Origin of the sequence: Streptomyces sp. SID13031 (genome assembly GCF_010548305.1) — a bacterium.
Lineage (GTDB): Bacteria > Actinomycetota > Actinomycetes > Propionibacteriales > Kribbellaceae > Kribbella.
Genome location: NZ_JAAGLV010000023.1, coordinates 1 through 115,343 on the forward strand (window position 1 = coordinate 1; position 115,343 = coordinate 115,343).

103 protein-coding genes and 2 pseudogenes (1 of these 105 running past the window's edge) are annotated in these 115,343 nt (G+C 67.9%); 54 read left to right on the forward strand and 51 right to left on the reverse strand.

Going from position 1 to position 115,343, the window contains the following annotated elements; all coding sequences use genetic code 11:
• The first annotated feature begins 216 nt into the window (after positions 1–216).
• A complete protein-coding gene (locus G3I17_RS33965) occupies positions 217–1,098 on the forward strand; it encodes a DMT family transporter (protein WP_203591147.1) in 882 nt (293 codons plus the stop codon).
• A gap of 26 nt (positions 1,099–1,124) precedes the next feature.
• A complete protein-coding gene (locus G3I17_RS33970; protein ID WP_164602405.1) occupies positions 1,125–2,375 on the forward strand; it encodes a glucoamylase in 1,251 nt (416 codons plus the stop codon).
• Positions 2,376–2,400: 25 nt separating this feature from the next.
• Here G3I17_RS33970 and G3I17_RS33975 read toward each other — a convergent pair whose 3' ends face one another.
• Positions 2,401–2,940 carry a glycoside hydrolase family 172 protein gene (locus G3I17_RS33975; RefSeq protein WP_343238516.1) on the reverse strand — a complete coding sequence of 180 codons (540 nt, stop codon included), beginning with the start codon at positions 2,938–2,940 and terminating at the stop codon, positions 2,401–2,403.
• A gap of 87 nt (positions 2,941–3,027) precedes the next feature.
• Between G3I17_RS33975 and G3I17_RS41290 the strand changes: the two genes are divergently transcribed.
• From G3I17_RS41290 to G3I17_RS33985, 3 genes are all read left to right on the forward strand, one after another.
• Complete coding sequence (locus tag G3I17_RS41290) at positions 3,028–3,219, forward strand: hypothetical protein (protein WP_239063228.1); 192 nt, start codon at positions 3,028–3,030, stop codon at positions 3,217–3,219.
• Between the two features lie 180 nt (positions 3,220–3,399).
• Positions 3,400–3,906 carry a SigE family RNA polymerase sigma factor gene (locus G3I17_RS33980; RefSeq protein ID WP_164602407.1) on the forward strand — a complete coding sequence of 169 codons (507 nt, stop codon included), beginning with the start codon at positions 3,400–3,402 and terminating at the stop codon, positions 3,904–3,906.
• Positions 3,896–5,125, forward strand: coding sequence for a hypothetical protein (locus G3I17_RS33985; RefSeq protein ID WP_164602409.1), 1,230 nt, complete (start codon positions 3,896–3,898; stop codon positions 5,123–5,125). Before G3I17_RS33980 ends, G3I17_RS33985 begins: the two co-directional genes overlap by 11 nt.
• Before the next feature lie 9 nt (positions 5,126–5,134).
• Here G3I17_RS33985 and G3I17_RS33990 read toward each other — a convergent pair whose 3' ends face one another.
• Entirely contained in the window at positions 5,135–5,659 is a 525-nt protein-coding gene (locus tag G3I17_RS33990) for a hypothetical protein (RefSeq protein ID WP_164602411.1), read from the reverse strand.
• 216 nt (positions 5,660–5,875) lie between these two features.
• Here G3I17_RS33990 and G3I17_RS42350 point away from each other — a divergent pair, with 216 nt between their 5' ends.
• Together G3I17_RS42350 and G3I17_RS34000 are read left to right on the forward strand one after the other, a co-directional pair.
• Complete coding sequence (locus G3I17_RS42350) at positions 5,876–9,004, forward strand: DPP IV N-terminal domain-containing protein (RefSeq protein WP_203591148.1); 3,129 nt, start codon at positions 5,876–5,878, stop codon at positions 9,002–9,004.
• Positions 9,005–9,018: 14 nt separating this feature from the next.
• Entirely contained in the window at positions 9,019–9,858 is an 840-nt protein-coding gene (locus G3I17_RS34000; protein WP_164602413.1) for a GNAT family N-acetyltransferase, read from the forward strand.
• A 159-nt stretch (positions 9,859–10,017) separates the two neighbouring features.
• On the opposite strand, the gene G3I17_RS34005 is transcribed toward G3I17_RS34000, so the two are convergent.
• Positions 10,018–10,965, reverse strand: a complete 948-nt coding sequence (locus tag G3I17_RS34005) for a WYL domain-containing protein (protein ID WP_164602415.1) — start codon at positions 10,963–10,965, stop codon at positions 10,018–10,020.
• A gap of 62 nt (positions 10,966–11,027) precedes the next feature.
• Here G3I17_RS34005 and G3I17_RS34010 point away from each other — a divergent pair, with 62 nt between their 5' ends.
• Complete coding sequence (locus tag G3I17_RS34010) at positions 11,028–11,573, forward strand: DinB family protein (RefSeq protein WP_164602417.1); 546 nt, start codon at positions 11,028–11,030, stop codon at positions 11,571–11,573.
• Entirely contained in the window at positions 11,570–12,181 is a 612-nt protein-coding gene (locus G3I17_RS34015; protein WP_164602419.1) for a GNAT family N-acetyltransferase, read from the forward strand. Before G3I17_RS34010 ends, G3I17_RS34015 begins: the two co-directional genes overlap by 4 nt.
• Here the strand turns inward: G3I17_RS34015 and G3I17_RS34020 are convergent.
• From G3I17_RS34020 to G3I17_RS34040, 5 genes are all read right to left on the reverse strand, one after another.
• Positions 12,178–13,155 carry a ribose-phosphate pyrophosphokinase gene (locus tag G3I17_RS34020; RefSeq protein WP_164602422.1) on the reverse strand — a complete coding sequence of 326 codons (978 nt, stop codon included), beginning with the start codon at positions 13,153–13,155 and terminating at the stop codon, positions 12,178–12,180. The genes G3I17_RS34015 and G3I17_RS34020 overlap by 4 nt on opposite strands.
• 99 nt (positions 13,156–13,254) lie before the next feature.
• Positions 13,255–14,277, reverse strand: coding sequence for a GntG family PLP-dependent aldolase (locus G3I17_RS34025; RefSeq protein WP_164602424.1), 1,023 nt, complete (start codon positions 14,275–14,277; stop codon positions 13,255–13,257).
• Between the two features lie 34 nt (positions 14,278–14,311).
• A complete protein-coding gene (locus tag G3I17_RS34030; RefSeq protein ID WP_203591149.1) occupies positions 14,312–15,685 on the reverse strand; it encodes a 3-deoxy-7-phosphoheptulonate synthase class II in 1,374 nt (457 codons plus the stop codon).
• Between the two features lie 43 nt (positions 15,686–15,728).
• Complete coding sequence (locus G3I17_RS34035) at positions 15,729–16,121, reverse strand: DUF2237 domain-containing protein (RefSeq protein WP_164602426.1); 393 nt, start codon at positions 16,119–16,121, stop codon at positions 15,729–15,731.
• 11 nt (positions 16,122–16,132) lie between these two features.
• The gene (locus G3I17_RS34040) at positions 16,133–16,912 is read right to left on the reverse strand and encodes a lysophospholipid acyltransferase family protein (RefSeq protein WP_343238526.1); all 780 of its coding nucleotides are present in this window, start codon (positions 16,910–16,912) and stop codon (positions 16,133–16,135) included.
• Between the two features lie 392 nt (positions 16,913–17,304).
• Here G3I17_RS34040 and G3I17_RS34045 point away from each other — a divergent pair, with 392 nt between their 5' ends.
• The 8 genes from G3I17_RS34045 (at position 17,305) to G3I17_RS34080 (ending at position 24,177) form a co-directional block, all read left to right on the forward strand.
• Entirely contained in the window at positions 17,305–18,069 is a 765-nt protein-coding gene (locus G3I17_RS34045) for an alpha/beta fold hydrolase (RefSeq protein WP_343238517.1), read from the forward strand.
• On the forward strand, positions 18,062–18,862 hold the full coding sequence (locus G3I17_RS34050; protein WP_164602428.1) for a hypothetical protein: 801 nt from the start codon (positions 18,062–18,064) through the stop codon (positions 18,860–18,862). Before G3I17_RS34045 ends, G3I17_RS34050 begins: the two co-directional genes overlap by 8 nt.
• Before the next feature lie 65 nt (positions 18,863–18,927).
• The gene (locus G3I17_RS34055) at positions 18,928–20,157 is read left to right on the forward strand and encodes a TIGR00300 family protein (protein ID WP_164602430.1); all 1,230 of its coding nucleotides are present in this window, start codon (positions 18,928–18,930) and stop codon (positions 20,155–20,157) included.
• Positions 20,093–20,365, forward strand: coding sequence for a VOC family protein (locus tag G3I17_RS34060; RefSeq protein WP_164602432.1), 273 nt, complete (start codon positions 20,093–20,095; stop codon positions 20,363–20,365). Before G3I17_RS34055 ends, G3I17_RS34060 begins: the two co-directional genes overlap by 65 nt.
• An 87-nt stretch (positions 20,366–20,452) precedes the next feature.
• A complete protein-coding gene (locus tag G3I17_RS34065; protein ID WP_164602434.1) occupies positions 20,453–21,349 on the forward strand; it encodes an AraC family transcriptional regulator in 897 nt (298 codons plus the stop codon).
• A gap of 173 nt (positions 21,350–21,522) precedes the next feature.
• The gene (locus G3I17_RS34070) at positions 21,523–21,960 is read left to right on the forward strand and encodes a nitroreductase/quinone reductase family protein (protein WP_164602436.1); all 438 of its coding nucleotides are present in this window, start codon (positions 21,523–21,525) and stop codon (positions 21,958–21,960) included.
• 25 nt (positions 21,961–21,985) lie between these two features.
• Positions 21,986–23,401 (forward strand): aldehyde dehydrogenase family protein, encoded by a 1,416-nt coding sequence (locus G3I17_RS34075; protein WP_164602438.1) that lies wholly within the window; start codon positions 21,986–21,988, stop codon positions 23,399–23,401.
• A 26-nt stretch (positions 23,402–23,427) separates the two neighbouring features.
• Positions 23,428–24,177, forward strand: a complete 750-nt coding sequence (locus tag G3I17_RS34080; RefSeq protein ID WP_203591151.1) for an enoyl-CoA hydratase-related protein — start codon at positions 23,428–23,430, stop codon at positions 24,175–24,177.
• Between the two features lie 28 nt (positions 24,178–24,205).
• Here the strand turns inward: G3I17_RS34080 and G3I17_RS34085 are convergent, their stop codons facing one another.
• A complete protein-coding gene (locus tag G3I17_RS34085; RefSeq protein ID WP_164602442.1) occupies positions 24,206–24,970 on the reverse strand; it encodes an SDR family oxidoreductase in 765 nt (254 codons plus the stop codon).
• 86 nt (positions 24,971–25,056) lie between these two features.
• Between G3I17_RS34085 and G3I17_RS34090 the strand changes: the two genes are divergently transcribed.
• Positions 25,057–25,800: a phytanoyl-CoA dioxygenase family protein gene (locus G3I17_RS34090; protein WP_164602444.1), complete on the forward strand. Its 744-nt coding sequence runs from the start codon at positions 25,057–25,059 to the stop codon at positions 25,798–25,800.
• Here the strand turns inward: G3I17_RS34090 and G3I17_RS34095 are convergent.
• The 6 genes from G3I17_RS34095 to G3I17_RS34120 all read right to left on the reverse strand — a co-directional run bounded on the left by G3I17_RS34095 (position 25,787) and on the right by G3I17_RS34120 (position 30,927).
• The gene (locus tag G3I17_RS34095; protein ID WP_164602446.1) at positions 25,787–26,500 is read right to left on the reverse strand and encodes an endonuclease/exonuclease/phosphatase family protein; all 714 of its coding nucleotides are present in this window, start codon (positions 26,498–26,500) and stop codon (positions 25,787–25,789) included. The two genes, G3I17_RS34090 and G3I17_RS34095, sit on opposite strands and share 14 nt — an antisense overlap.
• Positions 26,497–27,645, reverse strand: coding sequence for an ROK family glucokinase (locus tag G3I17_RS34100; RefSeq protein WP_164602455.1), 1,149 nt, complete (start codon positions 27,643–27,645; stop codon positions 26,497–26,499). The genes G3I17_RS34095 and G3I17_RS34100 overlap by 4 nt, the downstream gene beginning before the upstream one ends.
• A 70-nt stretch (positions 27,646–27,715) precedes the next feature.
• Positions 27,716–28,687: an ROK family glucokinase gene (locus G3I17_RS34105; RefSeq protein ID WP_164602464.1), complete on the reverse strand. Its 972-nt coding sequence runs from the start codon at positions 28,685–28,687 to the stop codon at positions 27,716–27,718.
• On the reverse strand, positions 28,678–29,181 hold the full coding sequence (locus tag G3I17_RS34110; protein ID WP_164602466.1) for a hypothetical protein: 504 nt from the start codon (positions 29,179–29,181) through the stop codon (positions 28,678–28,680). Before G3I17_RS34110 ends, G3I17_RS34105 begins: the two co-directional genes overlap by 10 nt.
• Positions 29,178–30,491: an ArsA family ATPase gene (locus G3I17_RS34115; protein ID WP_164602475.1), complete on the reverse strand. Its 1,314-nt coding sequence runs from the start codon at positions 30,489–30,491 to the stop codon at positions 29,178–29,180. Before G3I17_RS34115 ends, G3I17_RS34110 begins: the two co-directional genes overlap by 4 nt.
• Positions 30,492–30,495: 4 nt before the next feature.
• Complete coding sequence (locus G3I17_RS34120; RefSeq protein ID WP_164602650.1) at positions 30,496–30,927, reverse strand: SRPBCC family protein; 432 nt, start codon at positions 30,925–30,927, stop codon at positions 30,496–30,498.
• 562 nt (positions 30,928–31,489) lie between these two features.
• On the opposite strand from G3I17_RS34120, the gene G3I17_RS34125 reads away from it, so the two are divergent.
• Positions 31,490–33,283 carry an AMP-dependent synthetase/ligase gene (locus G3I17_RS34125; RefSeq protein ID WP_164602477.1) on the forward strand — a complete coding sequence of 598 codons (1,794 nt, stop codon included), beginning with the start codon at positions 31,490–31,492 and terminating at the stop codon, positions 33,281–33,283.
• On the opposite strand, the gene G3I17_RS34130 is transcribed toward G3I17_RS34125, so the two are convergent.
• The gene (locus G3I17_RS34130; RefSeq protein ID WP_164602479.1) at positions 33,271–33,825 is read right to left on the reverse strand and encodes an isochorismatase family protein; all 555 of its coding nucleotides are present in this window, start codon (positions 33,823–33,825) and stop codon (positions 33,271–33,273) included. The two genes, G3I17_RS34125 and G3I17_RS34130, sit on opposite strands and share 13 nt — an antisense overlap.
• 7 nt (positions 33,826–33,832) lie before the next feature.
• Positions 33,833–34,747: an RNA polymerase subunit sigma-70 gene (locus tag G3I17_RS34135; protein WP_164602481.1), complete on the reverse strand. Its 915-nt coding sequence runs from the start codon at positions 34,745–34,747 to the stop codon at positions 33,833–33,835.
• Positions 34,748–34,805: 58 nt separating this feature from the next.
• On the opposite strand from G3I17_RS34135, the gene G3I17_RS34140 reads away from it, so the two are divergent.
• Entirely contained in the window at positions 34,806–35,162 is a 357-nt protein-coding gene (locus G3I17_RS34140; protein WP_164602484.1) for a nuclear transport factor 2 family protein, read from the forward strand.
• Between the two features lie 114 nt (positions 35,163–35,276).
• On the forward strand, positions 35,277–35,711 hold the full coding sequence (locus G3I17_RS34145; RefSeq protein ID WP_164602486.1) for a VOC family protein: 435 nt from the start codon (positions 35,277–35,279) through the stop codon (positions 35,709–35,711).
• A gap of 233 nt (positions 35,712–35,944) precedes the next feature.
• On the opposite strand, the gene G3I17_RS34150 is transcribed toward G3I17_RS34145, so the two are convergent.
• The 5 genes from G3I17_RS34150 to G3I17_RS34170 all read right to left on the reverse strand — a co-directional run bounded on the left by G3I17_RS34150 (position 35,945) and on the right by G3I17_RS34170 (position 41,017).
• Complete coding sequence (locus tag G3I17_RS34150; protein ID WP_164602488.1) at positions 35,945–36,172, reverse strand: hypothetical protein; 228 nt, start codon at positions 36,170–36,172, stop codon at positions 35,945–35,947.
• A 338-nt stretch (positions 36,173–36,510) separates the two neighbouring features.
• Entirely contained in the window at positions 36,511–37,407 is an 897-nt protein-coding gene (locus tag G3I17_RS34155) for a carbohydrate ABC transporter permease (protein ID WP_164602490.1), read from the reverse strand.
• A 3-nt stretch (positions 37,408–37,410) separates the two neighbouring features.
• On the reverse strand, positions 37,411–38,472 hold the full coding sequence (locus G3I17_RS34160) for a sugar ABC transporter permease (RefSeq protein ID WP_164602492.1): 1,062 nt from the start codon (positions 38,470–38,472) through the stop codon (positions 37,411–37,413).
• A gap of 8 nt (positions 38,473–38,480) precedes the next feature.
• The gene (locus G3I17_RS34165) at positions 38,481–39,749 is read right to left on the reverse strand and encodes an extracellular solute-binding protein (RefSeq protein ID WP_164602494.1); all 1,269 of its coding nucleotides are present in this window, start codon (positions 39,747–39,749) and stop codon (positions 38,481–38,483) included.
• Positions 39,746–41,017 carry a hypothetical protein gene (locus G3I17_RS34170; protein ID WP_164602496.1) on the reverse strand — a complete coding sequence of 424 codons (1,272 nt, stop codon included), beginning with the start codon at positions 41,015–41,017 and terminating at the stop codon, positions 39,746–39,748. Before G3I17_RS34170 ends, G3I17_RS34165 begins: the two co-directional genes overlap by 4 nt.
• Positions 41,018–41,124: 107 nt before the next feature.
• Between G3I17_RS34170 and G3I17_RS34175 the strand changes: the two genes are divergently transcribed.
• The 5 genes from G3I17_RS34175 (at position 41,125) to G3I17_RS34195 (ending at position 47,395) form a co-directional block, all read left to right on the forward strand.
• Positions 41,125–42,888, forward strand: a complete 1,764-nt coding sequence (locus G3I17_RS34175; protein WP_164602499.1) for a glycoside hydrolase family 36 protein — start codon at positions 41,125–41,127, stop codon at positions 42,886–42,888.
• Complete coding sequence (locus G3I17_RS34180) at positions 42,888–43,934, forward strand: LacI family DNA-binding transcriptional regulator (protein WP_164602501.1); 1,047 nt, start codon at positions 42,888–42,890, stop codon at positions 43,932–43,934. Before G3I17_RS34175 ends, G3I17_RS34180 begins: the two co-directional genes overlap by 1 nt.
• Before the next feature lie 147 nt (positions 43,935–44,081).
• Positions 44,082–44,753, forward strand: coding sequence for a DUF1345 domain-containing protein (locus G3I17_RS34185; protein ID WP_164602503.1), 672 nt, complete (start codon positions 44,082–44,084; stop codon positions 44,751–44,753).
• Between the two features lie 190 nt (positions 44,754–44,943).
• The gene (locus tag G3I17_RS34190) at positions 44,944–45,969 is read left to right on the forward strand and encodes an EamA family transporter (protein ID WP_164602505.1); all 1,026 of its coding nucleotides are present in this window, start codon (positions 44,944–44,946) and stop codon (positions 45,967–45,969) included.
• Positions 45,917–47,395, forward strand: a complete 1,479-nt coding sequence (locus G3I17_RS34195) for a carboxylesterase family protein (RefSeq protein ID WP_164602507.1) — start codon at positions 45,917–45,919, stop codon at positions 47,393–47,395. Before G3I17_RS34190 ends, G3I17_RS34195 begins: the two co-directional genes overlap by 53 nt.
• Here the strand turns inward: G3I17_RS34195 and G3I17_RS34200 are convergent.
• From G3I17_RS34200 to G3I17_RS42360, 7 genes are all read right to left on the reverse strand, one after another.
• Positions 47,384–48,538 (reverse strand): alanine--tRNA ligase-related protein, encoded by a 1,155-nt coding sequence (locus G3I17_RS34200; RefSeq protein ID WP_164602510.1) that lies wholly within the window; start codon positions 48,536–48,538, stop codon positions 47,384–47,386. The genes G3I17_RS34195 and G3I17_RS34200 overlap by 12 nt on opposite strands.
• Before the next feature lie 498 nt (positions 48,539–49,036).
• Positions 49,037–50,194, reverse strand: coding sequence for a glycosyltransferase family 4 protein (locus G3I17_RS34205; RefSeq protein WP_343238519.1), 1,158 nt, complete (start codon positions 50,192–50,194; stop codon positions 49,037–49,039).
• Entirely contained in the window at positions 50,191–51,435 is a 1,245-nt protein-coding gene (locus G3I17_RS34210) for a M48 family metallopeptidase (RefSeq protein WP_164602512.1), read from the reverse strand. The genes G3I17_RS34205 and G3I17_RS34210 overlap by 4 nt, the downstream gene beginning before the upstream one ends.
• The gene (locus G3I17_RS34215; protein ID WP_164602514.1) at positions 51,428–52,948 is read right to left on the reverse strand and encodes a hypothetical protein; all 1,521 of its coding nucleotides are present in this window, start codon (positions 52,946–52,948) and stop codon (positions 51,428–51,430) included. Before G3I17_RS34215 ends, G3I17_RS34210 begins: the two co-directional genes overlap by 8 nt.
• Positions 52,949–53,055: 107 nt before the next feature.
• Complete coding sequence (locus tag G3I17_RS42355) at positions 53,056–54,126, reverse strand: C40 family peptidase (protein ID WP_164602516.1); 1,071 nt, start codon at positions 54,124–54,126, stop codon at positions 53,056–53,058.
• A 226-nt stretch (positions 54,127–54,352) separates the two neighbouring features.
• Positions 54,353–54,517, reverse strand: a complete 165-nt coding sequence (locus G3I17_RS34225; RefSeq protein ID WP_203591177.1) for a hypothetical protein — start codon at positions 54,515–54,517, stop codon at positions 54,353–54,355.
• A gap of 191 nt (positions 54,518–54,708) precedes the next feature.
• Positions 54,709–56,016, reverse strand: coding sequence for an NYN domain-containing protein (locus G3I17_RS42360; protein ID WP_164602520.1), 1,308 nt, complete (start codon positions 56,014–56,016; stop codon positions 54,709–54,711).
• A gap of 215 nt (positions 56,017–56,231) precedes the next feature.
• Here G3I17_RS42360 and G3I17_RS34235 point away from each other — a divergent pair, with 215 nt between their 5' ends.
• From G3I17_RS34235 to G3I17_RS34260, 6 genes are all read left to right on the forward strand, one after another.
• Positions 56,232–58,034: a DEDD exonuclease domain-containing protein gene (locus tag G3I17_RS34235; RefSeq protein WP_164602522.1), complete on the forward strand. Its 1,803-nt coding sequence runs from the start codon at positions 56,232–56,234 to the stop codon at positions 58,032–58,034.
• A 95-nt stretch (positions 58,035–58,129) separates the two neighbouring features.
• On the forward strand, positions 58,130–59,110 hold the full coding sequence (locus G3I17_RS34240; RefSeq protein WP_203591154.1) for a helix-turn-helix domain-containing protein: 981 nt from the start codon (positions 58,130–58,132) through the stop codon (positions 59,108–59,110).
• Between the two features lie 47 nt (positions 59,111–59,157).
• Complete coding sequence (locus G3I17_RS34245; RefSeq protein WP_164602524.1) at positions 59,158–59,610, forward strand: hypothetical protein; 453 nt, start codon at positions 59,158–59,160, stop codon at positions 59,608–59,610.
• Between the two features lie 100 nt (positions 59,611–59,710).
• Entirely contained in the window at positions 59,711–59,998 is a 288-nt protein-coding gene (locus G3I17_RS34250; protein WP_164602526.1) for an Lrp/AsnC ligand binding domain-containing protein, read from the forward strand.
• Positions 59,999–60,048: 50 nt separating this feature from the next.
• Entirely contained in the window at positions 60,049–62,766 is a 2,718-nt protein-coding gene (locus G3I17_RS34255; protein ID WP_164602528.1) for a DUF2510 domain-containing protein, read from the forward strand.
• A gap of 1,732 nt (positions 62,767–64,498) precedes the next feature.
• The gene (locus G3I17_RS34260) at positions 64,499–65,122 is read left to right on the forward strand and encodes a hypothetical protein (RefSeq protein WP_203591155.1); all 624 of its coding nucleotides are present in this window, start codon (positions 64,499–64,501) and stop codon (positions 65,120–65,122) included.
• 59 nt (positions 65,123–65,181) lie between these two features.
• On the opposite strand, the gene trpD is transcribed toward G3I17_RS34260, so the two are convergent.
• Genes trpD through G3I17_RS34275 form a run of 3 tightly spaced genes read right to left on the reverse strand, consistent with a single transcriptional unit; the run spans position 65,182 to position 67,668 of the window.
• On the reverse strand, positions 65,182–66,267 hold the full coding sequence (trpD, locus tag G3I17_RS34265) for an anthranilate phosphoribosyltransferase (protein WP_164602532.1): 1,086 nt from the start codon (positions 66,265–66,267) through the stop codon (positions 65,182–65,184).
• Positions 66,268–66,277: 10 nt separating this feature from the next.
• Entirely contained in the window at positions 66,278–66,694 is a 417-nt protein-coding gene (locus G3I17_RS34270; protein ID WP_164602534.1) for a hypothetical protein, read from the reverse strand.
• Between the two features lie 56 nt (positions 66,695–66,750).
• Complete coding sequence (locus G3I17_RS34275; protein WP_164602536.1) at positions 66,751–67,668, reverse strand: cytochrome c oxidase assembly protein; 918 nt, start codon at positions 67,666–67,668, stop codon at positions 66,751–66,753.
• A gap of 31 nt (positions 67,669–67,699) precedes the next feature.
• Between G3I17_RS34275 and G3I17_RS34280 the strand changes: the two genes are divergently transcribed.
• The 5 genes from G3I17_RS34280 (at position 67,700) to G3I17_RS34300 (ending at position 73,357) form a co-directional block, all read left to right on the forward strand.
• Positions 67,700–68,413 (forward strand): heme-copper oxidase subunit III, encoded by a 714-nt coding sequence (locus G3I17_RS34280; RefSeq protein ID WP_203591157.1) that lies wholly within the window; start codon positions 67,700–67,702, stop codon positions 68,411–68,413.
• The gene (locus G3I17_RS34285) at positions 68,410–69,276 is read left to right on the forward strand and encodes a cytochrome c (protein ID WP_164602540.1); all 867 of its coding nucleotides are present in this window, start codon (positions 68,410–68,412) and stop codon (positions 69,274–69,276) included. The genes G3I17_RS34280 and G3I17_RS34285 overlap by 4 nt, the downstream gene beginning before the upstream one ends.
• The gene (locus G3I17_RS34290) at positions 69,273–70,331 is read left to right on the forward strand and encodes a Rieske 2Fe-2S domain-containing protein (protein WP_164602542.1); all 1,059 of its coding nucleotides are present in this window, start codon (positions 69,273–69,275) and stop codon (positions 70,329–70,331) included. Before G3I17_RS34285 ends, G3I17_RS34290 begins: the two co-directional genes overlap by 4 nt.
• A 5-nt stretch (positions 70,332–70,336) precedes the next feature.
• A complete protein-coding gene (locus G3I17_RS34295; protein ID WP_343238520.1) occupies positions 70,337–72,013 on the forward strand; it encodes a ubiquinol-cytochrome c reductase cytochrome b subunit in 1,677 nt (558 codons plus the stop codon).
• 123 nt (positions 72,014–72,136) lie between these two features.
• Positions 72,137–73,357: a serine hydrolase domain-containing protein gene (locus G3I17_RS34300; RefSeq protein WP_343238521.1), complete on the forward strand. Its 1,221-nt coding sequence runs from the start codon at positions 72,137–72,139 to the stop codon at positions 73,355–73,357.
• A 118-nt stretch (positions 73,358–73,475) separates the two neighbouring features.
• Here G3I17_RS34300 and G3I17_RS34305 read toward each other — a convergent pair whose 3' ends face one another.
• The 4 genes from G3I17_RS34305 to coxB all read right to left on the reverse strand — a co-directional run bounded on the left by G3I17_RS34305 (position 73,476) and on the right by coxB (position 77,956).
• Complete coding sequence (locus G3I17_RS34305; RefSeq protein WP_203591158.1) at positions 73,476–74,735, reverse strand: Ig-like domain-containing protein; 1,260 nt, start codon at positions 74,733–74,735, stop codon at positions 73,476–73,478.
• Between the two features lie 154 nt (positions 74,736–74,889).
• Entirely contained in the window at positions 74,890–75,285 is a 396-nt protein-coding gene (locus tag G3I17_RS34310; RefSeq protein WP_164602546.1) for a cytochrome c oxidase subunit 4, read from the reverse strand.
• The gene (gene ctaD / locus G3I17_RS34315; RefSeq protein WP_164602548.1) at positions 75,282–77,060 is read right to left on the reverse strand and encodes a cytochrome c oxidase subunit I; all 1,779 of its coding nucleotides are present in this window, start codon (positions 77,058–77,060) and stop codon (positions 75,282–75,284) included. Before ctaD ends, G3I17_RS34310 begins: the two co-directional genes overlap by 4 nt.
• Positions 77,057–77,956, reverse strand: coding sequence for a cytochrome c oxidase subunit II (gene coxB, locus G3I17_RS34320; protein ID WP_164602550.1), 900 nt, complete (start codon positions 77,954–77,956; stop codon positions 77,057–77,059). The genes ctaD and coxB overlap by 4 nt, the downstream gene beginning before the upstream one ends.
• Positions 77,957–78,050: 94 nt before the next feature.
• Between coxB and G3I17_RS34325 the strand changes: the two are divergent.
• The 5 genes and pseudogenes from G3I17_RS34325 to pulA all read left to right on the forward strand — a co-directional run bounded on the left by G3I17_RS34325 (position 78,051) and on the right by pulA (position 87,907).
• Positions 78,051–79,381: pseudogene (locus tag G3I17_RS34325) on the forward strand (aminotransferase class V-fold PLP-dependent enzyme).
• A gap of 43 nt (positions 79,382–79,424) precedes the next feature.
• Positions 79,425–79,985: a GNAT family protein gene (locus G3I17_RS34335; protein WP_164602558.1), complete on the forward strand. Its 561-nt coding sequence runs from the start codon at positions 79,425–79,427 to the stop codon at positions 79,983–79,985.
• Complete coding sequence (locus G3I17_RS34340; RefSeq protein ID WP_343238522.1) at positions 79,982–80,710, forward strand: Sir2 family NAD-dependent protein deacetylase; 729 nt, start codon at positions 79,982–79,984, stop codon at positions 80,708–80,710. The genes G3I17_RS34335 and G3I17_RS34340 overlap by 4 nt, the downstream gene beginning before the upstream one ends.
• A gap of 144 nt (positions 80,711–80,854) precedes the next feature.
• Positions 80,855–82,096 carry an ATP-binding protein gene (locus tag G3I17_RS34345; protein ID WP_164602562.1) on the forward strand — a complete coding sequence of 414 codons (1,242 nt, stop codon included), beginning with the start codon at positions 80,855–80,857 and terminating at the stop codon, positions 82,094–82,096.
• 81 nt (positions 82,097–82,177) lie between these two features.
• On the forward strand, positions 82,178–87,907 hold the full coding sequence (pulA, locus tag G3I17_RS34350) for a pullulanase-type alpha-1,6-glucosidase (RefSeq protein ID WP_164602564.1): 5,730 nt from the start codon (positions 82,178–82,180) through the stop codon (positions 87,905–87,907).
• Here pulA and G3I17_RS34355 read toward each other — a convergent pair.
• From G3I17_RS34355 to G3I17_RS34370, 3 genes and pseudogenes are all read right to left on the reverse strand, one after another.
• Positions 87,893–88,249 (reverse strand): hypothetical protein, encoded by a 357-nt coding sequence (locus G3I17_RS34355; protein WP_203591159.1) that lies wholly within the window; start codon positions 88,247–88,249, stop codon positions 87,893–87,895. The two genes, pulA and G3I17_RS34355, sit on opposite strands and share 15 nt — an antisense overlap.
• Positions 88,177–88,728 (reverse strand): annotated as a pseudogene (locus G3I17_RS41310) (serine hydrolase domain-containing protein). The gene G3I17_RS34355 and the pseudogene G3I17_RS41310 overlap by 73 nt, the downstream one beginning before the upstream one ends.
• A 9-nt stretch (positions 88,729–88,737) precedes the next feature.
• Entirely contained in the window at positions 88,738–89,628 is an 891-nt protein-coding gene (locus G3I17_RS34370) for a diacylglycerol kinase family protein (RefSeq protein WP_164602569.1), read from the reverse strand.
• Between the two features lie 38 nt (positions 89,629–89,666).
• Between G3I17_RS34370 and G3I17_RS34375 the strand changes: the two genes are divergently transcribed.
• A complete protein-coding gene (locus G3I17_RS34375) occupies positions 89,667–91,064 on the forward strand; it encodes a serine hydrolase (RefSeq protein WP_203591160.1) in 1,398 nt (465 codons plus the stop codon).
• A gap of 38 nt (positions 91,065–91,102) precedes the next feature.
• Positions 91,103–92,278 (forward strand): M20 family metallopeptidase, encoded by a 1,176-nt coding sequence (locus tag G3I17_RS34380; protein ID WP_164602573.1) that lies wholly within the window; start codon positions 91,103–91,105, stop codon positions 92,276–92,278.
• Here G3I17_RS34380 and G3I17_RS34385 read toward each other — a convergent pair.
• From G3I17_RS34385 to G3I17_RS34400, 4 genes are read right to left on the reverse strand one after another with little or no spacing between them, the layout of a single operon-like run.
• Complete coding sequence (locus G3I17_RS34385) at positions 92,275–92,763, reverse strand: VOC family protein (protein WP_164602575.1); 489 nt, start codon at positions 92,761–92,763, stop codon at positions 92,275–92,277. The two genes, G3I17_RS34380 and G3I17_RS34385, sit on opposite strands and share 4 nt — an antisense overlap.
• Before the next feature lie 39 nt (positions 92,764–92,802).
• On the reverse strand, positions 92,803–93,138 hold the full coding sequence (locus G3I17_RS34390) for a DUF1048 domain-containing protein (RefSeq protein ID WP_164602577.1): 336 nt from the start codon (positions 93,136–93,138) through the stop codon (positions 92,803–92,805).
• A gap of 1 nt (position 93,139) precedes the next feature.
• Complete coding sequence (locus G3I17_RS34395) at positions 93,140–93,496, reverse strand: DUF1048 domain-containing protein (RefSeq protein WP_164602579.1); 357 nt, start codon at positions 93,494–93,496, stop codon at positions 93,140–93,142.
• Complete coding sequence (locus G3I17_RS34400) at positions 93,493–93,819, reverse strand: PadR family transcriptional regulator (RefSeq protein WP_164602581.1); 327 nt, start codon at positions 93,817–93,819, stop codon at positions 93,493–93,495. Before G3I17_RS34400 ends, G3I17_RS34395 begins: the two co-directional genes overlap by 4 nt.
• Before the next feature lie 729 nt (positions 93,820–94,548).
• On the opposite strand from G3I17_RS34400, the gene G3I17_RS34405 reads away from it, so the two are divergent.
• Both G3I17_RS34405 and G3I17_RS34410 read left to right on the forward strand, forming a co-directional pair.
• Positions 94,549–95,874, forward strand: a complete 1,326-nt coding sequence (locus G3I17_RS34405) for an amidase family protein (RefSeq protein ID WP_164602583.1) — start codon at positions 94,549–94,551, stop codon at positions 95,872–95,874.
• A gap of 15 nt (positions 95,875–95,889) precedes the next feature.
• Complete coding sequence (locus tag G3I17_RS34410) at positions 95,890–96,699, forward strand: MerR family transcriptional regulator (RefSeq protein WP_164602585.1); 810 nt, start codon at positions 95,890–95,892, stop codon at positions 96,697–96,699.
• On the opposite strand, the gene G3I17_RS34415 is transcribed toward G3I17_RS34410, so the two are convergent.
• Together G3I17_RS34415 and G3I17_RS34420 are read right to left on the reverse strand one after the other, a co-directional pair.
• A complete protein-coding gene (locus G3I17_RS34415) occupies positions 96,696–97,244 on the reverse strand; it encodes a cupin domain-containing protein (protein ID WP_164602587.1) in 549 nt (182 codons plus the stop codon). The two genes, G3I17_RS34410 and G3I17_RS34415, sit on opposite strands and share 4 nt — an antisense overlap.
• A gap of 39 nt (positions 97,245–97,283) precedes the next feature.
• The gene (locus tag G3I17_RS34420) at positions 97,284–99,068 is read right to left on the reverse strand and encodes a CocE/NonD family hydrolase (RefSeq protein ID WP_164602589.1); all 1,785 of its coding nucleotides are present in this window, start codon (positions 99,066–99,068) and stop codon (positions 97,284–97,286) included.
• Positions 99,069–99,272: 204 nt separating this feature from the next.
• Here G3I17_RS34420 and G3I17_RS34425 point away from each other — a divergent pair, with 204 nt between their 5' ends.
• The 3 genes from G3I17_RS34425 to G3I17_RS34435 are packed head-to-tail and all read left to right on the forward strand — an operon-like array spanning position 99,273 to position 103,823.
• Positions 99,273–100,181 (forward strand): hypothetical protein, encoded by a 909-nt coding sequence (locus G3I17_RS34425; RefSeq protein ID WP_164602591.1) that lies wholly within the window; start codon positions 99,273–99,275, stop codon positions 100,179–100,181.
• A complete protein-coding gene (locus tag G3I17_RS34430; RefSeq protein ID WP_164602593.1) occupies positions 100,178–102,703 on the forward strand; it encodes an aldolase/citrate lyase family protein in 2,526 nt (841 codons plus the stop codon). The genes G3I17_RS34425 and G3I17_RS34430 overlap by 4 nt, the downstream gene beginning before the upstream one ends.
• Before the next feature lie 4 nt (positions 102,704–102,707).
• Positions 102,708–103,823 carry an FAD-dependent monooxygenase gene (locus tag G3I17_RS34435; RefSeq protein WP_203591161.1) on the forward strand — a complete coding sequence of 372 codons (1,116 nt, stop codon included), beginning with the start codon at positions 102,708–102,710 and terminating at the stop codon, positions 103,821–103,823.
• A 5-nt stretch (positions 103,824–103,828) separates the two neighbouring features.
• Here G3I17_RS34435 and G3I17_RS34440 read toward each other — a convergent pair whose 3' ends face one another.
• Entirely contained in the window at positions 103,829–104,458 is a 630-nt protein-coding gene (locus G3I17_RS34440) for a PadR family transcriptional regulator (protein ID WP_164602597.1), read from the reverse strand.
• A 151-nt stretch (positions 104,459–104,609) separates the two neighbouring features.
• Between G3I17_RS34440 and G3I17_RS34445 the strand changes: the two genes are divergently transcribed.
• The 3 genes from G3I17_RS34445 (at position 104,610) to G3I17_RS34455 (ending at position 108,402) form a co-directional block, all read left to right on the forward strand.
• Positions 104,610–106,172: a sugar ABC transporter ATP-binding protein gene (locus tag G3I17_RS34445; protein WP_164602599.1), complete on the forward strand. Its 1,563-nt coding sequence runs from the start codon at positions 104,610–104,612 to the stop codon at positions 106,170–106,172.
• Positions 106,169–107,188, forward strand: a complete 1,020-nt coding sequence (locus G3I17_RS34450; RefSeq protein WP_164602601.1) for an ABC transporter permease — start codon at positions 106,169–106,171, stop codon at positions 107,186–107,188. The genes G3I17_RS34445 and G3I17_RS34450 overlap by 4 nt, the downstream gene beginning before the upstream one ends.
• A gap of 80 nt (positions 107,189–107,268) precedes the next feature.
• Positions 107,269–108,402, forward strand: a complete 1,134-nt coding sequence (locus G3I17_RS34455; protein ID WP_164602603.1) for a substrate-binding domain-containing protein — start codon at positions 107,269–107,271, stop codon at positions 108,400–108,402.
• A gap of 105 nt (positions 108,403–108,507) precedes the next feature.
• Here the strand turns inward: G3I17_RS34455 and G3I17_RS34460 are convergent, their stop codons facing one another.
• Positions 108,508–108,885: an iron-sulfur cluster assembly accessory protein gene (locus G3I17_RS34460; RefSeq protein ID WP_164602612.1), complete on the reverse strand. Its 378-nt coding sequence runs from the start codon at positions 108,883–108,885 to the stop codon at positions 108,508–108,510.
• Between the two features lie 229 nt (positions 108,886–109,114).
• A complete protein-coding gene (locus G3I17_RS34465; RefSeq protein WP_164602614.1) occupies positions 109,115–110,209 on the reverse strand; it encodes a glycerate kinase in 1,095 nt (364 codons plus the stop codon).
• 450 nt (positions 110,210–110,659) lie between these two features.
• Between G3I17_RS34465 and nfi the strand changes: the two genes are divergently transcribed.
• Together nfi and nadA are read left to right on the forward strand one after the other, a co-directional pair.
• Positions 110,660–111,322: a deoxyribonuclease V gene (gene nfi, locus G3I17_RS34470; RefSeq protein WP_343238524.1), complete on the forward strand. Its 663-nt coding sequence runs from the start codon at positions 110,660–110,662 to the stop codon at positions 111,320–111,322.
• A gap of 421 nt (positions 111,323–111,743) precedes the next feature.
• Positions 111,744–112,934: a quinolinate synthase NadA gene (gene nadA, locus G3I17_RS34475; RefSeq protein ID WP_203591162.1), complete on the forward strand. Its 1,191-nt coding sequence runs from the start codon at positions 111,744–111,746 to the stop codon at positions 112,932–112,934.
• Between the two features lie 95 nt (positions 112,935–113,029).
• Here the strand turns inward: nadA and G3I17_RS34480 are convergent, their stop codons facing one another.
• The 3 genes in view from G3I17_RS34480 to G3I17_RS34490 are tightly spaced (each overlapping or abutting the next) and all read right to left on the reverse strand, a layout consistent with a single transcriptional unit that may run on beyond the window.
• A complete protein-coding gene (locus G3I17_RS34480; RefSeq protein WP_164602618.1) occupies positions 113,030–114,223 on the reverse strand; it encodes a glycosyltransferase in 1,194 nt (397 codons plus the stop codon).
• On the reverse strand, positions 114,223–114,639 hold the full coding sequence (locus G3I17_RS34485; protein WP_164602620.1) for an adenylyltransferase/cytidyltransferase family protein: 417 nt from the start codon (positions 114,637–114,639) through the stop codon (positions 114,223–114,225). The genes G3I17_RS34480 and G3I17_RS34485 overlap by 1 nt, the downstream gene beginning before the upstream one ends.
• Positions 114,639–115,343 carry the 3' portion of a CDP-alcohol phosphatidyltransferase family protein gene (locus G3I17_RS34490; protein ID WP_164602623.1) on the reverse strand. 45 nt of this gene lie beyond the right edge of the window, so only the last 705 of its 750 coding nucleotides appear in the window; the start codon falls outside the window, past its right edge; the stop codon is at positions 114,639–114,641. Before G3I17_RS34490 ends, G3I17_RS34485 begins: the two co-directional genes overlap by 1 nt.

The following is a 115,343-nucleotide window of genomic DNA, read 5'->3' on the forward strand; positions in this document are numbered from 1 at the left end:
ACGACCTGCACATCGCGTTCACCGCCAGGGTCGCCACCGTCATCCTCAGCCTCATCTTCCGAACTCCAGAGGGATCCGACGAGGTACTCGATCCCGCCGAGACCGCACGCCAGATCATGATGCAGCTCCACAGCTCACCGCCCACACTTCCCTACCTCCCCTGACGGGGTGGCGGGCGATTTCTGGGGAGTGTCAGGGGTCTGAGAGGCTTTGGCCGTGAATCGGTCGCGTGTTGCTGTGTTGGCGTTGCTTGCGGTGGCGGCGGCTTGGGGGTCCACGTTTTTTCTGACCAAGGACCTGCTCACCAGGATGGATGTCGCCGACTACCTGGCGTTGCGGTTCGCGATCGCCGCGCTGGCGCTGATCGCGATTCATCCGCCGGCGATCTCCAAGCTCAGCAGGCTGGATCGGGGGCGGGGTGTTGCCCTCGGCATCATGTACGGCGTTGCGCAGCTCGTGCAGACCGAGGGGCTCAGGCACACGTCGGCCAGCGTCTCCGGCTTCGTCACCGGGATGTACGTCGTTTTCACCCCGTTGCTCGCAGCCGTCATCCTGCGGCACAAGATCGGCCGGTGGGCCTGGGTCGCCGTGGTGCTCGCCACCATCGGACTCGGCGTGCTCTCGCTGCGCGGGTTCACGATGGGTACAGGTGAGCTCCTCACGCTCGCCTCCGCCGGCCTCTACGCACTCCACATCATCGGCCTCGGCGCCTGGTCGACACCCTCGAACGCCTTCGGGCTGTCCGCGTTGCAGATGGTCGCGATCACCGCCGTCTGTGGCATCGGCGCCATCCCCGGCGGCTTCTCCCTGCCCAGCGGTACGGGAGACTGGATCGCAGTGGTCTACATGGCGCTGATCGCGGGGGCGGTCGCGCTGATCGTGCAGACCTGGGCCCAGGCGCACCTCACCCCGACCCGGGCGGCGATCGCGATGACGATGGAGCCGGTGTTCGCGTCCGCGTTCGCCGTAACCTTCGGAACGGAGAGCGTCACCGGCCGGATGCTGATCGGCGGCGCACTGGTGATGTCGGCGATGTACCTGGTCGAGCTGGCACCACGACGCAAGTTCGAGGCCGAGGTCCAGCACCTCGGGCAATAGGCACCTCGGGCAAGAGGAAGGGTGAGATGCGGGACGACAACGCAAAGCGCGTCCGGTGGTTCCCGTACGCCGTCATCGTGCTCCTGCTCGCCGTCCTGGCCGCCGGTACCGCGGCCAATCTCGACCGCAACCCGCAACCGCAACTAGTTGCCGAGGGCATCACCGGCCGGGCAGGCCCGGTCGCGCTGGAGGCACCCGACAGCTCGGCAGACCTCGCCCGCCCCGAGCTGATCCGCGATGCACTCCTCGACCTCGACGCACTCACCCTCCCCGACGGCGCGACCCTGGCCGGCTGGAACGGCCCCTGGCGTTTCGTCTGGCCACGCGACGCGTCATTCGTGGCCGCCGCACGCTGCTCCGTCGGCCAGTACGCCGAAGCCGACAAAGTACTCGGATTCCTCAACACGATAAGGCCGTCCGCCGGCCGATGGGCGGCCCGGTACTCCGCTCCGGATGGCGGCGAGCCCCAGGACGGCCGCGAGCCCCAACTCGACGGCTCCGGCTGGGTGCTCTGGGCAACGTGGTTCTGCGCCGAGACGCAATCGAAACCGCAGAGCAGCACCACCCTCACGAAGTACTGGCCGATGGTGAAGGAATCCGGCGACCAGATCGTCGCCGAGCTCGGCGAGGACGACCTGCCGGCCGCCTCTCCCGACTACTGGGAACGCCCCGAAGCCAAAGTCACCCTGGGCACCATCGCTCCACTCCTCACCGGCCTCCGAGCCGGCCTGGCGATCGCGACCGAACTCGATCGCAGCACCCAGGTCGCGCACTGGCGGGACGCCCTCGAAAGGTTGTCAGCGGCAACCGATCGCAAATTCGGGCCCAGCTACCCACGCACCCCCGCCGAGGCCGTCAGCTTCGTCGAACCCGGAGTCGAACCAGTCGCCCTCGAAGGCGGCGCGGACGCGATCGTCACGATCCTCGGCCCGCCCTTCGCACCCGCCCGCGAGATCGTGACGAAGGCGATCGAGCGCACCCGCAACGTGCTGACCCAGCCCAACGGCGGCGTCACCCCTGGCGAGCAATGGCGCGCCGACGGAGTCTCCTGGACTCCACAGACCGCCCTGTTCGCGCTGAGCGCCGCCGCCCGCGGCGACCGCAGTACGGCGGAGGAGCTGCTCGCCTGGCTCGACGCACATCGCACCGCCACCGGCTCGCTGCCGGAGAAGGTCAACCGCGACCTCAAGCCCGCCGGCGAAGCGCCACTCGCCTGGACCACAGCACTGGTCGTCCTCACCGCCTCGGCACTCGACCACCCGCTCCCAGTCCCGTAGCACCAAGGCACTCAGCAAATCTCCATCACGTCATGCGTCGACCATCAGGCCGAATCACCTGCGGCATCCCGAGATACGGCGTGCTGAACTCCGTGTACCCACCACGATCCTCACCGAGATCGAAGTTCCACGCTCCACCGAAGTAGTCCTCGGTCCCCGTCCCACAAATGGTCGGGAACTCATCGTCATCGTCCACGGAGAACTTGACCTCCCCCTCACCCCACCAACCCGTGCTGTTCACACCCCACGCCAAGTAGGTGCCCACGTAGTGGCCCGGCCCCTCCACCCCGTCGAGCAGCGTGTGGACAGTCTGAGACGGCAGCGGATTGCTCCGGCGCCACTGCGTGTGCAGGTACGCCGAGCCCTCCGCGACCGCGCCGAGCCAGTAGTCCACCTGGAAGTAGACGACCACCGCCGAGTCGTGCGTGTTCTCCAGCGTCAACTGCGCCTGCGAACGGAACGGCATCTCCCAATAGCAGTTGAAGCCGCCATTGGGGTTCACCGCGACCGGCAGCGAGTTGACCTGGGCGAACCGCCCCCAGCCCGAGCAGAAGAAGTCCCCCACCGGCGCCTCGATCGCCGGGGACTCGTCGCCGTCCCAGTGGCCGCGCAGGACCAGCGACGCCAGTTGTCGCCGTGGGTGGTGAGCCAGATGTGCGTGATGCAGCCCGGCCCGGCGATGTCCGCGAGCGTCACGGTCTCCCCCTCGGCGATCTCGATCGACGGCGAGACCTTCCACCCGACCCCGAGATCACGAGCGGCGTTGGCCCCGGTCCCCTCGGTCCGCCGCCCGCCCTGCCCAGGCTCGCCGGTCGGGTTCTCGGCGCTGATGGAGCGGCTCTGAACGTCGGCAACCGCACTGATCCCGGACAGATTCGGAAGTGTCATACGCCCGAGCCTAGGTTCCGGAACCGCTCTCCACGAGGATTGGAAATCGATTTCTCAGACGTTGGGACAGCAGATCGACCCCGAGCACAGTCTTTAGTAGTGCAGGCCGGTCCACCGGCCACGATGAGGAGATGGCGTGACGTTCGACGAATGGGCCCGGGTGGGGCTGCCCAAGCTGCTCCGGTTCGCGACCGTCCTGTGCGGAACCAGCGATCTCGCGGGCGACGTAGTACAGGACGTCGCGATCAAGGCGCATCGGCACTGGGACCGGATCGGCTCGGCCACCAATCCCGATGCCTATCTCCACAAGATGGTGGTCAACGAGTACCTGTCCTGGCGCCGCAAGTGGTCGCGGATGGTGCCGCGGCCGGAGATCTTCCCGGCCGAGCCGGTCGCCGATCACGCCGACCAGCAGGCCGACCGTGACGAGCTGATCACCGAGCTCGCCAAACTCCCCCGCCGGCAACGCGCAGTACTGGTACTGCGGTACTTCGGCGGCATGTCCGACGCAGAGATCGCCGAGACGCTCGGCTGCTCGGCCAGCTCGGTCCGCGCCTACGCGTCGCGCGCCCTGGCCGCCCTGCGGATCGAACTCGAGGCCACCCGATCGTTTCAGAACACCGGAGTAACCCATGCGCACTGAGGAAGACCTCCACGCCGCCTTCGACCACCTGGCCGACTCGGCGCCGGCCGCCGACGACATCCTGGCGTCGCTGACAGCCGAGCCCCGGACCAGGCCGGTACGCCGGAATCGCACGCCGCTCGTCCTGGCCACGGTCCTGGCCACCGCCGCGGCAGCCATCGGCGGGCCGCTCCTCGTCTCGCACCTGAAGAGCCCAGAGCAAGCGGGCGAGCTGTTCACCGGCTCGGCCTGGGCACCGTGGATCACGGTAACTGCGCCGAAGTCGATGACGATCAACCCTCGCATCAACACCGCGAACCGCCAGGTCTGGGAGCTCTTCAGGACCGTCCAGCCATGGCCGGCGAGCTGTCTGGTCACCGCGCATCGCAACGGCGACTTCGATCCGGCGACGATTCCGGCCGACAGCCCGACGGTGGACATCAACGGCGCGAAAGGCCGGGTGATCACGTCGGCCAAGGACAAGGTGCTCGTTCCTTTGCCGAACAGCAGCATGCAGCCGGCGTACCCGGCCTATCCGCTGAAGACCGTGGCCTGGCAACCCGCTCGTGGTCTCTGGGCGCTTGTCACCTGCGAGACCCAGCTCGAAGGCGGTACTCGACAAACCCCCAAGTTCGGCACCCCCTGGAAGGTCGACCTCCCCCAAGCGATGGAGATCGCCCGGACCATATCGACCGGCGGGCGGCTCGCGTCGCCGTACAAGATCGGCTATCTGCCGGCCGGGATGAAGCCGAATCAGATCACCGCTACGAGGCCGGCGGACGGGATCGCGGAATCGAAGGAGATCTTCTACACCCTGCTGTCCGACGGCGACCCCGCGACGGGGCACCGGCCGACGGCCCAGGCTCTGTCCAGGTGGAACCCCAAGCCGGGCGACGACGTGTCGATTCGCTACGACGCGAGCAAGTTCTGGAACCTGCTGGGGCGCCACGGCACCAGCAAGCCCAATCTGTCGATCAACGGGGTCAACGCCTGGTACCTCGACAGCAGCGCGGGCTTCAACCCCGACAACTACCTCCTGGGGCCAGTCCCCAGCGCCGCCAACCCGAAGAGCGCCACGATCAGGATGGAGGGCCGCGGCATGGCCGTCACCATCCAGAGCTTCAGCGGAACTGTCGGCCGAGCCGAGCTGGTCAAGATCGCCCAGCACCTCCAGCTCGCCCCCAGCACCACCGACCTCACCACCTGGTACGACGCCGCAACAGCTATCCCGTCCGCCTAGCTGAGCTGATCAGCAAGAACGCACCTTGGCGTTCAGGCCGTACTCGAAGCTGAGGCAGGCCCAGGGGCGACCCTGGGCCGCCTTGGCGCGGACGATCAACGGGTAGGCATCGGCACCGCGAACGGTGGGGCTGCGGTCGGTTTTGAGGGAGCCGATCGCACCGCCTCGCGCTTCCGCTGCCGCCTTCACGTCGGCCACGGTGACGGCGCTGCTCGCCTGTTTCTGCGCGGCAGCCTTCGCATCGTCCGCGACCGCGAGCGCGAACTCGATCTCCGGCGGCTGGGACCAACTGGTCGAGCTGAGCGGAAACACCAGCCCGAACATCGCCATCCCCACCACCGCGATGATCGGCCGCGCCTTCCGCCCGTCGCCGTTCCACAACACCGCCGCACACCCCAGCGCGAGCACCAGCGTGAGCCCCCGCAGAATCCAGTGCCGATCAAGCCGGCCGTCCACAGCGAGCGCCGCCACCAGAGCAATGACCACACAGACCACAGCTGCAACACCCGCCCGGACTCCCGCCACAGATTTCATGCCGCTGACGATAGGGGCTCCTGTACACAGCGACAGGAAGTAGCCGGTCATTCGGAGCGCAGCCACGCTCGGGTAGGCAGCCGCCGGCCAGCTGGCCGGCACTACTTCCTGTCGCTATGCACGGAGAGCCTGACGACACGCCGGTGCGGGCGACAGGTGACGAAGGGGCTGGCAGATTCGAAGGCGTCCCACCGCCCCGAGGGATTGGAATTCGCTGTGAACTCTGAGGATCCTGGCATCTGGAGTGTGTCGCGGCGCCGGGCGCTGCAACTGACCGGCGGAGTGGCGGTGGCCGGCGCCCTGCCAGTCACTGCGGCCGCCGAGCCGAGCAGCGCCGATGCGCCGATCAGTACCAGCGGACAGGCGGTGCTCACCGAGGGCACCAACTTCATGGTGGCCGTGTCACCCGACGGGCAGTGGATCGCGTTCGATCTGGTGACCGCCATCTGGGTGACGCCGGCGGCCGGTGGACGGTCGCGGCGGCTCACCGACGATCTGCAGGATGCAACCCGGCCACGATGGTCGCCGGACGGGTCGGCCATCGTCTTCCAGTCCTATCGGGACGGCAACTTCCATCTGTGGTCTGTCCGTCCCGATGGGTCTGGACTTCGGCAACTGACCACCGGGTGGCTCGACCACCGCGAGCCGGCCGTGTCACCGGACGGGAAGTCAGTGGTGTTCTCGTCGGATCGCGGCGGCAGCGGCAGCTACGGCATCCATCGCCTCAACCTCGCCACTGGCGCCATCGTCGCGCTCACCGACGACCCGAGCGAAGAGGCCGAGCCGGTCTACTCCCCCGACGGCAAGAAGATCGCCTTCACCGTCGATGCGCTGTCGATCATCGAGCTCGACCTGACCACCGGACAACGCCGCACCGCAGTGCCGGCGCAGACTGGCACCAGCCTCTACGGGCCGGCCTATTCGCCCAGCGGGCAGCTTGCGTATGTGCGGTTGACCGGGCCCGCCAGCGACCTGGTGATCGGTGAGCAGGCCGTGACGAGCGGGAAAGATGTCTTCGCCTTACCGCCGTCGTGGGATTCCGCCGGAGAGATCTTCTACACAGCCGACGGACTCGTGCGGAAGCTCAAAGGCAACGCGGACACCGTCGTCGCCTTCACGGCAGTCGTGCCGGTGACCGCCCGACGGCCGCGACCGAAGTCGCCGGACCTCGAGTCGACCAAGCGCAAGCCCGTGCTCGGTATCGCCTGCCCGACCGTCTCACCCGACGGCCGCTGGCTCGCCTTCCGGGCCCTCAACGCCTTGTGGCTCGCGGAGTCCAGTGGCCGTGGGCAACCACGGAAGCTCGTTGCCGACGGCTACTTCAACTCGGATCCCGACTTCTCTCCCGACGGCAAGACGTTGCTCTACGCAAGCGATCGCGACGGCACCGCCGATCTCTGGCTGCACGACCTCGCGACCGGTGCCGACAGCAAGCTCTCATCGTTGCCCGGGGCCCAGACCGCGCCCCGGTTCTCCCCCGACGGCCGGCAGATCGCCTACCAGGATCAGGACGGCATCGCCTGGGTTCTCGACCTCAGCTCGGGCGAGGTCCGCCAGCTCACCCCGACGCTCTTCCAGCCGGGCCGGGTGAGCTGGGCCGCCGACGGCAGCACGATCGTGCTCGGCGCGGTCAAGCCGTTCTCGAAGCGCTTCCGCGAAGGCACCAGCCAGCTCCTGTACGTCGATGTCGCGACCACCGCACTCGAGTACGTCGAGCCGATGCCGTTCCGCTCGCTCGCCACCCGCGGCGACGACGGGCCGGCCTTCTCCCCCAACGGCAAGTGGCTGGCTTTCGTCGTCGAGAGTCTCCTGTACGTCGTACCGGTGGATCGCCGTGGTCGCTTCACGGCCGAGCCCCGGGCGATCACCTCGGAGGCGACCGACTCCCCTGTCTGGCAAGGCGACCAGACGTTGCTCTACCTCCACAACGGCCAGGTAAGACGTACAGACTTGCGTGGATCGCGACCGCAGACAGTCAAGCTCGACCTGCAGTGGCAACGGGCCACCATCAGCCAACACCTCACCATCCACGCCGGCGCGCTCTGGGACGGGCGAGCGAAAGAACTCCGGCACGACGTCGATGTGGTCGTCGACGGGTCGAAGATCGCCGCGGTCCGGCCGCATCAGGGCAAGGCGGATCTCGACGCGAGCGGGCTGACCGTGATGCCCGGACTGATCGACGCACACATCCACTGGCATCTGCGGGGACGCGCCTGGGGCGCGCGGCAGGGCAACCTCTGGCTGTCCTACGGGATCACGAGTACGCGCTCTCCCGGCGACCCCGCCTACCAGATGCAGGAGACTCGGGAAGCGCTCTCGCACGGTTCGCTGACCGGGCCGCGCTATTTCGCCACGGGTGAGGCGATCGACGGATCGCGGATCTTCTACAACTTCATGCGCCCGACGCTCTCGGTGCGGCAGCTCGGTCTGGAGCTCGACCGGGTCGAAGGGCTCGCCTACGACCTGGTGAAGACCTACGTGCGATTGCCGATCGAGTACCAGCGTCGGGTGATCGCCGCCGTTCATCAGCTCGGACTGCAGCTGTCGTCGCACTACCTGTACCCCGCCGAGCACCTCGGCATGGACGGCATGGAGCACACCGGTGCGACCAACCGGCTGGGCTACTCGCACACCGTCAGCCGGCTCGGCCGTGCCTACGCCGACGTCGTCACCCTCTTCGCCAAGGCCGGGCTCTCCGTCACGCCCACGCTGTTCAACTCGACGATGGCGCACGTGGACGATCCGTCGCTGGTCACCGACCGCCGGACGACGACGCTGTACCCGACCTGGGAGTACGCCGCGTTGCAGGCGAAGGTCAACACGGCCGCGGGACCGGCCGGCGTGACAACCCGAGCCCTGCTCAAAGGCAACGTCGACATGGTGTTGCGGATCCATCGAGGCGGCGGCCTGGTGATCTCGGGCACGGACTCACCGCTGGACAACATCGGCATCTCGCTGCACGCCAACCTGCGCTCGATGGTCGCGGGCGGCTTCACGCCGTACGAGGCCCTGACGACCGCGACCCGGAACCCGGCGAAGTGGCTCGCGGTGGAGAACAAGCTGGGCGTCATCCAATCCGGCGCCCAAGCGGACCTGTCGTTCGTACGAGGCAATCCACTCGCGAACATCGCCCATGCGGCTGCGGTCCAGCAGGTGATGGTGGCCGGCAAGCTCCATACGGTCGACCAACTCCTCGCGCCCTTCACCACGAAGCAGACCGCACCCGCGATGGTTGCCACGAGCAACTCGCCGCAACCGCTCACCCGGGAGCAGGCGCACGCCCACGATCCGGAGTACTGGTGGCATGAGCCGGAGTGGCTGCACAGGGTGTGTTGCGAAGGGTGAAATAGGCTCGCTGCATGAGCGACCTGGGGATCTCGGCGGCGAGTACGGCAGACCTGCAGACCATGCGGCATTGGGCTAGCGACGAAGGATGGGACCCAGGGCGGTCTGACATGCTCGCCTTCGGCGCGACCGACCCCTCGGGTTTCCTGATCGGCCGGCTGGACGGTGAGCCGATCGCCTGCTGTTCGGGCGTGCGCTACGGCAGCGGCTACGGCTTCCTCGGGTTCTACATCGCTCGCCCGGAGGTCCGCGGCCAGGGCTACGGCATCCAGCTCTGGCACGCGGTGATGGAACACCTCGCCGGGCGGACGGTCGGGCTCGACGGGGTCGTCGATCAGCAGGACAACTACCGCAAATCGGGCTTCCAGCGAGTGCTGAACCACATCCGGTACGCCGGCGTCCCCGCGACCCAGGCGTCGACGGGGATCGAGTTGGTCGATGCGCGGTCGGTCCCGTTCCGGCAACTGGCCGACTACGACCGTCGTTTCTTCCCGGCAGAACGCGACGCCTTCCTCTCGCTCTGGGTGAATCTGCCCGACCACCGCTCACTGGCGGCTATCAAGGACGGCAAGCTCGCGGGCTTCGGCGTACTGCGGCCGACCGACTCCGGCGCGCGCATCGGCCCGCTCTACGCCTCATCGGACGAGATCGCCTCCGCCGTACTGGCCGGGCTGACGAAGCCCGGTGAGGAGGTCGCGATCGACGTACCGGACATCAATGCGCCAGCGGTGAAACTGGCCGAGCGGTTCGGGCTCTCGCCGACCTTCGAGTGCGCCCGGATGTACGCCGGCGGGCCGCCGCCGGAGGTCGACCAGGCCGGAATCTTCGCGACCACGACACTCGAACTCGGTTAGTGTCCTGAGTCGGCATTCCGACATTTCTGCACGGCATCTTGCAGCAACCAACATTTGCTTTTACGGTGAGCGCGACTCGGTGTACCCGCCCGTTCACCGATCGTGAGGACCTGCCGATGCTGAAACTGCTCGCCGCGCTCCTTCACTGGCCTGCGCAGGCTAGCCCTCGGCGGCCTTGAGGATGCGCAGGCCGAGGACACTGAGTGCCTGGCGTAGCTCCGGTGGCTCGATCACCGAGTAGGTCACGTTGAGCGAGGCGAGGCGGTAGGCATACCAGTCCGGATCATCGGTACTACCGATGATCCGGGTATGCGTCTCGTCGATCGGCTCGAGCCGGCCGAGGTTGCGGGCGAGCGCGATCTCGGCGAGTGGGGCGTCGATCACCACCTCGACGGCGTACCGCCAGCCCTGGCCGAAATGGTCCTGGATGGCGGTGACCGGGTCGAGGTCCTCGGGTGGGGCGAAGGTGTCGGCCAGCAACTCGGTCGTGGTGACGCGGTCGACGCGAAGGACCCGCTGGGCGTCCTTGGTGTGTGACCAGCAGAGCAGATACCAGAGGCCGTGGCGCACGGAGACCGCCCACGGGTCGACGTCCATCGTCACCGGGTCGCGGTCTCCCCTGCGATACCCGATGCGCAGCCGGCGGCCCGCAGTACAGGCTTGGACGAGTGCTGCGGTCGTCTCGGGGTCGGGGTAGGTGCCTTCGGCTGCCTGGCGTGGGGTGATGATTCGGCGCATCGACTCGGCCGGCTCGGCGACCGGCTTCGGTAGTACCCGGATGATCTTGTCGAGAGCGCTCCCTGCCGGGTCCTCGGGGTCGGAGGCGCGGTGATGCCCTTCCAGCGCGGCCATCATCAGGCCGAGCGCCTCGGCGGTCGAGAACATCAGCGGCGGCAGGCGGAAACCACGGCCGACGCGATAGCCGCCGTACCGGCCCGGGGTGGACTCGATCGGGATGCCGGCCTCGCGCAGGATGCCGACGTACCGCCGGGCGGCTCGGTCCGTGACGCCGAGCTTCAGCCCGAGCCGGTCGCCGGTGATACCGGGGCTGTCCTGGATCAGTTCGAGCGCCAGCAACGCCTTCGCCGTCGGGCTCAGTTCTTCCACGATCACAGTAAACCCACATTCCCGGAAGCAGAACGTCCGCATTGGACATTACCGTCTAGAGCATGGACGAGTACAACCTTCCCCGCGAGGCCCCGATCGCGGGCACCGAGCTCGAGACGATGCTCGGCTCTTTGGAGCGGCAACGCGCGATCTTCGTCTGGAAGTGCGGCGGCCTGGACTCCGCCGGGCTCCGGGCCGCCCACGCGCCGTCGACCATGACGCTGGGCGGGCTGGTGAAACATCTGGCGCTGTGCGAGGACGAGTACTTCACCCGTCGACTGCTCGGTGTGGAACTGGGAGCGCCCTGGGACGCCGTGGACTGGGACGCCGACCCGGAATGGGAGTGGCACTCGGCTGCGAATGACACACCTGAGCAGCTCTACGGGCTCTGGCAGGACGCCACCGAGCGCTCACGGACGGCTGTGGCCGGGGTGCTCGACCACGGCGGGCTGGATCAGTTGGCGCAGTACAAGACCTCTCGTGGAGAGTCGCCCAGCCTGCGGCGGATCCTGATCGACATGATCGAGGAGTACGGCCGCCATGCCGGGCACGCGGACCTGATCCGGGAGTCGATCGACGGGCTGACCGGAGAGGATCCGCCGCGGTGAGCGAGTCGGTCGAGGACAAGCTGACCTTCCGCCCGGCCAACGAGGCGTCCTGGGAGGACCTCCAGGCGGTCTTGGGTGAGAGCGACGCCGGGCAGTGCCACTGCCAGCGGTTCAAGACGCGCGGGTGGATGTGGTCGGTGACGACCGAGCCGGAGCGCGCCGGGTTGATGCGCGAGCAGACCAACTGCGACAACCCGAAAGCCCGGCAGACGAGCGGGCTGGTGGCCTATCTCGATGGCGAGCCGGTCGGGTGGTGCGCGGTCGAGCCGCGGACCTCGTACCCGCGATTCCTGGGTCGTACGCCGGTGCCGTGGAAGGGGCGGACCGAGGACAAGGACGACGACTCGGTCTGGGTCGTCACCTGCTTCGTGACCCGGCTCGGGTACCGACGGCGCGGCGTCAGCTACGGGATGGCCAGGGCGACCATCAGCTTCGCTCGCGAGCGTGGCGCGCGGGCGCTGGAGGGGTATCCGATGCTGCCTGCGGCCGGCAAGGACGTGCCCTGGGGCGAGCTGCATGTCGGGCATTTCAGCGTCTTCGAGGAGGCCGGCTTCAAGGAAGTCAGCCACCCGACGTTGCGCCGCTACGTCATGCGGATCGATCTCTAGAAGGGCAACTTGGGTTGCGGCGGGGCGTGGGTCGGGTCGACGCCGTCGAAGAGGCTGCTGACCGACTCGCCCTCATGGATGCGCTTGATGGCCTCGGCGAACAGGCCCGAGACCGAGCTGACCTGCAGCTCGGGGAATCCGTCGGGCCGCGGCACGGTGTCAGTGCTGATCACCTCGGTGATCGACGGGTGGGACCGCAGCCGCTCGACCGCCTTGCCGGCGAACAGGCCGTGCGTCGTCGCCACGGCCGCCTGCGTGCAGCCGAGATCCTTCAGCCGGTCGAGCAGCTCGATGATCGACCCACCGGTGGCGATCTCGTCGTCCAGCACGATCGCCTTCTTGCCGGCCACGTCACCGACGATCGCGTCGATCACCACCCGGTCGTCGGACAGCCGCTGCTTGCTGCCCGCGGCCACCGGCAACCCGAGCAGCCGCGCGAACTGGCTCGCGGTCTTCGCGTTGCCCAGGTCGGGGCTGACCACGATGGTGTTGCTGAGGTCCGTACCGCGGAAGTGCTCGGCCAGGACACCGATCGCGGTCAGGTGGTCGACCGGCACCGAGAAGAACCCGTGCACCTGCGGAGCGTGCAGAGTCATCGTCAGCACCCGGTCGACGCCGGCCGCGACGAGCAGGTCGGCCACCAATCGGCCGCCGATCGAGATCCGGGAGGCGTCCTTCTTGTCCGAGCGCGCATAGGCGTAGTGCGGCATCACCGCGGTGATCTGCGCGGCCGACGCACCTCGAGCCGCGTCGATCATCAGGAGCAGCTCCATCAGGTGCTCCTGGGTCGGCGGAACCAGCGGCTGGACGATGTACACATCCCGCTGGCGGCAGTTCACCTGCAACTGAACCTGTAGGCAGTCATTGCTGAACCGGTGGATCTCCACCGGCGACAGATCTACGCCGAGGTCGGCACAGATCTGCTTGGCAAGGCTGGAATGGGCACTTCCGCTGAACACGACGATCTCTCGCACGGCTCTCCCCGAACACTGTGACCCGACAACGTGAGCCTACCTGCCGCCAGGCAACCATCTGCGGGCGGCAGGTGCCGCCCGCAATCTTGCGAACAGCCATCAGTGCAACAGCGCGGCGACCACTTCGGCCGCCCGGCGGCAGTCCGTCGCCGACGCGTCCAGATGAGTGACCAGGCGAAGCTGCGTCGCGCCTACTCCACCAACCAGGACGCCTTCGGCCTTTGCGCCGGCGACGACCTCCGCGACCGTCTTGCCGGTGGCGGCCAGGTCGGCGACGACGATGTTCGTGTCCACCTGGTCCGGCTTGACCGACCCGGGCGCCGCGTCGGCGAGGATCTCGGCGATCTGGCGGGCGTGCGCATGGTCCTCGGCGAGACGCTCGACGTTGTTGTGGATCGCGTAGAGGCCGGCCCCAGCCAGTACGCCGGCCTGACGCCAGCCCGCACCCAATCGCTTGCGCCAGACTCGAGCCTCCTTCACGAGCTCGGTCGAGCCGACCAGGACCGATCCGATGGGCGCACCCAGACCCTTCGACAGGCACACGCTCGCGGCCGCTGCGCGAGACGCGTAGGCCGCCATCGGTACGCCGGATGCCACCGACGCGTTCCACAGTCGCGCTCCGTCGAGGTGGAGCGGCAGCCCGATCGAGTCCAGCTCGTCGGCGAGTGCGTCGTACCCGGTCTGGATGGCGCCGCCACCGAAGTTGTGGGTGTTCTCGACCGAGACGGCGGCCGTCTGGACGAAGTACGGGCCGAGGTCGGGGGCGATCAGGGCGCGGATCTGCTCCAGGTCGATCTGGCCGCCCGGCGCGCTCCACGTCCGTGTGGTGATCCCGCTGACCGCTGCGTGCGCGCCCAGCTCCGCCCGCGCGATGTGCGCGCTGGCCTCGCAGAGCACCTCGGTGCCGGGTGCGGCGAGCGCCCGCACGCCGAGGATGTTGGCGAGCGAGCCCGACACCGTGAAGAGGGCGGCCTCGTGGCCGAGCAGGCCGGCGACCGTCTCCTCGAGCTCGGTGACCGTCGGGTCCTCGCCGTAGACATCGTCTCCGAGGGGAGCTGACGTCATCGCCGCCAGCATCCCGGCCGAGGGCCGGGTGACGGTGTCAGAACGGAGGTCGATCACGCGGCCGCTCCTGAGCCGACGGCTGGGCGGCAGCTCATGCCCGGGCGCTCCGCAGTCGCTCGGCGACCAGGAAGGCGAGCTCGAGCGACTGGTGCCGGTTGAGGCGCGGGTCGCAGGCCGTCTCGTACCGGTTGACCAGGTCCTCGGCGACCAGCTCCTCGCCACCGCCGAGGCATTCGGTCACGTCGTCGCCGGTGAGCTCGATGTGCATCCCGCCCGGCCAGGTGCCGACCTGCTCGTGCGCGTCGAAGAAGCCCTGGACCTCGTCGATCACGTCGTCGAAGTTGCGCGTCTTGTAGCCGTTCGGCGTCTCGTAGGTGTTGCCGTGCATCGGGTCGCAGACCCAGGCGATCGGCGAGCCGTGGTCGCGGACGGCCTCCAGCAGCGGCGGCAGCCCGGCGCGGATCTTGCCCGCGCCCATCCGGGTGATGAAGGTCAGCCGGCCCTCGATGCCCTTCGGGTTCAGCTTGTCGATCAAGGCCCGGATGTACTCCGGGGTCGTGGTCGGGCCGATCTTCACGCCGAGCGGGTTGCTCAGGGTCGACAGGAACTCCACGTGCGCGCCGTCCAGCTGCCTGGTCCGCTCCCCCACCCAGAGCAGGTGGCCGGACACGTCGTACGGCTGATCGGTGCGCGAGTCGATCCGGGTCAGGGCGTGCTCGTACTCGAGGATGAGCGCCTCGTGCGAGGCGTAGAAGTCGACGGTCTTGAACTCGTCGGCGGTCGCCCCGCAGGCGCGCATGAAGGCGAGCGCCCGCTCGATCTCACCGGCCAGCTGCTCGTAGCGCTGCCCGACCGGCGAGGACTTCACGAAGTCGGTGTTCCAGGCGTGCACCTGGTGCAGGTCGGCGTACCCACCGGTGGTGAAGGCGCGGGTCAGGTTCAGCGTCGCGGCGGCCGCGTTGTAGACACCGCGCAACCGCTGCGGGTCCGGGATCCGCGACTCGGACGTGAACTCCAGCCCGTTCACCGCGTCACCCCGGTACGACGGCAGCGTCACGCCGTCGCGGGTCTCGTCGCCGGAGCTGCGCGGCTTGGCGTACTGCCCGGCGATCCGGCCGACCTTGACGACCGGCACGCTCGCGGCGTACTGGAGGACGACGGACATCTGCAGCAGCACCCGGAGCTTGGCCCGGATGTTCTCGGCGGTCACCCCGTCGAACGTCTCGGCGCAGTCGCCGCCCTGCAGCAGGAACGACTCACCGCGCGCGACGGCGCCGATCTTGGTGGTCAGGTCGTCGCACTCACCGGCGAAGACCAGCGGCGGCAACTTCCTCAGCTGCCCGATCACCTGCTCCACCGCAACCTGGTCCGGCCACTCGGGCTGCTGCAACGGCTTCAGCGCCCGCAGCTCCTCCAGCGTCGGAACCCCGGGCACTTCCCCCGCACTCAAAGTCGCAAATTGCATAGCGCCAGCCTATTCCAGGCCCCCTGGCCGCCGCCTCCCCGTCTCAACTGAGCGAGCTGAGGTCCGGTGGAACGTCGACTGCGTGGGCGCGAAGGACGGTCAGAGGGATGGTTTCGAGAGAGCGGGCGTGGGTTGAGGCCAGTACTACGGGCGCTGCCGCGCCGGCGTGGTACGCCTGAAGCCAGCGGGCCGCCACGACGCACCAGCGGTCGCCTGGGCGGAGGCCGGTGAAGTTGAACTCGGGTCGCGGGGTCGACAGGTCGTTGCCGACGCTGGCCTGGTGGGCCAGGAAATCGGGCGTCATCACGGCGCAGACGGTGTGGCTGCCGAGGTCTTCCGGGCCGGTGCTGCAGCAGCCATCCCGGAAGAACCCGGTGATGGGGTCGGTACCGCACTCCTGCAGGTCCTCGCCGAGGACGTTCAGCTCGCTCTCCATCGACAACCTGGTCAGGAGGCCTTGGTGTCGCCGAGGCGGGGCTTGATGTGGTCGTCGATGGATTCGCCGGCCTTGAGGAGCTCCTTGGCCTTCTCGGCGTACATGTCGACGTACTCCTGGCCGGACAGCTCCATCATCGCGTACATGATCTCGTCGGTGACCGAGCGGAGGACGAAACGGTCGCGTTCCATCCCCTCGTACCGGGAGAAGTCGAGCGGCTTGCCAATCGCCACGCCGGGGCGGATCAGCCGGGGCAGCCGGCGGCCGGGCTCGCGGATCAGGAACTTCGGCCAGACCGTACCGGGCGGGTTCAGCTTCTCGGTGTCGATCATCGCCACCGGGATGACCGGCACGCCGGCCACGATCGCCATCCGCGCCACGCCGGTCTTGCCCTTGTAGAGCCGGCCGTCGGGCGAGCGGGTGCCCTCGGGGTAGATGCCGAACAGCTCACCCTTGGCGAGGATCTCCAGCCCGGCGTTCAGCGCGGCCAGCGAGGCGCGCCCACCGGAGCGGTCGATCGGGATCTGCCCGATCGAGCGGAAGAAGGTCGCCATCACCCGGCCCTTCAGCCCGGGCTGGGTGAAGTACTCCTGCTTGGCCGGGAAGATGATCTGCCGGGGCACCGCGACCGGCAGGAACACCGAATCGGTGAACGCCAGGTGGTTGCTCACCAGCAGCGCCGGCCCGGTCGAGGGAATGTTCTCCAGCCCCTCGACCCTGGGACGGAAGAGGAGCTTCGCAATCGGTCCGACGAAAAACCGCCTGAGGAACAAGTACAGCAACGCCTTCACCTCCGTCACTCGGCAGATACCCGGTGCAGGACACTACGGTCCACCATCCTCCTCAAGCAACGTGACCGCCAGGAATAGGCGGGTTGCACTCTGTGTTGTGTCGTGATTGCAGACTGGGTGCGATGTCGGTCACGGCACCTCGCGGTGTCTGTCGTTCGAGCGATTGCGGTGGTCAGGTGCGTGCATCGCGGTGCTTGAGCAGCGTCCTCGATGCGGAGCATCGTGGACGCTGGTCAAGTGCCGCGAGGTGCGTGCCTGGGCGCCGGAAGCGCCGAACGACAGACACCGCGAGGTGCCTGGTCGTGGTCGACACCCGCGCCGGGGTGGGCGGGTGGCCCTGCGGCTGCGACCATTGGCGTCTCAGGATGTATGCGACCCGTCGAGGAGTACCCGTGCCAGTGCAAGCTCACGCGGAAGAGTTCCGCAGCCCAGGATCCGGTGCGAACGCCGCGACCGGGGTGCTGCTGAGTCACGGATTCACCGGCTCACCGCGCTCGATGCGGCCGTTCGGCGAGCACCTGGCCACCGAGGGGTACGGGGTCGCCGTACCGCGGCTGCCCGGGCACGGTACGCGTTGGCAGGAGATGAACAACACCCGCTGGCAGGACTGGTACGCCGTCCTGGACGACGAGCTCGAGCGCCTCCGCAAGGAGCACGACCGGGTCTTCGTGGCCGGCCTGTCGATGGGCGGCTGCCTGGTACTGCGCCTCGCGGAACAGCACGGCGCCGACATCTCCGGCGTGATCCTGGTCAACCCGTCCGTGCGCACCGACGACAAGCGGCTGGCGCTGCTGCCGGTGCTGCAGCGGCTGGTGCCGTCGTTCCCGGGGATCTCGAACGACATCAAGAAGACGGGCGTCGACGAGGGCGCCTACTCGCGGATGCCACTGCGCGCCCTCTACTCGCTGTCCCAGCTGTGGACGGTCACCCGCGCGGATCTGGCCAAGGTGACGCAGCCGGTGCTTCTTTTCCGCAGTACTGTCGATCATGTCGTGGAAGCGAGCTCGGGCCGGGCGATCCTGTCGTCGATCTCGTCCCGCGACGTGACCGAGACCCTGCTCGAGGACAGCTATCACGTGGCCACTCTGGACAACGACGCACCGCGCATCTTCGACGACTCCACCGCCTTCATCGAGCGGATCGCCGCCGATGCGTGACAACGGCCTGACCGCGTCCTCCTACACGTCGATGGGCGGCATAGACCCGCTGATCGCCGAGCCGGTCCTCACCGCCCTCGCCGAAGCCGGCATCGCCGCCTACTGCGGCAAGCCCGACGAGACGACACCGGCGACCGAGGTACCGGCGAAGTCGTCCGAATCGGACACCGAGTCCGCGGAGGCGAGCTCCGACTCGGAGAGCGCCGCGGTTGCCGAGGCGCCGGCGCCCGCGAAGGCCGATGAAGCCGTTCCCGCGCGGATCCCCGTCGGCTTCGACGAGATCTTCGTCGCCGCGGACTCCGAGGAGCGGGCCCGGGCGGTGATCGGGCGCAGTAGCGAGGAGGCCGAGTGGAAGTCGTTGGTGGAGCAGTTCAACGCGCCTGCGGCCGAGGGGCATGACGCGACTCCGGTGCCGCGGTGGCCGGCCAGCGAGGATGTGGATGAGGGTTCCTACGAGCCGCTGATCGACGTACCGGCCGGCTTGATCGTCGGGGACACCGACGAGGAGCCGCCGGAGGAGCCACCGGCCCGGCGGGCCGAGGATCACCACGAGCATTTCGTCCCACCGGAGCCCCCGAAGGGCCCGAAGCTGGACTGGATCAGCCGGGCCGCCTGGCTCGGGCTGATCGGCGGGCCGCTGCTGCTGATCGCCGCCGCGCTGCTCGACTTCGGCACCGGCCGGATCACCACGATCGCCGTCGTCGGTTTCATCGGCGGCTTCCTCACCCTGGTGATCCGGATGAAGGACCGGCTCCCCCCGGAAGACACCCCGGACGATGGAGCCGTCGTCTAACCGTTAAGCTGCCGATTGTCGGACAATCCGACGAGACGAGCTGGGACCAAAAAGGGGAGGCACCCGTGCAGGTCACCGAGACGGTCGAGATCACCGGCCACTTGATGGATACCGGGTTGCTGTCCCGGGTCCTCGACGACATCCGCGGGTACGGCGGTGAGTACACGCTGGACAAGTTCGACCTCGGCTACGACAAGGACGACCCGTCCACCGTGCGGATGACCGTCGGCGCCGACGACGAGGAAGCGCTCCAGCGGCTGCTGATGCGGATCCAGACCAAGGGCGCGAACCTGGTCAACCCCGGGACGCCGGAGATCTCCGAGGTACTCCAGGACGGCGTCTTCCCCGACGGCTTCTACTCGACCACCAACCTGCCCACCAGCGTTCGGCTGGACGGCCGCTGGGTCTCGGTGCGCAACCCCGAGATGGACTGCGGGCTGCTCGTCGACGGCACCGACGTCCGGACCATCCCGATGTCCGAGGTGAAGGCCGGGATGCGGATCATCTCCAGCGCCCAGGGCGTCAAGGTCACTCCCCCGCTCGTCGCGCACACCGAGGAGTCCTTCGGCTTCATGGAGTCGGAGGTCTCCAGCGAGAAACCCCAGCGGGTGCTCGTCAAGCAGGTCGCCGACGGCATGCGCGAGGCGAAGGCGGCCGGGCTGAAGGTGCTCTGGGTCGGCGGCCCGGGCATCGTGCACACCGGCGCCGCGCCGGCCATGGTTGCGATCGTCGAGGCGGGTTTCGTCGACGTCATGTTCGCCGGCAACGCGCTCGCGACGCACGACATCGAGTCCTCGCTGTACGGGACGTCGCTCGGCGTCGACCTGGCTCGCGGCCGCGGTGTGGAGCACGGCCACGAGCACCACATCCGCGCGATCAACACGATCCGCAAGTCCGGCTCCATCGCGGCGGCGGTCGAGTCCGGCGTACTGACCTCGGGCGTGATGCACGCGCTGGTGAAGAAGGGCAACAAGTTCGTCCTGGTCGGCTCGGTCCGCGACGACGGCCCGCTGCCGGACGTCTACACCGATGTACTCGCGGGCCAGCGCGCGATGCGCGCCGAGCTGGAGGGCGTCGGCTACTGCCTGATGGCCGCGACCATGCTCCACTCGGTTGCCACCGGCAACATCTTGCCGGCGTCCGTCCCGCTGACCTGCGTGGACATCAACCCGGCCACCGTCACCAAGCTCGCCGACCGCGGCTCCGCCCAGGCTCGCGGCATCGTCACCGATGTGGGCCTCTTCATCGAGCAGCTCGCCCGCGAGCTCTCCCCGTCGTACGCCGAAACGAAATAACCGCGGTTTCTGTCGGTTCTCGGTGCCATGGTGTTGCCATGGCAAACCGCAGATGCAGCTCCACCTCGACCTCGAGGTGGACGATCTCGACCAGGCGGTCGCGCACGCGATCGACTGCGGCGCCGAGCTACCGGCGTTCCAGCCGCAGGAGCGCGTTCGGGTGATGCTGGACCCAGACGGCCATCCGTTCTGTCTCTACCTCGAATAGCGCGACTGGCTATCACGAAACTCTCGACTTCTTGCACGATCCTCTCGTGACGGGCGGTCGCCGCGAGTTTCGTGCTGCACTGATGACATGTCACTGGGCGAGCTTCGCGAACTGCTGGAACGGCACGCGTGCCCCGATTTGAGCACGAGAATCGACGGCGTCCGGATCTGCAAGGTCGACCGCACCGGTTCGCCGGTGTCCTCGACGTCCGGCACGGTGCTGGCGGTGGTCGCTCAGGGGAGCAAACGTCTGGCACTTGGGGACCGGGTGTACGAGTACGGCGCTGGTCAGTACCTCGTCGCCTCGGTCGACCTCCCGATGACGGGGCACGTCGTCGATGCCACCCCGGGCCATCCGTCGCTCGCTTTCGGGATGACCCTGGAATCCGCCGCCATCGCTGACCTGCTGCTGCAGGCCGGGCCGGGGGATCTACCACGGTCCGCCGGCACCGTGCAGCCGGGAATCGTGGTCAGTGACGCCCCGGACGAATTACTCGACGCTGTCGTGCGACTGCTGCGCCTACTCGACCGGGCCCGGGACCGGACAGCACTGGTACCGCTGATCAAGCGCGAGATCCTCTGGCGGTTGATGACCGGGGAACAAGGCGACGTCGTACGCCAACTCGGCCTGGCCGACAGCAGCCTGACGCACATCAGGCGTGCGGTGCGGTGGATCCGGGAGAACTACGCCCGGCCGTTCCGGGTCGAGGAAGTCGCCGAACTGTCGGGAATGAGCGTCTCCGCCTTCCACCGCAACTTCCATACGGTCACGGCGATGACCCCGATCCAGTTCCAGAAGCACATCCGGCTGCAGGCGGCGAGGTTGCTGCTGGCGAACCGTCCGAACGACGTCACCGGCGTCGGCCATCTCGTCGGCTACGACAATGCGTCCCAGTTCAGCCGGGAGTACCGGCGCCAGTTCGGCGCCCCACCCAGCATCGACGCAGTACGCCTGCGCGACGGAGCTACCCCGGCGCTGCCCTGAAGCCACCTGCAAAAGGATCGTGTCAGCACGCGAGAGGATCTTGCTGGCCCGGCACCCGCCGCGTTGCTTTGCTGGAGATACCGGAAAGTACCACTGATTCCGGGACCATCACCACGAAGCAGGAGGCGGGTCATGAAGGACGAATTGGCCCTCAACGAGCGGCAGACCCGACTATGACCGTGGACGACGCCGTCGTCCGCGCCCTCGACATCGGGCCGGACTCCGCTATGGCCGCATACACGATCGACATCACCACGCTGGGCGCGCGCAGCGGCAGCCCGCGGCGCATCGAGATCTGGTTCCACCGCGTCGGGGGTCGCTGGTATCTGACCGGCACGCCCGGACCCCGCAACTGGTACGCGAACCTGCGCGCCCATCCACGGTTCATCGTGCATCTCAAGCACGGGGTCACGGCCGACCTGCCCGCGACCGCGGTACCGGTCGACGAGCCGACCCGACGGCGAGTGATCACTGCGGTCCTCGATCTGCAGAGCCGGCCCGACATCGCGGCGCGGGTCAGCCGGCGCCAGAACCTCGTCGACTGGCTCGCGCGCAGCCCGCTGGTCGAGATCGTCTTCGACGACGAGGAACTGCGGACAGCCATTCAGTGATCAGACACCAGTCCAGGAGACCATCATGCAAGAGAACGTGATCGACAAGATCTACATCGACGGTGAGTTCGTCACCCCGCACGGCACCGAACTCGCCGATCTGTTCAATCCCGCCACTGGGAAAGTGATCGGGCAGGTCCGGCTCGCCGACGAGGTGGACACAGAGGCGGCAATCGCAGCGGCGAAGCGGGCGCTGCCGGCGTGGTCCGCGACCTCGAAGGAAGAGCGGATCGACGCGCTGCGCCGGCTTCAGGCCGCGGTCGCCGCGCGGAGGAACGAAATTCTGGAATCGCTCCTGCTGGAGTACGGCGCGCCGGTGCGCAACTCGTACATGGTCGATTCGACCGTCAGTGCGTTCGCCGACATGATCACCACCTTGGAAGCTTTCGACTTCACCCGGCAGATCGGCAGAGCATCCGTGGAGATGGTGCCGGTCGGCGTCGCCGGCCTGATCACACCGTGGAATTCCGATCCGTTCTTCATCAGTGACAAGCTCGCGACCGCTTTGGCAGCAGGCTGCACCGTCGTCATCAAGCCCAGCGAGCTGAGCGCGACGCAAACCCAGGCCATCACCCAGGCACTCCACGAGGCCGGACTGCCCCGGGGTGTCTTCAATATCGTGACGGGCCGCGGCGATGTCGTCGGGAGCGCGATCACCCGTCACGAGGACGTCGCCAAGATTTCCTTCACCGGCTCGACCGCGGTCGGCAGGATCATCTTTCGGGAGGCAGCCGAGACCTTGAAGAGCCTGACCCTCGAACTCGGCGGCAAGTCTCCGTCGATCATTCTCGACGACGCCGATCTCGAGGAAGCCGTCACCGGCGCGCTGATGGCCGGGTTCGCCAACAGCAGCCAGGCGTGCGTCGCCGGAACCCGCATCCTCGTCCCGGAGAGCCGGCTGGACGAGATACTCGCCATCGCCACGGCGAAGATGGCTGACTTCCCAGCCGGCGATCCGCGCGACCCGGCAACCGCCATCGGTCCGATGGTGAGCGAACAGCAGTGGGAGCGGGTCCAGAGCTACATCCGCCGCGGTGTCGAGGAAGGTGCGCGGATCGTCGCCGGCGGACCCGGCCGCCCCGAGGGACTTGCGGACGGCTATTTCGTCCGACCGACACTGTTCGCCGACGTCACCAACGACATGACGATCGCCCGCGAGGAAATCTTCGGACCGGTACTTTCGATCCTCACCTATCGCGACGAGGATGATGCCGTTGAGATCGCCAACGACACGGACTACGGCCTCCATGCCTATGTGTTCTCGTCGGATGCCGCACGAGCCCATCGCATCGCGTCACGGCTCGAGGCGGGCAGAGTGGCGATCAACGGTGGATATGAACCGCTGTCCCCGTTCGGAGGGTTCAAGCAGTCGGGCATCGGGCGGGAATACGGCACCTTTGGCCTCGAAAGCTTCCTCGAACCGCGGTCTGTGATGGCCTGACCGGCCTGGCAAGGCAGGATGTGGGCATGACGGAACTCGTGCACCTGGGTGTTGGTGATGGCGTCGCGACGATCACGCTGGATTCGCCGCACAACAAGAACGCGCTCTCTCAGCAGCTCACCAGCGAACTGCTGGCTCACCTGGAGACGTCCGACCGAGACGACGCTGTCCGGGTGATCGTGATCCGGTCGGCGCTGGAAGTGTTCTGTTCGGGCGCCGATCTGTCCGAGGCGACTTCCGTCGGGATGGGTGTCGGGGCGCAGCGGATGGTCGACGTCCAGCGCGCAATCGTGGCGAACTCCAAACCCGTCGTCGCGCGGGTGGCCGGGCCGGTGCGGGCCGGTGGGATCGGCATGGTGGCCGCCGCGGACATCAGCATCGCGGGTCACAGTTCGACCTTCGCGCTGACCGAAGTACGGCTCGGGCTGGCGGCCGCGACGATCTCGTTGACGGTGATCCCCCGCCTGACGGACCGCGCCGCCTCACTCACCTTCCTCACCGGCGACAGCTTCGGCGGCGTCGAGGCAGCAAAGCTCGGCCTGGTCACCCAGTCGGTCCCCGACGCAGAGGTCGACTACGCCCTCGACCTGACCCTCAAGTCGCTACTCAAGGGCGCACCACAAGGCCTGCGCGAGTCGAAGAAGTTGCTCAACCGCGAACTGCTCGCGGATATCGATGCCCGAGGCACCGAGCTGGCCGAGCTCTCCGCGTCCCTCTTCGGCTCCCCCGCAGCCCAAGAAGCGATGCTGGCCTTCTTGAACCGCAAAAAGAAGTAGGACTAGTTGCGCCAGCCGCCGTTGCGGCTCACTCCCCCCAACCGCCGTTGCTTTTCAGTAGTTGGCCGTTGATCCAGCCGCCTTCTGGTGAGCAGAGGAAGGCGACCAGGTTGGCGGTGTCTCGGGGCTGGCCCGGGCGCTTGAGGGGGTTTTGGGTGGCGAAGAGGTCGACTACGTCCTGGGCCATCCAGCCGGTGTCGATCGGGCCGGGGTTGATCGCGTTCGCGGTGATGCCGAGGTCGCTCAGCTCGCTCGCCGCGGCCAGGGTGATCCGGTCGAGGGCGCCCTTGCTCGCGCCGTACGGCAGGTTGCCCACGGTGTGGTCGCTGGTCAGCGCGATGATCCGGCCGTCGCCGAACGGCGCGGAGTACTGCTCGGCGAACGCTTTGATCAACAGCCACGAACCCCGGGTGTTGACGGCGAAGTGCCGGTCGAAGCTCTCGATCGAGGTGTTGCGGATGCCGCTGTCGTCCTGCTCGCAGTGCGACATCACCAGCGCCTGAACGGATCCCAGCGCCTCGCCGGTCGCACGGAAGACCGCGGCCGGCGCCTCGACGTCCTCGAAGTCGGCCTCGACCGAGAAGACCCGGGCACCCTCCTTCTGCAGCAGCGTGGTGATCTCGTCGCGCGCCTCGAGGTCGGGGCCCCACGGCTTGTCGTCGTCATACCGGCTGAGGTAGGTGAAGGCGATGTCCCACCCCGTCGCCGCCAGCCGCTCGGCGAGCCCGGCGCCGATACCGGCCCGTCGGCCTACTCCGGTCACCAAGGCCACCGGCCGCTTCGCATCGCTCATGCTGCCATCCTGCCCGACGCTTTCCCCTGCACACAAAGGGTTTAATCAGTTGCTCACCGCAGTCGGCGGCTGGTCCACTGCGGGGCATGACGATTACCGCGACGATGCGTACGACGTTCCGCGAGCAGGGCTTTGTGGTGGTTCCCGGGGTACTCACCGAGGAGCAGCTCGCGACCGGCCGGGCGCTGGTCGCGGTGGAGCTGGAGAAGAGCCCACCAGAGCCCGGGCACGTCGGCTTCCATTTCGTCTGGCCGAGATTCGAGGACGGACCGCATCCGTTGCTCGACTTCTACCGGGAGACGGTCGCGCCGCTCGCGGCCGAGCTGGTACGACCGGAGCTCGGCGTGGACGACCCGGACTTTGCTCAGGTCGCGACGACGATCCCGTCCTGGTCGCACCGGCCCGGAGCACCTCACGTCGACGGAGTGGCTTCGCTGCAGGAGGATGGTTCGCCGTACACGTTCTCGGTGCTGGCCGGCGTCTGGCTGAGCGATCAACTGGGGGAATACCAGGGCAACCTGCACGTCTGGCCGGGCACGCACCTGCGGTTCGGCGAGTACCTGGCCGAGCACGGCGCCGACGCCCTGGCCGAGTTGAACAAGGACACGACTGGCGCGCCGTACCCGAAGATCGAGCTCGGTGAGCAGATCCAGACCTTCGGGACCGCAGGGAGCGTGCTGTTCGCGCACTATCTGCTCGGCCACAACATCGGTGGCAACACCGGGCCGGATCGTCGCGAGACGATCTACTACCGGCTGCAGGCCCACGGGCACGGCGATCGCTGGCGTGACGTGATGGCCGACCCGCTGAGCGAGTTCAGGGCAGGTTGAGCTCGACCAGCATCGGCAAGTGATCTGACCCCGCCACCAGGTCCGCCCGGGTGACTCCCTCGATCGAATCCAGGGGGATCACCCGGCCGGCCAGGCCGGGTGACAAGTGGGCGCCATCGATGCGCTTGACTGGATTGTCCGAGTGGAACGTCGGGCCGGCGTCGACGCCGAGGTCCGTCAAACCCTCTGCCGCAAGGCGATCCCAGACCGGGCCGCCCGGCTCCTCGTTGAGGTCGCCGACCAGCAGGTAGGGCAGGTTGAACGACTTGCAGCCGCGCAGCACCTGCTCCAGCTCGTGCTGCCGGCCGCGGATGTGCAGCCCGAGATGGCAGACCACCAACGCCAACTCGACCCCGCCAAGGGACGTCCGGCCGCCGACCGATCCACCGGCTAGCTGGGTCGCGATGAACCGGAAGCGACGGCGGACGAACGGCCGCCAGACCCTCCAGTGCAAGGGATCCACGACCTCGGTGCCCTTGGCAACCAAGATCGCGTTGCGCGCCGATGCGGCGACGTACCGGAGTCCGAACGTCGCCGCCATCGCCTCGCGTTTGCGTCGCGTCCCCCACCAGGTCGGTGCTTCCTGGACGAGCATTACGTCTGGCGCGCACGCCCGGACGACGCGAGCCAGCGCTTCGCGGTCATCCCCCCAGCGGTGCACGTTGTACGACAGCACCCGCATCGACGGGCCGTCGTTCATGCCTCGGTGTCGCCGTTCAGCTCGGCGGACGCCGGTTCCTTCAGCGGAGTCTCGGCCGTCCGCATCCCTGTACGCCGGCCGACCGACTTGCGCGCGGCCCGCTCCAACCGGGTGGACCGCCCACTGCGCGCAGCGGCCGTCTTCGCCGTCACGGCAGTCGTCTTGACCCGCACTCGACGCAACCAGGTCGCCTCTTCGCGAGCCAAGTCAGCCGCACCGACCATGCCGGCTTCAGGGCCCAGTACTGCGCGCACGATCCGCGCCTCGGGCCGGAACCCGCGACCGGTCAACGTGCGCTTGAACGCCTCACGTGCCGGAGCGAGCAGCAACTCCCCCGCGTCCGACACACCCCCACCGATCACGAAGGTGCCCGGGTCGAGCGCGGCGGCCAGGTTGGCCAGGCCGATCCCGAGCCAGCGGCCGACATCCTCCAGGAGCTCGATCGCAACTGGATCGCCGTCCTTGGCCAGCCTGGTGACCATCGGCCCGTTGATCTTGCGCGGATCGCCATCGGCCGCGCGCAACAGGTTGTGCGCCACCGGCGAACCGGACAGCGCCAGCTCACGGGCCTCGCGGGTCAGCGAGTTGCCCGACGCGTATTGCTCCCAGCAGCCACGGTTGCCGCACTCGCAACGATGCCCACCCGGTACGACCTGCATGTGCCCGAACTCGCCGGCGATACCGAACTTGCCGCGCTGCAGGGCGCCGTCGTTGAGGATCGCGCCGCCGATACCGGTACCGAGCGTGACGCAGACCAGATGGCTCTCGCCCTGCCCGCCGCCGAACCGCCACTCCGACCAGGCGGCCGCGTTCGCGTCGTTCTCGACCACCACGGGCAGCCCGAGGCGGCGCTCGACGGCGTCGCGCAGCGGCTCGTGCCGCCAGGCCAGGTGCGGTGCGAACAGGACGGACGAGCGGGTGCCGTCCACGAAGCCGGCCGCGCCGATCCCAACCGCGATCACGTCGTGCCGCGACTCGAGGTCGTGCACGATCTCGGCGATCGCGTCCTCGGTCTCGCGTGGGTCCTTGGTGGGTGTGTCCCGGCGTACCCGGTCCAGGATGTTGCCCTCCGGGTCAACCACCCCGGCAGCCACCTTGGTGCCACCGATGTCGATCCCGATCGTCAACGCCTGCGTCAGAGCCATGTCACGACCCTCCTGGTGAATCCCCCGGATTCCTTTGAAAGCCTACTCACTGCAGTTGAACCGACCCTGCTCAACGCTGCTTCTCCGGTGCCGGGGCAGGCTTGCGGGCGAGGTCGGCGGCGCCGATCAGGCCGGCGTCGTTGCCCAGCTCGGCCAGGCCGAAGGCCGGGTGCGGCCGGTTCGCCTTGGCCGGCAGGTTCTTCTCGAAGGCGACCTGAGCCGACTTCAGCAGCAGCTCCTTGGCCGCGCTCACGCCGCCACCGATCACGATCGTGCTCGGATCGAACAGCGTCGCGATACTGGCCAGCCCCTCGCCCAGCCAGCGGCCGAGGTCGTCCAGCAGCTCAACGGCGCACGGGTCTCCCGACGCCGCGGCGTGAGTGATCATCGGCCCATCCAGCTCGGCCGGATCCGTGATCCCGCAAACGCTCAGCATCTGCGCCGCCGCCAGCGAACCAGACTCGGCCTGCGCACGCCCCTCACGGACCAGCGCGCGCCCCGACGCGTACTGCTCCCAGCACCCACGAGCACCACAACCACACCGATGCCCACCCGGCACTACCCGCATGTGCCCGAGCTCGGCCGCAACCCCGTGCGCGCCGCGCAGCAGCTCGCCCTCGATCACCACGCCGCCACCGATCCCGGTGCCGACGGTCAGGCAGACCATGTGCTCGACGTTCTTCGCGGCGCCGAAGGCGAACTCGCCCCAAGCGGCCGCGTTGGCGTCGTTCTCCACCACCACAGGGATCTTGAGCGCGTCGGCCACCCGCGCGCCGAGCGGCTCGTCCCGCCAGGCCAGGTTCGGCGCGAACAGCACGGTCGAACGGTCCGACGAGACGAATCCGGCAGCGCCGATCCCGACCGCCTCGATCTCGTGGTCCTTGATCAGCTCGGCGGCGGCGTCGATGATCGCCTGCGCCGTCGCGTCCACCGACTCGGCCGGGGTGTCGCGGTGCGTGCGCGCGATGATCGTGCCGTCCGCGTCGACGACGCCTGCGGCGATCTTGGTCCCGCCGACGTCGATGCCGATGCTCAATCCCATGGTTCGGGGTCCTCACTCACGTCGATCCGGTCCACCCGGGACCGGGCCGGCTGTTCGGGTTCCTGTGCCTTGGCGGTCCGCGACTCTGCGTCCTCCCGGGCCTGCCGCGCGGCTTCCGCGGCAGCTTCCAGCAGCGACCGTACCGATCCCAGTACGCCGGCCGCCGCCGTCGACAGTTGCTCGATCGTCTCCGGGCTGGTGGTCCGCACCTTCGCGATCAGCTGGCAGACCGGGCACCACTGGCACTCGGGCCCGCCGCTGCGCGCAGTACCGTGCTCGTGCGGTCCAGCGTCTTCCGCTGCAGCGTCTACTGGCTCGCTGTCCTCCGGTACCGCGTCCTGCTCCGGTACTGCGTCCTGCTCCCGTACTGCGTGGTCCGGCGCCTCGTCGGCCGCCGGAGCCGGGCGGGGCTCGTCGTGCCGGGCTGCCTGCTGGAGCACTGCGAAGAGCTTCGCCGCCTCCTCCGCGACCGACCCCACGGGCTCCCTGCTCATCTGGTGCCCTCCGAGATCGCCGTCGGCTCACTGTCGAACTGGCTCATCTGCTCGCGGATCTCCTGTGCCAGGCCCTCGACCGAGTCCGCCGAACCGTTCACCGGCGGCAGCTCAGCAGCCCGCGGCAACGGCTCGCGCGGCGCGAAGCGCACCTGCAGGCGGCCGTCGTCCAGCCTGGCGCCGGCGACGACGCCACGCGCCAGCGCGGCCGGCAACGGGATCACTCGCCGGTACGAGCCGACCGTGATGATCAGCTCGTCACCGTGCCGGGCCAGCTCCAGGTCGTTCGCCGATGCGAGCGGCAGCGGCATGGTCAGCGTGTAGGTGCGGCCGTCGGTGTCGATATGCCGATCCACCCACAGCGAGGTCTCGTCGGTGGCCCGGCTGAACGGGTCGTCCTTGCCGTACATCTCGACCGCGAACGCCGCGAGCTCCTCGACGCCGACCGGCTCGCAGGCGCGGTACGGCGACTCCCAGATCGGCAGCGGGCGGAACGAGTCGGCGACATCGTCGAGGATCCCCCGCTGGGCGGCGACCCATTGGCGTCGCCAGTTGTCGGCGCCGGCGGCCGGGAAGACCCGGTTCGCGATGACGCCGTCCACGCGGTAGCCGTACAGAGACAGAGTCGTGAGCGAGCGGCGAGCCTCGGCGACCACGACGGCTTCGGGGGTCAGTACAAGTCGTACTGAAGCGTCCGGGCCGGTCAGCAGTGTGCGGATGTCGGCCAGGTCGCGCTGCAGGCGGCGCAACGCGTCGAAGACGGTGTCATCGGGCATCGGCAGCCCGGACGCCTTGCTGAGCAACGGCCGGAAGGTGCGGATGACCTTGCGCTCGGCGTTGAAGATGCGATCCATGTACCAGCTGAGTGCCTCCGGCAGCGCGAGCAGCCGCAGCGTCTCGGCGGTCGGCGCACAGTCGACGACGATCACGTCCCAGCGGCCGGACCGGACGTGGTCGCGCACCTCGAGCAGCGCGAGCACCTCCACCGCGCCCGGCAGCACGGTCAGCTCCTCGGCCTCGATCGGGTCGACGCCGATCACACTCAGCACCGAGCGCAGGTACGCCTGGATGTCACCCCAGGACCGCTCGAACCGGCGCTGCGCGTCGATCTGCTGCACGAACAGCAGGTCGTCGACCTCGGTCGGCTCACCGCCGGCCTCGCTGTCGAACGCGTCCGACAGGGAGTGCGCGGCATCGGTGGACAGCACCAAGGTGCGCAGCCCGCGCAAGGCAGCGAGCGTGGCGGTACCAGCGGCTGAGGTGGTCTTCCCCACGCCGCCTTTACCTGTGTACAGCAGAACCCGAGTCACTTGATCAGGACTCGACGCGCTTCTTGAGCCCCTTCAGGGCTGTGTCGATGATGACCTTCTCGGCCTTGCGCTTGAGCAGGCCGATCATCGGGATCGCCACGTCGACGGCCAGCCGGTACGTCACCTCGGTGCCCTGGTCGCCCAGGTCACGCAGTACGTAGGAGCCGTCCATCCCCTTGACCATCTTGGCCTGGACGAGGGTCCAGTTGACCTCGTTGCGGGACCAGACGTAGTCCAGCGTGTACTCGTCGGAGATCGCGCCGGCGTCCACCTTGAACCGGACCTGTTTCGGCCGGCCCGCCTCGTCGGTGGACAGCACCTGGGTCTCCCGCATCGAGTCGGCCCATTCCGGATACGCCTCGAAGTCCGCGATCACCGCCATGATCGCCTTCGGGGTCGCGTTCACGACGATGGTCGAGGTGGTCTGCTCTGCCATCGATTCACCTCTTCGCTGCCGGGACGGGTTCTCCACGCGAGAGACTATCGCGGGTTCGGCGCCCGGCCCGCCCTCGCCCGCGGCGCGGCCGTTTTCGAGTTCGTCCTTCAGCCGCCAGATGTGCTCCCGGTACTGCGCGACGTACCGCTCCCGGAGCCGGCGCAACCGGCGTGGACCGGCCGCCCGGCGGGGATCCACCCGCAGGTACCAGTGCACGACGACTCCGTCGCGGACCTGCTCGAGCCACCACTCCGCAGTACCGATCGCTGCTCCGGTGACCGCCCACCTGACGCCCTCGATGCCGCGCCGCTCCGACGGGGTCAGGGTCAGATCGGGCCACCACTCGCGCCAGAGGGTGTCCTCACAGAGCCGCTGGGCGACGTAGGCTGGATCTGCAACGACCAAGTCGTCGCAACTGATGTCGAGCGCCGGCATGCGTTAGTCCTGGGGTCTGTGTCCTGTGGGTCACATTAATCTGGCTACTTGCGGGTAGGTGACTGTAGCGTGCGCCGGAGTCGACCCTGTCTTGACTGACACAGCGTGACTGACTGAGGAGACGCGGATGCGCGAGTACACCACCCCTACTGTGATCGAGCCGCCGACGATCGGCGGCCTGAGCGATCCCGTCTGGGCGAACGCGTCCTCCCATCCTGACACCGCGGTGTTCAGCCGCCGGGTCGAGGGCGGCGGCTGGCTCGATATCACCGCGGCCGAGTTCGCCCACCAGGTGGGCGGGGTGGCGAAGGGCCTGATCGCGGCCGGCGTCAAGCACGGCGACCGGGTCGCCCTGCTGAGCGCCACGCGGTACGAGTGGACGCTGATCGACTACGCGATCTGGAGCATCGGCGCGGCCACCGTGCCGATCTACGAGACCTCGTCGGCGTCACAGATCCAGTGGATCCTGACCGACTCCGAGGCCGTCGTGGCGATCGTCGAGAACGCCGCGCACGGCGCCGTCGTCGAATCCGCCCGGGCCGAGGCGCCCGCGCTGCAGGAGGTCTGGCAGATCGAGGCGGCCGCCGTCGACCAGCTCACGGTCCTCGGGCAGGAGATCTCCGACGCCGAGCTGGACAAGCGGCGGACGGCGATCGTCCCCGGTGATCTCTCGACGCTGATCTACACCTCCGGTACGACCGGCCGGCCCAAGGGCTGCAAGCTCAGCCACGCCAACTTCATGGACGAGCTCGGCACCGCGACGAAGATCCTCCCCGATCTGTTCCGGCTGACCGGCGCATCCACGCTGCTGTTCCTGCCGCTGGCGCACGTGTTCGCCCGGATCATCCAGGTCGGCTGCGTGATGATGCGGGTCAAGGTCGCGCACACCGCCGACGTGAAGAACCTGGTCGCGGACCTCGGGTCGTTCAAACCGACCTTCATCCTCAGCGTTCCACGGGTGTTCGAGAAGGTGTTCAACACCGCCTCGCAGACCGCGCACGCGGGCGGCAAGGGCAAGATCTTCGACGCCGCCGCCGACACGGCGATCGCCTACTCGCAGGCGCTGGACAAGGGCGGTGCGGGCTTCGGGCTGAAGGCCAAACACGCCCTGTACGACAAGCTCGTCTACGGCAAGCTGCGCAACGTGCTCGGCGGCAACGTCGACTACGCCGTCTCGGGTGGAGCGCCGCTGGGCGACCGCCTCGGACACTTCTTCCGCGGTATCGGCGTACCGGTACTGGAGGGCTACGGCCTGACCGAGACCACGGCCGCCCTGGCCGTGAACCTGCCCGGCGACATCCGCATCGGCACGGTCGGCAAGCCGCTGCCTGGTGTGACAGTGGGGGTCGCCGATGACGGCGAGCTCTGCTTCAAGGGCGGCCAGGTCATGCTCGGCTACTGGAAGAACGACGAGGCGACGGCCGCGGCGATCGACGCCGACGGCTGGTTCCACACCGGTGACATCGGCGAGTTCGACGCCGACGGGTTCGTCAAGATCACCGGCCGGAAGAAGGAGATCCTGGTCACGGCGGGCGGCAAGAACGTGGCCCCCGCAGTACTGGAGGACCGGATCCGCCTGCACCCGCTGGTCAGCCAATGCATGGTCGTCGGCGACGGCAAACCCTTCATCGCCGCCCTCGTCACGATCGACCCGGAGACGATCCCGGCTTGGGCCGCGAAACACGGCAAACCGAACGACATGTCGATCCTGGTGGACGACAAAGACCTGATCGCCGAGATCCAGAAGGCCATTGACGAAGCCAACGCGACCGTCTCCAAGGCCGAGGCCATCAAGAAGTTCGCCCTCCTGCCAACCGACTGGACCCAGGAAAACGGCGAACTCTCCCTCAAACTCTCCCTCCGCCGCCACATCGTCATGAAGAAGCACGAAGCAGACGTCGAGGCGCTCTACACCAAGTAATTGCTGAAGCGGACCTCGGCGGCGTGCTCGACTCTTTCCAGCTCGTTGCCGAGGGCCCATTCGGCCACTCGGGAGACGGTCTCGGCGGGGATGGCTGCGGTGGTTGCCGTGGCGGGGATGCCGGTGGTGGTGTGGGCGTCGTGAGGGAGTACTACGCGCAGGCCGCGACCCAGCGCGGTACGGGCTGTTGCGCTGACGCACATCTCGGACATCAGGCCGCAGAGCGCCAGGGACTGGATGTGGTGGGTGGCGATCAGGTCGGTGAGTGGGGTGCCGGCGAAAGAATCGTCCTGTTGTTTGCGGATGACTTGTTCGTGGTTGCCCGGCTCGAAGGTGAAGTGAAGGTCCCAGCCTGGTCCGCCTGGCTCATCGGCGGTTCCGGAGGCGCCGTCGTTCTGGACGTGGACGATCAGTGCGCCGGCTGCTCGTGCCTTTGCCAGTAGGTCGCCGGCTCGGTCGAGCAGTCGCGCTGACTCGGGTACGGCGGCGATGCTGCCCTTCTGGAGGTCGATGAGAAGCAGGGCGTCGACGGGTTCGGGCATGTCGTGATCATCGGGAGTGGCGCGGGCTGGGGTCAAACGGAATAGCGGAAACGGGATCCAGGAAGCGGGTGATGGTGCTGATGCGGTCGCCGCTGACCGTGAGCGCCAGACAGCCCGTGTACCGGCGACCTGACTCACCGACGAAGTAGCAGGTGAAGGCGGGGTGGAGGTTCTCGCCGATGGGCTCAAGGAGAAGGGTCTCGGCGCGGGCGGCGGCGCTGGCTTGGAGGAAGGCGGCTATTGCCTCAGGGCCGTAGTACTCGTGTGGGGCTGGGGGCATGGACAGCCAGGCGTCGTTGGAGAGCAGCGCTTTGACGGCGGCGATGTCGTCGGCTGCCAGGGCTTCGGCGAAGCGTTTGGCGACTGCTCGTTCGGTTTCGGCGTCTCGGGGTGGAGGCGGGCTGTGCAGGGAGGCGCGGGCTCGCTGGAGGGCGCCTTTGATGGCGGTCGGGGTGGTGTCGAGGAGGTCTGCAACCTCGCTCAGCGGGAAGTCCAGTACGTCGACCAGGATCAGGGCGGCTGTCTGGCGTGGGGGCATGCGTTGGAGTGCGGTGATGAAGGCCAGCGCGATGTGCTCGCGCTTGACGATCAGATCGTCCAGGAACTCGTCGGGGTACGGCTGGAGCCAGGTGACGTCGCCGCGGCGCGTCGGCGCGGGCGGGTCGAAGGGTGGCAGCGGCTCGGGTCGCGGGCGGCGTTTGCCGTCGCGGATCGCGTTCAGGCAGCGGTTGGTGGCGATCCTGTAGAGCCAGGTGCGCAGCGACGAGCGGCCGGCGAAGGAGTCCAGGCCGCGCCAGGCGGCGAGCAGCACCTCCTGCAGTACGTCGTCCGCGTCGGTGGTCGAACCGAGCATCCGGTAGCAATGCAGGTGCAGTTCGCGCAGGTACGGCGCGGTGATCTCCTCGAAGGTCTGCTCCCCCATCAGCACATCGTGCCAGCCGGACCGTTCCGATCGCGGGACCAGTGGTGTCTACCTGGTCATGACAACACCACTGGACGTCGCGCTCGCCTACTACCGGGCCTGGACCACTCATGACTTCGACCTGGCGATGACCTACATCGCCGACGACATCGTCTGCCACGCCCCGGCCGGCCGGATCGAGGGCGCCGAGGCGTTCCGCGGTTTCATGGAGCCGTTCTCACGGATCCTGACCAGCTCCGAACTGATCGGCTCGTACGGCGACGAGAAGGCCGCGCTGCTCATGTACGCCACCGGCACCCGCCCGGTCGCCAGCGCCCCCGGCGCCGAGTTCCACACCATCCACGACGGCAAGATCACCCAGCTCCGCATCATCTTCGATCGACTCCCCTTCGACCAGGCCCGCGCGGCGCAGTAAGACGGCCGTCCCCGAAACTCCTCATAAAAGTGCTCAATTGGTGAGCACTTCTGGGGTGCATGCTGGTGTCAACGAGGTGGACAACCACCTAGATCAAGCCCCAGGGAGTGCCCGATGTTCCGAGGATTCGCCACCATCAGCTTCTACGCCGACGACCTCGCCGCCGCGCGCGACTGGTACGCCGAACTGCTCGGCCAGGAGGCGTACTTCCAGTTCCCGCCCGCCCCCGCGCCGCCGGCGTACTTCGAGTTCCGGATCGGCGACGACGCCGACGAACTCGGCTTCATCGACCGCAAGTACGCCCCGCCCGGCGCCTCCAACGCCCCCGGCGGCGCCGTCATGCACTGGCACGTGGACGACCTCCCCGCCACCTTCGAGAAACTCCTCGCGATGGGCGCCAAGGAGTACACCCCCATCACCTCCCACAGCGACAGCGACTTCACCACCGCTTCCGTCGTCGACCCCTTCGGCAACATCCTCGGCATCATGCACAACCCCCACTATTTGGAGATCCAGGCCGCACGAGCTGCAGCCAGCGGCCGCCCCTGACTCTGGAGAGCCCGGGCGCGCAAGCTACCTCGCTAACTTGCAAAACGCCGGCCAGCTATCCAGCCCCGTCCGCGTACTCCCCACCCCTCACGCGCCGCGCTCACCGTTGAGGGTTAACCCCCCAGTTGGCGGGTTGCCTCTCCAGATTCTCAGGGGGCAACCCACCGTCTGAGGGGTCAACCCCTCTGACGCGGGTTCAGCGGACGCCCCCGGTCGACTCATCCGCCGCCGCGCTAGCTGCCCGACATCATGAAGTACCAGCCGTCGGTGCGGTGGTTGCACTGGGTGAGGTACCACGGGTCCAACGTGTCGCGGGTGATCGTCCGGGCATCGTTGCAGTCCGCCTGCGTGGCGTACGGTCCGATGCTGTAGATCGGGGTGGCGGTGGCGGAGCTGATCGGAACCAGTACGCCGATCGACGCGGCGGCAGCTGCGATCAGCAAAGCGATACGACGTTTCACCAGGGACTCCTCAGGTGGGCGGGCGGTAGATCGAAGCTAGAGACGAAACCCCCTTCAGCGCAAGGGTTTGCGGAGCGGATCCAGGAGTGCGATCCAGGCCGGAACCCATCAATCGTTTGTCCCCGACGAGCTATGACTCCGCCTCGCACACCAGTCAGGCCACGAGTTCGGCGCTACGCCCGGCGCCCGGCTTCGTGCGGTACTTCGCCCACGTGAGCAACCATCCCTCCAAGCGCCACGCCGTACTCCGCCCATGCAGCCAGCCACTCCCATGGTCACCTCAAGGGCGACGAAGGAGCAAGCGTGCGGCTGGCGTGGGGAGTACCTGGGGGTGAGGGCTACTTGCCGCCGGAGAAGGTGATTCCGTTGGTGATTTGTTTTTGGGCGAAGAAGAAGATCGCCAGGCACGGGAGGGTGATGAGGACTGAGGTTGCCATTAGCAACGGGGTGTCGGTGCCGTTGACTGACTGGAAGCCGGCCAGGGCTAGTGGGAGCGTCTTCCACTGGTCGGAGTTGATGTAGATGGCGGGGCCGAGGAAGTTGTTCCAGTAGCCCATGAACAGGAGGATCGAGACGGCTACCACCGCCGGGCGCGCGAGTGGGAGGTAGACGAGGAGGAACATCTTGAACCAGCCGCAACCGTCGACGACCGCCGCGTCTGCGAGTTCCGAGGGCATCCGGGAGAAGAACTGGCGGAACAGGAAGATGTAGAAGGGCGATCCGAAGAAAGCCGGCAGGATCAGTGGGTAGAGGGTGTCGATCATGCCCAGGTTGTTGAAGAGCATGAACTGGGGAACCATCGTCACCTCCCCCGGCAGCAGCATCGTCGCCAGTACGACGCCGAAGATCGCGCCGGAGAAGCGAACTCGCAGGCGGGCGAAGGCAAAGCCGGCCAGGGAGCAGGACAAGACCGTGCCGACGATCGGGATCAGGGTCGTCAGCACCGAGTTCAACGCATAGCGCCAGAACGGGAACGACGTGATCGCCCGGGTGTAGTTGTCCCAGAGGAATTCGCGGGGCCAGATACTCGCGCCCGACGAGCCCACCCCGGCCAGTGAACGCAACGAGGTGGCGAGCATCCACAGGAACGGGTAGACGAAGGCGAGCGACCCCAGCGCCAGCACGACGTACAACAAGATGGTCAGCGGTAGGTTGCGACGCCAGTATGGTCGGTCGGCGCGGCGGACCGGGCGGGCGACCTCGAGCGGTGGACGGGTGTCGACGAGTGTGGCCATGACTCACTTCCTCCCCGAACGACGGGCCCGTACCCGGCGGCGGCCGCCCAGTTCGGTTTCGTAGTACACGGCGAAGGCGCTTCCGCGCAGTGTGACGGCGGTCAGCGCCAAGATGATGACGAACAGGATCCAGGCGAGCGCGGACGCATACCCCATCCGGAAGTTCTGGAACGCGTTGTCGTAGAGGTAGTAGACGAAGAACAGCAGCGAGTCCTTCGGGCCGCCGTTCGCGACGAAACCCTGAGTGAAGATCTGCAGCGCGCCGATGATCCCGGTCAGCGCGTTGAACAAGATGATCGGCGACAACTGCGGCAGCGTCACGTGCCAGAACAACCGCAGCGGCCCGGCACCATCCAGTGCGGCCGCCTCAAAGAGATTCAGCGGTACGTCCTTGAGACCGGCCAGATAGATCACCATCGCGCCGCCGACGGTCCACAGGCTCATCAGGATCACCGTCGGCAACGCCCAGGCCGCATCGTTGAACCATCCCGGACCCTGTACTCCGAGCTTCGCGAGCAGGTCGTTGGCCAGTCCGTACTGCGGGTTGAAGACCCAGAGGAACAAGACGATCTGAGCAACCCCGGACACCAGCGACGGCAGGTACCAGATCGTCCGGAAGAACCGGATCCCGGGCAGATCGACATTCATCAGCAACGCCACCATGAACGCCAGGAAGGTCTGCAACGGCACCGAGATCACCGCGTAGAGCAGCGTCACCTTGATCGCCTGCGCGACCCGCGGATCCTGGAAAGCCTCGGTGTAGTTCGCGAGACCCACGTACCGCGGCGGCGTGATCAGGTCCCATGAGGTCAGGCTGACGAAGATCGACGAGATCATCGGCCCGACCGTGAAGAGCAGGAAGCCGATCAGCCAGGGCGAGATGAACAGCCAGAACGCGATCGTCTTGTCCGCCCGCGGCCACTTCCGCCGCGCCCCGTACGCCGCCAGCCCGATGACGGCGTACAGGACGATCAGCAGGAGCAAGAACGGGACCAGCGGAACGAGCGCCGCGGGAACACCCCAGGACTCCGCGAGGGTGCGGATCCAGCCGATGGTCGGGTTCATGGTCTACCTCACCGCTTCAACGCGGTGGTGCACTTGTCGTTGAGGCCGGGCAGGATCTTCGCGACGTCGTCCTTGCCGCTGCCCAGCGGCGTGTAGCTGGTGATGCCCTTGTCGGCGTCACCGGAGATCTGTCCCTCGCGCGGCACTGACGGGCTCACCAGACCCGTCTTGAGCGCGGTGGTGAAGGCGGCCAGGTTGCGATCGGCCGGCAGTACCTTCTCCAGCGTCGCGGTCGACTCGGCGACGATCGGTACGCCGAGCGCCGTGTTGCCCTGGATCAACTGGTTCTGCGCGTCCGGGTCGGTGCTCGCGAACTCGACGAACTTCTTCGCCGTCTCGGCCTTCTTGCCGGTCGCCTTCTTGGAGATCGCCAGCCCGCCGACCTCCATCGGGAACCCCTTGCCCGGTACCGGCACGAGGGTCCAGTTCGGCTTGCTGATCTTGGCGAAGTCGGCGACCGTCCACGGCCCGAAGTCGCTGAAGGTGCCGAGCCGGCCGGCCGCGAACCACTGCGCCTGGTCCTGACCCTCGATGTCGAGCGAGTTCGGCGCGTACTTGTCCTTCTGCAGGTCCACGATGTACTGCGCGGTCTGCAGCCCCTGCGTGTCACCGAAGGTGCACTTGGTGGCATCCGCGTTGTAGAACCCGCCACCCGCGGCGGTCAGCCAGCCCTTGAACCACAGGTTGCTGGTACCGAACACCCGCGTCTTGCCCTCTCCGTGGGACAGCTTGGCCACGATCGTCTTGAACTCCTCCAGCGACAGTGGAGTCGTTGCACTCGGCAACGGCAGGCCGGCCGCCTTGAAGGCGTCGACGTTGATCGCCATCACCTTCGGCTTCGCGGTGAACGGTGTCGCGTAGTACTTGCCGTCGAACTTCAGCGCCTCGCTGATGTTCGGCTGGACGAACTTGCCGGCATCGACCTGCTGTTCGGCGAAGCTGGGCGCGAACCCGGCCAGGCTGGTGTTGCTGATCTCCATCACGGTCGACTGGGTGCCGGCCGCGATCGAGGTCTGGATCTTCTGCTCGTAGTCGGCCTGGATCCAGTTCGTGGTCACCTTGGTGCCCGGGTTGACCTTCTCGAACGCGGCCGCGATGGCCTTCAGCGAGGCGGCCTCGGAGTTCGTGCCCCAGAAGGAGAAAGTGATGTCGCCGTTCTCGTTGGCGCCGCCGGCGTTGTTGGTGGCGGGCGAACTGCTGGACGTACAGCCGGCAGCGAGCAGGAGGGCAGCCAACGCGGCCCCGACCGGGAGCAGGCGGCGGGTGAAGAGCTTCATGAGGGGTCCTTCGTCTGAGAGGTGACCCGGGCGGTCTGGCCGGGCTCGAGGGTCCAGGTGCCGGCTGAGCCGACCGTCACCGTCAGCGGCCCCGGTCCGCTGTGTACGGTGAGCTCGGTCGCGTGCCGTCCTTCTTGGGCGATGCGTAGGTCCCACTCGCCGACCCGCACGTGGTCGGCGGTCAGCCAACCGATCTCGGCCGGCAGATGGGAGTCGATGGTGAGGCTTGCCTCAGGGGCGTTCGGCACCAGGCCGAGCAGGCCTGCCACCAGGTGCTCGACGACGGTGAAGGAGATCTCCGGATAGTCGTCGCGGCTGTCGATCAGATGCCGCAACCACCGCCAGGCCGACTCGTCGCGACCATGCCGGAAGAACACCTCGGGCAGATAGCTGAACGACTCGATGTTGGGTGGCGCATCGGTCTCCAGCCACTTCTCGATGAAGTCCAGGAACCGCTCGGTCCGTACGCCGGAACCGGCCAGCCCTGTCATCGTCGAGAGCCAACTGGTCTCGATCCCCCAGCCGATGTCGAGGCTGCCGTCTTTGACCCGGCCGCGGGCGTAACTCCCGCTGGACTCGTCCCACCAGGTCAGGAATTCGCGCTGGATCCCGACGGCTTTGGCGCGATAGTCGTCGCCGTAGTGCCTGGCCAGCTCGACCAGGGCGCCGTACTGGAAGGCCAGCCCGTCGGCCGCCACGTTCAGCGGTCGCTCGGGGTGCTCGTTGTACGAGGCCGCGCCGTCGAAGATGTCACCGGTGCCCGGTGCTTCCGGGATCCCGTCGCCATCGTGGTCGTGCGCCCGGACGAAGTCGCCGACCGAGCGCCGGTAGTACGCCGCCAGATCGGGATCGTCGAGCCAGTTGCCGTCGCCGGTCCAGTCGTACTGGCGCAGCGCCCGGTAGGTCAGGTCGAACACCGCGGGGATCTCCCGGACGAAGTGCTCGTCACCGTGATAGTCGAGGGCCGCGATGCTGCCGTCGAAATGGAACGCCCAGAGCGGATACCACTTGCGCTCAGCGGTCGCCGACCGGGCGAAATGCCGGAACATCGCGAAGTTCTCCGCGTCCAGACCGAGCAGGTGCGCACCCGCGGCCTGGTGACAGACATCCCGCGAGTAGAACATCGGCCGGGACGGGTATCCGGCCCAGTACGACGGCAGGTTGCCCGCCGCGGCATCCGTCTGGACCCAGTCCAGGGCGCGTTTCCGGGCCCAGGCGAAGGCATCCTCGACATAGCCGAGATCCGACGTCACGGTCAGATCGGACATCCGGGGACCTACTTCCACTGGGAAAGGATATTAGCGCTAAAACTAGGCACGTAGAACGCATTCGTCAATATCTACCGGCCACCGGTTTTACCGCTATAGTCGTGATCATGTCTGCAGCCCACTTCGAGGTCCGCTCCCCCGACACGGGCATCTGCCGGACCGGCACGGTGTCCGCGGCCACGACCGTCACCGAGCTCCCCACCAACGAGCCCGGCGTGCTCCGGTACGAGATCATCGCCGCCGACCTGGCCACCGAGCCGGTCCGGATCCGGTGGACCTGGCCGGTCGATTCCGCGGCCACGCTGTGGCAGGCGATCCAGGGCACCCACCGCACACTGCCGACCGACTGGGGTTCGCATCGCGACATCCGGTCGGTGCGCTCCGCGCCCGTCGCATCCTTTGTCGACCTCGACGACACGAGCCCCTGTACCGTCTCGCTGTCGTCGTCCGTGCGCGGCGGGGACTTCGCGATCGGGGTGAACGAGGAGAGCGCGGAGCAGCTGTTCCAGCTCGCGATCGACGATGTCGAGCCGGTCGACGGCGTCCATCGCTTCACCTTGCGGATCGACCTGCGCGGCCTGCATTTCGCCCGGGCGCTGGAGGAGGTCACCGACACCTGGGCGGCCGAGCTCGGCGATCGGGTCACGCCGGTGCCGGAGCTCGCCTACGAAGCGATGTACTCGACCTGGTACAGCGACCACCAGCACGTCTCCGCGGAATCCGTGGAGAGCCATGCTCGCGACAGCGCGGAGTACGGGTGCCGCGCGGTGATCGTGGATGACGGCTGGCAGACCGACGACACCGCGCGCGGCTATGCGCACTGCGGCGACTGGGAGCCGACCAGCAGCACCTTTCCCGACATGGCCGAGCACGTTCGCCGCGTGCACGAGACCGGGCTGGACTACGTGCTGTGGATCGCGCCGCCGCTGATCGGCGAGCACTCGAAGGCGTGGGACCGGTTCAAGGACCACACCCTCGGGTACGTCGACGGCCTGACCGCGTCGATCCTCGATCCGCGCTACCCGCAGGTGCGCGAGCACATCGTCGAGGCCTGCATCCGGCCGGTCCGGGATTGGGGGGTGGACGGGCTGAAGCTCGACTTCATCGACTCCTGGGCGTGGGACGGCGCTCCTCCGGCGCTTTCTCCGGAAGGTGATTGCGCGACGGTCGACGAGGGCGTCGAGCTGGTCTTCGCGGCGATCAGCGCCGAGCTGCGGCGGCTCCGGCCGAGTCTGCTGATCGAGTTCCGGCAGAGCTATGTGAGCCCGCGGCTGTGGCAGTTCGGGACGTTCCTGCGAGCCGGCGACTGCGCGCTGGACGCGGTCGAGAACAGGGTCCGCACGGTCGACTGTCGCTTACTCGCCGGTGGTCGCGCGGTGCACTCGGACATGCTGATGTGGAACCCGGGCGCCTCGGCCGAGGCCGTCGCCCAGCAGTTCATCGGGGTGCTGTTCAGTACGCCGCAGGTCTCGGTCGAGCTGGCGCAGTTGTCGCCGGAGCACGAGCGGGTGGTGCGGTTCTGGCTCGGGTTCATGAAGGAGCACGCGGACGCGCTGCTGCACGGCGTGCTGACTCCCTCGCGGCCGGATGCGCGCTACACCCAGGTCGCCGCGGCAAGCGCTTCGACGAAGGTGGTGGCCGTTTTCGCCAACCCTGTGGTGCGTTTGAGCACGCCGTCGCCGGTGACACTGCTCGTCAACGGCAGCAGCGAACCACGCCTGTACGTCGAAGGTGCGGGCGCCAGGCCCGTTCAGCTCGTAGTGTCTGACTGCTCAGGCGTGGAGCTGACCCGGACGACGACCACGCCACCCGCCGGGCTGTGGCCGATCGAAGTACCGGTCGGTGGTTTGGCCAGGGTCGAGCAGATCTGATGGTTGACGTGGGGGGCTCGATGGCAGGCGAGAAGAAGCGGCCGGTACGCCGGACGACCGTGGCCGACGTGGCCAAGCTGGCCGGCGTCTCGGCGATGACAGTGTCCAACGTGCTCAATGCGCCGCACCGGGTCAGCGACCCGACCGTACGGACCGTGCAGGCCGCGATCGACGAGCTCGGCTACACCCCGAACCACGCGGCTCGCGCGTTGTCGTCGGGGCGCAGCCAGGTGATCGGGTTGCCGCTCTATCTCGAGGACGAAACCTTCAGCGACCAGAACCCGGGGCTGGGCGGATTCCTGCACGGCCTGCTCGGCGGGCTGGTGAAGTCGGCGGCCGTCGCCGGCTATGGCGTCCATGTGACGACGCCGACCGAGGGCGCCACCGAGATCGCGCTCTACGAGCGGCTGATCGCGGCCCGGCAGGTCGACGCGATCGTCGTACTGGAGACGATGCCACGCGATCCGCGGCTGGAGTTCCTCAGCTCGCGAGGCTTCCCGTTCGTCGCCTTCGGGCGGACTGGGCATGACCAGCGGCAGTGCTGGGTGGACGTCGACAACGAGAAGTCGATGGCGGGAATCGCTCGCCATGTGCGCGGTACCGGACGGACCCGAGCTGCCTATCTGGCGACCGACAGCAGCCTGCCGTGGGTGCATCAGCGGCAGGACGGGTTCCTGCAGGAGTTCACCTCGCCGCATTCGATCCAGTCGTTCAGCTCACTGGACGCGGTGGCGAGCTTCGTGGAGAGCGCTCTCGACGGTGCTGATCGGCCGGATGTTTTCGTCGCCGACAACGACGCGTTCGCCGTCGTCGCGATGCGCTCGCTGCAGCGCGCCGGGGTGAAGGTCGGGCAGGACGTCGCGGTGACCGGGTTCAACGACTTCCCGTTCGCGAGCATGCTGGACACACCGCTGACGACCGCGCGAATCCCGTTGCGCGACATCGCCGCGTGCCTGTTCACCCGGGCGCTGCAGGAGATCAACGGCGACCCGGACCAGCCCGGCCACCTCGTCACCGCTCCCCTGATCATCCGCTCCAGCGCTTAACCCTTGACCCTCCCAGCTCGCCGGTCTACGCGACCGCGGGCTTGATAGGTCAGGGCCCGTCTGGCCAGCAGGTCGGCCAAGCCGTCGTCGACGCGTCGATCGGCTAGGCCGTCGAGTTCTGGGCAGGTGGTGAGTGAGAATGCTCGGGTGAGCAAGATCCCCAAGGCGGCGGCGTCCAACAATCGTCATACCCGGCGGTGGCCGGCCTCGCTGGCGGTGATCGTCGCGCTCGGGCTGCAGCTCGCAGTACCGGCGCAGGTGCTGGAGGCGCCGCGCTGGATCATGCCCGCGATCGGGGCGGCGCTGCTGGTCCCGCTGATCTGGACGAACCCGTTCCACCTGCGCCGGGACGAGGCCTGGCTGCGGTGGGTCGAGCTCGCGCTGCTGGCCGTACTGGTCGCGGTCAACGCGATCTACCTGACCAGCCTGATCGTCCTGCTCGCCTCCGGGGACACCGTGGACGGCGAGGTGCTGGTGAAGGCCGCGCTGCTGATCTGGGTGACGAACGTGGTCGCCTTCGCGCTCTGGTACTGGGAGATCGACCGGGGCGGGCCGTTCGCGCGGATGCCCGAGCACGAGCACGAGGAAGAACGGGCCGATCTGCTCTTCCCGCAGATGACGGTGGATCTCCCCGGCTGGGAGCGCTGGCTGCCCGGTTTCACCGACTACCTCTTCGTCGCGTTCACGGCCTCCACCGCGTTCAGCCCGACCGACACGATGCCGCTCACCGCGCGGGTGAAGACCCTGATGGGGATCCAGTCCGCGATGGCGCTGCTCACGATCGCGGTCGTCGCCGCGCGCGCCGTCAACGTGCTCTGACCTGTCAGGTGTGCCCCCCAGCTCTCTACAAGTCGTCACCCGTTGTCCTCGTCTTGTCCCCCGCTGTCCCCGGCCTGTCCAGCTGACGACTACCCCCTCGACTCTCATGTAATGAGTGTGAAAGGGTTATGCCCATGTACAGGCTCCCGACCGGGGAGGCTGGGAAGCAAGGGTCGGAGGTGGGATGGGGATGGCGCAGGACGCTGCCCAGAACGCAGCACGGACCAAGTCCGTCGGGCTGGGGTTCGCTGTGTTCTCGGCGCTCACTTTCGGCGGGTCGGGGCCTTTCGCGAAGGCGCTGATCGAGGCCGGGATGTCGCCCCAACAGGCAGCCTGGCTGCGGATTCTCGGCTCCGCCGTGCTCCTCGTCCCGCTGGTACTGATCTTCCGCGGCCGCGTCGGACTGCGCGCCGTGCGGGCCTCCTGGCCGCAACTGGTGCTCTACGGCCTGACCGGGATCGCCGGTTGCCAGACGCTGTTCTTCATCGCCGCCAGCCGGCTGCCGGTCGGGATCGCGATCCTGCTCGAGTTCTCCGGCCCGGTGCTCGTCGTCGGCTGGCTGAAGTTCGGCCGCAAGGTGGCCGTGCCGAGGTCGGCCGCGCTCGGCGTCGTGATCGCGCTGGCCGGCCTCGCCATCGTGGTCGAGATCTGGGCCGGCCTGCAGCTCGACCTGATCGGCCTGCTCTGCGGTCTGGGCGCCGCGGCCTGCCAGGCGACGTACTTCATCCTGATCGACAAGCTCACCGGCGTCGCGGATCCACTGGTGATGACGGCGGCCGGCAGCGTCGTCGGCGCGATCCTGCTGACCGCGATCTCCGCGCCCTGGGCGGTCCCGTGGCACACGCTGACCGACACGATCGCGATCGGCCACCGATCCGCGCCGGGCTGGGTGTTCGCGACCTGGTTGATCGTGATCAGCACGGTGGTCGCCTATCTGGCCGGCGCGGCCGCGGTACAGCGACTGTCCGCGGCGATCGGTGGGGCTGTTGCCTATATCGAGGTGGTGGCGGCGAGCCTGTTCGCGTTGCTGCTGCTGAACGAGAAGCTCGAGACCAACCAGATCATCGGTGGGGTCATCGTGTTGCTGGGCGCGTTCGTCGCGCAGTCGTCGGTCGGCAAAGTCACACCGCCGGAGGTCCCCATCCCGGTGGATGATGACCTCTATGGACTCCATCGCGGTGACATCGTCGGGGCAGCTTCGGGGAACGACCGCTGACGGGATCACTGCCTACCTAGGCATCCCGTACGCCGCTGATCCGGTCGGACCCAAAGCCTTCCAGGCTCCCGAGCCCGTACCGGCGTGGGACGGCGTACGAGACGCGACGGCTCTCGGGTCGACGGCTCCGCAGCCACCGTACGAGCCGCCGTACGACGTCCTGCTGACGAACCCGCTGACCTCGGGGCCGGACTTCCTCAACCTCAACGTGTGGACGCCGGGCGGATCCGGGCTGCCGGTGCTCGTCTGGCTGCCCGGTGGCGCGTTCCGCAACGGGTCCAACGCGACCCCCGGGTACGACGGAACCGCGTTCGCGCGTGACGGCGTTGTCCTGGTGAGCGTCAACTACCGGCTCGGCGTCCAGGGCTTCGGCGTCATCGCGGACGCACCCAGCAACCGTGGGCTGCTCGACCAGATCGCCGCGCTGCGCTGGGTACAGGAGAACATCGTGGCGTTCGGCGGAGATCCGGAGCAGGTCACTATCGCCGGCCAGTCGGCGGGCGGGATGAGCGTCGCCACGTTGATGTCCATCCCTTCCACGCAAGGCTTATTTCACCGCGCGATCGTGCAGAGCGGTTCGGCAACGGCCACGGCGCTAGCCGCCGACGGCGCCGTGATCACTGCCGAGGTGGCGAAGCGGCTGGGCGTGGAGTCGTCGGTGGCCGGGTTCGCCTCGGTGGCGATCGAGGAGCTGCTCGCGGTGCAACGGGTGGTCGCGTTGGAGCTGCGGCAGAACCCGGATCCGGCGCGGTGGGGTGCGACCGTGGTCAGTGCGGGCGGCGGGATCATGCCGTTCTTCCCGGTCATCGACGGTGAGCTGATCCACGAGCGGCCGATCGACGCGATCGTGGGCGGTGCCGCCGCGGGGATCGATCTGCTGACCGGCGTCACGACAGAGGAGATGCGGCTCTTCTCGATCCCTTCGGGAATGGCCGCGGCCATCACAGCCGAGGCCTTGCCAGTGCTGCTCGGGCGCCAGGGTGTCGATCCGGCGATCGTCGCGGCGTACGTCGCAAGCCGGCCCGGTCTGTCGCCGGGTGAGGTCTTCGGCGACATCGTGGGCGATGCCTTCTTCACGTTGCCGACACTTCAGCTCGCCGCTGCGCAGCGGGTGCACGCGACGGCGTACCTGTACGAGTTCGACTGGAAGTCCCCGCTGGAAGGGCTCGGGGCCTGTCATGCACTGGAGCTGCCGTTCGTGTTCGACACGCTCGCGACGGCGACGTCACCCCTGTACGGCGACGAGCCGCCGCAGGAGCTGGCTGACCGGATGCACGCGGCCTGGGTGGCTTTCGTCACGACGGGCCGGCCGAGCTGGTCGGCGTACAACGCAACCGCCCGGCCGGTGATGACGTTCGGCCTCCCCTCGCGGCTGGTGGAGAGCCCGCGAGCCTCGGAGCTCGCACTTTGGACGTCACCCCACTAATTGGAGAACCAGGTCGCGTGGGAGGCCGTGGGTCTCGTGCAGGTACTCGAAGTCGCTGTCGTCGAGCGTCTTGTGGAACCGCTCGTGGCTGAGGATCACCCGGCCGCGGTCGAGCAGGTTGCTGAACCGGATCTCCTCGTCGATCAGGATCCGGCGGACCAGGGTGAGGACCTCGCCCTGGTGGAAGTGCTCGCTGGTGTGCTCGAACAGCTCCATCGGCAGGTCGGACAGCGTCCGGGTGTCGTCGGAGCGCCAGAGCAGCGTGAGCACGCGGCGGATCAGCCGGCGCAGCACGTAGCCGCGGCCGGTGTTGGACGGGTGCACGCCATCGCCGATGATCACCATGCTCGAGCGGAGGTGGTCGATGACGATCCGCTCGTCCTCCTCGTCGAGCTTCCACAGCTCGGGGACGATCCGCCGCCAGGGCTCGAAGAGTTCGGTCTCGAAGACCGACTTCTTGCCCTCCAGCAGCATGGTCAGCCGCTCGAGGCCGAGGCCGGTATCGATATTCTCCTGCTGCAGCGGCTCGAGTGAGCTGTCGTCGAGGCGGCGGTAGCGCATCATCACGTGGTTCCAGACCTCGACCCAGCGGTCGTCGGTGGTCGGGGTGCCCTCGGGGTCACCGTCGCCGGTCCAGACGAAGATCTCCGAGTCGGGGCCGCACGGTCCGGTCGGGCCGTTCGACCACCAGTTGTCGTCGGTGGTCAGCTCGATCGGCAGGCCGAGGTCCTGCCAGGTTCGCTGGGATTCCTGATCCAGGGGGACCTGGTCGTCGCCGCCGAAGACGGTCACGTGCAGCCGGCCGGGGTCGATACCGAAGCCCTCGGTGAGCAGTTCGTAGCCCCAGCGCAGGGTCTGCTCGGTGCCGTAGTCGCCGAACGACCAAGAGCCGAGCATCTCGAACACCGTCAGATGGGTCGGGTCGCCCACCTCGTCGAGGTCGGTCGTGCGCAGACATCGCTGCACGCCGACGAGCCGGCGACCCAGTGGATGGGGATCGCCTTCCAGATATGGCGTCAGCGGATGCATCCCCGAGGTCGTGAACAACACCGGGTCGCCGGGTCGCGGGATGAGCGAGGATCCCGTGGTGGGGATGTGCCCGCGCCGGGTGAAGAAGTCGATGAAGGTCTGGTCGATGGTCATCGCGGTAGGTCCTTTGCAGTGAACTGACCAGAAAGGGAGGCCGGACAACAAAAAACCGGCGAACCGTTTCCGGTCGCCGGTGGGTGTGAAGAAGATGTCAGGCAGCGGCAGCCGGAGAGCACGAAGCTCGTACGGCTGCTACGACACTGAACATCGGATGCATGCCACCAACCCTACATGATCGTCACCACCCGCCCAGCCCCATCCACCCCCGCCCCATCCACCCCCGCCCCAGCCGCCCCGCCCCAGCTCGCCCCGCCCCGGCCCGCCCCGACTCGTCCCAGCCCGGCCCGCCCCAGCCCGCCGACGTCTGAGGGGTTACCCCCCCCAGTTGGTGGGTTGCCCCGCGAGATTCTGGCTAGGCAACCCGCCGTCTGGGGGGTTAACCCCTCAGACGTCGGCGGGCTGGGGCGAGGCGAGATGGGGCGGAAGCGAGGGCGAGGCGGGGCGGGAGCGAGACGGGGTGGGAGCGAGACGGGGCGAGGCGGGGCGGGAGGGTCAGCGGAGGTCTAGGAGGTCGCGGAGGAGTTGGCCTGAGCGGGACCAGGTCCACTCGGCTTGTACCCACTCTCGGCCGGCCTCGCCCATTGCTTGCGCCTTCGCTGGGTTGGTGAGTAGTTCGGTGAGGTGGACGGCGGTGGCGACCGGGTTGTACGGGTCGACCAAGTAGCCGGTCTCGCCGTGTTTCACCGTGTCGGCGGCTCCGCCCGAGTCGCCGACGATGACTGGCTTGCCGGTGGCGGAGGCTTCCAGGGTGACGATGCCGAGGGCTTCTGGTTCGAGGCCGAAACGCCTTGTTCTGCAGGGCATGGCGAAGACGTCGGCGGCGTCGACGTACGGCGGGATGTCTTCCCACGGGACTGCGCCGGTGAAGCGTACGGCGTGGGCGACGCCGGTTTGCCTGGCCAGGCTCTCCAGGCGATCACGGTCAGGACCGCCGCCGACGAGCAGCAAGATGGCCTCCGGTACGGCGGCGAGCACCCGCGGCCAGGCCTGGATCAGGGTGTCCTGCCCCTTGCGCGCCACCAATCGCGAAACGCACGCGACCACCGGCACGTCTTCGAGCCCGAGCCCCTTGCGTATCTGCTCTCCCCCGCAATCCGGGAAGAACCTCGAGGTGTCGACGCCGGGCGTCAGCCGCCGCATCCGGTCGGCCGCCTCCGTCGAGAGCGCCGGCGCGATCTGCTCCTGGCACCACGCCGAGACCGAGGTCATCGTGTCGGCGGCGTCACCGATGCGCCTCAGCGCTTGGCGCGCTCCCGGCGTACCGGCCCACCACGTCTCATGCCCGTGAGTCAGCGCAACGATCCGCCGCGCGCCCGCCCTGCGCAGGGTCGCGCCCATCAAACCGAGCGGAGCCGCCGCCCCGAACACGACCCGATCGGCGCCATACTCCCGCATCACCTGTACTGCGCTCCGCGTGACGCGTGGCGTCGGCAACAACATCGCCGTCCGATCCCGGACCACCGAGAATCCAAGCGCCGCGTCGTACTCCGCGGCGCCCGGCATCCGCGACGTGAACACCACCACGTCGGGCAGCTCGTCGCACAACGAGCGGACGAACGTCTCGATCCCACCCTGCCGCGGCGGGAAGTCGTTGGTGACGACCAGCACCTGACCGGGGCGGTGGGGTGGGGTCAGAATTGGTACCGTCACTTCTGGGCCAGCGGTGGAACTGTCTGGCCGTGCTCCGCAGCCCAGGCCCGCCCCATCGCGATCCGCTCCGGCGGCGTCGGGTGGTTGGCGAACAGCCAGTACCGCCAGCGGCTCGGCTCCAGGCCGGAGATGTTGCGCACCGACAGCTCGTGCTGCATCTCGACGAAGTCCGCCGGATCGTTGGTCAACCGCAGCGAGTGGTAGTCCGCGCGGGCCTCGATCTTGCGGCTGACCAGGTTCTGCACCGGTGACGCGAGCGTCGTACCGGCGACGATCAGGGCCAGCAGCAACGCGGTACGCCGTGGATCGGACATCCGGGCCCCGAGCAACAACCGCAGCAGGACCACAGCGAAGGCCGAGCCGAGCGCGCCGATCAAAGTGCCGTGCAGGACGTCGTCCTCGGCGGCGTGGCCGAGCTCGTGCGCGACCACCAGCCGGACCTGGGCCGGCGTCGCATCCTTCAGCAGCGTGTCGTAGACGACCAGCCGTCGCGTCGACCCGAAGCCCGACACATAGGCATTGAGCGTCGTCGTCCGCTTGGACGCATCAGCGACGAGCACATCCTTGACCGGTACGCCGTCCTGACGCGCGAGCTCCATGAACTCGTCCCGCTGCGGACCCGCCGGCATCGAGGTGAAGTCGTTGAACCGTGGCTCGACCAGCACCGGGTAGGCGAACGAGACCCCCAGCACCAGGACCGCACCGGCGATCGCCGCCGGCGCCCACCACCAGCTCTTCCAGCGCTTGGCCAAGGCAACCAAACCGAGGCTGATGGCAACCAAAGCGAGGGACATCAGCAACCAGTTGACCAGCCGGTCACGCAGCCACAAATCCCAGGCCTCGGTGGACAGCCCGTACTTCCGGGTCACCCGCTCGGCCAGCACGTCCGTCGGCAGCGTGATCACGCTGGCCAGCAGGCCGAGCGCGAGGACGACCACCGGAACGGCCAGGTACCAGCGGCGGATCCGCGTCACGGAGTACAGGCGGCGGCCGAGCGGGCTGAAGCCGATCGCCAGCGGGACCAGCAGCGAGAGCACCCAGGACGTCGTTGACCAGGGCAACAACTCGTGCCGGAACTGTTGCTGGCGGTCGATCTCGGCCGTCGTGAAGTCGAGCGCGGCGTCCGGCTTCGGCAGGTCGATCAGGTGCCACGGCGTCGTGGTGACGATCACGACGACGAGGGCGGCGGCGAGCACCAGGGCGGCGCCGACCGGGGCAAGCCTGGCGGCTCGCTCAGACACCGGCGAGCCTCTTCAGGTACTTCTGCCAGTCGGCCGTGAACTCCTGCTCGGTCGTCCCGAGCACGGTCCGGAAGGCATCCGCCAGTCCGGTCGGGCTCTTCGACGCGTGCACGGCCCGGTAGAACTTGACCAACTTGGCTTGCCCCTCCCGCTCGCTGATCAGCCGGCAGGCCAGCCAGCCCGACTCGTAGGCCTGGGGCAGATCGGCCGACGAGGCGGCGAACGCCTCCGGGGTGGGCAGCGACTTCGGCACCTTGCCGGCCCGGACCGCCTTGAACAGCTCCTTCGCCGCCGATTCGTCCTGGACGGACACGGCGGTGAAGGCGACGTAGTCGGCGAAACCCTCGGCCAGCCACAACGGTACCGGCGAGGCGGTAGCGGTCGAGGCGACGTGGGTCGTCTCGTGGGTCAGTACGATCCGGCGGCCCTGTTTGCCGAGCTCGTCGAACAGCTTCGGGTTGGCGACGATCCGGGTCGGTGCGCCGGTCAGCGGAGAGTCCAGCTCAGCCATCGTGACCGCGGCGATCTGGGTGTAGGTGCCCGGCTGGGCGCCGAGGACGAACTCCATGTCGGCCTGCTTGGCCGGCAGGTAGATGACCGCCTTCTGCTTCCAGTTCTTGCCCCAGACCTTGGTCACCGACTCGACCGCGCGATCCGTCACGGTCGCGTAGTCGTCCGCGTTGGCCTGCGAGTCGAGGCTGATCACCAGACTGTGCTCCCCCTTGGCGACCTCGATCCCGCCGAGCGCCCAGATCGGCCGCCGCTGACCGGCCACGAAGCGCTCGCTGAACGATGCCGCGTACGTCGTACCGTCGCGGGTGACGAACGTGACGGGCAGGGTCTCCCGGGCCGGCTTGGCGTCGTACCCGGTCAGTTGCCAGGACACCTCGACCTGGGCCAGCCACGACTCCGTGCCACCGAGCTCGCTCTGCCGGTCCGGTGGCAGCGCGCCGGTGTCGTCGCTGACGTAGCGCAGCTGGAAAGTGGCCAGCGGCAACTTGCCGAGGTTGCTGTAGATCGTCCGGGCCTGCTCGTCGAAGGTCTTCGCCTTCGGGTCGAGCGTGTCGAGGAAGCTGCTCTTGCGCTCCTCCTCGATCGCGTCGGCCATCTTCTGCAGGACGGCCTGGCCCGCGGCGGCCCGGCGTACTCCCTCGGCCGCTTCGTCCGGGGTGGAGTCCGGGGTCTGCACGTTGTTGCTCTGCGCACCAGGATCGGCGGGCGCGTCGGCGATCTTGCGGAGCCCGGCGAACCCGGCTACGCCGACCAGGCAGACGGCGACGCCGAGCGCGACCTTCTTGACGATCGGCCCGTGCGCGGACGTCCAGGTGCCAGCGGCCCGGAGCAGCGGAGGCCGCTGCCCTCCGTCGCCCACGGCATGCTGCGCCGGGATGGAGATCGTCGTCTGCTCGGACGGCGGAACTCGCTGCCCATCGTCGGCAGGGGGCAGCGCGCCGTCGTGCCTGTCGACCACCTCGGCCCCTCGCTGCTCGTCTGCCCCAGTCAGAGGAGTCACCTCGGTGTCCTCCAGAGACAGTCAAACATGGGCGGGGGCGGGGTGAACAACGAGGCGGCTCCGGGGGCGTTGATCCCCCGGAGCCGTTTGTGCATGTCTTGGGGCTGTCAGCCCGGGCGCACCGCGCCGACGTAGCCGCTCATGTAGTCGAGGTCGTCGGTCTTGACCGGCTTGCCCGGGTTCGGTGCGTGCACCATCCGGCCGTTGCCGATGTACATCCCGACGTGGTGGATCGACGGGCTGCCGTAGAAGACCAGATCGCCGGGACGCAGATCCGCGCGGCTGACCTTCCGGCCCTCGCCGTACTGCGCCTTGGACGAGTGCGACAGCGAGACGCCGGCCTTGCCCCACGCATACATGGTCAGACCGGAACAGTCGAACTGGCTCGGACCGCTGGCACCCCAGACGTAGCTGTCGCCCTGCTGGTTCATCGCGGCCGCGACCGCGACACCGGCGCGGCCGTTCGGCGGTACCGGCACGTTGTCGTCGGGGTCTTCGGAGGTCCGGTCGCCGTCGCGGGTCGGACGCGCGTCGCGGGCCTTCTCCTCTTCCTGCTCGTTCTCCGCCTTGATCCGGGCGCGCTCGGAGTCGCTGAGCTTGCCCAGCACCTTCTCGGCGGCGTCAAGGTTCGCCTGCAGCTGGTTCGTCAGGGTCTTCTGCTGGCCCTGGACGGCCTGGAGCGCGGCGAGCTCGCTCTGCTCGCTGGCCTGCAGATCGGTGAGCTTGCCCTGGGCGGTCTGGAACCGGCGGAGCGCCGAGTTCTGCTGGCCGGCGAACGCCTGCGCGGTGGAGGCCTGGCTGAGGAACTGGTCGGGGTTCGTCGACAGCAGCAACTGCGCCGTCGTCGTCATCCCGGACGTCTGGTAGCCGGCCACCGCGAGCGAACCGATCTGCCGCTTCACCGAATCGACCTGGAGCTGCTGCTTGGCGATCCCGGCCTGCAGCGCCTTCACCCGGATCTGCGAGGCAGAGATCTGGCCCCGAAGGTCGTTCGCGGCCTCACCGGCGGTCGCGGCCTTGGTCTGAAGATCGGCGACCTGGGCCTTCGCCTGCGCCAGGGTCGGTTTCGGATCAGCGTCCGCCGCTCCCTGGATGAAGATCACTCCGGCTACGACGGCGGTGGAGGTGATGGCGGCGAGGGCAATTCCCTTGAAGCGATTCGTGCGGCCGATGGACACAGCCCGGTCGGTCCCTTCCTCTGCTCGACGCCGTCCCCGTCAACCCACCTGGTCGGCTACGACCGGTCGGTCACCCCTCGGCTGGATCTTTGCTGCCCGTTCGGCCTGGTCGACCGACACTGTGAGGCAACGAGAGGTAACAGTAGTAACCGATTCGTGACCGGTGCAATTCGCCCCTCTGGTTTGATCCAAACTTAACGTCGGGAAAGCCCTTGCAGCCACGCTTTCAGACCGCGTCGGCCGCCGTTTCGCCTTCCCCAGCAGTGTTTGGCTCGACACTACTGACGGCGTGCACCAGCCGGAGGGGTGGGACCAGGCCGGATCGGGCCAGCACGTCGAGGGCGGCCAGCTCCTCGTCGTCGATGCGTAGGGAGCTCTGCTCGGGTGGCATGCCGAGCACTACGCTGACAACGCAGTCCCGGCAGCCGGGACCTCTCATCACACATGCGTCGCAGTCGATCAGCACAACGTCCTCCAAAGTACCGTTTCAATGGGGGGAAGCACCCGGACTTGCATCCGGCTGAAAAGGACGCTAGAGACCCCCACCGACAGTTTTCTGCAGACCGCTGGTCACCCAGGGTGTCAGCCGCGGGCTATCCGGTTGATCAGGGTGGTCGCGGACAGCGCGCGGGCGCCCATGGTGACGGTGCTCTCGGCAACTTCACGGTCGGTCGAGACGACGACGATCGGACGGCCCGGCGGCTCGGCGCGGACCAGTTGGCGGATCACCTCGTCGGCGATCACGCCGGCCGGGCTGAACCGGACGCGGACCCCGCGCGGCGGGTTGAGCTGGACCGGGCCGGACAGCTCAGCGCCGTCGAAGACCACCGTGACCTCGATCCGCCGCTGCGCCACCAACGCACCGAGCGCCGTGACGAGGCGCTGGCGCTGGGAGTGCAGCGGAGTGTTCGGCCAGGCGGTCTTGGTGACGTTGTAGCCGTCGATGATCAGATGCACCTGCGGCAGGGCGAGCAGTTCGTCGAAGAGCGTCGGATCGTCGGCCGGCGCAGTACGGCCGACGGGCGCGGTCGAGGGCTCGACGCCGGCGACGGTGTCGGCGGGGCGGAGATCTCCCCCGGGCGGCAGCGTCAGCTCGCGACGGAGTCCTCCCGCTGCTTCGACCAAGGTGTCCAGCAGCAGGCGGGTTCTGGTCGAGGCCAGTTCGCGTTCCTGTCCCGCAGTACGGCGGGCCGCGTGTTCGACGGCCTCGAGCTCGGTGATGCGAGCGCGGAGCTTGCGCACCTCGCGCTCGACCTCGGCGCGGGCCGCGTCGACCCGTTGGTCGGCGGTCGCCGCCTCGGTCGTGCGCAGCTCGAGATCGGTCTGCAGGCCGGTGATCCGCTGGCGTGCTTCGTTCAGCTTGCGGCGCAGGGTGACGTTCTCGGCCTTCAGCTCGGTGACCTGCTCACGCAGGCGCTCGCGCACCTGACGGGTCTCGGTGCGGGCCTGGTCGAGCTGGGCGTGCAGGCGGCCGACAGCGTCCTCGTCGATGCCCGGCTTCTCCGGCGGCGCTTGGGCCGCATCGGCGACCCGCTGCTCCCAGTCGTCCGGCCTGAGGAGATACGCGAGCGCAGCGACCTCGGTCGGCTCCGCGGCCGGTACTACGAGCCCGTCGGCGACGGCGTCACCGAGCTCGGGATGCTCCCGGCGTACCTCGAAGGCGACCAGCTTGCGGAAGTGCTCGTCGGTCGCAAGGATCGGGCCGAGCACGGATGCCGACAGCTTCGCGCGCTTGCCGGGTGCGAAACTGGCGAACCGTCGCAGCGGGGGTGGGATGTCTGTCGCGGGCAACTGCCCCAACGCCTGGGCGGCCAGGTTGAGAACCCGTTGCCGAACGGGTTCGGGCAAGGTGGAGGCAGCGGAGCTCGCGGCGGTGCCTGCCTCAGCCACCGGTCCGCAGTCCGGTCGGAACGGCCCCCTGGCACAGCCAGTGACGCAGACCACAACGACCGGGCGCGCGGCCCGGAATCGCGGTGATCGCTTGTTTACGCATACCTGCAGCGTAGTCGGTTCGGCCCCGTCAGCCACGCTGTTTGTGGTTGACGGTGCACCGAAGCGCGTGTCCCGGGACGGAATTGTCGGTGGCGGCTTCTAGCGTCGTCGGCATGAGCAGCCCACCGCCGGATCGCGCCGTTGCCCCGGCGTCCGGACCGCGGTCGCCGATCCGCGGCGTCCAACCGAGCTTCGACGACCTCGGTACGCCGTTGCGCGACGTCACGTTCTGCGTCGTCGACCTGGAGACGACCGGTGGGGCGCCGGGTGACTCGGGTATCACCGAGATCGGCGCGGTCAAGGTTCGCGGTGGTGAGCTGGTCGGCGAGTTCCAGTCGCTGGTCAATCCGGCCGAGCCGATTCCGCCGTTCATCGCCGTACTGACCGGGATCACCGACGGGATGGTTGCCTCGTCGCCACGGATCGAGTCGGTGCTGCCGGCGTTTCTCGAGTTCGCCCGGGGGTCCGTGCTGGTCGCGCACAACGCGCCCTTCGACGTCGGCTTCCTGAAGCACGACACGCAGGTGCACGGCTACGACTGGCCTGACTTCGCCGTCGTCGACACCGCGCAGCTCGCCCGCCGGGTGCTGAGCCCGGACGAGACGCCGAACTGCAAGCTGGGCACGCTCGCGAAGTTGTTCCGGGCAACGATCACGCCGAACCACCGCGCCCTGTTGGACGCGCGTGCCACGGTCGACGTACTGCACGGGCTTTTCGAGCGGGTCGGATCGCTCGGTGTCCAAACGCTGGAGGATCTGCAGACGTTCTCGTCGCGGGTGGCGCCGCAGGTGCGCGCCAAGCGGCATCTGGCCGAGTCGATGCCGCACGCGCCCGGGGTCTACCTGTTCACCGATGATCGCGGCGAGGTGCTGTACGTCGGCAAGTCGAAGGATCTGCGCAACCGGGTCCGGTCGTACTTCACCGCGTCGGAGCAACGGACCCGGATCGGCGAGATGATCGGGATCGCGAGCGGCGTGCGCGGGATCGAGTGCGGTACTGCGCTCGAGGCCGAGGTGCGCGAGTTGCGGCTGATCGCCGAGCACAAACCTCGGTACAACCGGCGCTCCAAGTTCCCCGAGCGGCAGCACTGGCTGAAGGTGACGGTCGAGCCGTTCCCCCGGTTGTCGCTGGTGAAGCAGGTGCGCGACGACGACGCGGGCTACCTCGGCCCGTTCAGCTCTCGCAAGACGGCCGAGCGAGCGATGGCGGCGCTGCACGAGGCGTTCCCGATCCGCCAGTGCACGGATCGGATGTCGCGCTCGCCGCAGGGTTCGCCGTGCGTGCTGGTCGAGATGGGCCGGTGCGTGGCGCCTTGCGACGGGCGGATCTCGCCGGAGTCGTACGGATTCCTCGTGGCGGGTTTGCGGGCGGCGCTGACGGACGATCCGGCGCCGGTGGTGGCCGCGATGGATCAGCGCATCGATGTGCTGTCGGCGGATGAGCGGTTCGAGGACGCCGCGGTGCAGCGCGATCGGTTGAGCGCCTTCGTCCGGAGCAGCGCGAAGATGCAGCGGATGGCATCCGTCACGGGATGCGCCGAGATCTGCGCGGCGAAGCGGACCGAGGACGGCGGCTGGGAGCTGCACGTGATCCGCCGGGGCCGGCTGGCCGCGGCGGGGATCAGCCCGCGGGGCACGGATCCCCGGAAGTACCTGGACATGCTGCGCGCCTCGGCCGAGACGGTCCTGCCGGGCATCGGCCCGGTCGCGTCCGCCTCGCCGGAGGAGATCGAGCTCGTACTGCGCTGGCTCGACTCCCCCGGCATCCGCCTGGTCGAGATGGACGGCACCTGGACCTGCCCGATCAGCGGCGCCGGCCGCCACATCGCCCGCCTCGACAACTCGCACTCCGAAGCCCACCACCACCCCAGCGAACGCCGCCGCCGAATGCGGCCTCTCGGCGCCGTCCCCCGCTGAGGGGGTGACCTCATCCAGCGTTCTCAGCCCTCACCCGTGCCTCCTCTACGCGGCGACCGCCTGCAGTTCTCCTGTTGGCCTAGGAGGTGGTCGGGATGGTGATCCGGTTCGAGTTGGGGGTCGAGGATCTGGCGGATATGCGGTTTGCGATCTCGCCGGTGCAGGAGGCGTTGTTCAGCCTTTGGGTACTGCGGGATCCCGGGCTGCTCGCTTTGCATCTGCCGTGGCGGCGGACGGTCGTCGGCGAGTTGGGGGCGCTCGACACCGAGCTGTTGCTGTCGTTGGTGGGCGACACGCTCGCCTTGCCGGACTTCCTCACTCCCCGGCCGACCACCTTCGCCGCCTCCTTCGAGGAGCAACTCGAGGTCGTGCGGGCGACCCCGACCGACCTGGTCCGGCGTGATCTGCTCGCCACGCACGAAGGCCGTCGCCTGCCGGTTGCCCTGGCCGCCGTCCGGTCGGCCAACGACGCGCGAGTCGAACGCCTGGTCAACGAGATCTGCGAGCTGCTCCGGGCGTACTGGGAGATCGCGATCGCCCCGCTCTGGCCCAAGCTGCGACTCGTGCTCGAGGGCGATACGACGTACCGGGCTCGTCAGCTCGCGATCGGGGGCGCGCGGATGCTCTTCGCCGATCTCCATCCGAACGTGCAGTGGCAGGACGGCGTACTGCGCATCGACCAGATGCTCGGCAAGCACGATGTCTCCGCGTCCGGGCGCGGTCTGCTGCTGGTCCCGTCGATCTTCGCCTACAAACCGGTACCACCGTTGAGCCCGGACGAGTCCCCCTGGCTCGCCTATCCCAGTCGCGGCGTGGCGACCCTGAACACCGCCACCACGCGCACCGGACCCACCGCGTTGACCGCTCTGCTCGGCCAACCCCGCGCCGTGCTGTTGAGGATGCTCGACGAACCGTTGCCGACGATCGAGCTCGCCCGCCGGCTCGACGTCACGCCGAGCGCGGTCTCCCAGCACCTTCAGGTGCTCCACGCAACCAATCTCGTCACCCGCGCCCGCGACGGCCGCTACCTCCTCTACCGCCGCAGCGCCCTGGGCGACCAACTCATCGGCGTCTAGATTGAGACGAGTGCTGAATCGACCGGTTCTCAGGCAGAGTTGCCCCTGTGACTGACCCGTTCCAGTTCTTCACGGCCTCGCATCTCCACGACGGACCCGTGTACCGGGCGCCGCAGGAGGCGATCGACAGTTGGCGGAAACTGGCCGAGGAGGTACGGCGCGAGCTGGACCGGATGGGGTTCCCGGCGGCCGTCGTACCGGGTGGGGATCCGCGCGGCCTGCCGCCCGGCGCGCACATCTGGGTCAACACGGTCGAGCCGTTCGGGGTCACCCTCGACTGGGATCCGCCGGTGACCAGCAGTCCGGAGTACGTCGAGAAGGTGCTGACCCAGGATGTGACGAGCGGCCTGTTCTCGTATGTGGTCAACGCCTCGGAGATCATCGTCCGGGCGCTGTGCGAGGTGCTCCGGGAGGCGGGGTTCCGGGTGCTGATCGACCACGCCGGCGGGCAGACGTACAACTATCGCGTGCTGGCGGCTCCACGCTTCCCCAAGATCTGACCGGTCGTCACGCCTGTCCGGCGCCTGGGTGAGGATCGGCCCGGAGCTGCGGCAACTATGCTTCAGCGCGGTAGGGGGCTGGTTTCGAGGAGAGGACGACATGGTCACCGCGATCGTGTTCATCAAGGCCGACGTCGCACGCATCCCAGAGGTCGCCGAGCAGGTGGCCGCGATCGCCGGCGTCAGCGAGGTGTACTCGGTGACCGGCGGGCTCGACCTGATCGCGATGATCCGGGTCGCCCACCACGACGACCTCGCCTCCGTCATCCCCGACCACGTCAACCGGGTGCCCGGCGTACTGAGCACGGAGACGCACATCGCCTTCCGCGCGTACTCGACGCACGACCTGGAAGCGGCCTTCAGCCTGGGTGAGGAACAGGGCTTCTGAGGCGGAATTCCCCCGGTCTGACTGACACGCGCTGAAGTTACGGTGAACGCATGAGCAACCCTCCCGCCGGCTGGTATCCGGACCCCACCGGACAGCCCGACACCATCCGCTGGTGGAACGGGACGCAATGGACCAACAAAACCGAAAAGGAAGACCCCGACCAGGACCCGGCCGACGCCGCCGGTAGCGCACCGGAGACCGCTGCGTCCGGCACCTCGGATGCGACCGGCGGTGCGTCGCAAGCAGCCAGCGACCGCGCCAACCCTGGCGACCTGACTCCCGCATCCACTGCCCCAACCGCCGCCACCTCCTCACCGGTGGTGACACCTTCAACATCCTCCCCGCTGCCAACCTCCACGCCCGCGTCAAGCTCCACGCCCGCCTCCGCGGCGTCGGCGGCTTCGAGTCCCGCGTCTGCGCCGACTGAGTCGGCGGCCCCGAGTTCTACTTCGGCGTCAGCTGGGTCAAGCTCGGTGCCGGCCTCGACGGCGGAGCTGAGTCCGGCTGAGAAGGCCAAGTCGACCTGGATGGCGCCCACCGCGGTATCGGCCGCCGCGGGTCACTGGACCCAGCGCCCGGTACCGGAGAACGCGCAGCCAGTCGGCCCGGAGCCCGAACCGGAGCATGAGCCCGAACCCGAGCCCGCCCCGCAGACCGGTTGGACGCTGAAGCTCGCGCCCAACTCGACCAGTACTGTGCAGGCGCCGGACCCCGAGCCGGAGATCGAGTCCTGGTCGACGACGAACTGGACCGAGCCACCCACCGTGGCACCGACCCCGAAGAACCCATCACCGGCTCCCGACGCCGACACCACCCAAGAGATCACCACCTCGGCACCCCAACCCACCAACGCCTGGGGCAACCAGCCCGACACCGCACCAGGCCCCTGGGGCCGGCAACCCGAGCCCACACCAGCCGACAACAGCCGGGCCCAGCAGCCCAACTCCACGCCCGCCGACACCAGCTGGGGGCAGGAGAGCGACTCGGAGGTCACCCAGGTCAACACCTGGGGGCAGGAGAGCGGCTCGGATACTCCTCCTGCTGATGGCGGTTGGGGACAGTCGACGGGCACGCAGGCCGAGAGCGCGGCCGCGGGCGGTTGGGGTCAGGAGCCTCAGGCTGCAGCTACCGGTTGGTCGCAGACCGGGCAGACGGCTAGCAACAAGGCGCCCACCAACCCGTGGGCGACCGGCGACGACCTGGCTGCTTCGACCCACGGGCCGACAGCGGGCGCATCCCAGAGCGGCTCCGATCCTTCGGTGACGCCAGACGAAGAAGTCACCTCACCGCACACCACTGCCGACCAACAGACCAGCACCAGCCCCTGGGGCACCTCCAGCCCAGACCAGACGGGCGCTGAGAACGCAGACGCCTCCGGTAGCTGGCAGACAGGCACCAGCGCTTGGGGCTCGCCCAGTACGCAGCAGGGCGGTGCTCAGGGCGCCGATGCGTCCGGCACGCAGCAGGCGGGTGCTGGAGGCTGGGGCGAGTCCGGGGCGCAGCAGAGCGGCGCCGCGGGTTGGGGTTCCGCCAGCGGGCAGCAGACTGGCAGCGAGGGCACTGACGCGGCCGGTACCCAGCAAGCGGGGGCCAACAACTGGGGCACGTCCAGCGCGCCGCAGGTAGAGGGCGCGGGTGCGGCTGGTACGCAGCAGGCGGGAGTCGGCGGGTGGGGCGGCTCCGGTGCGCAGCAGAGTGGTGCTGGGGGCTGGGAGGCGTCCGGCACGCACCAAGCAGGTGCTGAGGGTTGGGGTGCGTCCAGTACGCAGCAAGCCGGTGCTGAGGGGTGGGGCGCGTCTGGCCCGCAGCCGGCCAGCGGGGATGGTTGGGGCACGGGCGGAGCACAAGAGGCTGACGCGGGGCAGTGGGGTAGTTCTGCCGCGCAGCAGGCGAGTACTGACCAGTGGGGCAGCGCTCAGGTAGCCGGGCAACAGGCAGGTCCGTGGGCCTCCACCGGGCAACAGACGGGTGAGAACTCGCCGTGGCCGGGTGGCGGCGGCCCGGGCGGCGACCAGCCAGGCGGCGGGACGCGCAAGGACGGCAACGGCGGTGGCGGTGGCGGGGTGAACAGGATGCCGCTGATCATCGGCGGCAGCATTGCGCTCGTGATCCTGATCGTGGTGGCGATCCTGCTCATCACCAAACAGGGCGACAAGAACACCGCCGACCCGACCAACTCCTCCAGCCCGCAGCCGACCGGCAGCGCCTCGACCCCCGCCGGCACGCCCGGCACGACGCCGGGCCAGTCCAAGGACTCGAAGCTCCACGAGGGCAACCGGATCAGCTCGGACGCGATCTCCTTCCCGCGCCAGGCCAACGGCTGGTCCGACCGCAAACGACTGATACCGCAACTGGTGAACTCCAGTGGTCAGTACGTGACCCTGCAGAAGGACTTCGACGGCAGCAACGACTGGTACGCGGACATGTTCGTCGGCGCCCTCGGCAACAAAACCCCGTTCAACGGCGACCCGAAGGCGACGGCGGCAGTACTGCTCGGGCAGGTGCACACCTGGAACTACGGCAACATCCCGGTCAGCTACAAGGCGCTGCGCAACGGCGCGATCGAGCGTTCGGACAAGGCAGGCTGGTACTTCCAGGAGACCGTCACGGCGAAGTCGCCCAAGGTCACCTCGGTGCTGGTGCTGACTGTCGCAGTGTTCGACCTGGGCGACGGCACCGCGGTCGCCTACGTCAGTGACATCCCGATCAACCGGCCGGATCTGAGGACGGCCGAGAGCCAGGTCTACAAGGGAATCAACGTTGGCTGAAAACGAAACCCCCCGCCCCCCAGCCCGCCACAGCGCCCCGCCCCCACCCCCAACCGACCGCACCGCACCTCCCGCAGACGACTGGTTCACCCCCAATCCCCCCGCAGGCGCCCCGGAAGAGCTACGCCCCACACCTCCGGCACCGCCTGCACCAACCGGAGCGGCCCCCCACCCGCCGACGCCATCAGAACCACCCTCCCCTGCGGGCCTCCAGCCATCACCGTCCGCTGCCTCGGAATCATCGACTCCGGCCGGGCATCCGACGCAGGCCGGACCGGCGGTACACGCCGGATCGGCGGCGCTGCCGTCTGGTGGCGGTTTGGATGCCTCAGACCCATTGCTCGGCCAGTCGCGCGCCCCCGCACCACCACCTCCGCAGCCACGCCGCACACCAGCACCAGCACCAGCACCAGCACGTACTACGCCCGGCCCGTCTGCTGGACCGCCCTCACGCACCGGCCAGCCCCAGACGGCCCCCGGGCAACCTCAACGCCCCCAGGCGGGCCTACAGCCAACGCCCGCCCAGGGTGCGCAGGACGAGGCGGCCCCTCACACCCGCCCACCAGAGAGCCCCACTCCCCAGGGCACTACCCCACAACGCAGCGGCCCCCCAAGCAGCGCCGCACAGCCCAGTGGGCCTCACACCGGCGCCCCACAACCCGGCGGACCCCACGCAGGCACCCCACAATTGGGCGGACCGCGAGACGGCGCACGGCAGCAGGGTGATCGTGGGCAGAGGTCGTTGCCTGAGCAGGGTGCAATGCGCCAGCAGCCGCCAGGACCTGCGCCAGGACCAGGAGTTCAGCAAGCTCCTCAGCGTGGCCAACAGCCGCAGTGGACCCAGCCCGCAGGTCCCGTGCCGCCACAGCCGACGCAGGCGGCAGGCGGCGCTCCGCCTTCACGACCACAGGACACGCAGCAGGGCCCGAGATCGCAGTACGGACCGGGACCGGGATCTCAGAGTTCGCCATACCGACCTGGGCAAGCTCCGGGCGGTGCCGTGCCGGGAACACAGAGGCCTGGGCCGGTTCCGGGCGGCGCTGTGCCGCCAGGGACGCAAGGTGTGCAGCACCAGCCTGGGCAACCGGCAGGCGGTGCGGGGCCGTCGGCATCGCAGGACGCGTGGGGTGGCTTCGGTCGGCAATACCCGCCGGGACCGCAGGCCGCACAGTCCGGTCCGGGCACGCATGGCCAGGCTGGTTCGCAGGACCAGGCCGGACCGCAGGGCCACGCTGGTTCGCAAGGCCAGGCTGCGCCGCAGGGGCGGGCTGGTTTGCAAGGCCAGGTGGGGTCGTGGGCGCAGGCGGGGGCGGGTGGGCCTGTGGGGCGGCCGGGGCAGTCGGCGTCGTATGGGTACGGAGGTCAGCCGGGGGCTTATGGGGTGCCCGGGCAGCAGGCGCAGGCTGGGCTGCAAGGGCGGATGGGACCGCAGGGGCAGCCTCGACAGCAAGGGCAGGCCGGTTCGCCAGTGCAGGCCGGTTCGCCGGTACAGGCTGGTTCGCCAGTGCAGGCGGGTCCGCCAGTGCAAGCTGGTTCGCCGGTGCAGGTGGGTCGGGCGGTGCCGGTTGGTGTGGGGGCGTCCGGCGATGAGGGGTATGGGGTTGTGGATGTGGTTGGGCCCGGGCGTGGTGGGGGGCGGCAGGGGCGGTTGGTGGGGGCTGTGGGGTTGGTGGTTGGGGCGTTGGTGGTTGCGGGGGTTGGTGTTCGTTGGGTTTGGGATAAGGCTGACGCGGTGACGCCGGTGGCGTTGCCGTCGGCTGGTTCGACGCCGCTGGCGACTATCAGTCCGTCGGCGATTCCGACGACGCCGCCTCCGCCGGAGGGGCGGGTGCTCGGGTCGAACATCGTTGCCTTCAACAACGACACGATGCCGTTGATGAGTTCTGCCTGGGTGGACAACGGGAGCGGGCAGACGATCGGGCTGCTCGGTGGTGCGGCGACCTGGTTCACCGTGCACGACAAGTACGACGGCGCGAGGGCGCGCTGGGGCAACTATGTCGCCTTCGGCGGGCTCGATCCGAAGATCGAGTACACGAACACCCCGGCCGGGCTGAAGGCTGCCACGATCCAGGCGGCCACCGCGGCGATCGTCGAGCTGTACGACCCGAACGTGAAGCTCATCGGCAAGGCCACCCACACGCCGATCACGGTCGACGGGCATCCCGGCCATGAGTTGACCATCAAGGTCGAGGTGAAGGTGCCGAAGCTGAAGGAGACCTACTCCAACGTGATGGCCGCCGTCATCGACCGCGGCGACGGCACCGCCGACTTCGTGGTCGCGGACATCGCCGGCAGTACGCCGGACTGGATCACGATCTGGCGCGCCAAGGTCCAGGAGATCAAGATCGTCCGCTGACGCAAGCGTGCTCGCCTCTCCAGAGGAGAGGCGAGCACCAAGTCCAAGGCAACGAAGCCCTAAGAGCGAACCTCGGCACAAGCAGCGATCCAGCGATCCAGCACGTTCTTCGCCTCGCCGGAGTCGATCGCCTCGGCCGCCCGGTCCATCCCGGTGCGGATCCGCGCGACCAACGGACCGGTACTTCCCTCGTGCGCGGCCAGCGCCGCACCGGCGTTCAGCAGGACGACGTCGCGCACCGGGCCCGTCTCGCCATCCAGCAGCGCCCGGGCGACCTTCGCGTTGTACGCCGCGTCCGCACCCCGCAATGCCTCGACCGGCGCCGGCGCGATCCCGAGCTCCCGCGGATCCAGCGACTCCGGTCCCTCGACCACCCCACGCCCGACCGTCCATACCTGCGACGTAGTCCGCGTGGTCAGCTCGTCGAGCCCGTCATCGCCATGGAAGACCAGCGCGTCGATCCCCCGCCGTGCCAGTACTCCGGCCATCAGCCCGGCAACCCGCGCGTCCGCCACGCCGACAGCCAGCGCCGACGGGTCGCCCGGGTTGGCCAGCGGCCCGAGCAGGTTGAACGTGGTCGGCACCCCGAGCTCACGACGAGGTACCGCGGCGTGCCGAAGCGCCGGGTGGAACGCGGAGGCGAAGCAGAACGTGATCCCCGCCTTCTCGCCCACTGCCTCGACCTGCGCGGCTGTGAGATCGAGCGGGATCCCCAACTCCTCCAGCACATCAGCGGAACCACACGCGGAGGACGCGGCCCGGTTGCCGTGTTTGAGCACCTTCGCCCCGGCGCCGGCCGCGACGATCGCCGACATCGTGGAGATGTTCACAGTGTGCGCCTGATCACCACCGGTACCGACGACGTCGAGCGTCCGGCCCGGTACTTCGATCCGGGTCGCGAACTCGCGCATGGTGGCGACCAGGCCCTCGACCTCGGCCACCGTCTCGCCCTTGGAGCGCAGGGCGATCACGAAGCCCGCGAGCTGGGCGGGAGACGCCGAGCCAGACAGGATCTGCTCCATCGCCCAGGCGGTCGCGCCGGCGTCGAGATCCTCATGCCTGAGCAGCGGGTTGAGCACCTGCGGCCAGGTCAGCGCACGCCCGCCAGGCGTAGTACCGGCGGGGGAATCCAGCGGGGCGGACACAGCGCCGGAATCAGGTGGTCGCGGGCAGCTTGGCGACCCGCTGCCGGAGCAGGTCGGCAGTCGCCTCGGCGAGCCGGACCGGGTCGATCGGGTGCGAAACGGCCGCCTCGGCGCGCGACCAGGTCGCCAACCACGCGTCCTGCGGGCGGCCGATCAGTACCAGCACCGGCGGGCACTGGAAGATCTCGTCCTTGAGCTGACGGGCGATCCCCAGCCCACCGGCCGGTACGGACTCGCCGTCGAGGATGGCCAGGTCGATGCCGCCCTGGTCCATCAGCTTGATCACGGCGGGCTCGGTCGCGCACTCGAAGTACTCGATCTCGGGCAGATCAGCGGCAGGCCGCTTGCCCAGGGACAGCCGGACGGACTCCCGCGTGGTGCGGTCGTCGCTGTAGACCAGCACCTTCAGCGGACGCTCTGAACTCATCGATTCATCCCAAGCTGTGTCTGTGACGAGTGGACATGCGGACAACACGGCGAATGCTACCGGGGACCCTGTCCGGCTCTGCGCGCCTGTTCCTCCAACCGGTCCAGGCGGCGGTCCTCACGCTTGGCCTCGCGCTGTGACTGGCGCACCCACTGGACGAACAGGACGCCGAAGAAGATCAGCCCGACGATGTCGCCGGACCCCCAGAGCAGACCGCCCGCGATGTACTGGTCACGCAGCGGTGACGGCGGCCAGGAGCGGCCGAAGCTCGTGTACCAGTCCTCCGCGATCAGCCTGTTCGCCGACATGATCGTGATCCCCAGGAACGCGTGGAACGGCAGCGTCAGGAAGGTCAGCATCAACCGGAACGGGTAGATCACCCGGCCGGGCACCGGATCCAGGCCGAGCAGCGGCCAGAAGAACAACGAACCGACAACGATGAAGTGGACGTGCAGCAGGTCGTGCAACCCGGTCGACCGCAGCGTCGCGTCGTACCAGCCGCTGAAGTAGAGCGCCCAGGGGCTCAGGACGAACAGTGTGAAGCCCACCAGGGGGAAGCAGAGCACCTTGGCGACGCCCGAATGCAATACGGAGAGCAACCAGCCACGCGGCCGCTGCGGAAGGGTGCGCAGGGCAAGCGTCACCGGCGCGCCGAGCGCCATCGCGAGCGGCGTGAGCATCGACAAGATCATGTGCTGAGCCATGTGAACGCTGATCAGCACCGTGTCGTAGGTGCCGAGCGCCGACTGGGTGGCGATCACGGCGCTGCCCAGGCCGAGTCCGACGAAGGCGAAGGTCCGGCCCCGCGACCACTTGTCACCGCGCGCCTTGAGCCGGTGGACGCCGTACAGATAAAGGGCTCCGACGACCACGATCACGCTGAGTAGCACCGGTTCGAAGGTCCAGGCGGTCAGCAGCCTGCCCGCGGTGAACGGCTCGATCTGGTCGCCTGGTCCGGCGTGGAGGGGAAGCACCTTCCAACAGTAAGAACAGGAAGTCGGCGACATGCATGGGGGTGGGCGTGCTGTCCCATCCCTCGACCGACATAATGACGCCGTGGCCACTGCAACCGCGCTCCCAGCGTCTCGTGAACACGGACACCACGACCGTCCCAGCATGGTCAGTGTCGGCACGATCGTCTGGCTCTCGAGCGAACTGATGTTCTTCGCCGCCCTGTTCGCGGCGTACTTCACCATCCGGTCGGTGACGACCGCTGCCGCAGGAGCGGGGGTGGAGTCCCTCTGGGACGCGTCCACCGAGCTGTTGAACGTGCCGTTCGCGGCCGTCAACACGACCATCCTGGTGCTGTCCTCGGTGACCTGCCAGCTGGGCGTCTTCGCCGCCGAGCACGGCAAGGTCGGCCGGACCGGATCGGTCGGCAACGTCCGCTCCTGGGGGATGCGCGAGTGGTTCATCCTCACCTACCTGATGGGCGCGGTGTTCATCGCCGGTCAGGTGACGGAGTACGCGACCCTGATCCACGAGGGCCTGACGATCTCGTCGTCGCCCTACGGATCGGTCTTCTACCTGACCACCGGCTTCCACGGTCTGCACGTGACCGGCGGTCTCATCGCTTTCGTGTTCGTCCTCGCCAGGACGTACATGGCTCGTAAGTTCACCCACGAACAGGCCGTCTCCGCCATCGTCGTGTCGTACTACTGGCACTTCGTCGATGTGGTCTGGATCGCCCTGTTCGCAACCATCTACCTGCTCAAATGAGTGAGAAGAGACTTTCCTTGTCACCGGCGCGCTTCCTCTCCGCGCGACGACGGCACCGGTCAGCCGGCCTCGTCGTGCTCCTGTTCGGCCTCCTGGCGGTGGGTTCCGCGTACGCCGCGTTCGCCCCCGACAACGCGGTGGCGGACAACTCAGCCCAGTCCCAGCAGATCGAAGAGGGCAAGAAGCTCTTCGCGGTCGGCTGTGCGAGCTGCCATGGTCTGAACGCCGAAGGCGGTGGCAACGGCGAGGGCAAGTACGCCGGCCCGTCGCTGATCGGCGTCGGCGCCGCCGCGGTCGACTTCCAGGTCGGTACCGGCCGGATGCCCGCCCAGCAGCCCGGCGCGCAGATCCCGCGTAAGACCCCGTCTTATACCCCAGCCGAGATCGAGGCCCTGGCGGCGTACGTCGCCTCCCTCGCCCCTGGCCCGGCGGTACCGGCGGAGGACTCCTACGACATCAGCAAGGTCACCGACGAGCAGGTCACCCGTGGTGGCGAGCTGTTCCGGACCAACTGCACGGCGTGCCACAACTTCGCCGGCAAGGGTGGCGCGCTGCCGAACGGCCGCTACGCCCCGTCGCTGATGAACGTCGACCCCAAGCACATCTACGAGGCCATGCTCACCGGCCCGCAGCAGATGCCGGTCTTCTCCGACCAGGTCCTGCAGCCGGACGACAAGCGTGACGTGATCGCGTACCTGAACGCGCTGCAGGAGCAGAAGGACCCGGGTGGCTTCGGTCTCGGCCGGCTCGGTCCGGTCTCCGAGGGTCTGTGGGGCTGGCTGGTCGGAATCGGCCTGCTGGTCGGCGTGGCGGTCTGGATCGGCGCCAAGGGCGTCAAGGCCAAGGGAGTGAAGGCAGAGTGAGCGACGAGAAGGCGAACCTGCCCGCCGTGAGCGGGGACCAGGGTCACAGCAGCCAGGTGGTTCTGGCCGAGCCGATCCCCGACCCGGGGATCGAGCCGCACGAGCAGCGGATCCAGGACATCGACCCCAAGGCTGCCGACCGGGTCGAGCGCCAGGTCTCCACGATGTTCGGCCTGGCCGGACTACTCACAGTGGGTTCCTGCGTCGCGTACTTCGCGATCCCGCGCGACTCGACGCTCGAGTTCGGGCCGCTGACGGGTAACGCGAACAACCTCACCCTCGGGGTGACCCTCGGGCTGGCGCTGTTCCTGATCGGCGCCGGCGCGATCCAGTGGGCCAAGAAGCTGATGGTCGACACCGAGATCGCCGAGGACCGGCACGACGCGCACTCCACGCCGGCGCAGAAGGCCGACATCATCGAGGGCTTCCAGGAGGGCGTCGCGGAGTCGGGCTTCACCCGCCGGAAGATGATCCGCCGGTCGCTGATCGCCGCGATGGGTCTGCTCGGCCTGCCGACCATCGTCTTCCTGCGCGACCTCGGCCCGCTGCCGGGCCGCAGCCTCTACACCACCATCTGGGCCAAGGGCATCCGCGTCGTCAACGACGTCACCCTGCGCCCGATCAAGCCGTCCGACCTGGTCGTCGGCCAGCTGGTCAACGCGGCACCGGCCAACCTGGCTCCGATCGAGGAGGAGAGCGCGGTCGAGTACCAGAACGAGAAGGCCAAGGCCGCGGTGATCGTGGTCCGGATCGCACCGGACAAGATCCGGACGCCGGCCGGCCGGGAGAACTGGGGCATCGACGGCATCTTGTGCTACTCGAAGATCTGCACCCACGTCGGTTGCCCGATCTCCCTGTACGAGCAGACGACGCACCACGTGCTCTGCCCGTGCCACCAGTCGACGTTCGACCTGGCCGACGGCGCCAAGGTCATCTTCGGCCCTGCTGCCCGTCCGTTGCCGCAGCTACCATTGGCTGTCGACGCAGAGGGCTACCTTGTCGCGCAGAGCGGCTTCAACGAGCCGGTCGGCGCGAGCTTCTGGGAACGAGGGTGACAACCGTGTCTGAGAAAGACTTTCCCCCGCCGGTCAAGTGGGTCGACGACCGTCTGGGCATCGGGAAGCTCGGCAAGAAGAACCTTCGCAAGGTGTTCCCGGACCACTGGTCCTTCATGCTCGGTGAGATCGCGCTCTACAGCTTCATCATCTTGCTGCTGACCGGTGTGTTCCTGACCTTCTGGTTCCGGCCGTCGATGGCCGACGTCGAGTACCAGGGCTCGTACAGCCTGCTCAAGGGCCTGCACATGTCGGAGGCCTACGCCTCGACGCTGGACATCTCGTTCGACATCCGCGGCGGCCTGCTGATGCGGCAGATCCACCACTGGGCGGCGGTGCTGTTCGTCGCCTCGATGATGGTCCACCTGCTCCGCATCTTCTTCACCGGCGCGTTCCGCAAGCCGCGCGAGCTGAACTGGGTGATCGGCTTCGGGATGCTGTTCCTCGGCATCATCGAGGGCTTCATCGGGTACGGCCTGCCGGACGACCTGCTGTCCGGTACCGGTCTGCGGATCACCCAGGGCATGATCCAGGCGTCACCGATCGTCGGCAGCTACCTGACCTTCTTCATCTTCGGTGGCGAGTTCCCCGGTGACGACTTCGTCTCGCGGTTCTTCACCGTGCACGTGCTGCTGATCCCGGGCCTGATCCTCGCCCTGGTCACAGCGCACCTGTTCCTGGTCGTCTACCACAAGCACACGCAGTACCCGGGTCCCGGCCGGACCGAGAAGAACGTCGTCGGCTACCCGCTGATGCCGGTCTACATGGCCAAGGCCGGTGGCTTCTTCTTCGTCGTCTTCGGCATCACCGCCCTGATGGGCGCACTGCTGCAGATCAACCCGGTGTGGCTCTACGGCCCGTACAACCCGGCCGAAGTGACCGCAGGCTCCCAGCCCGACTGGTACATGGGCTGGCTGGAGGGCTCCGTGCGCTTGATGCCGGGATTTGAGAGTCATTTCTGGGGCGTCACGCTCAGCTGGAACCTGCTGATACCGGCGCTCATCATCCCGCCGGCGTTCGTCACCCTGGTCGCCCTGTATCCGTTCATCGAAGGCTGGATCACCGGCGACAAGCGCGAACACCACCTGCTGGACCGGCCGCGCAACATGCCGACCCGGACCGGGATCGGCGCCGCGTTCATCACGTTCTACGGACTGCTCTGGATCGCCGGTGGCAACGACCTGGTCGCCACCCACTTCGGGGTATCGCTGAACAACGTGACCTGGTTCCTGCGGTTCGCGGTCTTCATCGGCCCGGTGCTCGCGTTCTGGGCAACTCGCCGGATCGCGATCTCCCTGCAGCGCGCGGACACCGACCGGATCCTGCACGGCCTCGAGTCGGGCATCATCGTCCGTACCCCGGACGGCGAGTACTACGAGAAGCACACCCCGATCTCGAACTACGAGGCGTACGAGCTCACCGCTCGCGACCGGCTCCTCCCGCTGGAGGTCGGCCCGGAAACGGACGACAACGGCGTACGGGCCCCGAAGCGAGCAATCACCAAGGTGCGCGCCCGGCTCTCCAAGTTCTACTTCGCCGACGCGGTCCAAAAGCCGACGGCAGCAGAGATCGAGGAGGCTCACGCGCACGGTCGCCACGACGAGCACGAGGCAGTGGAGGGCACCACCGACACGGCCGAACTCGACGAGAGCACTTCGCACGAGGTAACACCGCACCACTGAGCACAGCGTTGAATCCGAGGGCCCCGGCGAATTCGCCGGGGCCTTCGTCTTTCCGGCGCACCGCTGAGGCCATGTCAGGACGGTGGCGGGCCGATGTCAGGGCAGTTGGCCATCGTGGCAGCCATGATCACTTCAGCGATCGCGGCCTCGGGGCCGCGTAAGACGTTCCAGGACAAGTTCTTCCAACGAGCGGGCAGTACGGCGCTGGCGGTCGCGCTGTTGGCCGGAATGACCGCACCTGGGATGGCAGTCGCAACCGGCGAACCGGAGGCTGCTGTGGGACGGCCGGACTTGCAGGAGGCTGCCCAGGCGATTGTCGACGCCGGTTTCGCCGGGGTCCAGCTGCGGGTGCACGGCCAACGGGGCGACTGGGTTGGTAGGGCCGGCGTACGGAAGCTGGGCGAGAGCGCGAAGCCGCCGACGGATGGGCGCTTCTGGGCAGGCAGCGTCACCAAGACCTTCACCGCGACCGTGGTGTTGCAGCTCGTCGCCGAAGGCAAGATCGGCCTCGACGCCTTGGTGGCGAGCTACCTGCCCCACCTCGGCCTGGACCGGCGGATCACCGTACGGATGCTGCTGCAGCACACCAGCGGGTTGTTCAACTACACCGGCGAGTACTACGACGACGGGACCGTCACGCCGGGGATCCCCGCGGCAGGCAAGGCGTGGGTCGACAACCGGTTCCGCAGCTACCGGCCGGAGGAGCTCGTCCGGTACGCGTTGTCCAAGCCACCGCGCTTCGCACCGGGGACGGACCAGAACTACTCCAACACCAACTACACGCTCGCTCTACTCCTGATCGAGAAGATCACGCGCCACTCGTACGTCGACGAGGTGCAGCACCGCATCCTGCGTCCGCTCGGACTGCGCGGCACCGTGGTCCCAGGCAACCGAACGCAACTCCCCGGACCGCACGCCCACGGCTACTACCGCTACCAGGCCGCCGGCGAATGGCAGACGGTCGACGTCACCCGCCAGAACCTCTCCCTCCTGGCAGGCGCCGGCGACCTGATCTCGACCACCCAGGACCTCCGCACCTTCATCACCGCCCTGATGACCGGCAAACTCCTCCCGGCCCCGCTACTGGCCCAGATGCGCGACCCTCACGGAAAACTCGGCTACGGCTTCGGCCTGTTCGTCCAAGACCTTGGCCCGCAATGCGGCGGCACGGTCTACCAACACAACGGCAGCCCACCCGGCGGCTACGGAGCCCTCATGTACAGCTCCCCCGATGGCAGCCGAACCCTGACCGCCTCGGTGACCATCGGAGACGCCGCAATCGACCCAGCTGTGGAGTTCCCAAAAGCCCTGAGCAAGCTCTTGCAGACGGTGTTCTGTACCTGAGTAGCCAGGCCTCAGCCCGCTGAGCCGGCGTGGGGTGGCGAGTGGTTGGGCAGGCGTTGGGGTTGTACACAAAACAGCAGCCGACCGGGGAGCGGTCGGCTGCTGTTGGGAGCTGGGGTCAGGCGAGGGCTGAGCCGGCTTTGTACTTGGCCCAGGTTTCGTTCCAGTCGGTCCAGCCGTTGCCGGGCTCCATGCCGCGGGTTGTGCCGGTGACTACGACGGGGTCGCCTCGGAGGGTTTGGGAGAAGTACCACTGGCCGTCTTTGAGGCTCATCCCGACGCAGCCGTGGCTGACGTTGGCACTGCCCTGGCTGCCGGTGGACCAGGGAGCGCCGTGGATGAACTCGCCGGAGCTCGTCACCCGCTGGGCCCACTGCACGTTGCTGATGTTGTAGTAGTCCGGATCGCCTGGCTTGATCCCGACAGTGGCGGCGTCCATCCGCTTGGTCTTGAACTTCTCCATGATGACCTTCGTGCCACTGCGGGTGGTGAAGCCGTCCTTGCCTGCGGTGATCGGGATCGTCCGGGCGAGTTTGCCGCTGATCACGACGGTCATCGTGTGCTTCTTGACATCGATCTTGGTCACGACGGACTTGCCGATGGTGAAGTCGATCTTGCGGCTCGCGGAGCCCCAGATGTTGCCGCCTGCGTTGACGCCCTGGGTGTCGATGTCGACCGAGACCTTGACGCCGGCCGGCCAGTAGTTCTTGGGGCGGTAGTTGACCTGCTTGCTGTTCATCCAGTGCCAGCTGCCCTCGACCGGGACCGAGGTGGTCACCTTGAGGCGCTTCTCGACGGCGGCGCGGTCCTTGACCGGGTTGTTCCAGAAGATCTGCACCGGCATCGCGACGCCGACGGTCTCGCCGTCCAGCGGGGCCACCGAGGCCTTCAGGTTGCCCGACGCGGCCAGCGTCTTGAAGTTGGAGCTGATCGGGATGCTGGCGCCGTCGGTGCCCTTCGCCGTACCGGTCAGCGTGTACTTCGCTCCCGGCTTCAGCCCGGACCCGGACGTCCACACCGACTTGTCGTCGTTGAGCGTGCCGTCGACCTTGCCGCCGTTGGAGTCCTTCAGCGTCACGCCGGACAGCTCGCCACCGGTACTGGTCACGGTGACCGGCTTGTCCGGGCGGACCGCGGAGGCGCCCTTGGCCGGGACGATCTGGACGCCCGCGGCCGCCGGGTCGTCGGACGGCGTCGTGCTCGCGCCTGGCGTCGTGGAGGCGCCCGGAGTACCGGAGCTGCTGCCGCTCGACGGGTTGTTACCCGTGGACGGTGCTGGATCGGCCGCCTTCGTGTCGCTGCAGGCGGTGCCGACGAGCAGCATCGCGCAGATCCCGGCCACGGCCAGGCCGTGCTTACGGACCGTACTACTCAACACCCTGAGCTCCCCTGTGTAACGATCAGCCGCCGGCCAAAGCCTAGCTCGCCGGTCGGTCATACCCACGCACTGAAGTCGTCACCAGTACGGCGGAGCCCACGGCCCGCTGTACTGATGACGTCCGGCGAGCCGGAAAAGTTTACTCAGCGGGCACTCAGTGAGCGTGATCACCACGGTAGTACTCGAACACCCAGCCACTCAGGGTGACGATGCCGATCGCGGTGCCGACGATGAACAGCCACCAGCCGAAGACGATGCCGAGCACGATCACCGACAGCGTGGCGGCGCACCACAGCGGCCACCACGAGTACGGCGGGAAGAAGCCCAGCTCACCGGCTCCGTCGGCGATCTCGGCTTCCTTGCGGTCCTCCGGACGGGCGTCCATCCGGCGGCCGGTGACACTCAGGTAGAAGGCGACCAGCAGCGACAGGAAGAACGTCATCACCAGCGCCGTGGTGCCGGTGGGGTCCTCCGACATGATCCAGTAGATCGGCGTCACGATCAGGACGAACACCGTCAGGATGCCGAAGACCCAGGCCTCCGCCTTCATGCCTTACCCTCTCCGTCCGCGCCGGTACCGGCCGCGATGTTGCGTTCCAGGTTCTCGACCCGGCCCTGGTCCTCGCCGGCGTCCAGCAGGTTGTCCCGAGGAGCACCGCTGTCCGGATACTCCGCCATCGCGATCTCCGGGTGGTGCAGGTCGAAGGCGGGGCTCTCCGACCTGATCCGCGGCAGGCTGACGAAGTTGTGCCGCGGCGGCGGGGAGCTGGTCGCCCACTCCAGCGAGCGGCCCCAGCCCCACGGGTCGTCGACGCCGACCAGCGGCGATTTGCGCGACTTGTAGACGTTGTAGAAGAACGGCAGCATCGACAGGCCGAGGATGAAGGCGCCGACGCTGGAGACCTCGTTCAGCGTGGTGAAGCCCTCGTTCGCCCCGTACGACGCGTAGCGGCGCGGCATCCCCTCGACGCCCAGCCAGTGCTGCACCAGGAACGTCGTGTGGAAGCCGATGAACAGCAGCCAGAAGTGCAGTTTGCCGAGCTTCTCGTCGAGCATCCGGCCGGTCATCTTGGGCCACCAGAAGTAGAAGCCCGCGAACATCGCGAACACCACCGTGCCGAAGACGACGTAGTGGAAGTGCGCCACCACGAAGTACGAGTCGGACAGCTGGTAGTCCAACGCCGGCGACGCCAGGATGACGCCGGTCAGGCCGCCGAACAGGAAGGTGGTGAGGAAGCCGACCGACCACAGCATCGGGGTGTCGAAGGACACCGAGCCGCCCCACATGGTGCCGATCCAGTTGAAGAACTTCACCCCGGTGGGCACCGCGATCAAGAACGTCATGAAGGAGAAGAACGGTAGGTTCACCGCGCCCGTGACAAACATGTGGTGGGCCCACACCGCCACCGAGAGGACCGCGATCCACAGTGTCGCGCCGACCAGACCGATGTAGCCGAAGACGGGCTTGCGACTGAAGACCGGCAGGATCTCGGTGATGATGCCGAAGAACGGCAGCGCGATGATGTAGACCTCGGGATGCCCGAAGAACCAGAACAGGTGTTGCCACAGCAGTGGCCCGCCGTTGGCCGCGTCGAAGACGTGAGCCCCCAAGGCTCGATCCGCCTCCAGCATCAGCAGCGCGCCGGCCAGGATCGGGAAGGCGATCAGCACGAGGATCGACGTCACCAGGATGTTCCAGGTGAAGATCGGCATCCGGAACATCGTCATCCCGGGTGCCCGCATGGTGATGACCGTGGTGACGAAGTTGACCGCACCGAGAATCGTGCCCAGACCGGCCATCCACAGACCCATGATCCACAGGTCACCGCCGATCCCCGGCGAGCGGACCGCGTTCGACAGCGGCGCATAGGCGAACCAGCCGAAGTCAGCCGCACCGCCCGGCGTGAAGAAGCCGCTGATCGTGATCAGGCCGCCGAACAGGAACAGCCAGAAGCTGAACATGTTCAGCCGCGGGAACGCGACGTCGGGGGCACCGATCTGGACCGGCATGATCACGTTCGCGAAGCCGACGAACAGCGGCGTCGCGAACAGCAGCAGCATGATCGTGCCGTGCATCGTGAAGAGCTGGTTGTAGACCTCTTCGTTCACGATCTGCAGACCCGGCTTGGCCAGCTCGGCGCGGATCAGCAGCGCCATCACGCCGCCGATCAGGAAGAAGACGAACGAGGTGATCAGGTACAGGTGACCGATCAGCTTGTGGTCGGTGGTGGTGAGCCACTTGACCGCGATCTGGCCCTTGGTGCGCCGCCTCGGCAGCGCGGTCGCGGCACCGATGGCGCCCGTGCGTTCGGCGATGTCCGTCACTTCTCGCCCTCCTGCTCCCCGTGGCCGGGAATGGTGGTCGCATCCGAGCCACCGGTAGCTGCGCCGGTCTGGCCCTTGGCGGCCAGCTCCCTGAGGTGCGCCTGGTACTCGTCGGCCGTGACCACCTTGACGGTGAAAATCATCCGGCTGTGGTACAGACCGCACAGCTCCGCGCACTTACCCGCGAAGGTGCCGGTCTTGGTCGGGGTCAGCTCGAGCTTGTTGGCACGGCCCGGGATGACGTCCAGCTTGAAGTAGAACGCGGGCACCCAGAAGGAGTGGATGACGTCCGGCGAGGTCAGGTCGAAGTGCACCGACTCGCCCACCGGCAGCCACAGCGTCGCGGGGTTGTCCAGGGTGCCGGTCTCCCAGACCCCTTCCTTCCCGTCGACCGTCTCCTTGTAGTTGAAGGTCCACTGCCACTGCTGGCCGACCACGTTGATCGTGTGCGCCGGGTTGTCCGACATCTCGGTGATCTTGTTGCCGTGCTCGACGGTGTAGAAGAAGAGCACGCCGATGATCGCGAACGGCGCGAGGGTGTAGAGCACCTCGAGCGGCAGGTTGTAGCGCGTCTGCCGCGGCGCGTCCTCGTTCCGGCGGCGGAACCGGACCGACGCGTAGAGGATCAGGCCCCAGGTGAGGACGCCGATGATCAGGGCGGCGATCCAGGCGCCGATCCAGAGGCTTCTCATCGCCTCGGTACGGTCGGATGCGCCCGGGGGCAGACCGAGTCGTTTCCACTGCTCGGTGGTCTCCGTCGAGCAGCCGGTCAGCACCAACGTGCCCACCGCTACTGACGTCGCCACCAGCAGGCGTCGCTTCGCCGGACGTACCGCGGCGCGGGCCCTCTTCAGACCTGCTGCGCGCACCACTCCGGGCGTGCCGTTCGAACCCACGGGGCGCCTTTCCCTTCCCAGGTGAGACTGACGACAGAACACTACTGGACACCTTCCCGCGTTCTGCGCATAGGTAGGGCTTAGCGTTTCCCGTGTGACCACCCGTGCGTACCTAGATGCCGCGACAGCGGAACCACTGCATCCCGCGGCGCGGGAAGTGTTGCTGTCGGCATTGGATTCCGGGTGGGCCGACCCGGCCCGGTTGCACCACGAAGGACGGACCGCCCGGCTGCTGCTCGACAACGCCCGCGCGGTCCTTGCCGAAGGCCTCGGAGTGCGGGTCGACGAGCTGTTCTTCTCGACCTCCGGGACCGCCGCGATCCACGCCGGATTGCTCGCTGTGACCGCCGCCCGCCGCCGGGTCGGCGACGTGGTCGTGCACTCCGCCGTCGAGCACTCCGCAGTGCTCCATGCAGCCGCAGCAGCCGGTACTACGCACGAGGTGGCCGTCGACAGTCTCGGGCGGGTTGACGTGGACGCCTTCGCCGAGCGCATCAGGCAACCGGGTGTAGCCGTCGCCGCCTTGCAGTCCGCCAACCACGAGGTGGCCACCCGCCAGCCCATTGCGGAGATCGCCGAGCTCTGCGCGGCTGCCCGGGTCCCGCTCTTCGTGGATGGCGCCGCCTCCGTCGCGCATGACGTAGTACCGGCTGGCTGGTCTGCGTTGACCGCCAGTGCGCACAAGTGGGGTGGGCCGGCAGGCGTCGGGCTCCTGGCAGTACGGAAGGGGACGCGGCTGGCACCGAGCTGGCCTGTGGATGAGCGGGAGGACGGCCTCTCCCCCGGCCACCCGAACGTCCCCGCGGCCCTGGCTGCCGCCGCTGCCCTACAGGCACGCCTACAAGAGGCGGATGAGCTCAACCAGCAGCACCGGGCCTGGATCGACGAGCTGCGGCGCCGGGTCGCGACCGACATCCCGGACGTCGAGGTGGTAGGCGACCCGGTCGACCGACTGCCACACGTACTCACCTTCTCCTGCCTGTACGTCGACGGCGAGGCGCTGGTGACCGCCCTGGACGCCGAGGGCTTCGCCGTGTCTAGCGGATCAGCCTGTACTGCGAGCACACTGCGCCCGTCGCACGTGCTCGCGGCGATGGGGGTGCTGACCCATGGCAACGTCCGGGTCTCGCTCGGCCGGACCAGTACGCATGCCGAGGTCGACCGTTTCGCGACCGTACTGCCCGGCATCGTGCGGCGGATCCGGGCGGAGGTGGGGATGTGACGCTCGACTGCCGCGGCATGCTCTGCCCGCTCCCGGTGATCAAGCTGGCCCAGGCATTCCCCCAGCTAGCGATCGGCGAAACCATCACCGTCCTCGCCGACGACCCGGCCGCCGCCACCGACATCCCCGCCTGGTGCCGGATGCGCTCCCAGGAGCTCGTCTCAGCCGAGGACGACCAGTACGTCGTACGCCGCCTCAGCTAAAACCGTTGGCCGCCCCTGCCTCCGTGTTGCGAGACTGCGCAGCGTGACTGACTTTGCTTACAAGCCGACGCTGACGGGTGACCTGGTTGAGCTGCGACCGCTGGTCGAGGATGACTACCCCGCTCTGCAGGTCGCGATGGACGACCCTGAAGTGGTCCGGTTCACCGGGAGTCGCGGGGAGATCGGCGAGGAGGCGGCTCGCAAGTGGTACCGGACCAGGGGTGAGCAGACTGACCGGCTGGATCTGGCGATCGTCGACCAGGTGAGCGGTGCAGTGGTCGGCGAGGCCGTGCTGAACGAGTGGAGTCCTCAGGACGAGAGCTGCAACTTCCGGATCCTGATCGGCCCGGCCGGCCAGGGCCGCGGGCTGGGCACCGAGGCGACCCGGCTGATCGTCGGGTACGGGATCGAGGAGCTCGGGCTGCACCGGATCGAGCTCGGCGTGTACGCGTTCAACCCGAGAGCCCAGCGGGCGTACGAGAAGGCTGGTTTCGTCACCGAGGGCGTTCGCCGCCACGCACTGCGCTGGGACGGCGAATGGGTCGACGAGATCGTGATGTCGGTACTGGCTGCGGACTGGAAGGCGCTACGTTCGGGGGCGTGACCGACCTCGTCTCGAAGGCCCAGCGGATCGCCGTACTGACCGGCGCCGGGATCTCCACCGCCTCCGGGATCCCCGACTTCCGCGGTCCGCAGGGCCTGTGGACGAGGAATCCCGCCGCGCAGGCGATGTTCGACATCGACGAGTACGTCGCTTCGGCCGAGGTTCGCGCCGAGGCGTGGAAGTTCCGCCGGGTGGCAGCCGCGTGGGACGCCGAGCCCAACGCCGGCCACCGGGCCCTCGTCGACCTGGAACGCCAGGGCCGCCTGACAGGCCTGATCACCCAGAACGTCGATGGCCTGCACCAGAAAGCCGGCTCCTCCCCCGCGTTCGTCCACGAACTGCACGGCACCGTCTGGTACGTCGACTGCCTCACCTGCGCCCGGCGCATCCCGATGGCCGACGTCCTCCCCCGCCTCGAAGCAGGCGACCCCGATCCCGCCTGCGAGGTCTGCGGCGGCATCCTCAAGTCGGCCACCATCTCCTTCGGCCAATCCCTGGACCAGACCGTCCTCGACGCCGCCACCAAGGCGACCCAGGAAGCCGACCTCTTCCTCGCGATCGGCACCTCCCTGCAGGTCTACCCAGCCGCCGGCCTCTGCGACCTGGCCCTCCGAGCCGGCATCCCCCTCATCATCCTCAACGCCGAACCCACCCCGTACGACGAAGAGGCCACCGCCGTCCTCACCACCCCGATCGAGGAAACCCTCCCCGGCCTGGTCACCTGACCGGACGGATCCGCAACACACCCCCGGACAGATCCGCAACGAGCGGTTCGACAAATCCGCAGCACCGATCCCGACGGATCCGCAACAGAAGATCCGACAGATTCGCAACAGCGCTACCGACGGATTCGCGGTAAGATCTGTCGCATGACGCTACTCAACCGAAGTGCTGCCGCAATCGTGCAGGCAGCGCTGACCGACACTCCGGTGGTCGTCATCAACGGCCCTCGGCAGGCCGGCAAGACAACCCTGACACAGCGGATCGAGTATCCGGGCTCACACGATTTCGTGTCGCTGGATGACGAGCCGATCCTCGAGGCTGCCCGGCAAGACATCCGGAACTTCGTCAGCCGTCCCGTCGACACCTTCGTCATCGACGAGGCGCAACTGGAGCCACGGCTCTTTCGGGCCATCAAGGCGGCGGTCGATCGAGACCGGCGGCCGGGACGTTTCGTCCTCACGGGCTCATCGCGGCTTTTGTCCGCTCCGGACATGGCCGCCTCGCTGGTCGGCCGCGTGGAGACGATCGACCTGTGGCCTTTCTCGCAAGGAGAACTTGACGGTGTCAGGGACACCTTCGTCGACGTCTTGTTCGAGTCGCCGGTGGAACTGGTCCGGAACGGCGCGACCTCACGACAGCAGATCGTCGACCGAATCGTCACCGGCGGTTACCCAGAGATCATCAACCGCTCGCAGCAACGACGCACTCACTGGTTCAAGAGTTATCTGACAACCATCACCCAGTCGGTGATCCGGGACATCTCCGCTGTCGAGCATCTCGCCGAGATCCCCAAACTGTTGCAACTGTGTGCGACCCGAACCGGCAACGAACTGAATGTCAGCGCCGTCGCCAACGACTTGGGGCTTCCCGGCCGGACTGTCGACGGGTATCTCGCAGTGCTGGCGCAGGCTTTCCTGATCGAACGAATCCCCGCCTGGTCGACCAACCTGAGCAAGAAGGTGATCAGGCGACCGAAGCTGGTGATGACCGACACCGGGCTCGCTGCCCACCTGATCCGCGCCTCCAGTTCGACGACCGATCGAATCGGTGGGCCTTTCGGGCAACTGCTGGAGACATTCGTTGCCAACGAGATCCGCAAGCAGCTGACCTGGTCGACCGAGACGCCGTCCTTGTGGCACTTTCGCGACCGTGACGGCGCTGAGGTGGATCTGGTTCTCGAGCATCCGGACGGTCGGGTGGTGGGGATCGAGGTCAAGGCGACGAGCACACCGTCCAGCACTGATCTTCGGGGGCTCCGGTACCTGGCTGACCGGCTCGGCGACCGGTTTCATTTCGGGGTGTTGCTGCATACAGCGCCTGAGGCGACGCGGTTCGGGCCGAATATCGCGGCCTTGCCGGTCTCGGCGCTCTGGACTCCCGTCACCTGACCGCGACCTTCTGGGTCTTCCTTCGTGGTGGAGGGCGGGTTAGCGTCCGGGCAGATTGTTCTGTCTTGGGAGGGGTTCCGGATGTTCACGTTGCGCCATGCCCATGCTCGGGTGACCGCTGTTGTCGCGGCCACGGCTGTGATCGCGCTCGGTCTCGGTACTGCGACACCGGCGCCGGCCCGAGTAGCCGCGGATCGGGTGATCACGGTCGCCGGATCCCTGCAGAGCGAGGTGGGGTGCCCGGCCGACTGGTCGCCCTCGTGTGCGCAGAGCGAGCTGGTGCACGGCGGCGGTTCGCAGTACGGGCGGATCTTCGACGTGCCGGCGGGCAGCTACGAGTACAAGGTGACCGTCAACGGCGGCTGGGACGAGAACTACGGTGCCGGAGGCGTGCTGAACGGCGCCAACATCCCGCTGCGGCTGGAGGGGCCTGCCAAGGTCCAGTTCAGCTACGACGACACGAGCCATGTCGTCTCGGTGAAGCCGGTGGACCTGGCTGGAGCAGGGGTCACCGCGGCCGACAAGGCGCTCGCCTCGCCGAGCCTGCGCCAGGACCTGACCAAGGAACGCTTCTACTTCCTGATGGCCGACCGGTTCGCGAACGGCAACAAGGCCAACGACGCCGGCGGCCTCACCGGTGACCGGCTGGCCACCGGCCTCGACCCGGCCGACAAGGGCTTCTACCACGGTGGCGACCTGGCCGGCGTGATGCAGAAACTCGACTACATCAAGTCCCTCGGTACGACGTCCATCTGGCTGACCCCGTCGTTCAAGAACCGGCCGGTCCAGGGCGAGGGCGTCAACGCGAGCTCCGGGTACCACGGCTACTGGATCACCGACTTCACCCAGATCGACCCGCACCTGGGCACCAACGCGGATATGCAGCAGCTGATCACGCTGGCGCACAAGAAGGGGATGAAGGTCTTCTTCGACGTCATCACCAACCACACCGCGGACGTGATCGCCTACCAGTCCGGCCAGTACGGCTACATCCCGAAGTCGACCTCGCCGTACAAGGATGCCCAGGGCAACGTCTTCGACGACAAGCAGTACGCCGGTGGCGACACGTTCCCGCCGCTGGACGCGCAGACGTCGTTCCCCAACGTGCCGATCTTCAAGAACCCGGCCGATACGACGGTCAAGGTGCCGGCCTGGCTGAACGACCCGACGCTCTACCACAACCGGGGCGACTCGACCTTCGCCGGCGAATCCTCCGAGTACGGCGACTTCATCGGGCTGGACGACCTGTTCACCGAGCAGCCGAAGGTCCGCGACGGCCTGATCGACGTCTACAAGACCTGGGCCGAGTTCGGCATCGACGGCTTCCGGATCGACACCGTCAAGCACGTCAACCTGGAGTTCTGGCAGAAGTTCTCGCCCGCGATCCTGGCGGCCGCGAAGGCCAAGGGCAGCAAGGACTTCTTCATGTTCGGCGAGGTGGCCGACGCCAACCCGAGGTTCATGTCCACCTACACCACCAGCGGCGCCCTGCAGGCGACGCTCGACTTCGGGTTCCAGCAGAGCGCGGTCTCCTTCGCCAAGGGCGACCCGAGCACCAAGCTGCGCGACTTCTACGCGGACGACGACTACTACACCGACACCGACTCGAACGCCTACCAACTGCCGACCTTCCTCGGCAACCACGACATGGGCCGCGTCGGCACCTTCCTCAAGCAGGACGGCGCCAACGGCAGCGAGCTGCTCGCCAGGGACCAGCTGGCCCACTCGCTGATGTTCCTGACCCGTGGCCAGCCGGTGGTCTACTACGGCGACGAGCAGGGCTTCACCGGACCGGGCGGCGACAAGGACGCGCGGCAGGACATGTTCGCGACGCAGACCGCCGACTACGCCGACGACGAGGTCGTCGACGGCACCGGTACGACGACGATCGGCAGCAAGGACAGCTTCAACACCAACGCGCCGATGTACAAGCACATCGCGGCGCTGCAGAAGCTGCGGGCGCAGTACCCAGCGCTTGCCGACGGCACCCAGGTGCACCGCTACTCGTCCAACGCCGACGGGCTCTACGCCTTCAGCCGGTTCGGGACGGACAACACGGAGTACCTGGTGGTCGCGAACAACGCGACGACGGCGAAGACGGCGCCCGTTCCGACGTACATGAAGGACGGCCGGTTCAGGTGGATCTACGGCGGCGGAAAGCAGCTCCGAGCCGACGAAGAGGGCCGGGTCGTCGTCACCGTGCCGCCGCTGTCCGTTCTGGTCTATAGGGCGACGGAGCAACTACCGCGCCGCCATGCGGCTCCCCCGGTCTACATGAGCTCCCCGGAGCCGGGCGCAGCCGTCGGCGGCCGCGCTGAGATCGCAGCGGCCGTACCGGAGAACACGCCGGTCACCGTCACCTTCGGCTACCGCCCAGTCGGTACTACGAATTGGCAGCGCCTCGGCTCGGACGACAACGCGCCGTACCGGGTGTTCCACGATGTCAGCGGATTGCCGAAGGGGACGCTGCTCGAGTACCGCGCGGTGCTGAAGGATGCTTCTGGCAACTACTCGGTCTCCGGGTCGTACGGGATCGTCGGTGACGCCCCGGCTCCCCCTGGTGGCGGAGGCGGTGGCGAGGACCCGGTCACCCAGCCGGCCAACGTCAGCGTGCCAGGCGACCACAACAGCGAGATGGGCTGCCCGGCGGACTGGTCGCCCGACTGCGACCAGGCGCAGCTGACGCTGAACCCGAAGGACCAGGTCTGGAAGGGCACCTACACGATCCCGGCCGGCGAGCATGCGTACAAGGCTGCGATCAACAAGGCCTGGGACGAGAATTATGGTGCCGGCGGCATCCTCAACGGCGCCAACATCTCCTACACCGCGCCGGCCACGCCGGTCACCTTCTACTACGAACACGGACGGCATTTCGTCACCTCGAACGCGCAAGGGCCGATCGTCACCGTGCCGGGCTCGTTCCAGTCGGAGCTCGGTTGCCCGGCCGACTGGTCACCCGACTGCATGCGCCCCTGGCTGACCGACCAGGATGGCGACGGCACGTTCACCTGGTCGACGAGCAAGATCGGAGCAGGCAGCTATGAGGCGAAAGTCGCACACGGCCTGTCGTGGGACGAGAGCTACGGCGCGGGCGGCAGCCCGACCGGCGGCAACATCCCGATCACCGTTCCCGGTGACGGACTCGTCGTCACGTTCTCGTACGTCCTCGCGACCCACGTGCTCACGGTGACGACGTCCAAGCCGGGCGCCCAGCCGGATCTCAAGCAGGCCAAGGCGTACTGGCTCGGCAAGGACCTGCTCGCGGTACCGGCGGTCGCGCATCCCGAGCGGTCGCGCTGGCGGCTGCACTGGTCGCCGACCGGGTCGCTCGCGATCGACGCCGACGACATCGGTGGTACGTCGGCCGGGCTCCGCGTCGATCCCAACGGCATCCCGCCGAAGGTGCTGGCCAAGTTCCCCGCGCTCGCCGGGTATGTGGCGCTGAGGCTGGATCGTGGTGATGCGAAGAAGATCCTCACCGGGCAGCTCGGGCTCGCGCAGTACGACGACGCCGGGCGGTTGCTCGACGCGACCGGGGTGCAGATTCCCGGAGTACTGGATGACGTGTACGGCGCCGCGGCCGGTCGCTCGTACGGCGTGACGTGGCGTGGCGGGACTCCCCGGTTCGACCTGTGGGCGCCGACCGCGCAGAACGTGACGCTGCTGCTCGGATCGCAGCGGATCGCGATGCAGCGCAACAACGACGGCTCGTGGTCGGCGGACGGGCGGCGGAGCTGGGAGAACGCCCTGTACCGGTTCGAGGTGCAGGTCTACGCGCCGAGCACCGGCAAGGTGGAGACCAACGTCGTCACCGACCCGTACTCGCTCGCGCTCAGCACCGATTCGGCGTACTCGGTGGCGGTGAATCTCGAAGCGGCCGCTGGTAAACCGCAACTGTGGTCGCAGACACCGTCGCCGAAGCTCGCGCGGGCGGTCGACTCGACGATCTACGAACTGCACGTGCGGGACTTCTCGATCAACGACCCCTCGGTGCCGGCGGCCCATCGCGGGACCTACCTGGCGTTCGCGGACGAGGGGAACGGGACCAAGCATCTGCGGTCGCTGGCGCAGGCGGGGCTGAACACGGTGCACCTGTTGCCGACGTTCGATATCGCCTCGATCCCCGAGACCGGTCAGCAGCAGCCGGCGTGTGACCTCAAGTCCTTCCCGGCGGACTCCGAGCAGCAGCAGGCTTGCGTTTCCGCTGTCGCGGCGAAGGACGGCTTCAACTGGGGTTACGACCCGTACCACTGGCTCGCGCCGGAGGGGTCGTACGCGACCTCCAAGGACGGGCTGGCGCGGGTCGCGGAGTTCCGGACGATGGTCGGCGGGCTGCACAAGTCCGGCCTGCGGGTGGTTCTGGATCAGGTCTACAACCACACGCCCGCAGCTGGCCAGGCGCCGACGTCGGTGCTCGACAAGGTCGTCCCCGGGTACTACCAGCGGCTGAACAAGACGGGCGGCGTGGAGACGTCGACCTGTTGCAGCAACATCGCCACCGAGCACGCGATGGCCGAGAAGATCATGGTGGACAGCACGGTTTCGTGGGCGCGCAACTATCGCGTCGACGGTTTCCGCTTCGACCTGATGGGTCATCACAGCAAGGCGAATCTACTCAAGGTGCGGGCCGCTCTGGATGAGCTGACGCTCGCCAAGGACGGGGTCGACGGCAAGAAGATCTACCTGTATGGCGAAGGCTGGAACTTCGGCGAGGTGGCGAACAACGCGCTCTTCGTCCAGGCGACGCAGGGCAACCTCGGTGGTACGGGGATCGGGACCTTCTCCGACAGGATGCGTGACGCGGTCCGCGGCGGCGGCCCGTTCGGCAACGACCCGCGAGTGCAGGGCTTCGGGTCCGGTGCGGCGAGCGACCCGAACGGTGCTCCGATCAACGGAACGCCGGCCGATCAGGCGAAGCGGCTCGCGCATGACACCGACCTGGTCCAGCTCGGGCTGGCGGGCAACCTGCGATCGTTCACCTTCCGGTCGGCGGACAGCGGAGCCGTCGTACGGGGTGATGGGGTGGACTACAACGGTGCACCCGCCGGGTACGCCGATCAGCCGGTCGAGGTGATCAGCTATGTCGATGCCCATGACAACGAAACGTTGTGGGACTCGCTGACCTTCAAGCTGCCCGCGACGCTGCCGATGGCCGACCGGGTCCGGATGAACACGTTGTCGCTGGCAACCACCGCGCTCGCCCAGACGCCGTCGTTCTGGCACGCGGGCGCCGACCTGCTGCGCAGCAAGTCGCTCGACCGCAACTCCTACGACTCGGGCGACTGGTTCAACACGCTCGACTGGACCGGCGCCGACAACGGCTTCGGTCACGGTCTGCCACCCAAGACCGACAACGAAGCCAAGTGGCCGTTCATGAAGCCGTTGCTGGCCAACCCGGCGCTGAAGCCTTCCCAGGCCGACGTGACCATGGCGAGCGCGGCCGCGGCCGACCTCCTGAAGCTCCGCTTCTCGACACCGCTGTTCCGTCTGGGCTCTGCCGACCTGATCAACCAGAAACTCTCGTACCCACTCAGCGGTACTCCGGCAGCCAAGCCCGGCGTCGTCGTGATGCGCATCGACGACACCCTCGGCCCGAACGTCGACCCGGCGCTGAAGGGCCTGGTCGTCGTTTTCAACACCACTGGCTCTGCTGTCACCCAGCAGGTCCCAGGGCTCGCCGGCGCCAACCTGTCCCTCTCCCCCGTCCAGGCCGCCGGCTCGGACTCGACCGTCAAACAAACCACCTGGACCGCCGCAACGGGGACGGCAACCGTCCCAGCCCGCACGGTCGCAGTATTAGTGCAGCCCTGACAGAAAGATCTCGGCGACGAGGTCGTCCCCTTCGGGCGACGCGGCGTCGGCGGTCGTGCGCGACATCGTGCACTGACGGCCGGCGTCGCGGCTGTGGAAACTGCTGGTGAGATAGCCGAAGATCCCGCCGTTGTGTCCCCAGACGACCGTGCCGTCGGCCAGCTCCCGCCGGGCTATCCCGAGGCCGTAGTCGCCGACCGTGGTCAGCATCGCCTCGAGTTGGGCCGGCGGAAGCAGCTCGCCGGTCAGCAGGGCGGCGAAGAACTTGTTCAGGTCGGCGGCAGTGGAGACGAGTTCGCCGGCCGCCCAGGCCTGCGAGGGGTTGAGCTCGGCCAGATCCACGAGCCGACCGTCAGCGGGCAGGTAGCCGTGCGCGTGCGGCTCGGGCAGCTGCCCGGAGCGAAGAGCGGCTCGTGAGCAAAAGCCGCCGCCAGCGCCCGGTGCGGCTCCCAGTGGTCGAACCGGCCGCGCACGATGCCGGCCGGGTCCGGGAGATCCTCGGTGTAGTTGTAGAGCCCGCTTGTGTGGTTGAGCAACTGCCGCACAGTGATGCCGTCACCGGACGGTACGAGACCAGGCAGCCAGTGCTCGCAGGTGTGCTAGAGCTCCACGAGCCCATCGGCCACCAGCGACAGGACCACCGCGGCGGTGAAGGTCTTGGTGACGCTGCCGATCCTGAACCAGCCGTCCGGATCGATCGGACACCGCGACTCCAGGTCGGCCACCCCGCTGGAGCCGCGCCACTCCCCCTGCTCGTCGCGATAGTGCAGCAGTACTCCGGCAGCGCCTTCGTCGACCAGTCGGTCCAGGATTCTTTGCACGGAGCCAAACTAGGGGATGCGGACCAGCAGGGCTTCGGGGTCGACAGTGGCGGTGAGGATGTGGCCGGTGGAGATCTCGTCGCCGTCGAGTTGGCGGCGGACGGTCGTGGCGGCTTTCACCTGGATGGTGTGGCCGGTGAAGCGCTCGATGTGGCGGCCTTCCTGCATCCTCTTGAGGACCAGGCTCAAGGCCAGGCGAGGCCAGTGGCTGACCCGGCGAGGGGCCAGGACGACCAGGTCGATCAGGCCGTCGTCGGGTTTCGCGTCCGGGAGCAGCGGGATGTTCGCCTGCAAGGTGCCGACGTTGCCGATCACCACGGTTCGCGCGCGGCGGCGTACCGGGGGTAGGTCGTCGATGGTGATCTCGACGCGGACGAAGGGGTGGTTGAGGTTCCTCAGGGTCGAGACGACGTACGCCGCCCAGCCGACGTGTTTCTTCAGGCCGTCGGGGGCGTCGGCGATGATCGCGGCGTCCAGCCCGAGGCCGGCCATCACCACGAAGCGGTCGCTGTCGAGCTGGTCGCCCTGGATCTTCACGCTGTCGATCCGCTGCTCCCTGCCGTCGAGCAGCTCGGCCAAGGCGGCTTCGAGATCGAGGGAGATGCCCAGGTTGCGGGCCAGCAGATTGCCGGTACCGGCCGGAAGTACTGCGATTGGGATGCCGCTCCCGGCCAGCTCGGCGCAGACCACGCGGACGGTTCCGTCGCCGCCGGCGACCACGACGAGATCGACGCCCTCGGCGGCCGCCTTCTTGGCCATCGTCGAGCCGGGGTCCTCCTCGGTCGTCTCCAGCCACACGGTCCCGGTGAACCCGCGCTCGGTCAGCGCGGCGTCGACCGTACTGCGAAACCCGTCGGGGATCTTGATCGGATTGAGGATCACGGCAGCGCGTGAAATCACTGTGCTTATTGTCCGTTCCAGGGGATAACGTGCTCGGGGTGAGCACCCTTCCACGGAGTACCCCAGAATCCCAGGGCCTATCCGCCGCCGCGCTGGAGGCCTTCGTCGCCGCGCTGGACGCCTCCGACCAGGAGCTCCAGACGGTGATCCTGGTGCGCCACGGCCAGGTCGTGCTCGAGGAGGAGTGGGCGCCGTACCGGATCGCGGACCGGCACCTGCTGTTCTCGGTGTCGAAGAGCTTCACCTCGATGGGGATCGGCCTGCTCGTCGAGGCGGGCAAGCTCTCGATCGACGACCCGGTGGTGTCCTTCTTCGGCGCGGACGAGCGGCCCGGGAAGATCAGCGACAACCTGGCCGCGATGAAGCTCCGCCACCTGCTCACGATGACGACCGGGCACGCGCAGGACACCATCGAGGCCCTGGGCCGCGACCAGCGGATGGCCCGCAACTTCCTCAGCCTCGAGGTGGCGCACGAGCCAGGCGCTCCCTTCGTCTACAACACGGGCGCGACGTACATGCTGTCGGCCATCCTGCAGAAGGTGACCGGCGAGACGCTGCTCGACTACTTGCGCCCGCGGCTGTTCGAGCCGCTCGGCGCGACCGAGGCGATCTGGGAGATCTCACGGGAGGGCATCACCAAGGGCGGCTGGGGTCTCAGCCTGTCGACCGACTCGCTGGCGCGGTTCGGGCAGTTGCTGTTGCAGCGCGGGTCCTGGGAGGGGAAGCAGGTGATCCCGGCGGCCTGGATCGACGAGGCGACGAAGAAACAGGTCGACAACTCCAACCAGGACAACCCGGACTGGCAGGAGGGTTACGGCTACCAGTTCTGGCGTGCGCGAAACAACGCTTATCGCGGCGACGGCGCCTTCGGCCAGTTCTGCCTGATCTTCCCCGAGCACGATGCCGCGTTGATCGTCACGAGCGCCTCACCTGATATGCAAGCCGTCACGGACATCGTCTGGGCGCATCTGCTGCCCGCGCTGCAGGGCAAGCAGGGCGACGGGACCGCGCGCCCGGCGAAGCTCGAGATCGCGCCGCCGGCAGGTCCGGTGGCCAAGGGCGACGGCAAGACGTACCGGTTCGACAGCAACTTGGCCTCGCTCACCGCGGTGAAGCTGGACCCGGACGGTACCGGGACCTTCAGCTTCGAAATCGGTGGTGAGAACTACGACGCGACTGTGCCGGCCGGCAGCAAGCAGGACGTTGTCTGCGCGCCCGGCGGTTGGCAGGAAGTCCGTGACGAGCTCACTGATCCGCAGCAACGGCTGGTGACCAGCGCGCACGCCGACGGCGACGCCTTCGTGGCGACCTTCCGGTATCTCGAGACGCCCTACGCAGCCACCTTCACCTGCCGCCCCGATGGCGACGGGCTCACGATCGATGTCCGCTACAACGTCTCCTTCGGACCCACCGAGTTCAGCCTGCACTCCCAGTGAGCTAGTCCCTTGCGGCGCGCTGTTGCCAAACTGGGGTCATGATCACTCCCGCCGAACAAGCTGTCCTTGATCGCGTCGACTCGGACCTCCTCATCCGGATCACCCAGAGGCTCCTACAGGCGACCGGTCAGAACCCGCCGGGTGAGGAGGCCGCGACGGTCGCTGCGTTGAGTGCGGCCGCGATCGAGCTCGACCTGGATGTCGTCGCGACCCGGGTCGAGCCCGGGCGAGACAACGTCAGCGTCACCCTTGCCGGTGGCAACGGACCCGGGCTGCTCATCCTCGGCCACACTGACGTCGTACCGATCGGCGACGGCTGGACGAGGGATCCGTTCGGCGGCGAACACGTCGACGGCCGCATCTACGGCCGTGGCGCCTCGGACATGAAAGGCGGACTCGCCGCCGGGCTCGCTGCTCTGGCCGCCCTGCGTGGCGCCGAGCTGAGTGGCCCGGTCGAGTTGGCCGCGCTGATGGATGAGGAAGAGACCGGCAAGGGCGTCCGCGCGTACGTCGAGACGGCGGGCGACTCGTGGCTCGGGTGCATCACGGCCGAGCCGACGGATCTGCAGACCATCATCGGAGCGCGTGGCGACTCGTACCTCCGTGTCGCGATCCATGGGAAGGCCTGCCATGCGGGTAACCCCGCCGATGGCGCCAATGCGATCTACGGTGCGGCCGCTGTCGTGGCCGAGATCGAGCGTCTGCATGCGGAGCTCGCCGAGTCGCCGCATCCGTTGCTCGGTGCGGCGACCTGGAGCGTCGGCCAGATCCAGGGTGGTACCGGTGGTTCGATCGTGCCGGCCGAGTGCGTTCTCGTTGCCGACCGGCGGCTGCTGCCAGGTGAGTCACCTGAGGGAGTTCTCGACGATCTGCGAGCGCGGGTCGCGGCACTCGAGTTGGAGGATCGCGGGCTGTCGGTGGAGCTGGAGATGCCGATGGAGATGCCCGCGTTCCTGACTTCTGCCGACGCGGACCTGGTCACGGTGACCGATGCCGCCCTGGCCGACGCGGGCGGGCCCGGCCTGCCGCTCGGCGGCTGGACTGCTGCGTGCGACGGCGGCTTCGTGGCGCGAGATCTCGGCGTACCGGTGGTGGTACTCGGACCTGGGTCTGTCATCAACCAAGCCCACCGGGCCGACGAGTCCGTCGGCGTCGATGAGCTGGTGGTCGCAGCGAAGGCCTATGTACTGACCGCGTTGCGGCTACTTGGCTAGGAACTCTGGTTGGCGAAGAAGTCGGCGCTCTGGACGTACTCCATCGCCTTGGTGAACTCGGGGTCGGTGTAGCGCGCGGCCAGCTCGTCCTCGGTGAGGTCTTCGATCCGCGTCATGATCCAGTAGACGTTGCCCAATGGGTCGCGCACCCGGCCGATCAGGTCACCGAAGGCGAGGTGGGTCACCTCGGTGATCGACGTCCCGCCCGCCTCGACCGCCTGGCGATGCACGGCGTGCGCGTCCTCGACGTACAGGCGCAGGAAAGCCGGCGTCGACGGCCAGTCCGGGCGGCCGTCGAACATCATCACGATCGCGTCGCCGATCCTCATCTCGGCGTGGCCGATGACGCCGTTCTCGTCGGCGAGGCGGAAGAGCTCCTCGGCACCGAAAGCACGAGCCAGGTAGTCCATCAAGGCGTCAGTGTCCTTCGAGATGATCCACGGCGTGACAGCCGTGTAGCCATTGGGGATCGCCTTGACAGGCATGGTGGCTCCTCCTGCATCGGGTGGTTGGTGGATCAGACGCTAGTCGGAGTACCGGCCAGGATCTGTCCTCAACCCGTTGATGGACTCCTGGTAGATGTCCGCGTACGTGCGCGAATCCTTGAGCAGGCCGTCGCAGAAGGCAGCGACGTCGTTGCCGATGAGTTGCAGGACTCCCTTGCCGGCCGCGACGCCTTCCTCGAAGAAATCGACGATCCCTGGGAGCAGGGGCCCGTCAAGCAAGTCGATCGGTCCGACCTTGAAGACGTACCTCTGAATCTCCTTGTAGACGATCTGGTAGTCCGGCGGGAGTGCCTTGACCCGCGCCAGGTGCGCCCGCCACTGCTTCTTGCCCTCGATGATGTCCTGGATGCCCACGTCAGCCTCCTAGCCGGTCCAGTTTCCTTGCGACGTTCCTGTTCAACTGCTGGCGCCACCGATCGCGATAGTTCCGAGCCCCTTCTCCACCGGCCAGCGCCGCGCTGAAACCTTCGATGTCGTCACCCACCACCTGATAGATGCTCTGCCCATCGGCCGCCGTCTCTTCGAGCAGCCCCAGAGCGCCATCGAGGATCGGCATCAGGTTTCGGCCGGTGAAGTCCGAGTAAGGCGAAAGATGACCCTTGATCTCCTCCCACGCCGCCCGGTAATCGGCAGGCAATGCCTCGGCCCGGGCCTCGAACGCCTTCCATTCCCTGGTGAGATCGCTGCCGGTGATGGTCTCCCAGAAGTTCATCTCCCGCCCTCCTTGAGCTTGTCGATCCGTGCCGTGACGTACTCCCATTTCGCCCAGAACGTCGCGAGTTCTTCGCGCCCCGCGTCGTTGAGCGCATAGAACTTGCGCGGCGGCCCCAGCCCGGACGGTCGTTTCGTCACCTGGACGACCCCGTTCTTCTCCAGCCGCACCAAGATCGTGTAAACGGTCCCCTCGACGACATCGGCGAACCCGAGTTCGTTCAGCCGGCGCGTGATGGCGTACCCGTAGGTCTCCTCGCTGCCGATGATCTCAAGCACACAGCCCTCCAGCGTGCCCTTCAGCATCTCCGTCAGGTCGTCCACCGTGGATCCTCCTCACCCGCCTAGTACTCCGTGCTACGCAGTACCACTACACAGTATCACCGAGTACCGGACCATGCCCAGCAAGTGGCAAGCACAGACCACGGAAGCGATTCGAATCATCAGCGCCGCGCTCGATGCGCGGCGACTGAGGGCGGTGGACTCTACTGAAGGGCTCGCGGCTCACTAAGGCCGTCATCACCTAGTACCACAGCCGGAGTTGGTGATGTTCAGCGTGCGGTCGGCCCGTTGGGCCGGACCGCCACCACACACGAACCTCAACTGATCGCGCCCTGCCAGGCGTGCGCAGGCATGTTCCCGGGGGGAAATGGCAGGTTGGTGAGTGGTGGCGGTCCGGGCCCGCCGCCCAACATCACGAACCCCGGCTGTACTAGGCCCGACAATTGTCAGACACGCCTAGCTCTACAGCTCAAACCGTCACACCTTTACAAACTGAGCCAGGAAATCAGTTCCGGCTCGCTTTGCTTGCTTCGAGGAGCCGGACAGGCATGCGCGCCCACCACCAGCGGGTCGGGTGGGCACAACGCGCCAACCCGAGATACGAATACGGGTGGGGCAATACACCTGCGCGGGCCGCGCGAGGCGAGTTGGTTACCCGTGGACGTTGCACCGTCAGAGGTTTGGGTGGGCACAATGCGCCGGCTCGGGAGACAGCACGGGTGGGGCACGGCGCTTGACCCTGACACGGTGTCAGGCCGTACTGGTGGGCGTATGAGCGAACTCAATACTGCGAACCAGGCCGCCGCTGCGATCCGTGCCGGACAGGCCTCCTCCCGTGAAATCACCGAAGACCTGCTGGCCCGGATCGCCGCCGACACGAGCGTCAACGCGGTCGTCGAGACGCGACCCGAGTACGCGCTGCAGGCGGCCACCATCGCCGACGAGGCGGTCGCGTCAGGCGCCCGCCTCGGCCCGCTGCACGGCGTGCCGATGACCGTGAAGGACGCGATCAACGTTGCCGGCCTGCACACGACGTGGGGCAACCCGGCCTTCGCGGACTACGTAGCCGACGCAGATGCGACGCTTGTCGAGCGGCTGACCGCAGCCGGCGCGATCATCGTCGGCAAGAGCAACGTGTACACGATGCTCGGCGACTTCGGCCAGACCGACAATCCGATCTTCGGCCGCACGAACAACCCCCACGACCTCACCCGTACGCCGGGAGGCTCCAGCGGAGGTGGTGCCGCGGCGCTGGCGGGCGGGCTGACCTATCTCGAGTACGGCTCCGACCTCGTAGGCTCGATCCGCCTCCCCGCGGCGTACTGCGGGGTCTACGGGCTCAAGCCGACCGCGGGCGTAGTACCGCTGGATGGCTTCCAGCCACCGGGCCCGGCTGGACCTGCGACCGAGTTCCCCAAGCTGTCGAACGTCGGCCCACTTGCGCGATCGGCGGCTGACCTGCGGACCGCGCTGGAGGTCACCGGCGGTCCTGTCGGCAAGGCGATGTCCTGGCGGTTGGAGCCGCCCCGGCATCGGCGGCTCGCCGACTATCGCGTGGGAGTCGTCCTCGATCACCCGGATGCGCCCGTCACCGACGAGGTCGGCAAGGCGTTCTCCGACCAGGTGGACGCCCTCGCCAGGCAAGGCGTGAAGGTCGTCGAGGGTTGGCCGGAAGGCGTCGATCCCAGCGCTCAAGCGGAGGCGTTCGGCTTCCAGGTCGGATTGTTCTTCGCGCTGCACGGCGACAACGCCGACTTCGCGACCCTGGCCGAGGTGATCTCCGAGGAGCATCAGCGAATGGCTACGAGAAAGGTCTGGCAGGCGTACTTCCAGGACCTCGACGTCTTCCTCTGCCCGACGAGCTTCACGACGGCCTTCCCGCACGACGACCGGCCCTTCGAGGAGCGGACGATCGATGGGCGACCCTATGACGCGCAGGTGTTCTGGATCTCGCACGCCTCGCTGACCGGGCTGCCTGCGGTGAGCATGCCGATCCCCACGAACGGCCTCCCGGTCGGCGCCCAGGTGATCGGTCCATTCCACGAGGACGACACCGCGATCACCTTCGCTGACCTCGCTACTGGTTCACTCTCCTAGTAGAAAGGGCACAGCATGTTTGCGATCGGTGATTTCGCGCGGCACGGCCGGGTTTCAGTGCGGATGCTGCGGCACTACGACGCCATCGGCCTGCTCCGGCCTGCCCACGTCGACGACGCGACCGGGTACCGTAACTACGACGCCGCCCAGCTCGCCGAGCTCAACCGGATCGTCGCGCTGAAGGATCTGGGTTTCACCCTCGAACAGGTCCGGACGATGCTCGCCGACGAGATCAGCCTGGTCGAGGTCCGGGCGATGCTGTCGTTGCGCCGGGCCGAGCTCGAGTCCGCCGTGGCCGAGAGCGCCGCACGCCTGACCCAGGTCGAGTCGCGCCTGCGCAGCATCGAGCTGGGCGATGAGGTACCGGCCGTCGTCCTGAAGGAGCTTCCGGCGACGCGGTTCGTTGAGTTGTCCAGTACTGCGGGCAGCTTCACACCCGACGACATCGGACCCGTCATCCAGCCGCTCTGCGCCGAGCTGGGGAGACGGTTGCCCGAGGCAACTGGAGTCCGCCCGAGTGGACGGCTGACCTGCTACTACGAGGCTTCCGGCGATGAGGTGATCGCGCACGCCGCAGTACCGGCTGTTGTCGACTCCGATGCCGAGCTGAATGGTCTGACCGTTGTCGACCTGCCCGCGACGCGCGCCGCGACGCTCGTGCATCGCGGGCGGATCGACGAAGTACTGCCTGCCTGGCAGGCATTGGCTCGCTGGGTCGACGACAACGGTCATCGCTCCGGCGGGCCGGCCCGCGAGCTCTACCTGGACTGCCCCGACGACCCCGCGGACTGGGTCACCGAGCTACAGGAACCCCTGATGCCTTAGCCAGCTCCGACGGCGTTGCCTCCGACCAAGACGAAGGCGATCACGCAAGGCCCGGCCGAACGGTTGGACCAGACGTGGTTGGTGCCGCGCTGGATCAGTACATCTCCCGCGGACAGCTTCGTCTCCTCTTCGTCGAGTACCGCCCAGATCTCGCCACTGAGGACGATGCAGTAGTCGAGCGAGTCGGTGGCGTGGATCTGGCGACGGGCCAGCTCTTCGCCTTCGGATCCCGCGGGGCGCCAGACGGAGTCCGGCGGAAACTCGACGGTACGAAGTACCGATCCTTCCCGCGGCGGAGCGACCGGGAGAGGCTCGGGCGGGAGGTCGACGGCCGGGCCTTCGTTGTCCACCGGCGTCGTGGTGGTTCGCCACAGCTGCGTGACGACGAACTGGTCGGTGCCGGCCTGGCAACTGACGTGGGGGCTGATGTCATCGATGGCGATGATCGACTGCTGGTCGCTGTTGAGCCCGGTGACCACCCGCCTGATCTTGCGAGTGGTGGCCGCGGGCGTGAGGTCGAGCGACGCGACGAGGTTCTCGGCCATTGTCTGCTTCCTGTTTCGGGGGTGAGGTCAACCGGGCAGTTACTCCTGCGGGATGACCGGGAGGAGGAGGTGCGAAGGATGCTCGGGGTCGTGGAAGACGTGGTGGAGCGTCGTCCGGGCGCTGCTGATGTGGTACGGCACGTACTCGACACCGGTGGCGCCGGCGACTCCGGTCGGCCTGTCCATGCTGGTGATCTCCAGGCAGATCCGATGGCCGGCGCGGAACAGGTTGGCCGTCGCCAGGATCTCGATGTCGTACTCGACGACCTCGTTGAGCGGGACGGGTTCCGCGGCCTCGCGGGTGAGCTTGTGGAACGGCTTCCACGGCGTACTGCGATCCGGGTCGAGGGCTCGATTCGAGGCTTTGAGCCAGCCGCGGGTGAGCTCGCGCTCGGGGAGATCAGCGGGAATGTCGAGCTCGCCCTCGCGCGCCGTCCGGACCGACGGGTCGGGACCGACGTCCTTGAGCACGATCATCCAGTTGGTGTCGTCCTGGTCGATCGACGCCCACAGCTTGAGCTTGGCGGGGCCCGCGATCAGGACGTCGTACGGGAGCGGGTCGGTCAGGAACCGGAGCTTCGCGATCTGCCGGGTGTTGGTGAGGGGCATCTGCACGAACGAGTCGGGCGGGATGAGGTCGTCGGCGGAACCGGGGGTGAACTCCTGGCTGCGCAGGCGTTCCCAGTTGGTCAGGTAGAGCTTGGTCCACTCCGTTTCGGGCAGTGGCCAGTCGGAGCCGGTCCGCCAGGCGTTGAGACCACTCACCCAGTAGCGCACCGGCGGCTCGTCGAGGATGCCGGTGTCGATCCCCTTGAGCCAATGGTCGTACCAGCGAACGATCTCGTGATGGAGGCCGTGGAACGGGCGCTCGAGGTGGGTGTGGCCGAGGAAGAGCAGCTTCTTCGGGATGTTCGCCAGGTTGCGCCAATAGCTCTGGGCGCCCTGGAGATGGGTCTTGTAGGTATAGCCGTACCACCCGGCGCCGGTGTAGACGGGGATCCGGATGTTCTCGAACTCGGACTCGCTGCGTTCGACCATGCCGGGCGGCTCGAAAGGGTCGACGAGGGTCTCGAAGACGGCCGGCATGTGCTGGCCCTTCATGCTGAGCACGTTCAGGAGATGCCCGTACATCCGGTAGTCGGGGTTCGCCATCGCCTCGCGCCAGAGCGCTTCCCGCGCCGGCGGCAGCTCGCCCGGAACACCCTTGTCCTGGTGGAACACCCCGAAGTGGCCGACCAGGTAGCGGAAGAGACTCAGCACGCCACCCGGGTGCTCCTCCCGGAATCCCCCCAGCGTGCCGTAGGCGCCGCGCGGGTCGTACGGAAAAATCGCCTTCAGGCTCGGCGGATTCTGCTTGGCGACGTGCATCTGCTCGGCGCCGAAGCCGGAGATCCCGATCATGCCGACGTTGCCGTCGCACCACGGCTGGGCGGCGATCCATTCGATCAGATCGTAGGAGTCGAACTCGCGCGAGCCACCGCCCTCGGACTTGCCGACACTGCGCGGCATACCGACCACGTGGACATAGCCGTGAGAGGTGATGAACCGCGTGTCCCCTGCCTCGGTCGGGCCCATCCACAGCGGCGACCAGGCGGGTTGCGGCGGAAGCGCTGACGCTTCCGGCGACAGCAGTTCTTTGTTGTAGATGGAAAACGCCAGCAGCGCCGGCAACGGATCGCCGGTATCGGGCCGGTGGACGTCGACGCAGAGGCGTACGCCGTCGCGCATCGCGACGTAGACGTCCATCTCGCTCACCAGGCCTGAGTGGGTGGCCTCGCGACGGTGGTCGGTCGGCAGTTCCGGGGAGGGAACGAGCTCGCTCATCGACGGCTTCTCAATTCTTCGGCGGGGGTACGGCCGGCCCGGTGGCCCTGTTGGCCGGGGCGGCGCAGTGAGAGAGTGACATGTAAGAAATTGCTGGTCAAGAGCCCGATGCCTGCTAGTTGGCACCGACGATTCATGTCAGGCTTGACATGTTGAACGCGACGGACCAGATTGGGCTTCCAGGTCGAGGGAAGGAGTTCGGCGGTGTACCCACCTGGAGATCCGCGGGCCGTACTGGCAGACCAGCCCGGCCTGGCCCGACAGGAGACCGCGCCGCGTCCGGCCGAGGTGTTCGAACTGTCGCCGGAAGACCCCGACCGGGTATTGCCGAACGGGAGCCGCTGCTGGCTGGTCCGAGCTCAGAACTTCTGCATCGAGATCACCCAGTTCGTGGCCGGTGACGAACTGGCCGAACCATCACTCCCCGACGAGCACCTCGTGCTGGTGAAGAGCGGAGCCATCTCCGCGTCGCACGGGGACGCCGACCCGGTCGAGGTATCCGACCCGTCCGTCGTCGTCGTTCCTTCGGGACCGAGCAGACTCCAGGCCATCACCGACGCCTGGGTGGTCAGGGTGTTCCCGGCCCACGTGGAGCAGGTGATCGCCCGGGCACGGAACGCTGATTCCTACCGATCCGCCGACCCGAATGTGCGGCAGTTGCCCGCCCCAGGGACGGGCATCGGATCGGGGATCCGGGTCCACCGGCTCGCGGACGTGCCACCGTCACCCGGCCGGCTCGGGCGGATCTTCCGCTCCTCGACGCTGATGGTCAACTGGTTCCCCGACGAGTACCAGCCTCGTGACCCGGACCGGTTGTCGCCGCATTCTCACGACGACTTCGAACAGGGCTCGATCACGCTGGCCGGCGACTTCGTCCACCACCTCCGGGCGCCGTGGACCCAGCGGCTCGCTTACTGGCGGGCCGACGAGCACCACCTGGTGGCGAGCCCATCGGTCACGATCATCCCGCCGCCCCTGATCCACACGACCCAAGGTGTCGGCGAAGGACTTCACCAACTCGTGGACGTCTTCGCTCCACCACGGGAGGACTTCCTCGCCCAGGGCTGGGTCCTGAATGCCGGCGACTACCCCGAGCCAGGCGAACCCCGGTGATTGCTGAAGGCAAGCATCTCGTCGGTACCTGGGTGAAGCTCCCGGCTCCGGAGCTCGTGGAGATCCTCGCCGCGGCGGGGCTCGACCTGGTGGTCATCGACCTGGAGCACGGCACCCTCGACCTGACGACTGTCTCCCAGATGATCGGCCTCGCCCGTGGCCTCGGTCTGCGGCCCTTCGTACGGGTCGCCGGCCGAACCGCACGGGATGTGCAACCGGCCCTCGATGCAGGAGCCCTCGGCATCGTGGTGCCGCATGTCGATGACGTCGCAGCGGCCCGCGAAGCTGTTCAGGCGATCAGATTTCCCCCGTTGGGCCAGCGGGGAGCGAGTCCATCAGGTCGGGCCGGCGGGTGGGGGCAGGCGTCCTTGCCCGACTACCTGAGGACCGGAGCGGATGTTTGCGTCGTCGCCCAGGTCGAGAGCCTTGAAGGGCTCGACAACATCGGGGCGATCGCCGGCGTCCACGGCATCGACGCTGTCTTCATCGGCGAGGTCGACCTGGCGGCATCCACCAGGATGGCCGTCGACACTCCTGCGCTCCGAATCAGGATCGCCCAGGCCGAGGCCGCTTGCCGCGAAGGCGGATTCCTCCTCGCCGGAGGTGCTGTCGATGGCGCTGAAGCCGCCCGCCGGTTCGCCCGCGGCTATGGGCTGGTGATGATCGGTACGGATATCAGCCTGCTCCGCCTCGGTGCGGCGCAGGCGGCCTCCGCGGCACGCGAGGCTGCGCAGAACTCCGCAGGTCAAGAGCAGCCGGAGACCGATCGCCCGGCAGTGTCGGCTGAGCTGACTCAGCTCATCACCGATGTCTGGTTCGAGATCGACCATACCGACGGTTCTGCGGTCGCCGACCGCTTCACCGCAGACGCCTCGCTGACCATCACCGGCGCTGCCTTGCGAGGCCGGGTAGAGATCGACGAGTTCTACGCCTCGCGCCACGCCCGCGGTCCGCGGGTCTCGCGCCACTGCGTCACCAACGTGCAACTGCTCGAGGTCGGCGAGCGATCGGCCACCGCGATCTCGGCGCTCATCCTGTACGCCGAAGACGGGGAAGCGCCACGGCGACAGATGCACCCCGCGCTGGTGGCCGACGTCCACGACGAGTTCGTCCGGGTGGACGGCCGATGGCTGATCCACGACCGGCGGATCGTCGCCCAGTTCCTGCCCGAGAAGAGCACCCTCACGGTGCCCGCCAACCAGTCCCCCCGACCGCCGCCGAAGGAGCAGACGATGACAGAGATCAAGAGTGGAGATCAGCACGACAACCGGGATCTCCCGGACCTGTCGCGCTTCCCGCTGCGTACGGAGAAGGGCGTGCTGCCCCTCGTCGACTCGTTCCTCTACACAGATCTACTGCCGGAGGTACCAGCCTTCGAACTCTCCGCCGGAGAGCGCCACTATCGCGACCACTTCGTCGGGATCACCGACGACGGCGCTCCTCGTCCCGGCCTGTACTCCCTCGCCGACACCGGAGAGCGACCGTTGGCGGTAATGGCCGCGGCACGCGCGTACCTGGACGTACTGGCGCCGTACCAGCGCACGATCGCCCAACAGCCGATGGACTCTCCGGACTGGCGGCTGTGGACGAACGCCATCCCGACCTGGACGCCCAAAGGCCTGCGCCTGGAGCGACTCGAGGACGGTCAGCGTCAGCGGGCCCTGGATGTGATCGAGGCCAGCCTCAGCCCTGAGGGGTTCACGCTCGTCCGTGCCGCGATGAAGCTGAACGGCGCCCTGGGTGAGCTCGTCGACGACTACCTGGACACTCTGACCGAGTTCGCCTACTGGTTCACCGTGTTCGGGGAGCCCGAGTCCGGCGAGCCGTGGGGCTGGCAGTTGATGGGCCACCACATCGACCTGCACTGCGTCTTCGTCGGCAGCCAACTCGTCTTCGCTCCCGTCTTCATCGGCGCCGAGCCGACCGTCGCCGTGACCGGGATCCATCGCGGTGTCCGGGCCCTCGACGACGAGACGACGCGCGGGCTGGAGTTCCGCAGGTCGCTCACTCCGAGCCAGGAACCCGGCTTCCTGCTCAGTACCTCCATCGACGCCGCCGCGCTACCCCCGGAGCTGGCCGGTCCCTGGAACGGACGGCATCTGGGCGGAGCCGGTAGCGACAACCTGATCCTGCCGCCCGAAGGCATCCGCGCCGACGAGCTGACCAGCGACCAGCAGGACCGCCTGGTCGAACTGCTCCGCGTCTACCTCGACCGGATGCCGCATGCAGATGCCAAAACCAAGCTCGACCAAGTGATCCGGCACTTCGCCGAGACCCGCTTCATCTGGCGGGGAGGGCACGATGACCAGGCGGCCTTCTACTACCGCATCCACTCGCCGGTCCTACTGGTGGAGTACGACAACCACCCAGGCGTCTTCCTCGCCAACGAGGAGCCCGACCGGTTCCACGTGCACACGATCGTCCGCGAGCCCAACGGGAACGACTACGCCAAGAGCCTCCTCGCCGAGCACTACGCGCTCCACCACGGCGGCCCGCTGTCCCACCACCAGGGCGACCGGTGAACTCGTGCGAGTCCTGATCATCGGCGCGGGGATCGGTGGAATGTCGGCCGGGATCGCCCTCGAACGCCTCGGGATCGAGGTCGAACTGGTCGACATCGATCCACGCTGGCGGGTTTACGGCGCCGGCATCACCATCGCCGGTGCGACCTTGCGCGCCTTCAAGGAGCTCGGCATCTACGAGGACGTCGAGCGGCTGGGGTATGTCGGTCACGGGATCCGCGTCTGCTCGGTAGCCGGCGAGCCGCTCTGGGAGGTACCGACGCCGATGCCCGCAGAGGCCGGCGTCGCGGGCTGCGGCGGCATCATGCGACCGGTGCTGCACCAGATCCTGTCCGCCCGGATCATGGACGCCGGGATCCCGGTCCGGTTGGGAACTTCGGTGATCAACCTGCGGCAAGATCCCGCGAGAGACACCGTCGACGCCTTGTTCACCGACGGCGCCACCGGCCGCTACGACCTCGTCGTCGGAGCCGACGGCATCTACTCGTGGACCAGGCGGCTGATCTTTCCCGACGCGCCGAGGCCGGAGTACACCGGTCAGAGCGTGTGGCGGATCCTCACCGACAGACCGGACCACGTGGACCGGCGACACTACTTCCTCGGTGGCCCCGCCAAGGTCGGATTCACGCCGGTCTCGGATTCACAGATGTACCTGTTCGTCGCCGAGCGGACCGCGCGGGAGATCCGCGAACCCGGCGAACTCTACGAAGCCTTCGTCAAGCTGCTCGCCGGGTACGGCGGCATGGTCGCCGATATCCGGGACAAGGTCACGCCCGAGACCGAGATCGTGTTCCGTCCCCTCGAGACCTTCCATCTCCCCGCGCCCTGGCACGCCGGGCGGGTGGCCCTGATCGGCGACGCCGCTCACCCCACGACACCCCAGTTGGCCTCCGGCGCGGGCATCGCGGTCGAAGACGCCCTGGTACTAGCCGAGGAGCTGGCCCGTGACGGCACGGTGCCGGCGGCGCTCGACGCTTTCCTGCGACGGCGGGAAGCGCGCTGCCGCCTGGTCGTCGACAGCTCGATCGAGATCGGGCGTCTAGAGCAAGTGGGCGCTCCCCCGGAGCAACAGACCGCCGTCGTGGAGCGTGCCCTGGCGAAGCTGGCCGAGCCCATCTAAGAGCCTCAAACGGTCTCGGCTGCGTTGGCGACCGGCTCACCCTGGGAGCGATAGCGCCGTTCGTACTCGTCGAGTGCGCGGAGCGCGCGCTGCGCCCAGGCGATCTCGAGCTCGGCGCGCTCCACGTCGCCGTCGTAGGCGATCTCACGCAGCAACAGCGTGAAGGCGTGCTCGGCCGGCGACCGCCCGGCCACCCTCAACTGCACCCGCGCATGCTTGCCCGCGGAGATCAGGTCCCGCGTCTGGCGCACCTGGTCCCGCCTGCGGACGTAGTACTCGACGTGGGCCTCCAGATGGCGTCGGACGCTTTCCGCGCCGGCCAGGTCGGAGAAGATCAGCTGGATCCGCTCGGGGTCGCGGTTCGGCCGGTACTGCGGCGGCTGGGAGACCCACGCCACCAGCTCGTCGAGACCCGTCGGAGTGATGGCGTAGACGCGCTTCTCGAGCTTCTCCCCCACCGTCGTCACCGATCCCTCGATGAGTCCGGCGTCCTCCAGCCGGCGGAGCTCTGGATAGATCTGGCTGTGCGAAGCAGACCAGAACCACCCCAGGCCCAGGCCGAACTGGCGGGCCAGGTCGTAGCCCGAACTGGCTGACGTCGAGAGCGTCCCGAGGATCGCGTAGCGCAAAGACACATGTACATCCTGCCATATTCAGCACCCGTTTCGCGCGGTGGCGCGAAATGAAGCTGTAACTGTTTGGATGTCACTATTGACATGATTTGCCCGGCATCATACGTTCGGCCCGCCGACCATGTCGATCGATCGGCAGAAGACGGAGCCCAGCATGAGCGTGGCGAAACCGGCAGGCGATGAGCAGGCTCGCCCGGTCGTCCGGCTCGAAGCCTTCTCCAAGACGTTCGGCGCCGTGCGGGTGCTCACCGACATCAGCCTGCAGGTCATGCCGGGCGAGCTGCGAGCGCTGATCGGGCACAACGGCTCAGGCAAGTCGACGCTGGTGAAGTGCCTGAGCGGGTTCTACCGACCAGACGCCGGATCCAGCGCCGAGGTTCGAGGCGAGCAGCTCGACCTCGGCGACGCGCGCTCGGCCGACGCCGCCGGGGTCCAGTTCATCCACCAGGATCTCGGGCTCATCCCCGACCTCAGCGTCACCGACAATGTCGCGCTCGATGTCGGCTACCGCCGCCGCTGGTCCGGACGCATCGACTGGCGGGCGACCCACGAGCAGACCCGGGAGCTGCTCCGGCAGATCGGGTACGACATCGACGTACGCCGTCCCGTCCGAGAGCTCGCCATGGCCGAGCAGACCGGCGTCGCCATCGCTCGTGCCGTCGCGCCACGCCTCGGGCACGGCACCTGCCTCGTCGTACTGGACGAGCCGACGGCCAACCTCAACACCTCGGAGGCCGACCACCTGTTCGCAGTACTCGAGCGCCTGCTGGAGCGTGGCATCGGAGCCCTGCTCGTCACACACCACCTCGATGAGGTGATGCACCACGCAGACTCGGTGACAGTGCTCCGCGACGGAGAGGTCGTCGCCACGACGCCGGTGTCCGACGTGGACTCGCCCGACGAACTGGTTGCCCTCATGCTCGGCGCGCAGGCCCAGCAGGACGTGGCAGCGCCCGTCTCAGCGGGATCGCGGACCACGACCGACTCGGCGCTGACCGACTCGGCGCTGACTGTTCGGCGGCTCGGCTCGCGGACGATCCGGAGCATGGACCTCGAAGTCGGCAGCGGCGAGATCGTCGGAGTCGCCGGTATCACCGGTTCCGGCCGCGAAGAGGTCGCCTCGGCCATCTTCGGCGGCCTTCCCCGGGCCGGTGAGGTGGTCGTGAACGGACACACTCTCCCGCCGGGCCGCCCCGGTACGTCGGTACGCCGCGGCATGTCCTTGCTACCGGCCCGGCGACGCGAGCACGGAATCTTCCCCGGACTGGATGTCGCCGAGAACCTGACCCTGGCCCGCATTCCGGCGCGAGGGCGCATCGTCCTGGACTCACGCCGCCGCCGCGAGATCGCGCTGGGGTGGATCAGTCAGCTGCGGATCCGGCCCGGCGTCCCGGCGATGGCGATCGAGCGGCTCAGCGGCGGCAACCAGCAGAAGGTGATGCTGGCGCGCAGCCTGGCGACCACCCCCGCGGTTCTTCTGCTCGACGAACCGACACAGGGCGTGGACGTCAGCAGCGCCGGCGTCATCCACGCACGCATCCGGCAGGCCGCCCAAGGCGGCGCAGCGGTCCTGGTCGCCTCCTCGGACAACGACGAACTGGTCCGGCTGTGCACGCGCGTACTGGTGATGCGCCGCGGCGAGGTCGCGGCAGAGGTCCGGGGCGACGAGCTTGATCGGGATCGGATCGACTCGCTGACGCTCAAGGAGCAGCCATGACCGAGGACCACGCACTGAAGACCGTCCGATCCCGGACACCAGGTCCGGGCCCGTCCGGCGCACCCGCCTCCCGGCAGGGGTTCAACCCCCTCGGCTGGCTCGATCGGCACGTGATCCTGATCGTCTGGGCCGGCGTCATCGTGCTGTTCGGCGTACTCAGGCCCGACATCTTCCTGACCGAGCTCACCGTCAAGACGATTCTCGCCGACCAGGCGGTGACGTGTGCGCTGGCAGTCGGCCTGACCTTCGCCCTCGCGGCCGGCGTCATCGATCTGTCCTTCGCGGCGATGGCCGGACTGTCGATGGTGATCGTGACGAAGCTCAGCATCACCACCAGCCTCGGTATCCTGCCCAGCGCGCTGATCGCGATCCTGGTCTGCGCGCTCCTGGCCATGGTGACGGCGGTACTCGTCACCTGGCTGCGCGTGGACAGCCTGATCGCCACCCTCGGCATGATGAGCGTGGCGACCGGGCTGACCATGAAGCTCACCGAAGCGGCGACGCTGACCGGGAAGTTCAGCGATTCCTTCGCGGCCTTCGGTCAGGGGTACTGGGGTCCCTTCCCGCGGCCCTTCGTCTACGCCGTCATCCTCGGCGTCGCTGGGTACGTGGTCCTCGAGCACACCCCGTCCGGGCGCCGGATCCTGGCGGTCGGCAGCAACATCGAGGCTGCGCGACTGACGGGAATCCGGGCGTCCGGACTCCAGGTCACCGCCATCCTGGTCTCCTCGACCGTCGCCGCCCTGGTCGGCATCGTGCTGGCCGCCAAAATCGGTCAGGCCACGGACACGACCGGCACCGGCTACCTCCTGCCGGTCATCGCCGCCGTCTTCCTCGGCAGCACTCAGTTCAAGGGTCGCGTCAATGTCGTCGGGTCGCTGGTGTCAGCACTCGCCATCGGCACCGGGATCAAAGGCCTTCAGCTCCTCGGCACCACGCCCTGGGTCGCCGACTTCTTCAACGGGGCCGTCCTGCTGCTCGCGGTGGCCTTCGCCGCGCGACGCCGGCGGCAGTAGCACCCCAACCACGGCTGCGAACGACTTCGTAGTACCCAGTCCATTCCCTTGCGGGACAGAAGAACCAAGGAGTTCAGCGCATGCGCATTCGAACCTCGGCGGCGGTAGCCGTCCTTGCCGCGACGTCTCTGCTGACTGCTTGCGGTAGCGGAAGCGAGACAACAACCGGTACCGGCGCCAGCGGGCCGACCGGCACCAAGGCACAGACGGCGCTCGCCGCCTACCTCCAGCCGCCGACCACCCTTCCCGTCAGCACACCCCTGTCGCAGACGCCGCCGAAAGGCAAGCAGGTGTACTTCCTCTCCGACGGAATCGGGCTGTCCCAGTCGATCTACTCGGGGTTCGAAGCCGCCGCGAAGGAGCTGGGGTGGACCGCGCACGTGCAGACTTGGGAAGCCTCCAACCCGGCCACCCTCAACTCGGCCATGCTCTCGGCCGTCAACGCGGGTGCGGATGCCGTTGCGTTCGTCGCCATGGATGCGGCGGCGCTCACCGAAGGGCTCAAAGCGGCCCAGGACAAGAAGGTGATCGTCGTCGGCGCCGCAACGGGCAACAAGCCCGGTACCGCCGGGATCTCGGCCGAGGTGAACTCGGCCCTCGTCGCGGGTGTCACCCGGGGCAAGATGATCGGGCTCGGCATCTCGGCCGCCGCTGAGAAGTCGGGCAAGGCCGCCCATGTCGTCAACGTGACAGCGCCGGTCTACGCCAGCATCCTCAAGCCCACCGACGACGGCGTGGCCTCGACGATCAAGGAGTACTGCGCGGGCTGCACCTTCGACAACTTGAACATCGCGGCCCACGATCTCTTCTCCGGCAAGGTCCCACAGCTCGTGGTCTCCTACCTCCAGGCCCACCCGGACACGAACACGATCAGCATCCGCGCCGCGGGCCTGATGCAGAACGGCCTGGTCGCGGCGCTCAAGTCCGCCGGCCTGACCGGTCTCACGATCTACGGCGACTCCCCGTTGGACGCGCAGATCGGCGAGCTCCAGAAAGGGGAGGCGACCGGCTACACGGGCAACCCGCTGGTGGTCCAGGGGTGGCAGATCGTCGACGCGATGGCGCGAGAGGTGGTCGACGGCAACGGCGACGTCTACAGCTCGGCGGATGCCCCGGAGTGGTGGCTGACGACAGACACGAAGCTCGACTCGGGACAACCGGAGTTCCCGGCCGGCTACGAAGCCCAGTTCAAGAAGCTCTGGAAGCTGCCCTAGCCCGGCCTGGTTCAGTTTTCGGGCGCGCGAAGAGGTCTCAGCCCACTGAAAGCATGACAAGGCCCCACTCACCATCGCGCTGGTGAGCGGGGCCTTGCAGTTAGCTCAGTTGAACGAGTCGCCGCAGGCGCAGGAGCCGGTCGCGTTCGGGTTGTCGATCGTGAAGCCCTGCTTCTCGATCGTGTCCACGAAGTCGATCGACGCACCCTTGAGGTACGGCGAGCTCATCCGGTCGGTGACGACACTGACGCCATCGAAGTCGGTCACCACGTCGCCGTCGAGCTGACGCTCGTCGAAGAACAGCTGGTACCGCAGCCCGGAGCAACCGCCCGGCTGCACGGCGACACGCAGGGCCAGGTCGTCGCGACCTTCCTGGTCCAGCAGCGCCCTTACCTTGGCGGCAGCGCCATCGGTCAGCAGGATGCCGCTGGCCGTCGTGGTGCCCTCCGCAGTCTGCACTGCCTCGGTCTGCGCTTCAGTCATACCTGACTCCAGTCATCTCATGAGCGTCCGGCCGCTTTGGGCAGGCGGCCACACGCGGAAAGTCCGCTGTCATTCGGGGCAACATCGGCTGATCCCGAACCATTCCCATGGTCGCACACCAATTTCAGGGATCAACTTCACGCCTCACCCCTGAGACCGGCGCGGCGGTAGGTCGTACCGGCTGGTTCCAGCGGGCCCGGGTCTGGTTTCAGCGGGCTCAGGTCTGGTTTCAGCGGGCCCAGGTCTTGGCGACGCGCTCGGCGACGGTGGCCAGCGAGCCGTGCGGGTCGGCGAAGGCGCGCTCCTCGCCCACCGCGTCGACCAGCGAGTACGCCGACTCGACCCCCATCGTGCGCATCTCGCGAGCGCCGATCTGGACCTTCCCGGCCAGCACCACGCACGGCCGCATCGCGTCGTTCGCGACCTTCGCCACGCCGGAGATCACCTTGCCGTCGCGGGACTGGAAGTCGAACGCCCCCTCGCCCGTCAGCACCAGGTCGACCTGCTTGGCCTTCGTCTCCAGGCCGGTCAGCTCCGCGACCAGATCGATCCCGGAGACCCGCTCGGCACCGAGCAGCAGTAACGCGTACCCGAGACCGCCGGCGGCACCTGCGCCCTTCTGGTCAGCCGTTTTCCGCCCGGCGAGCTCCGCAAAGGTGGTCAGGTAGCCGTCGACCGCGGGCTTGCGCTCGTCGGCGATGCCCTTCTGGGTGCCGAAGATGTTGGTCGCGCCCCGCAGCCCGAGCATCGGGTTCTCGACGTCACTAGCGGCCACGAACTCGACCCCGGCCAGCCGGCTCCGCGCGGGCTCCAGATCCACCGCAGTCAGCGTCTCGAGCCCCTTTGCGCCGGCCTCGAGGCTGCCGCCTTCGGAGGTCGCCCCGAGAGCCGCCAGCAGCCCAGCGCCCGCGTCGTTCGTGCCCGACCCGCCGAGCCCGAGGATGATCCGCTTCGCACCCGCGTCCACAGCGGCGGCGATCAGCTGGCCCACGCCGTACGTCGTCGCATCTTCCGGCCGCCGATCGGCGGGCTCAACGAGATGTAGACCACACGCCTGCGCAGTCTCGAGGTACGCCGTCTCCCCCGCGACCAGCACGGTCGCCGGTACGTCCTCACCAAGCGGTCCACGCACGGTCACCGAAAGCAACGTCCCGTCGACGACGGCCGCCAGCACGTCGATGAACCCGGGCCCGCCATCAGCCATCGGCGCCACCAGTACTACGGCCTGCGGGTCCCGCCGCCGCCAGCCTTCCTCGATCGCGGCCGCAGCCTCGACAGCGGTCAACGTCCCAGCAAACTTGTCCGGAGCAATCAGCACGCGCATGCGCACATCCTCCCCTACCCGCCGCCGGCACCACCGCTCGCCAGCCACCTCCCGGACAAGTACTGCCTGCCCCCACCCGTACTCACTACCCCTGCCAGCGCGTCGACCCCACCAGCACTGCAGACGGCGAAGCGCGCATCTACCCGGCCCATCTGGTGATGGGCGGTGGGCGTAGCGGTCGAGGTGGCGGCGGGCATGGCGGCTGCTGTGGGCACGGCGGGGGCGGTGACCCTGGGGCATAGCGGTGGCCGTGGGACACGACGGCGGCGGACGTAGGCATAGCGGTTGCGGTGACCCTGGGGCACGGCCGTGGCGGTGGACATGGGCGGTGGCCTGGTCGTGTCGGGTGTCGGTGCCTTACTTGTTCGGACGCCTCGAGTACTGGTGCCTGGTCGCCCTCTCCCGTTGTCTTCGGGGAGTTCGCCCTCCGATCGCGATAGCCTCCGCGACGTGTACTGGCCGACGACAGCAACCGAGGCGATCGCAGTACAAGGGGAGCTCAGGGAGCAGGTCGACACGACTGGGCCTGGGCCGTCGCCGGTTGACACGCAGTACGTCGCCGGGCTGGACGTCGCCTACGACGGGGACGACCTGGCCGCCGCGATCGTGGTGCTCGACGCGCAGTCCCATATCGAGGTGGACCGCTCGATTGTGCTCGGGCACACCACCTTTCCCTACCTCCCCGGCCTCTTCGCGTTCCGCGAGGTCCCCGCGCTCCTGGAGGCTTTGGAGGGCTTGACCATCACCCCCGACCTCCTCGTCTGCGACGGCCAGGGGCTGGCCCATCCGCGCCGGTTCGGGCTCGCCTGCCATCTCGGCGTACTCACCGGCCTACCCACCATCGGCGTGGCCAAGAACGCTTTCGTCGGCAGCTATTCACCGCTGGGCGCTCAGCGTGGTTCCAGTGCAGACCTGGTACTGGACGGCGAGGTCGTCGGAGCGGTCGTACGAACCCAGACCGACGTCAAGCCGGTCTTCGTCTCCGTGGGCCACCGGGTCGACCTGCCGACAGCGATCGCTCACACCCTCCACCTGACCCCGCAGTACAGGCTGCCGGAGACCACGCGGGCTGCCGACCACGCCTGCCGACAGGCGATCAGCCAGCGAGCGTAGAAGCGACAGCAGCACCACGCCCAGAGACCAGTGCACCCTGGATCGAAGCTGTGTCTCGGTGGTCGCCTGCCACGAACAGGCCGTCGCCCAGTGCAACAGGTTGACGGGTAGCGAGCGGGGTGGGCTGGTCGGGCAGCCGCTGAGCGGCGATCGCCCGATCAGTCCGGGTTCGCGTCTTGGGTCGGCGACTGTCGTAGTACCGGCTGCTCCCGCGACAGCGACTCCCGCGGCGAAGGACTGCAGGTCGAGAGCGGGTAGGTCGATGTACCGCCGGTCGGCTGGGTAGGCGGGGTTGAGCAACTGGAACGTCAGGCGCTCCCCGATGCATGCATAGCTGTTCGCGCTTGTGCTTCCGTGCACAAGATTTCGCATCCTGGGCAGTGACGTAGGCCATGAGAAGTGGGGCCTGCCGCGTGGCACGATGGTTGACGTGACGACCATTGCAGAGGGTACGAAGTCTCTCCCGTTGCTGTTCCTGGGCCGCGATACCGACCCACATTCGGAGCGCGGGGTGGAGTGTCCCGGCGCGCTGCCGCCGGCGTCCGACCCGAACCTCGTCGAGCGCGCGCTGAAGGCGAAGGCGGCGCTCGGTGACCAGGTGTTCGTGCTCGGTCACCACTACCAGCGCGACGAGGTGATCCAGTTCGCCGATGTCACGGGCGACTCGTTCAAGCTCGCGCGCGACGCGGCGAACCGGCCGGACGCGCCGTACATCGTCTTCTGCGGTGTGCACTTCATGGCCGAGTCCGCCGACATCCTCACCAACGAGAAGCAAACCGTCATCCTGCCCGACCTCGCGGCCGGCTGCTCGATGGCCGACATGGCCCGGATCCAGCAGGTCGAGGCGGCCTGGGACGCGCTCGCCGACGCCGGTATCGCCGATGTCACCGTGCCGGTCACCTACATGAACTCCAGCGCCGACATCAAGGCGTTCTGCGGCCGCAACGGCGGCGCGGTCTGTACTTCGAGCAACGCCGATGTCGCGCTCGACTGGGCGTTCCAGCAGGGCGAGAAGGTGTTCTTCCTGCCCGACCAGCACCTCGGCCGCAACACGGCGGTACAGAAGATGGGCATCAGCCTCGACGAGTGCGTCGTCTACGACCCGCACAAGCCGGGCGGCGGCCTGACCAAGGAGCAACTCGCCAAGGCGAAGATGATCCTGTGGCGCGGGCACTGCTCGGTCCACGGCCGCTTCACCACCGCGGCGGTCGACGACGTCCGCAGCCGGGTCCCCGGCGTCAACGTGATCGTGCACCCCGAGTGCCAGCACGAGGTCGTCCTGAAGGCAGACCTGGTCGGCTCGACGGAGTACATCATCGACACCATCGCCAAAGCCGATCCCGGTACGTCGTGGGCCGTCGGCACCGAGCTCAACCTGGTCCAGCGCCTGGCCAAGCAGCACACCGACAAGAACATCGTCTTCCTCGACAAGACGGTCTGCTACTGCGCCACGATGAACCGCATCGACCTCCCCCACTTCGTCTGGGCCCTCGAAAACCTGGTCGCCGGCCACGTCGTCAACCCCATCAAGGTCGACCCCGAAACCGAGAAATACGCCAAGATCGCCCTCGACCGCATGCTCGCCCTCCCCGGCAAAACCGCCCGCGACTGACCACCCCATCGGACGGTTCAGGGGTTAACCCCTGAACCGGTGGGTTGCCCCGCGAGAATCTCAGCGGGCAACCCACACTCTGAGGGGTTAGCCCCTCAGAGTTGGTGGGCGTGGGTGGTGGCGTACCAGGTCGACAGGAGGTCGGGGAGGCGGTCGGGGGCCCAGCGGTTGACTGGGTCGATCCGGCCGTGGAGGGACGCGAGTCCCTTGGCCAGGCCGCCTACGACGTCGCCTTGCCAGGGGACGATGGCGCCGTCTTCTGGGCTGACGATGACGGAGGGACCGGCGCGGTCTACGCAGACCACGGGGCAGCCGCTGGCGAGGGCTTCGGCTACTGCCCAGCCGGCTGCCTCGCGCATGGCGGGGGCTAGCAGGGCGTCGGCTCGGAGTAGGGCGGAGAGTACTTCTTCGCGCGGTAGCTGGCCGACGAACTCGACCCGATCGCGGACGCCGAGCTCTTCGGCCAGGCGTTCGGCGCGGCGCCAGTCGGGGCCGTCGCCGATGACCCGGAGCTCCCAGTTCGCGGCTTCGGGGCGGGCCAGGGCGCTGATTGCCATCAGCAACCCTTTCCAGGGGATCAGGCGGCCGACGAACAACGCCGTCTTGATGCCTTGGGCCCCATAAGGCTCGCGCGGACCGCAGGCCGTGGCGAAGCGGCTGATCGCGACGTTCGGCTGGACCGTGACCTCACGCGCGTACCTACCGAAGTACCCAGCGACATCCTTGTTCTGGGCAACGACCAGATCGGCGCTCTGCGCAAGCTTCCGGCCGACCAGCCGACGCAGCATGCCGGTGTAGCCGCGGCGTACCAGCTCGTTGAGCAGGCCCTTGGAGCCGAGCCAGTGCGCCATCGACAACGGCACCGTCGTCGAGCCGCCGACCGGGCCCCAGATCACCTTGGCCGTCGACTCCTGGACGACACCCGCGGGCATCCAGTCGGTCGCGAAGGTCAGATGGTGGATGACGTCGAAGGAGTGCTCGGCGTGCAGCCGCCGGGCAGTCCGCCCGGCCAGTCGCTGCCAGAGCGGGTAGTACCAGTAGACGTCCGCGTGCCGGCGACGGAGCTTGAGCAGCCACTTCGACAGCTCCAGCGGTACCACCGTCAGCGACGGTATCGGCCGGGCGGCCAGCTCCTCGGCGATCTCGTGCGCGAACTTGCCGCGCGTGATCAGCCAGACGTCGTGGTCGCGCGCCGCCGCCTTCGCCCAGGCCCAGCCGGCGCCCGGCTCGGACCCGCCCTTCGGCCGGCAGGCATAGGCGCTGAGCAGGATCTTCGGCCGGGTCGACATCAGAGAGTCCCCTCCAGGAGCCGCCGGAGATCCGTACTCGACGTGGAAGCCGTGTACGGGAAGTAGTGCACGCTGGCACCGACCTCGCCGAGCAGCTTCTCCAGCCGGATCCCCTTCTCGGTGCCCTTCCAGTCGTCACCTTTGAAGAGCACGTCGTAACGCAACTGCTTCCACATCTCGAACTTGTCGCTGGACCAGTCGCTGACCACCTCGTCGACCAGGCCGATCGCCCGGACGACCTCCATCCGCTCGTCGTGCGGAACGACCGGCGGGCGACCCTTGATCTTCTTCACCACGTCGTCCTCGACGACGCCGGCGATCAGGTAGTCGCAGTGCTCGCCGGCCCGGCGCAGGATGTTCAGGTGGCCGATGTGGAACATGTCGTAGACCCCGGGGGCATACCCGACAACACCCATCAGCCCTGTACCTCCGTCGACCGCGGCGCCGGCTGCAACGCGGCCATCTCCTTGTACCACTTGGCGATCGCGGCCAGCAGGAAGAGCAGGTTGGCGGCCAGCAGCGCGCCGTACAGGGAGGTGAAGAGCGTCGGCCAACCGAAGGTGAGGAAGACCAGGCAGAGTACGCCGTAGTCGGTCGGTGCTATCAGCAACGACTTCACCACCGAGTCGCCGCGCACGTTGGCCGTGCTCGCGCCGTGCCGGCGGCGCAGCTGGTCGATCAGGATCAGCCCGAAGAACAGCACCGCCGACACACACAGGTAGGCGAGCGGGATGAGCAGTACCAACTCGTTGCTGAAGGCATCGAAGCGGTAGAACGAGATCAGTACCGCGCTGTGCAGCAGGGCGATCTTGACGCAGTCGATCATGTGATCGAGCCACTCGCCCAGCGGCGAGCCGCCACCGCGCAGCCGGGCCAGCTGGCCGTCCGCGGAGTCGAAGGCGTAGCCGAGCACCAGCAGCGCGGTCACCCCGAGCGCGAGCGGCAGGCTCGGCTCCACGGTGGCGATCAAAACGATGCCGACGAGTGAGCAGAACCCGCTGGTCAGGCTGATCTGGTTCGGCGTGCGGCCGGCCAGGAAGGCGCCGGCGGCCAGGTACCGGCCGATCCGCCGGTTGATGAAGCGCGAGTACGCCGGCGTGCCGGCGGACGGCTTCTGCGC

Coding starts and splice junctions, on each gene's coding strand:
- G3I17_RS33970 (WP_164602405.1), top strand. CDS start 1,125: ATGCGGGACGACAACGCAAAGCGCGTCCGGTGGTTCCCGTACGCCGTC.
- G3I17_RS41290 (WP_239063228.1), top strand. CDS start 3,028: ATGTGCGTGATGCAGCCCGGCCCGGCGATGTCCGCGAGCGTCACGGTC.
- G3I17_RS33985 (WP_164602409.1), top strand. CDS start 3,896: ATGCGCACTGAGGAAGACCTCCACGCCGCCTTCGACCACCTGGCCGAC.
- G3I17_RS33990 (WP_164602411.1), bottom strand. CDS start 5,659: ATGAAATCTGTGGCGGGAGTCCGGGCGGGTGTTGCAGCTGTGGTCTGT.
- G3I17_RS34000 (WP_164602413.1), top strand. CDS start 9,019: ATGAGCGACCTGGGGATCTCGGCGGCGAGTACGGCAGACCTGCAGACC.
- G3I17_RS34010 (WP_164602417.1), top strand. CDS start 11,028: ATGGACGAGTACAACCTTCCCCGCGAGGCCCCGATCGCGGGCACCGAG.
- G3I17_RS34030 (WP_203591149.1), bottom strand. CDS start 15,685: ATGCAATTTGCGACTTTGAGTGCGGGGGAAGTGCCCGGGGTTCCGACG.
- G3I17_RS34035 (WP_164602426.1), bottom strand. CDS start 16,121: ATGGAGAGCGAGCTGAACGTCCTCGGCGAGGACCTGCAGGAGTGCGGT.
- G3I17_RS34050 (WP_164602428.1), top strand. CDS start 18,062: ATGCGTGACAACGGCCTGACCGCGTCCTCCTACACGTCGATGGGCGGC.
- G3I17_RS34060 (WP_164602432.1), top strand. CDS start 20,093: ATGTGGGCCTCTTCATCGAGCAGCTCGCCCGCGAGCTCTCCCCGTCGT.
- G3I17_RS34065 (WP_164602434.1), top strand. CDS start 20,453: ATGTCACTGGGCGAGCTTCGCGAACTGCTGGAACGGCACGCGTGCCCC.
- G3I17_RS34070 (WP_164602436.1), top strand. CDS start 21,523: ATGACCGTGGACGACGCCGTCGTCCGCGCCCTCGACATCGGGCCGGAC.
- G3I17_RS34075 (WP_164602438.1), top strand. CDS start 21,986: ATGCAAGAGAACGTGATCGACAAGATCTACATCGACGGTGAGTTCGTC.
- G3I17_RS34080 (WP_203591151.1), top strand. CDS start 23,428: ATGACGGAACTCGTGCACCTGGGTGTTGGTGATGGCGTCGCGACGATC.
- G3I17_RS34085 (WP_164602442.1), bottom strand. CDS start 24,970: ATGAGCGATGCGAAGCGGCCGGTGGCCTTGGTGACCGGAGTAGGCCGA.
- G3I17_RS34090 (WP_164602444.1), top strand. CDS start 25,057: ATGACGATTACCGCGACGATGCGTACGACGTTCCGCGAGCAGGGCTTT.
- G3I17_RS34095 (WP_164602446.1), bottom strand. CDS start 26,500: ATGAACGACGGCCCGTCGATGCGGGTGCTGTCGTACAACGTGCACCGC.
- G3I17_RS34100 (WP_164602455.1), bottom strand. CDS start 27,645: ATGGCTCTGACGCAGGCGTTGACGATCGGGATCGACATCGGTGGCACC.
- G3I17_RS34105 (WP_164602464.1), bottom strand. CDS start 28,687: ATGGGATTGAGCATCGGCATCGACGTCGGCGGGACCAAGATCGCCGCA.
- G3I17_RS34110 (WP_164602466.1), bottom strand. CDS start 29,181: ATGAGCAGGGAGCCCGTGGGGTCGGTCGCGGAGGAGGCGGCGAAGCTC.
- G3I17_RS34120 (WP_164602650.1), bottom strand. CDS start 30,927: ATGGCAGAGCAGACCACCTCGACCATCGTCGTGAACGCGACCCCGAAG.
- G3I17_RS34125 (WP_164602477.1), top strand. CDS start 31,490: ATGCGCGAGTACACCACCCCTACTGTGATCGAGCCGCCGACGATCGGC.
- G3I17_RS34130 (WP_164602479.1), bottom strand. CDS start 33,825: ATGCCCGAACCCGTCGACGCCCTGCTTCTCATCGACCTCCAGAAGGGC.
- G3I17_RS34135 (WP_164602481.1), bottom strand. CDS start 34,747: ATGGGGGAGCAGACCTTCGAGGAGATCACCGCGCCGTACCTGCGCGAA.
- G3I17_RS34140 (WP_164602484.1), top strand. CDS start 34,806: ATGACAACACCACTGGACGTCGCGCTCGCCTACTACCGGGCCTGGACC.
- G3I17_RS34145 (WP_164602486.1), top strand. CDS start 35,277: ATGTTCCGAGGATTCGCCACCATCAGCTTCTACGCCGACGACCTCGCC.
- G3I17_RS34155 (WP_164602490.1), bottom strand. CDS start 37,407: ATGGCCACACTCGTCGACACCCGTCCACCGCTCGAGGTCGCCCGCCCG.
- G3I17_RS34160 (WP_164602492.1), bottom strand. CDS start 38,472: ATGAACCCGACCATCGGCTGGATCCGCACCCTCGCGGAGTCCTGGGGT.
- G3I17_RS34165 (WP_164602494.1), bottom strand. CDS start 39,749: ATGAAGCTCTTCACCCGCCGCCTGCTCCCGGTCGGGGCCGCGTTGGCT.
- G3I17_RS34170 (WP_164602496.1), bottom strand. CDS start 41,017: ATGTCCGATCTGACCGTGACGTCGGATCTCGGCTATGTCGAGGATGCC.
- G3I17_RS34175 (WP_164602499.1), top strand. CDS start 41,125: ATGTCTGCAGCCCACTTCGAGGTCCGCTCCCCCGACACGGGCATCTGC.
- G3I17_RS34180 (WP_164602501.1), top strand. CDS start 42,888: ATGGTTGACGTGGGGGGCTCGATGGCAGGCGAGAAGAAGCGGCCGGTA.
- G3I17_RS34190 (WP_164602505.1), top strand. CDS start 44,944: ATGGCGCAGGACGCTGCCCAGAACGCAGCACGGACCAAGTCCGTCGGG.
- G3I17_RS34195 (WP_164602507.1), top strand. CDS start 45,917: ATGGACTCCATCGCGGTGACATCGTCGGGGCAGCTTCGGGGAACGACC.
- G3I17_RS34200 (WP_164602510.1), bottom strand. CDS start 48,538: ATGACCATCGACCAGACCTTCATCGACTTCTTCACCCGGCGCGGGCAC.
- G3I17_RS34225 (WP_203591177.1), bottom strand. CDS start 54,517: ATGCCACCCGAGCAGAGCTCCCTACGCATCGACGACGAGGAGCTGGCC.
- G3I17_RS34235 (WP_164602522.1), top strand. CDS start 56,232: ATGAGCAGCCCACCGCCGGATCGCGCCGTTGCCCCGGCGTCCGGACCG.
- G3I17_RS34240 (WP_203591154.1), top strand. CDS start 58,130: ATGGTGATCCGGTTCGAGTTGGGGGTCGAGGATCTGGCGGATATGCGG.
- G3I17_RS34250 (WP_164602526.1), top strand. CDS start 59,711: ATGGTCACCGCGATCGTGTTCATCAAGGCCGACGTCGCACGCATCCCA.
- G3I17_RS34255 (WP_164602528.1), top strand. CDS start 60,049: ATGAGCAACCCTCCCGCCGGCTGGTATCCGGACCCCACCGGACAGCCC.
- G3I17_RS34270 (WP_164602534.1), bottom strand. CDS start 66,694: ATGAGTTCAGAGCGTCCGCTGAAGGTGCTGGTCTACAGCGACGACCGC.
- G3I17_RS34280 (WP_203591157.1), top strand. CDS start 67,700: ATGCATGGGGGTGGGCGTGCTGTCCCATCCCTCGACCGACATAATGAC.
- G3I17_RS34285 (WP_164602540.1), top strand. CDS start 68,410: ATGAGTGAGAAGAGACTTTCCTTGTCACCGGCGCGCTTCCTCTCCGCG.
- G3I17_RS34300 (WP_343238521.1), top strand. CDS start 72,137: ATGATCACTTCAGCGATCGCGGCCTCGGGGCCGCGTAAGACGTTCCAG.
- G3I17_RS34310 (WP_164602546.1), bottom strand. CDS start 75,285: ATGAAGGCGGAGGCCTGGGTCTTCGGCATCCTGACGGTGTTCGTCCTG.
- G3I17_RS34345 (WP_164602562.1), top strand. CDS start 80,855: ATGACGCTACTCAACCGAAGTGCTGCCGCAATCGTGCAGGCAGCGCTG.
- pulA (WP_164602564.1), top strand. CDS start 82,178: ATGTTCACGTTGCGCCATGCCCATGCTCGGGTGACCGCTGTTGTCGCG.
- G3I17_RS34380 (WP_164602573.1), top strand. CDS start 91,103: ATGATCACTCCCGCCGAACAAGCTGTCCTTGATCGCGTCGACTCGGAC.
- G3I17_RS34385 (WP_164602575.1), bottom strand. CDS start 92,763: ATGCCTGTCAAGGCGATCCCCAATGGCTACACGGCTGTCACGCCGTGG.
- G3I17_RS34395 (WP_164602579.1), bottom strand. CDS start 93,496: ATGAACTTCTGGGAGACCATCACCGGCAGCGATCTCACCAGGGAATGG.
- G3I17_RS34405 (WP_164602583.1), top strand. CDS start 94,549: ATGAGCGAACTCAATACTGCGAACCAGGCCGCCGCTGCGATCCGTGCC.
- G3I17_RS34410 (WP_164602585.1), top strand. CDS start 95,890: ATGTTTGCGATCGGTGATTTCGCGCGGCACGGCCGGGTTTCAGTGCGG.
- G3I17_RS34415 (WP_164602587.1), bottom strand. CDS start 97,244: ATGGCCGAGAACCTCGTCGCGTCGCTCGACCTCACGCCCGCGGCCACC.
- G3I17_RS34420 (WP_164602589.1), bottom strand. CDS start 99,068: ATGAGCGAGCTCGTTCCCTCCCCGGAACTGCCGACCGACCACCGTCGC.
- G3I17_RS34445 (WP_164602599.1), top strand. CDS start 104,610: ATGAGCGTGGCGAAACCGGCAGGCGATGAGCAGGCTCGCCCGGTCGTC.
- G3I17_RS34450 (WP_164602601.1), top strand. CDS start 106,169: ATGACCGAGGACCACGCACTGAAGACCGTCCGATCCCGGACACCAGGT.
- G3I17_RS34455 (WP_164602603.1), top strand. CDS start 107,269: ATGCGCATTCGAACCTCGGCGGCGGTAGCCGTCCTTGCCGCGACGTCT.
- G3I17_RS34460 (WP_164602612.1), bottom strand. CDS start 108,885: ATGACTGAAGCGCAGACCGAGGCAGTGCAGACTGCGGAGGGCACCACG.
- G3I17_RS34465 (WP_164602614.1), bottom strand. CDS start 110,209: ATGCGCGTGCTGATTGCTCCGGACAAGTTTGCTGGGACGTTGACCGCT.
- nadA (WP_203591162.1), top strand. CDS start 111,744: ATGGTTGACGTGACGACCATTGCAGAGGGTACGAAGTCTCTCCCGTTG.
- G3I17_RS34480 (WP_164602618.1), bottom strand. CDS start 114,223: ATGTCGACCCGGCCGAAGATCCTGCTCAGCGCCTATGCCTGCCGGCCG.
- G3I17_RS34485 (WP_164602620.1), bottom strand. CDS start 114,639: ATGGGTGTTGTCGGGTATGCCCCCGGGGTCTACGACATGTTCCACATC.